Raw genomic sequence first — 115,343 nt, forward strand, 5'->3', positions numbered from 1 at the left:
CGTTATATCCGCAGCAGCGACATCTGTCGCCGAAGGTGCGCAAGTTGGTGGATTTTTTGAAGGAGGGGTTGGCTGAAAGGCCGGAGTACAGGATTTAAGATCAAAAGATCGCAGCCTGCGGCAGCTCCTACAGGACATCAGGTGATACGCAATCGATCTTTGTAGGAGCTGCCGCAGGCTGCGATCTTTTAGCGACGATTAGCCCAACGCTGTCGCAACCAATCAAGATCCTCAGGACGCGTCACCTTGAGGTTATCGGATCGCCCTTCGATCAAACGTGGCGCCAAACCGGCCCACTCCATCGCCGAGGCTTCATCGGTGACCACGGCATCTGCCACCAGACTGTCGGCCAATGCACGGTGCAAGGCCCCAAGGCGAAACATCTGCGGCGTGTAGGCCTGCCAGATCACACTACGATCAACGGTTTCGACCACACGACCGTGTTTATCGACGCGTTTTAGCGTATCCCGCGCAGGAACCGCCAGCAGTCCACCGACAGGATCGTCAGCCAGCTCAGCCAGCAATTTGTCTAAATCGTCACGACTGAGATTCGGCCGTGCAGCATCATGGACCAGTACCCAATCCTCATCGTCGGCACCCTGCCCATGAAGGTGCAACAACGCATTGAGCACCGAACCGGATCGCTCGGAGCCGCCCTCGACCCGCGCGATACGCGCATCGCCAGCACACGCCAGGTTCGGCCAATAAGGATCGTCAACAGCAAGACTGACCACCAGGCCTTTGAGGCAAGGATGATCAAGGAAACAACCGAGGCTGTGTTCGAGAATAGTGCGCCCGCCCAGTTGCAGATACTGCTTGGGACGGTCTGCGGCCATACGGGCACCAACACCCGCGGCAGGGATCACGGCCCAAAAGGCCGGTAAGGTCTGGTTCATTGCGCCAACTGGTAAAGGGTTTCACCGTCCTTGACCATGCCCAACTCGTGGCGAGCCCGCTCTTCGACGGTCTCCATGCCCTTCTTCAACTCGCTGACTTCAGCGTCCATCACCCGATTGCGTTCCAGCAGCGTCTGGTTCTCAGCTTGCTGATCGGCAATCTGCTGAGTCAGCTCGGCCACTTGCGCCAGACTGCCATTACCCACCCACAGGCGGTACTGCAGGCCAGCCAGCAGCAGGAGCAAGACGAGGAACAACCAATTGGGACTGCGCATCGAATATCAGGTATCCAGTGAAAAAAGACAGCCACACCAAAACATGAAGCTACTGATAGCACGAAGCCTGGAAGAACCAGGCTTGCGCTTGTAAGGCATCAGATTAGTGGCAAAAACGTCGCTGTAGCGATTTTTCCGACACAATCCGGTGTCTTTTTTACCACGTACTGCTTAGCCGCGGAATTCGCTGCGGCCGTTGTACTTGGCTTTGCCGTTCAACTGCTCTTCGATACGAAGCAGTTGGTTGTACTTGGAAACGCGGTCGGAACGGCACAGCGAGCCGGTCTTGATCTGGCCAGCCGAAGTGCCCACTGCCAGGTCGGCAATGGTCGAATCTTCGGTTTCGCCGGAGCGGTGCGAGATCACGGCGGTGTAACCGGCAGCCTTGGCCATCTGGATGGCTTCCAGGGTTTCGGTCAGGGTGCCGATCTGGTTGAACTTGATCAGGATCGAGTTGGCGATCTTTTTGTCGATGCCTTCTTTCAGGATCTTGGTGTTGGTCACGAACAGGTCGTCGCCTACCAGCTGGGTCTTCTCGCCGATCTTGTCAGTGAGGATTTTCCAGCCAGCCCAGTCGGATTCGTCCAGACCATCTTCGATGGAGATGATCGGGTAACGCTCGGTCAGACCTTTCAGGTAGTCGGCGAAACCTTCAGCGGTGAACACCTGGCCTTCGCCGGACAGGTTGTACTTGCCGTCTTCGTAGAATTCGCTGGCTGCGCAGTCCAGTGCCAGGGTCACGTCGGTGCCCAGTTTGTAACCGGCGTTGGCCACAGCTTCGGAGATCACTTTCAGTGCATCTTCGTTGGACGCCAGGTTAGGAGCGAAACCACCTTCGTCACCGACAGCAGTGCTCAGGCCACGGGCCTTCAACACAGCTTTGAGGTGATGGAAAATCTCGGTGCCCATGCGCAGACCTTCCGAGAAAGACTTGGCGCCAACCGGCTGAACCATGAACTCCTGGATGTCGACGTTGTTATCGGCGTGCTCGCCACCGTTGATGATGTTCATCATCGGAACCGGCATCGAGTAAACACCCGGGGTGCCGTTCAGGTTGGCGATGTGAGCGTATAGCGGCAGGTCCTGGTCCTGTGCTGCCGCCTTGGCCGCAGCCAGGGAAACGGCGAGGATCGCGTTGGCGCCCAGGGAGCCTTTGTTTTCAGTACCGTCGAGCTTGATCATTGCCAGATCGAGCGCTTTCTGGTCGCTTGGATCGGTGCCTTTCAACAGGTCGCGGATCGGACCGTTGATGTTGGCTACGGCTTTGAGGACGCCCTTGCCCAGGTAACGGCTCTTGTCGCCATCACGCAGCTCGAGCGCTTCACGCGAGCCAGTGGAAGCACCGGACGGCGCGCAGGCGCTGCCGATGATGCCGTTGTCGAGAAGCACATCCGCTTCCACGGTGGGATTGCCACGGGAGTCGAGAACTTCACGACCTTTGATGTCGACGATTTTAGCCATTGCTGTAAACACTCCAAAGTTGACGAAAACGCTGTACCGCTCGATTTATAACTTGTAGGTCACATCTGTAGGAGCCGGCTTGCTGGCGATTGCGACCAAAAGGACGCGATCGCCAGCAAGCCGGCTCCTACGACCGGATTCCAATATTACGCGGTTTCTACCGTCGGAAAACTCTTCACCAGTTCGTCCACGGCTTTGAGCTGGGCCAGGAATGGCTCCAGTTTGTCCAGACGCAAGGCGCAAGGACCATCGCACTTGGCATTGTCCGGATCCGGGTGAGCTTCGAGGAACAAGCCCGCCAGGGACTGGCTCATGCCGGCTTTTGCCAGGTCGAGGACCTGGGCGCGACGACCACCAGCAGAATCAGCGCGACCGCCAGGCATTTGCAGCGCATGGGTCACGTCGAAGAACACCGGGTATTCGAACTGCTTCATGATGCCGAAGCCGAGCATGTCGACGACCAGGTTGTTGTAGCCGAAGCTCGAACCGCGCTCGCAGAGGATCAACTGATCGTTACCCGCTTCCACGCACTTGTTCAGGATGTGTTTCATTTCCTGGGGTGCGAGGAACTGGGCTTTCTTGATGTTGATCACAGCGCCCGTCTTGGCCATCGCGACCACGAGGTCGGTCTGGCGCGACAGGAAGGCCGGCAACTGGATGATGTCGCAGACTTCCGCGACGACCGCGGCCTGATCAGGCTCGTGGACGTCGGTGATGATCGGCACGCCGAAGGCTTGCTTGATGTCCTGGAAAATCCGCATGCCCTCTTCCAGACCGGGACCACGGTAAGAGGTCACGGAGGAGCGGTTAGCCTTGTCGAAGCTGGCCTTGAACACGTAAGGGATACCGAGTTTCTCGGTAACCTTGACGTACTCTTCGCAGACCTGCATCGCCATGTCGCGGCTTTCCAGCACATTCATGCCACCGAACAGCACCATTGGCTTGTCGTTGGCAATCTCGATATCGCCGACGCGGATGATCTTCTGGGCCATCAGGTTTTATGCCTTCTTCTGGTGTTGAGCCAAAGCAGCTTTGACAAAACCGCTGAACAACGGGTGACCGTCGCGAGGCGTCGAGGTGAACTCCGGGTGGAACTGGCAAGCCACGAACCATGGATGATCCGGCGCTTCAACCACTTCAACCAGCGCGCCATCACCGGAACGGCCGGAGACTTTCAGGCCGGCTTCCATGATTTGTGGCAGCAGATTGTTGTTCACTTCGTAGCGATGACGGTGACGCTCGACGATCACGTCCTTGCCGTAGCAGCCGTGGACCAGGGAGCCCGGCTCCAGCAGGCAATCCTGCGCGCCGAGGCGCATGGTGCCGCCCAGATCGGAGGTTTCGGTACGGGTTTCGACAGCGCCGGTGGCATCTTCCCACTCGGTGATCAGACCCACGACCGGGTGACCGCTTGCACGATCGAACTCGGTGGAGTTGGCATCTTTCCAGCCCAGCACGTTACGCGCGAACTCGATCACGGCCACTTGCATGCCCAGGCAGATGCCCAGGTAAGGAACCTTGTTTTCGCGAGCGAATTGAACGGCAGTGATCTTGCCCTCGACGCCGCGCAGACCGAAGCCACCCGGTACCAGGATCGCGTCCACACCTTCCAGCAGCGCAGTGCCCTGGTTTTCGATGTCTTCGGAATCGATGTAGCGCAGGTTGACCTTGGTGCGGTTGCTGATACCAGCGTGGCTCATCGCTTCGATCAGCGACTTGTAGGCATCCAGCAGCTCCATGTACTTGCCGACCATGGCGATGGTGACTTCGTGCTCAGGATTGAGCTTGGCGTCGACCACGGCTTCCCACTCGGACAGATCGGCACCGCCGCATTGCAGACCGAAGCGCTCGACGACAAAATCGTCCAGGCCCTGGGAGTGCAGGATGCCCGGGATCTTGTAGATGGTGTCGGCGTCTTCCAGCGCGATCACCGCACGTTCTTCAACGTTGGTGAACTGGGCGATCTTGCGACGCGAGGAAATATCGATCGGGTGATCGGAGCGGCACACCAGCACGTCAGGTTGCAGGCCGATGGAACGCAGTTCCTTGACCGAATGCTGGGTTGGCTTGGTTTTGGTTTCGCCGGCAGTGGCGATGTACGGCACCAGTGTCAGGTGCATCAGCATCGCGCGCTTGGCGCCGACTTCGAAACGCAGCTGACGGATGGCTTCGAGGAACGGTTGCGATTCGATGTCACCCACGGTGCCACCGATCTCGACCATCGCCACGTCGGCATCGCCGGCACCCTTGATGATGCGGCGCTTGATTTCGTCGGTGATGTGCGGAATCACCTGGATGGTTGCACCCAGGTAGTCACCACGGCGCTCTTTGCGCAGCACGTGCTCGTAGACACGGCCCGTGGTGAAGTTGTTGTTCTGGGTCATGGTCGTGCGGATGAACCGCTCGTAGTGGCCCAGGTCCAGGTCGGTCTCGGCGCCGTCGTGAGTGACGAACACTTCACCGTGCTGGAACGGGCTCATGGTGCCCGGGTCGACGTTGATGTACGGGTCCAGCTTCAGCATGGTGACCTTAAGTCCCCGCGCCTCCAGGATGGCCGCCAATGATGCCGATGCAATGCCTTTCCCCAAAGAAGAAACAACACCGCCCGTGACGAATATGTAGCGCGTCATGAAAAACCCTAGAAGTCTGCGTTAAAGCGGTCCGAGCCGCCGGGGAAAGCGAAGGAAGGCCGAAGCCCCCGATCACCTGCATTAATTACAGTGCACCTTTCAAAAAAACCGCCGCGTTGGGACAGACCGGGAGATGAAACACCGGTACGTTGCTCGCTACACATTTTTTGGAATCGCCCAGCAAAGACTGCTTGGTAATCGGCAACTCCTGCAATTCAGGCGAATCCACAGAAGTTGTATCAAGAAGGGAGCGTAGTCTACCGGAAAGCCCCTTTCAGCTCAAACCTTGATCTTCGATGGTGGTTGCCAATGCAAACGCCAGTTACCGAGCACGCTGCCGTCCAGCCCGTGCAGGTTCGCCACCGCCAGCAATTGTTCGCCCCGATAGAGCAGCGGCAATCTGCCACGGACGAATGACGGTACCGCCCTTTCGTTGAGCAAACGCTTGAGGTCCCGGTGGCCACGACCCGGTAAATCCATGGCCTCTCCCCCTTCACGATAGCGGATATGCAGCGGGCCATCAGGGATTTGACCTGTGAATGCGAGCACACCGTTACCCGGCAATGACAGTGCGATCGATGGATCCGGCCACGCTCCCGCTGCCGGCACAGCATGCAACCAGCATCCGCCAAGCCACCAGATGCGCCCGCCCGCCCGGTGCAATTCACCATCGGCCAGGCGCCACACAGGGGCAGCATCACCGGCGGCATCACGCAAATCGGCCCAACCCGACCAATGGTCGGTATCCGGCAAACGGGTCTGCGGTTCGAGCCAGTGACTCAAGGCATTGCGTTGCCTTGCAACGGAGAGTTGCGCGAGGGGAGCCAGTTCCAGGGAGGGCAATCCCAGCCAGTCAAATTCCCCCCCGGAACTGGCGCGTGCCAGATCGATTTGCGCCAGCTCATCGAGCAATCCTTGCGCTTCGTTCAGATGAGCGGCACTGCGAGCCATCGTCGCCGCCGCTTGTGGCCAGCGGGCGGTCAGTACTGGAAAAATCTGATGACGCAAAAAGTTGCGCGAAAATTGCCGATCCTGGTTCGAAGGATCTTCAATCCAGCTCAAACCCTGCTCGGTGGCATAGGCCTCGAGTTCAGCTCGAGAGACGTCGAGCAGTGGCCGCAACAGGTTTCCACGACCCAACGGACGCTGGCGGGGCATCGCCGACAAACCGCGCACGCCCGCTCCACGCAACAGGCGAAACAGTAGCGTTTCCGCTTGATCGTCGCGGTGCTGCGCGGTCAGCAGCACTTCGTTGTCGTGAAGGGTTTCGATGAAGGCCTGATAACGTGCCTCTCGGGCTGCCCTCTCCAGACTGGCGCCGGACTGCACCTGCACACCCATGACTTTCAATGGCACCCCCAGCGCCGCACACACTGATTGGCAATGTTCCGGCCAGGCATCCGCCGCGGCCTGAAGGCCATGATGAACATGAATGGCGTTGAGTGCCGGCAGGGATTCGGTTTGAGAGAGTGTTGCCAGAACGTACAGCAGGACAGTGGAGTCGAGGCCACCGGAGAAGGCGATGTGCCATTGAGCGGCATTGCGCCAAGGCTCAAGATTCAACAAAAGCCGGGAAGACAGATCACTCTTGGAAGGAGTCATAGAGATTGATCGCCCCTCATAAACCACTGTAGGAGCTGCCGCAGGCTGCGATCTTTTGATTTTGCATTTTCAAGATCAAAAGATCGCAGCCAGCGGCAGCTCCTACAAGGGTATTACGTGCAGTCTGATTACAGACCGTAGCTCATCAGTCGATCGTAGCGGCGCTTGAGCAGCGCATCGTTGTCGAACTTCTTCAGCATCGCCAGTTGCGAGCTCAGCTCGGCACGGATCGACGCAGCGGCAGCGGCCGGGTCACGGTGTGCGCCACCCAGTGGTTCGCCGATCACTTTGTCCACGATGCCCAGGCCTTTGAGGCGCTCGGCGGTGATGCCCATGGCTTCAGCCGCGTCCGGCGCTTTTTCGGCAGTTTTCCACAGGATCGAGGCGCAACCTTCCGGCGAAATCACCGCGTAGGTCGAGTACTGCAGCATGTTCAGCTGATCGCAAACACCGATGGCCAGTGCACCACCGGAACCACCTTCACCAATGACGGTGGCAATGATCGGGGTTTTCAGACGAGCCATGACACGCAGGTTCCAGGCAATCGCTTCGCTCTGGTTGCGCTCTTCAGCATCGATACCAGGGTACGCGCCCGGGGTGTCGATGAAGGTCAGGATCGGCATCTTGAAGCGTTCGGCCATTTCCATCAGGCGGCAGGCCTTGCGGTAGCCTTCCGGACGGGGCATGCCGAAGTTGCGGCGAACCTTCTCGCGCACTTCACGGCCTTTCTGGTGACCGATGATCATCACCGGCTGGTCGTCCAGACGTGCGATACCACCAACGATGGCGGCATCGTCGGAGAAGTGACGATCACCGTGCAGTTCGTCGAACTCGGTGAAGATGTGTTCGATGTAGTCCAGGGTATACGGACGTTTCGGGTGACGCGCCAGACGTGCGATCTGCCAGCTGGTCAGCTTGCCGAAGATGTCCTCTGTCAGCGTGCTGCTTTTTTCCTGCAGGCGAGAGATCTCATCGCCGATATTCAGCGAATTGTCATTACCGACCAAGCGCAACTCTTCGATCTTGGCTTGCAGGTCGGCGATCGGCTGTTCGAAATCTAGAAAATTCGGGTTCATAGGCGTCCGTCTAGGGTCGACGTCCAAGAGAGCTTGGGCCGGCCGGTTGTCTATTCGCGCCCTACCTTAAGGGAGAGGCGCGTTGAGGTCGAGATTAAAAATTCTGGTCATGCTCAGGATACGTAATGGCACCCTGACCGTTAACGGTATTGGAGGAAGACGTTGTCTCGCCCGAACTGGTCACGCAAGGCTTGAATCAACGCATCCGCCGGATCGATTCGCCAGCCTTCGCCAAACTGCAACAAGGCCTTCGCATCGGGACTGGTGTAGTCCATGGTGATCGGACAAGCACCGCGGTGACGCTTCAACAATTCACCCAGCCAGCGTAGCTGATCACCCTTGAGATCCTTGGCGTGCAGCTTCAAACGCAGGCTCTCGGCCAGGTTGGTGCGCGCATCCTCCATGCTCATCACCCGTTTGACTCGCAGGCGCAGGCCACCGGAGAAGTCGTCGTTACTAACCTCGCCTTCGACCACCACCATCGCATCGGTTTGCAACAGCGACTGCGCGGAATGGAACGCATCGGCAAACAGCGACGCTTCGATCCGGCCAGAGCGGTCGTCAAGGGTGATGAACCCCATCTTGTCGCCCTTTTTATTCTTCATGACCCGCAGGGCGATGATCATGCCGGCAACAGTCTGCGTGTCGCGAGCCGGTTTCAGATCGATGATGCGCTGACGGGCGAATCGGCGGATTTCACCTTCGTATTCGTCGATCGGGTGACCGGTCAGGTACAGGCCGAGGGTGTCTTTCTCACCTTTGAGCCGTTCCTTCAGCGTCAGCTCCTTGGCCTTGCGATGATTGCCGTAGACATCGGCGTCCGCCTCAACGAACAGGCCACCAAACAGGTCGGCGTGGCCGCTGTCATGGGTGCGGGCGGTTTGTTCGGCCGCCTTGATCGCCTCTTCCATGGCGGTCAACAGGACAGCGCGATTGCGGTCGATGTTGGCCTGATAGGCTTTTTGCTCATCGTGAAAATAAGGGCCGAGCCGGTCCAGCGCACCGCTGCGGATCAAGCCGTCGAGGGTTCGCTTGTTGATACGTTTGAGGTCGACCCGGGCACAGAAGTCGAACAGATCCTTGAATGGACCGTCCCGACGCGCTTCGGTAATCGCCTCGACCGGCCCCTCGCCTACACCCTTGATCGCGCCCAGGCCGTAAATGATCCGGCCTTCGTCGTTCACCGTGAACTTGAACTCCGAGGTGTTCACGTCCGGCGCGTCGAGGCGCAACTTCATGGTGCGAATTTCTTCGATCAAGGTCACGACCTTGTCGGTGTTGTGCATGTCCGCCGACAGTACCGCCGCCATGAATGGCGCCGGGTAATGGGTTTTCAACCATGCGGTCTGGTAGGAAACCAGACCGTAAGCGGCGGAGTGAGACTTGTTAAAGCCATAACCGGCGAATTTTTCTACCAGGTCGAAAATGTTACCGGCAAGGTCGGCGTCGATATTGTTGGTCTTGCAACCTTCAATGAAACCGCCGCGCTGTTTGGCCATTTCTTCGGGTTTTTTCTTACCCATGGCTCGACGCAACATGTCCGCACCCCCGAGGGTGTAACCGGCCATCACCTGTGCGATCTGCATCACCTGTTCCTGATACAGGATGATGCCGTAAGTCGGCGCCAATACGGGCTTGAGACCTTCGTACTGATAATCCGAGTGCGGATACGCCAGCTCGGCGCGACCGTGCTTACGGTTGATAAAGTCGTCAACCATGCCGGACTGCAGCGGGCCCGGGCGGAACAGGGCTACCAGTGCGATCAAGTCTTCCAGGCAGTCGGGCTTGAGCTTTTTGATCAGCTCTTTCATGCCTCGGGATTCAAGCTGGAACACCGCCGTGGTTTCAGCTTTTTGCAGCAACGTGTACGTCGGTTTGTCGTCGAGCGGGATGAACGCGATGTCCAGCGGTGGCTCGTCGACCTTGGCGCGGTCGCGATTGATGGTCTTGAGCGCCCAATCGATAACCGTCAACGTCCGAAGACCAAGGAAGTCGAACTTCACCAGCCCGGCAGCCTCAACGTCATCCTTGTCGAACTGGGTTACCAGGCCATCACCGGCCTCGTCGCAATAGATCGGCGAAAAGTCAGTCAGCTTGGTCGGCGCGATCACCACACCACCGGCGTGTTTGCCGACGTTACGCACAACGCCTTCGAGCTTGCGCGCCATCTCCCAGATTTCCGCGGCCTCTTCATCGACCTTGATGAAGTCGCGCAGGATCTCTTCCTGCTCGTAGGCCTTCTCCAGAGTCATGCCGACTTCGAACGGGATCATCTTCGACAAGCGATCGGCCAGGCCATAGGACTTGCCTTGTACCCGCGCCACGTCGCGGACCACAGCCTTGGCGGCCATGGAACCGAAGGTAATGATCTGGCTTACCGCATTGCGACCGTACTTTTCGGCCACGTAGTCGATGACCCGGTCGCGACCGTCCATGCAAAAGTCGACGTCGAAGTCGGGCATGGAGACCCGTTCCGGGTTGAGGAATCGTTCGAACAGCAGGTCGTACTCGAGCGGGTCCAGGTCAGTGATCTTCTGTACATAGGCCACCAGCGAACCGGCGCCCGACCCCCGGCCAGGGCCAACCGGTACGCCGTTGCTCTTGGCCCACTGGATGAAGTCCATCACGATCAGGAAGTAACCGGGGAATCCCATCTGGATGATGATATCCAGCTCGAAATTCAACCGGTCGACATACACCTGACGCTTGGCTTCGTAGTCTTCAGTGGTGTCCCTGGGCAGTAGAACGCTAAGCCGCTCTTCCAGGCCATCGAAGGACACCTTGCGGAAATACTCGTCGATGGTCATGCCATCGGGAATCGGGAAGTTGGGCAGGAAGTGCGTGCCCAGCTTCACTTCAATGTTGCAGCGCTTGGCAATCTCGACGGTATTTTCAAGCGCTTCGGGAATATCGCTGAACAGCTCGGCCATTTCCTCGGCGCTTTTGAGGTACTGCTGATCGCTGTAGTTCTTCGAACGCCGCGGATCGTCGAGGGCTCGGCCCTCACCGATGCACACGCGGGTTTCATGAGCAGCAAAATCTTCCTGCTTGATGAAACGTACGTCGTTGGTCGCGACCAGCGGTGCACCTATCTTCTCGGCGAGCGCTACGGCGCCGTGCAGTTGCTCTTCATCATTGGGACGATTGGTGCGCTGGATTTCCAGATAGAAGCGGTCCGGGAATACCGCCATCCACTCGCGCGCCAGGGTTTCGGCTTCGTCCGGATTGCCACTGAGCATGGCCTGGCCGATCTCACCTTCTTTGGCGGCCGACAACATGATCAAGCCTGCGCTGGCCTCAGCCACCCACTCGCGTTCGATGATGATCGCGCCATTGCGCTGACCATCGATGAAGCCGCGGGAGATCAACTCGGTGAGGTTTCGATAGCCTTCGGCGTTCATCACCAGCAGGCTGATCCGGCTCAATGCATTGTCCGGATCCTTGTTTGACAGCCAGAGGTCGGCGCCGCAGATCGGTTTGATCCCGGCCCCCATGGCGTTTTTATAGAATTTGACCAGCGAACACATGTTGTTCTGGTCAGTGACCGCGACGGCAGGCATGTTCATGCCGACCAGGGTCTTGACCAGCGGTTTGATCCGCACCAGACCGTCGACCAGGGAGTATTCAGTGTGCAGGCGTAGATGAACGAATGAAGCCGGCATAGTGATCCTGTCTGTAAACATGAAGACAACAAGGCCCGGATTGTACCGGGCCTTGGTAAAAAAAATCAGCCTAGCGACTAACTCTCGATGAGACCTTCTCGCGCCTCATATGCCAGCCGCACCGGGGCAAACGAACGCCGATGAATCGGGGTCGGCCCAAGCCGTGCCAGCGCTTCCAGATGAACAGGAGTCGGGTAGCCTTTATGGCCACCAATGCCGTAACCCGGATAGATCAACTCGAACGCTGCCATCTCGCGATCGCGACTGACCTTGGCCAGAATCGATGCCGCCGCGATGGCCGGAACCTTGCTGTCACCCTTCACTACCGCCTCGGCACGCATCGGCAGTTTCGGGCAACGGTTTCCGTCGATCATCGCCAGCTTCGGCTGGATGTGCAGGCCGGCGATAGCGCGCTGCATGGCCAGCATGGTCGCGTGCAGGATGTTCAGCTCGTCGATTTCCTCGATTTCGGCGCGTGCAATGCACCAGCTCAGGGCTTTTTCGCAGATTTCATCGTAGAGCTTTTCGCGGCGGGCTTCGGTGAGTTTCTTCGAGTCGTTCAAGCCGAGGATCGGACGGTTGGGATCGAGAATCACCGCAGCCGTGACCACGGCACCACAGAGCGGCCCCCGACCGACTTCATCGACACCGGCAACCAACTCTTCGACTTCGGCGACCAAGGTAAAATCCAGCCCCATTTGCATGCTTGTCTTACTCATTGTACTTGGCCGATCAGGTTCAGCACTGCGTCCGCAGCCTGGTTGGAGGCATCCCGGCGCAGGGTCCGATGAATTTCATCAAAGCCGCGGGTCTGTTCTTCGCCGCCTTCAATCAGGGGCGACAGGGTCTGGGCCAATGCTTCGACCGTCGCATCATCCTGTAGCAACTCAGGCACCAACAGGCGCTGGGCCAACAGATTCGGTAAAGAGATGTAGGGACTTTTCACCATGCGTTTGAGAATCCAGAACGTCAGCGGCGCCAGACGGTAGGCAACCACCATCGGTCGCTTATACAGCAAGGCTTCCAGCGTTGCGGTTCCGGAGGCAATCAGCACGGCGTCGCAAGCAGCCAGGGCCAGATGCGACTTGCCATCGAGCAAGGTCAGCGGCAGGTCGCGACCGGTCAACAACTCCTCAAGCTGCGCCCGGCGCTGAGGACTGGCACAAGGCATGACGAACCGCACGCCCGGGCGCATGGCTCGCAAGCGCTGGGCGGTATCGAGAAACAGCGCGCCGAGCCGACTGACTTCGCCGCCACGACTGCCCGGCATCAGCGCCACCAACGGTCCGTCGGGCAAGCCCAGCTCCGCCCTTGCAGCGGCGCGATCGGCTTCGAGCGGTATCGTATCGGCCAGCGAGTGCCCGACAAACCGTACCGGCACGCCTTTCTCTTCGTAAAATTTCGCTTCGAACGGGAGTAGTGTCAGCATCAGGTCGCATCCCTCGCGAATCTTCAGCACCCGCTTCTGCCGCCAGGCCCAGACTGAAGGGCTGACGTAATGCACGGTCTTGATCCCGGCCTGACGCAACTTGAGTTCGATAGTGAGGTTGAAGTCCGGCGCGTCGATACCGATGAAGACGTCAGGCTTTGCGGCGATCAGGTCGGCCACCAGCTTCTTGCGCCGCGCCAACAGCTCGCGCAACCGGCCCAACACTTCCACCAGACCCATGACAGACAGCCGTTCCATCGGAAAATAGGACGTCAGACCTTCGGCCTGCATCAGCGGGCCACCCACGCCAATGAACTCGATCGCAGAGTGACGAGCCTTGAGGGCGCGCATCAGACCCGCCCCAAGAATGTCGCCGGAAGCCTCGCCCGCTACCAGCGCAATACGCAAACTGGCCATGATTAGCGCGTGATGCCGCGGGTCGAAGACTGGATCGAGTCGCGGAAAACGGCCACTTCCGGAAACTGCGCCGAAGGCTCCGCCAGCTCGGCAAGCGCCTGCTCGACCGTCAGTCCCTGGCGGTAAACCACTTTGTAGGCTCGGCGCAACGCATGGATGGCGTCCTCACTGAAACCACGACGACGCATGCCTTCGAAGTTCATGCTTCGGGCTTCGGCAGGATTACCGAACACCGTGACATAAGCAGGGACGTCCTTGCCGATCGCTGTGCCCATGCCGGAAAAGCTGTGGGCGCCAATGTGGCAATACTGATGCACCAGCGTAAAACCAGACAGAATCGCCCAATCATGCACATGCACATGGCCGGCCAGAGCGGTGTTGTTTACCAGAATGCAGTGGTTCCCGATGACGCTGTCGTGGCCGATATGGGCATAGGCCATGATCAGATTGTGATCGCCCAGGGTGGTTTCCGACCGATCCTGAACCGTGCCACGATGGATCGTCACGCCTTCGCGGATGACGTTGTGGTCACCAATGACCAGGCGGGTTTCTTCGCCTTTGTATTTCAGATCCGGCGTGTCTTCACCCACCGAGGAAAACTGGTAGATGCGATTGTGCTTGCCGATCCGGGTCGGACCCTTGAGGATCACGTGCGGCCCGATGACTGTACCCTCGCCGATTTCCACACCTGCGCCGATGATCGACCACGGGCCGACCTCGACGCCGTCGGCCAGGACGGCCGTCGGATCGATGATTGCGCGAGGGTCAATCAAACTCATAGCTTGCGTTCCGCACAGATGATTTCAGCGGAGCAGACTGGTTTGCCGTCGACCGAAGCCTGGCATTCGAACTTCCAGATCTGCCGCTTGCAGCTCAGAAACTTGGCTTCGAGGATCAACTGATCACCCGGCAGCACTGGCTGACGGAAGCGCAGCTTGTCAGAGCCGACAAAGTAGTAGAGCGTGCCATCGGCCGGCTTCACGTCGAGCATTTTGAAACCAAGGATCCCGGCAGCCTGAGCCATCGCTTCGATGATCAATACGCCTGGCATGATTGGATGCGCAGGGAAGTGACCATTGAAGAATGGCTCGTTGATGCTGACATTCTTGTAGGCGCGAATGCGCTTGCCTTCCACATCCAGATCCACGACCCGGTCCACCAGCAGGAACGGGTAACGGTGAGGCAGGTATTCGCGAATCTCGTTGATGTCCATCATTTCGGGGGGAAGCCTATGTAAAGATTGGGAGCGCGCGACTGATGCGCACTCCTCTAGCAAATCAAGGGAGGCAGTCTAGCGGCTGTGCACACTTGATATGGAAATGGTATCAGCCATCTGATGAAGCATTACCGTCAGGGGTCACTTCCCCTACTTGCTTTTCCAACTGTCGCAGACGTCGTGCGATGTCATCGAGCTGACGAAGGCGTGCCGCGCTTTTGCGCCATTCGGCTGCGGGCTGCATCGCCGTACCGGATGAATAAGCGCCCGGTTCGGTAATCGAGTGGGTCACCATGGTCATGCCGGTGATAAAAACGTTGTCGCAAACTTCTATGTGCCCTACCAGCCCGACTCCACCGGCCAGCATGCAATGCTTGCCGATTTTCGTACTGCCGGAAATGCCCACGCACGCCGCCATGGCGGTGTGGTCACCAACCTGAACGTTGTGGGCGATCTGTATCTGGTTGTCGAGTTTAACGCCATTGCCAAGGATGGTATCGGCCAATGCACCACGGTCAATGGCAGTATTCACGCCAATTTCCACATCGTCCCCAATCAACACACCACCGATCTGGGCGATTTTTTGCCAGATGCCTTTCTCATTGGCAAAACCGAAGCCTTCGCCGCCGAGTACAGCACCGGACTGAATCACCACCCGCTTGCCGACCCGAACGTCGTGATACAGCGTGACGCGCGGCGCAAGCCACCCGCCCTCACCAATTTCACTCCGGGCACCGATGAAACAGTGCGCGCCGATGGTCACTCCGGCTGCAATACGCACCGAACCTTCAATGACTGCAAAGGCACCGATGCTTGCCGTCGGATCAACCACTGCGTCATCAGCAATCACCGCTGTCGGGTGAACACCAATAACTGCCTTGGGCTTGGGATCGAACAAGTGGGAAATTCGGGCGTAAGCCGCGTACGGGTCTGGCACAACCAACGCATTACCGGCAAAACCTTCAGCATCAGCGGCTTTGAGCAATAAAGCTGCAGCCTGACTGCCTGCCAGGTATTTTCGGTACTGGGGGTTTGCGAGAAAGCTCAACTGAGCTGGGCCAGCCTCCTGCAAGGTGGCTAGCCCAGTGATTTCTTTCTCCGGGTCGCCACGCAGTGTGGCGCCGAGGAACTCGGCCAATTGGCCGAGCTTTATAGTCGCGGTCATGGGTTACTTCAGCTGATTCATGCGCTCGATAACCTGGCGCGTGATGTCGTACTGAGGCTTGACATCAATCACTGCGCCACGCTCGAAGACCAGGTCAAAAGCACCTTTCTTGATGACTTCTTCCACAGCGCTGTCCAGTTTCGGCTTGAGCTGCTTCAGCATTTCACGGTCGGCAACGGCTTTGGCCTCATTCAGTTCCTTGGACTGGAACTGGAAGTCGCGGGCCTTTTGCTTGAATTCGAGCTCAAGACGCTCGCGCTCGCCTTGCTGCATCTTGTCGCCGCCAGCCATCAGACGATCCTGAATACCCTTGGCGCTGCTTTCCAGAGTCTTGAGCTTGGTCAGCTGAGGACCGAACTTCTTCTCGGCATCCACGGCGTACTTCTTGGCCGCGTCGGATTCCAGCAAGGCCATTTGATAGTTCAGAACGGCGATTTTCATGTCGGCAAATGCCGGGCCTGCTACCAGTACGGAAGCGAGGAGAACCAATTGAGTCAACTTACGCACGATGCACTCCTACAAAATCCATTGTCGTTATCTTGGGTCAGACGCTTAGAACGTCTGGCCGAGGGAAAATTGGAACACTTGAGTTTCAGCATCATCCGGTTTCTTGACCGGCATGGCCAAAGCAAAACTCAGAGGACCCAGTGCGGTGACCCAGGTCACACCCACACCAACGGAACTGGCCATATTGCTCAGGCTGATGTCATCACACTTGGTGTTGGACTTCGTGCCATCCGCGTTTGTGGTATCCGAGCAGGATGAGTTGAAAACGTTACCCACATCCCAAAATACCGACGTACGCAGGGAGCGTTGATCCTTGATGAACGGCAGCGGGAACAGAACTTCCACACCACCCTGGATCAGGACGTTACCACCGAACGGCAGCGGATCCTGGTCCGGGTCGAGCGCGGTGCCAGGGTTCTTGCCGGTACTTGGCGTGCTGCGCGGACCCAAAGTGCTGTCCTTGAAGCCACGAACCGAGTTGAAACCACCAGCATAGTAGTTTTCGTAGAATGGCAAGCCATCCGTCGAACCATAACCGTCGCCATACCCCAGCTCAGTGTGCAGGCGCATGGTGTAGTTCTCGCTCAATGGCTGGAACAACTGGCCACGGTAGTCGAGTTTGAAGAACGACAGGTCACTGCCAGGCGTCGTGGATTCCAGCACCAGGCTCTGGGAATGACCACGGGTGGCGAGCACGCCCTTGTTCAGGGTGGACTCGGACCAACCGGCCGAAGCCTTGAAGTTCAGATACTTGTCGCCTTCCTTGTTAACGAAGTCGAAGATCTCGTCAACGGTGTACACACCTGTCTTGATCTCATCCTGCTGAGCCGTCAGGCCAAAGGTCAGACGCGAAGTCTCGCTGATCGGGTATCCGACGCTGACACCCGCACCCAGGCTGTCCACCGCATAGCTCGCCACGTCGACATCAAGCTCGTCGTAGTCAGTCGTACGGTAGAAAGCGTTGTAACCCAGGCTAACGCCATCGGCGGTCCAGTAGGGGTCCACAAAGCCGAAGTTATAACGGGTTTGGTATTCGCTTCGGGTCAGGCCGACGCTGACCTTGTTACCGGTACCCAGGAAGTTGTTCTGGGTGATCGACCCACCGAGGATCAAACCGGCGCTTTGGGCAAAACCGACACTGGCAGTGATGGAACCGGAGGCCTGCTCTTCAACGCTGTAGTTAACGTCGACCTGGTCATCGACACCCGGTACGGCCGGGGTTTCGACGTTGACTTCCTTGAAGAAGCCCAGACGCTCCAGACGGGTCTTGGACTGGTCGATCAGGTAGGTCGAAGCCCAGCCGCCTTCCATTTGACGCATTTCACGGCGCAGCACTTCGTCTTCGGACTTGGTGTTGCCACGGAAGTTGATGCGATTCACGTAAGCACGCTTGCCAGGATCGACAGCGAACGTGATGTCTACGGTATGGTCGTCATCGTGCGGTTGAGGCACGCCGTTGACGTTGGCGAAGGTATAACCCTCGTTACCCAGTCGGCGGGTGATCAGTTCGGAGGTGGTGGTCATCAGCTTGCGCGAGAACACCTGGCCTTTTTGCACCAGCAGCAACGACTTGACCTGGTCCTCAGGGACTTTCAGGTCACCGCTCAGCTTGACGTCACGAACGGTGTACTTCTCGCCTTCGTTGACGTTGACAGTGATATAGACGTGCTTCTTGTCCGGCGTGATGGACACCTGGGTCGAGGCGATATCCATGTTGATGTAGCCACGGTCCAGGTAGTAGGAGCGCAGACGCTCAAGGTCACCGGACAGTTTTTCACGGGCGTACTTGTCGTCGTTCTTGAAGAACGACAACCAGTTGGTTGTCTTGAGTTCGAACAGGTCGATCAGGTCTTCATCAGGGAAGACGGTGTTGCCCACCACGTTGATGTGCTGGATAGCGGCAACGGTACCTTCGTTGATGTTGACCTTCAGCGCGACGCGGTTGCGCGGTTGCGGCACCACCTCGGTGTCGACGGTCGCCGAGTAGCGACCCTGGGCGACGTATTGACGCTGCAGTTCGTTACGCACACCTTCGAGCGTTGCACGCTGGAAGATCTCGCCTTCGGCCAGACCGGATTGCTTGAGGCCTTTCATCAGGTCTTCGGTAGAGATCGCCTTGTTACCTTCGATCTCGATGCTGGCGACGGATGGACGCTCGACTACCGTGATGACCAGGACGTTGCCGTCACGGCCCAGCTGGATATCTTGAAAGAAACCGGTTTTGAACAACGCACGAGTGGATTCCACCAGGCGACGATCATCCGCCTGTTCACCGACGTTCAACGGCAAAGCACCAAAGACGCTACCCGCGGAGACCCGCTGGAGGCCATTGACGCGAATATCAGAGATAGTGAAGGACTCGGCGTGAACTTCGGCGATCATCAATACGGTGAGAACCGCAGTTAGCAGCAGACGTTTCATGAAGTCCTTTCTTATTCCAACTGGCAATAAACAAACTGCCGCAAAATGCGGCAGATTCGCAATTCAGCGAAGCGTTACAGTCGACCCAGATCATTGACCAGAGCAAGCAACATCACCCCGACCACCAAACTGATACCGATCTGTATCCCCCAACCCTGCACCCGATCTGACAAGGGACGACCACGCGCCCACTCGATCAGATAAAACAACAAATGTCCCCCATCCAGCACAGGAATGGGCAACAGATTCAGAACACCCAGGCTAATACTCAGATAAGCAAGGAAATTCAGGAAATCAGCGACACCCGACTGGGCCGAAGCGCCCGCCACTTTAGCAATGGTTATCGGTCCACTCAAGTTTTTTACCGAGAGCTCGCCGAACAACATTTTCTTGAGTGAATCGAGGGTCAGCACACTCATGGTCCAGGTGCGGCTAGCGCCTTCGCCGATCGCGGCCAACGGACCGTAACTGACCTCGCGAATCATTTCCGGCGGCCAATCCACCGCCTTCACCCCAGCGCCCAGATAACCACTAGGAGACTTGCTTTCGCCTCGCGAAGCCAATGTTACCGGGACGTCGATTTGAGCACCGTCGCGCTCGACCCGCAGCATGATTTTGGTATCAGGATGCTTACGGACGGTATCCACCACCTGCTGCCAATCATCCACCGAGCGGCCATCGAGGGCCAACAAACGGTCACCGGTTTTCAGGCCGGCAGTTTGAGCCGGCCCCTTTGGATCGATTTCGGCCAACACCGGCGGCAATGCCGGGCGCCATGGACGGATACCCAGGGATTGGATCGGATCAGGCTCATCAGCCCCCTTGAGCCACTTATCCAGCGCCAGCTCCCGAGGAGAGTCGGCCGTAGAACCTTGCTCGCGAACCATGACTTGCAGCGAACCGCTTTCCCCCAGGCGGCGGACAAGCTGCAGATTCACCGCAGCCCAGCCAGAAGTCGCTTCACCATCAATGGCGACGATCTCCTGCCCCCGACTCAAGCCTGCCTTGGCCGCGATGCTACCGGACTCGACGGCACCAATGACCGGACGCACCTGCTCGCTGCCGAGCATCGCCAACACCCAGAAAAACACCAGGGCCAGCAGAAAGTTGGCAATCGGTCCCGCCGCCACGATAGCGATGCGCTGGCGGACGGTCTTGCGATTGAACGATTGATCGAGTTGATCGAGTGGTACTTCGCCCTCCCGCTCGTCGAGCATCTTCACGTAACCACCCAGCGGGATGGCGGCAACCACGAACTCGGTGCCTTGCTTGTCATGCCAGCGCAGCAGCGGCATGCCAAAGCCTACGGAGAAACGCAGCACTTTGACCCCACAGCGACGCGCGACCCAAAAATGGCCGAACTCGTGGAAGGTAACCAGCACACCCAGTGCAACCAGGGTGCCGACAATCATATAAAGCGCGCTCATTTACTTTCTCCGCAATCCTATCCGCCGCTGCCGGGGCAAACGTGTTCGCAGCACTTAGCGTCCGTGACGACTGAGCCAATGCCCGGCCAGCAGTCGCGCTTTCGCATCTGCCGTGAACACTGCTTCAAGATCATCCACCGCCACTACGGGCTCCAGATTCAATACTTCCTCGATAATACTCGCGATTTCCGGGTAACGAACCCGTCCGTCGAGAAACGCTGCCACGGCGACTTCATTCGCCGCATTGAGCATGGCAGGAGCACTATTACCGGCTTCAGCCGCCTGCCGCGCCAATCGCAGACACGGGAAGCGTTCTTCGTCAGGCGCCTGGAAATCCAGGCGCGCAATGGCGAACAGGTCCAAAGGGGCAACCCCCGAATCAATTCGCTCGGGCCAGGCCAAAGCGTTGGCAATTGGCGTGCGCATGTCTGGATTACCCAACTGCGCCAAAACAGAACCATCGACATAGTCGACCAGCGAGTGAATCACACTCTGCGGGTGAATCACTACTTCGACCTGGGATGGCTTGGCATCGAATAGCCAGCAAGCTTCGATCAACTCAAGGCCTTTGTTCATCATGCTGGCCGAATCAACGGAAATCTTGCGCCCCATGGACCAGTTTGGGTGCGCGCAGGCCTGATCAGGTGAAACATGGGCCAATTCAGCCATCGGTGTCTGTCGGAACGGGCCACCAGAAGCTGTCAGCAGAATCCGACGCACGCCGACAGCACTCAATCCACGGTCGAAATCCCGCGGCATGCACTGAAAAATCGCGTTGTGCTCACTGTCGATCGGCAGCAATACCGAACCGCTTTTACGCACAGCCTGCATGAACAAAGCGCCGGACATGACCAGCGCCTCCTTGTTGGCCAGGAGAATCTTCTTGCCTGCCTCTACTGCCGCCAGGGTCGGACGCAATCCCGCCGCCCCGACAATAGCCGCCATGACCGCATCGACTTGCGGGTCAGCCGCTACCTGACAAAGGCCTTCCTCACCGACCAGCACGCGGGTCGAGAGGCCCGCCGCGAGCAAATCATCCTGCAAGCGCACGGCAGCATAGGCCTCGGGCACCACGGCAAACCGTGGAGAGTGGCGCACACAAAGCGCCAGCAGCTCGGCCAACCGAGTGAAACCGCTGAGGGCGAAAACCTGATAACGATCCGGATGCCGGGCAATGACGTCGAGTGTACTCAGGCCAATCGAACCCGTAGCGCCCAGAACGGTAATCTGCTGTGGGTGACTCATGGTCCCGCCATCCACAGCAGCACGGCGAACACTGGTATTGCCGCCGTCAGGCTGTCGATCCGATCCAGCACACCGCCGTGGCCGGGCAGCAGGTTACTGCTGTCTTTGATTCCGGATTGGCGCTTGAACATGCTTTCCGTGAGATCTCCGACCACCGAAATAAACACGATGACTGCTGCGCCAAACAGGCCCATCAGCATCTGAGAAAAGCTCCAGTCACGCGCAATACCGACGATTGCAGTGATGACCAGGCTCAGCAACAGACCACCATACACGCCCTCCCAGCTTTTGCCTGGACTGACTTGCGGCGCCAGCTTGCGCTTGCCGAAGGCCCGACCGGAAAAGTACGCCCCGATATCAGCCCCCCAGACCAGCACCATCACCGCCATGATCAACCAGTTACCCAAAGACTCCTGCTTGATCAGAACCAGGCCCTGCCAGGCCGGCAGCAAGATCAGCAGCCCGATGACAAGCTTGCAGACCGCACTGGCCCAATGCTCGCTACTGCGCGGGTACGTCAGCACCAGGTACGTCGCTACCCCCCACCACAACACCGAAGCCCCCAATACCCAAGGGGCCAGGGCCGGCAGGACGTGCAAGACAAACAGAATTGCCGCGACGACAGCGGCATAAGCAACCCGGATCGGCTGGGCGGTAAAGCCTGCCAAACGAGCCCATTCCCAGGCGCCAAGGGTCACGACCAGACCGATAAACAGCGCAAAACCGGACCCCTCCAGCAGGAAAAACCCGCACAGGGCAATCGGCAGCAGGATCAGTGCGGTGATGATTCGTTGTTTAAGCATTAAACCCGGGCTCCAGCCTCGACCTGCTCGCTCGTTTTACCGAAGCGACGCTGGCGGGATGCGAAATCGGCCAGCGCGTTACGCATGGCATCGTGTTTGAAGTCCGGCCAGAACAGGTCGGAAAAGTACAATTCGGCGTAGGCCAGTTGCCACAGCAGGAAGTTGCTGATGCGGTGTTCGCCTCCCGTGCGAATGCACAGGTCAGGCAATGGCAGGTCGCCGGTTGCCAGGCAGGTCTGCAGCAGCTCCGGCGTAATGTCCTCCGGGCGCAGATGCCCGGCCTGGACTTCCCGGGCCAGCCGCTGGGCGGCTTGTGCAATATCCCACTGACCGCCGTAGTTGGCGGCGATCTGCAGAACGAAACGATTGGCACCGGCCGTCATGGCTTCCGCTTCGCGCATCGCCGCCTGAAGCTCGGGATGGAAGCGCGAGCGATCACCAATGATGCGCAGACTGATGTTGTTGTCGTTGAGGCGCTTGGCCTCACGACGCAACGCCTTGAAGAACAAATCCATCAAGGCACTGACTTCATCGACCGGGCGCTGCCAGTTCTCGCTGGAAAACGCGAACAGGGTCAATACTTCGACCCCAGATTCAGCACACACCTCAATGACCGCGCGAACCGCGTCCACGCCCGCCTTATGCCCTGCAACTCCCGGCATAAAGCGTTTTTTTGCCCAGCGATTATTACCATCCATGATGATCGCGACGTGACGCGGAACTATAGACGGCGCAGCCTGCTTGGTCTTTTCCATGAAAACTCGACCCTTATACGGCCATCAGGTCTTTTTCTTTCTGCGCCAAATCCGCGTCGATTTTTGCCACGAATTTTTTCGTCAGATCGTCGATTTCGCCAGTTGCGCGGCGCTCTTCGTCTTCACTGATGGCTTTTTCCTTGACCAGATCCTTGAGCTGGCTGTTCGCATCGCGACGGATGTTGCGCACGGCAACACGAGCGTCTTCAGCAACGTCACGGGCCTGCTTGGTGAAGCCCTTGCGGGTTTCTTCGGTCAGGGCCGGCATGGAGATCAGCAGCAGCTCGCCAAGGTTGGTCGGGTTCAGGTTCAGACCTGCGCTACCGATAGCCTTGTCGACAGCACCCAGCATGTTGCGCTCGAAGGCAACCACTTGCAGGGTGCGGGCGTCTTTGACGGTGATGTTTGCTACTTGCTTGATCGGAGTATCGGAACCGTAGTACGGCACCATCACGCCTTCCAGAATGCTTGGGTGCGCCTGGCCGGTACGGATACGGCCGAAGTTGTGCGCCAGCGATTCGACGGACTTCTGCATGCGCTCTTGAGCGTCTTTCTTGATTTCGTTGATCATTGTTGGCCTTCCTCGATCAGAGTCCCTTCAGCGCCGCCGTGAACGATATTCAGCAGGGCGCCGGGCTTGTTCATGTTAAATACGCGCAGCGGCATCTTGTGGTCGCGGCACAGACAAATGGCCGTCAGATCCATCACACCCAGCTTGCGATCCAGCACTTCATCGTAGGTCAGATGATCGAACTTCTCGGCATGCGGGTCTTTGAATGGGTCAGCGGTGTAGACACCATCGACCTTCGTCGCCTTGAGCACGACATCGGCATCGATTTCGATAGCACGCAGGCAGGCTGCCGAATCCGTGGTAAAGAAAGGATTGCCGGTACCCGCCGCGAAAATCACGACTTCCTTGGCATTCAGATGGCGCATGGCTTTGCGGCGATCATAGTGATCGGTCACGCCCACCATGGAAATGGCCGACATCACAATGGCCGAGATATTGGCACGTTCAAGCGCGTCACGCATAGCCAGGGCGTTCATCACAGTGGCCAGCATGCCCATGTGGTCGCCTGTTACCCGATCCATGCCGGCAGCGCTGAGCGCTGCACCGCGAAACAGGTTGCCGCCGCCGATGACCAGACCGACCTGAACGCCGATCCCGACCAATTGGCCAACTTCCAGTGCCATGCGATCCAGAACTTTCGGGTCGATCCCGAACTCTTCCGAGCCCATCAGGGCCTCGCCGCTAAGCTTGAGTAGAATGCGTTTATAGCGAGCCTGATAACCACTGCCCTGCTGAGCCATTGCGAATCTCTCCTGCGGCGTATTTTAAAAATTCTTTGCGAGCTGTTTTCAGCTGGCGTTCACTCTAGCTTGGCGCTGCTTCAGCGCCATCGGAACATGGCTTTGTAAGCCAGTTCCAATGGGAAACCAATAAAAATTGGTACCCCATCTGAAAAGAGGCTGCGCGCGTGAGCGGGCAGCCTCTTCAGGGCGACAGTTAAAAACCGTCTTATTGCTTGGCGGCAGCCAGCTGTGCAGCAACTTCTTCCGCGAAGTTGTCGACTGGCTTCTCGATGCCTTCGCCTACTTTGAAGTAGGTGAAGGAAACGATTTCAGCGCCGGCTTTCTTGGCCAATGCACCCACGGTGATTTCCGGGTTCATGACGAAAGCTTGCTCGACCAGGCTGGCTTCAGCCAGGAACTTGGTGATACGACCAGCAATCATTTTCTCAACGATTTCTGCTGGCTTGCCTTTCATCTTGTCTTCGTTCAGCGACAGGAATACGGCTTTCTCACGCTCGATGGCTTCTGGCGAAACCTGCGATGGCAGCAGGAACTCAGGGTTGCTTGCCGCCACGTGCATGGCGATTTCTTTGGCCAGCTGAACATCGCCGCCCTTGAGAACAACAGCAACGCCGATTTTGTTACCGTGCAGGTAGGTGCCGACAACGTCGCCCTCTACGCGTACCAGGCGACGAATGTTGACGTTTTCGCCAACTTTGGCCACCAGGGCTTCACGAGCCGATTCCTGAGCCGCGATCAGCGGAGCTGCGTCGGTCAGTTTTTCGTCGAAGGCTTTTTCTACGCTGGCAGCAACGAAGTTCTTGAAGTCGTCTTGCAGGGCCAGGAAGTCGGTCTGCGAGTTGACTTCCAGCAGCACGGCTGCCTTGTCGTCAGCCTTGATGGCGATAGCGCCTTCAGCGGCAACGTTGCCCGCTTTCTTGGCAGCCTTGATGGCGCCCGAAGCACGCATGTCATCAATGGCTTTCTCGATGTCGCCGCCAGCCTTGGTCAAGGCCTTTTTGCAATCCATCATGCCTTCGCCGGTACGCTCGCGCAGTTCTTTGACCAACGCTGCAGTAATCTCTGCCATTTCAAAATCCTCTTGGATAGGTTTTCAACCATTCCACCCGATCGAACGGGCGTTCAATTCTTCCCGAACCACCCTTGTTAGCTGCCGCACGTTACAGATAGAGCAGTGGGCGCCGACAAATGGTTTTCGAGGTGGCAAAAAGGGGGCCAAGCCCCCTTTTTGCTTACTGAGTCAACGCCAGGGCGTCAATTACTCAGCTGCAGCCTGAGTTTCTTCAGCTGCGAACTCTACGGTGCCGCCGGCAACGTTGTTGCGACCACGGATAACCGCGTCAGCCATCGAACCCATGTACAGCTGGATAGCGCGGATTGCGTCATCGTTGCCTGGGATGATGTAGTCAACGCCTTCCGGGCTGCTGTTGGTATCGACTACGCCGATAACCGGAATGCCCAGCTTGTTGGCTTCGGTGATCGCGATGCGCTCGTGATCAACGTCGATAACGAACAGAGCGTCTGGCAGACCGCCCATGTCTTTGATACCACCCAGGGAACGGTCCAGCTTTTCCAGGTCACGAGAGCGCATCAGCGCTTCTTTCTTGGTCAGCTTGGCGAAAGTACCGTCTTCGGCTTGCACTTCAAGGTCACGCAGACGCTTGATGGAAGCACGGATGGTTTTGAAGTTGGTCAGCATGCCGCCCAACCAGCGGTGATCGACGTACGGCGAACCGCAACGTGCTGCTTCTTCAGCAACGATCTTGCCAGCGGAACGCTTGGTGCCGACGAACAGAATCTTGTTTTTGCCCTGGGCCAGACGCTCTACGAAAGTCAGAGCTTCGTTGAACATTGGCAGGGTTTTTTCAAGGTTGATGATGTGAATCTTGTTACGCGCGCCGAAAATGTATTTACCCATTTTCGGGTTCCAGTAACGGGTCTGGTGACCGAAGTGCACACCGGCCTTCAGCATATCGCGCATATTGACTTGGGACATGATAGTTCCTTAATAAGTCGGGTTTGGCCTCCACGTATCCCAATGACCAACCAGCAGCTTCAGCTGAAGGCACCCAGGTCATCGTGTCGACACGTGTGTGGATTTAGGCTTTTCGGGGCATCCCCGGAAAGCGGCGCATTTTATATCATAAGACAGGGAAAAACGGAACCCGGATTCAAAAATCCCGGCAGGCGCTTTGCGCGGCCCCTTGGAATCAGCCAAGAATGCACCATTCTATAAAGAGAAGCGATGCACTCAGGCGCAGATTTGCGCTGATCGTCTGATAGAATCGCATTTTTCAGGGCTGCGAAGTTCGATCGCGCAACGCCCTTTCCGTTTAGAAAGCGCCTTTGAGCGCAGAGAGAGCCTGTATGACCGTCAACCTCAAAACCCCCGAGGACATCGCAAAAATGCGTGTCGCCGGCAAACTGGCCGCCGACGTACTGGAAATGATTGCCGAATATGTCAAGCCGGGCGTCACTACCGATCAGCTGAACCAGATCTGTCACGATTATATTGTCAATGAGCAGAAAGCCATCCCCGCCCCGCTCAACTACAAGGGCTACCCGAAGTCGATCTGCACCTCGATCAACCATGTGGTCTGCCACGGCATCCCGAACGACAAGCCACTGAAAGATGGCGACACCCTGAACATCGACGTCACCGTCATCAAGGACGGCTACCACGGCGACACCAGCCGCATGTTCCACGTCGGCTCCGTACCGGTCTGGGCCGAGCGCCTGTCCCAGGTGACCCAGGAGTGCATGTACAAGGCGATTGAAATCGTCAAACCCGGCTGCCGCCTGGGCGACATCGGCGAAATCATCCAGAAGCATGCCGAAAAGAACGGTTTCTCCGTGGTTCGCGAGTTCTGCGGTCACGGTATCGGCAAGGTATTCCACGAAGAACCGCAGATCCTGCATTACGGCCGCGCCGGCACTGGCATGGAGCTGAAGGCCGGCATGACCTTCACCATCGAGCCGATGATCAACCAGGGTCGCGCCGACACCAAAGTGCTGGGCGATGGCTGGACCGCGATCACCAAGGATCGCAAGCTGTCGGCACAGTGGGAACACACCCTGTTGGTGACCGACACCGGTTACGAGATCTTCACCCTGCGCAGCGATGACACCATCCCCCGCGTCTCGGCCTGATCCCGCTACCGACCCCAGCCTATAGAAAGGAAAGCCAATCGATGCCGCAGGTGGATCCCGAACTCTTCGACCGCGGCCAGTTCCAGGCTGAACTGGCCCTGAAGGCAAGCCCCATCGCTGCGTTCAAGAAGGCAATCCGCCAGGCCCGCGAAGTGCTCGACGGGCGCTTTCGCAGCGGCAGGGACATTCGTCGGCTGATCGAGGATCGCGCCTGGTTCGTCGACAACATCCTGCAAAAGGCCTGGGATCAGTTCAACTGGAGCGAGGACGCCGACATCGCGCTGGTCGCGGTCGGCGGCTACGGTCGCGGTGAGTTGCACCCTTATTCCGACATCGACTTGCTGATTCTGCTGGACAGCGCCGACCACGAAGTTTTCCGCGATTCCATCGAGCGTTTTCTGACGCTGTTGTGGGATATCGGCCTGGAAGTCGGCCAGAGTGTTCGCTCAGTCGACGAATGCGCCGTCGAGGCACGAGCTGACCTGACCGTCGTCACTAACCTGATGGAAAGCCGCACCATCGCCGGACCCGAGCACTTGCGCCAACGCATGCTGGATGTCACCAGCACCGCTCATATGTGGCCGAGCAAGGACTTCTTCCTCGCCAAGCGCGCCGAGCAAAAGGCCCGCCACCACAAGTACAACGACACCGAGTACAACCTGGAACCCAACGTCAAAGGCTCCCCCGGGGGACTACGGGATATCCAGACGATTCTTTGGGTGGCCCGCCGTGAATACGGCACCTTGAACTTGCGCGCATTGGCGGGTGAAGGTTTCCTGGTCGAGAGCGAAAACGCCTTGCTCGCCTCTTCTCAGGAGTTTCTGTGGAAGGTTCGTTACGCCCTGCATATGCTCGCCGGACGTGCCGAAGACCGCCTGCTGTTCGATCATCAGCGCACCATCGCCGGTCTGCTGGGCTTCGCCGGCGACGACGCCAAGCAAGCCATCGAAAACTTCATGCAGCAGTACTACCGGGTGGTCATGAGCATTGCCCAGCTCAGCGACCTGATCATCCAGCACTTCGAGGAAGTGATCCTCGCGCCGGAAGACGAAGCGCCGCCACAGCCGATCAATTCGCGATTCCAGTTGCACGACGGTTACATCGAGGCTCGAAACGACAACGTGTTCCGCCGTACGCCGTTCGCCATGCTCGAAATATTCGTGCTGATGGCCCAGCAACCGGAAATCAAAGGTGTTCGTGCCGACACCATTCGCCTGCTGCGCGAGAACCGTCACCTGATCGACGACGACTTTCGCAATGACATTCGCAACACCAGCCTGTTCATCGAACTGTTCAAGTGCAAGATCGGCATCCACCGCAACCTGCGCCGGATGAACCGTTACGGCATCCTTGGGCGTTATCTTCCGGAGTTCGGCTTCATCGTCGGGCAGATGCAACACGACCTGTTCCACATCTATACGGTCGACGCGCACACCCTGAACCTGATCAAACACCTGCGTAAGTTGCAGTACACCCAGGTGTCGGAAAAATTCCCGCTGGCCAGCAAAACCATGGGCAAGTTGCCCAAGCCCGAACTGATTTACATCGCCGGCCTGTACCACGACATCGGCAAGGGTCGGCATGGCGACCACTCGGACATCGGCGCCGTGGATGCCGCTGCATTTTGCCAGCGTCATCAATTGCCCGCCTGGGACAGCCGCCTGATCGTATGGCTGGTGCAAAATCACCTGATGATGTCGACCACTGCCCAGCGCAAGGACTTGTCCGACCCGCAGGTGATCCACGATTTCGCGCAGATCGTCGGTGACGAAGCCCACCTCGATTACCTATACGTGCTGACCGTCTCCGATATCAATGCCACCAACCCGACGCTATGGAATTCCTGGCGCGCCAGCCTGTTGCGCCAGCTCTACACCGAGACCAAGCGGGCACTGCGTCGCGGCCTGGAAAACCCCGTGGACCGCGAAGAGCAGATCCGCCAGACCCAAAGCGCCGCCCTCGACATCCTGGTGCGCGGTGGCACCGATCCGGACGACGTCGAGCAGTTGTGGGCGCAGTTGGGCGACGACTATTTCTTGCGTCACACCGCCGGCGACGTCGCCTGGCACACGGATGCGATCCTCCAGCAACCCGTCGACGGCGGGCCGCTGGTACTGATCAAGGAAACCACCCAGCGCGAGTTCGAGGGCGGCACGCAGATCTTCATCTACGCACCGGACCAGCATGACTTCTTTGCCGTGACCGTGGCGGCGATGGACCAGCTCAACCTGAACATTCATGACGCCCGGGTCATCACGTCCAGCAGCCAGTTCACCCTCGACACCTACATCGTGCTCGACACTGACGGTGACTCGATCGGCGATAATCCGGCGCGGGTCAAACAAATCCGCGATGGCCTGACCGAAGCCCTGCGCAATCCGGACGACTACCCGACCATCATCCAGCGTCGGGTACCACGTCAGCTCAAGCATTTCGCCTTCGCGCCCCAGGTGACGATCCACAACGACGCCCAGCGCCCGGTGACAGTGCTGGAGTTGACAGCTCCCGACCGGCCGGGCTTGCTGGCGCGAATCGGCACGATTTTCCTGGAGTTTGATCTGTCCTTGCAGAACGCCAAGATCGCCACGCTTGGCGAGCGGGTGGAAGACGTGTTCTTCATCACTGACGCACACAATCAGCCGCTGTCCGATCCATTGCTGTGCAGTCGCTTGCAGGATGCAATCGTCGAGCAGTTGAGCGTCAACCAGGAACCCGATATCAAACTGTCGCGCATCAGTATCTGACGTGAAAATGGCCCGGGCCCCCTCTGTAGGAGCGAGCATACTCGCGATGGTCATCAACGATGACGCTTGGCAGCAGGCTGAACTTCGCGACCTCGAGACCATCGCGAGCAGGCTCGCTCCTACAGTCGACCAGCGCTACCCTATACCGAACGAGATCTATCGATGAACAACGCTCTGACCCAGTTGCAGCCTTACCCTTTCGAAAAGCTCCGCGCCCTGCTCGGCAGCGTGACGCCGAACCCGGACCTGCGCCCGATTGCACTGTCCATCGGCGAGCCGAAACACCGCTCGCCAAGCTTTGTCGCCGAGGCCCTGGCCAGCAACCTGGATCAGATGGCGGTGTACCCGACCACGCTCGGCATCCCGGCGCTGCGTGAAGCCATCGCGGCCTGGTGCGAGCGTCGCTTCGGTGTTCCTGGCGGCTGGATCGACCCGGCGCGCAACGTGCTGCCGGTCAACGGCACCCGCGAGGCCCTGTTCGCCTTCACCCAGACCGTGGTCAACCGTGGCGACGACGCACTGGTGGTCAGCCCGAACCCCTTCTACCAGATTTACGAAGGCGCGGCGTTCCTCGCCGGAGCCAAGCCGCACTACCTGCCGTGCCTGGACGAAAACGGCTTCAACCCGGATTTTGACGCCGTTTCGCCAGACATCTGGAAACGCTGCCAGATTCTGTTCCTGTGCTCGCCTGGCAACCCGACTGGCGCCTTGATCCCGGTCGAGACTCTGAAAAAGCTGATCGCCTTGGCCGATGAATACGACTTCGTGATTGCTGCCGACGAGTGCTACAGCGAACTCTACTTCGACGAACAGACCCCGCCGCCAGGTTTGCTTAGCGCTTGTGTAGAACTGGGCCGCAAGGATTTCAAGCGCTGCGTGGTGTTCCACAGCCTGTCCAAGCGTTCGAACCTGCCAGGCCTGCGTTCGGGCTTTGTCGCCGGTGACGCCGACATCCTCAAGGGCTTTTTGCTCTATCGGACGTACCACGGCTGCGCTATGCCGGTGCAGACTCAACTGGCCAGCGTAGCGGCGTGGAATGACGAAGTGCACGTACGCGCCAACCGTGCGCTGTATCGCGAGAAGTTTGATGCCGTACTGGAAATTCTCAGCCCTGTGCTGGACGTGCAACGCCCGGATGGCAGCTTCTACCTGTGGCCGAACGTGGCCGGGGACGACGCTGCGTTCTGCCGCGACCTGTTCGAGCAGGAGCATGTGACTGTGGTGCCGGGCTCTTACTTGTCCCGTGAGGTGGACGGTGTCAATCCAGGTGCTGGCCGCGTGCGCATGGCACTGGTCGCGCCACTGGCCGAGTGCGTCGAGGCGGCGGAGCGCATTCGCGCATTTGTTACCCGTAACAAGTAACGGCCTCTGCCCGCATTACGCAATGTCGTGCGGGCAGTCCAACGTATGAAGTTACACTTTCCCAACTTCTAAAGTTCACCCTGCGCATACATACACCTTAATATTATTTCGCGCGCAGCAGCACGCCTCATAAACCCAACTATCACTTCATGGAAGAAGTCCGCCAATGAATAACATTGAGCACTGCACACTTATCCAATGGCCCGATCATCAGGAATCTTATGACGCAGCCATCAACGAAAGCCCCAGAAATGCAAACTATCAAACAGGCTCCCGCCGCAAGCGCTCTTTAGTTAATTATTCAAAACTGTGGGAAAATGACCGCACGTTGAAAATCGCGTTCATGGATGATCCTGACGATGAGCATAAACGCAAGATCATCGATGCGGCCAGCAAATGGTTGCCCTATATCAATCTGACTTTCGATTTCGTCGAGGGTCGAGCAGGCGAGATAAGGATCGCCACCAAAAACAACCGCAACAGTTCAATACTGGGCACCGATGCGCTATTGACTCACCCGGACTGGCCAACCATGCAACTGGGCGTAAAACCAGAACATGAAGACTTTGAGCTTATTGTCATTCACGAGTTCGGACACGCCTTGGGAGCAATGCATGAACACCAACATCCCGATGCCAATATCCCCTGGGATAAGCCGAAAGTGTATGAATTCTACAAAAACCGGGAAATGAACCCAATCGACAAGGAGGCGGTTGACATGAACATCTTTACTCCCTTCGATACAATTGAAGCGATTTATACGCCTTACGACAAAAAGTCCATCATGCATTACCCTGTTGCCAACGCCCTGACACTGGGAGACTGGGAAATCCCCCCTAATCGCAAGATCAGCAAGAAAGATAAAACAATGATGAAACTGCTCTACCCAAAACGCTGACCTTCAACAAATTTAACTAGTTGACGTGCCCCAGGTTTGCTTCACTCAAATCCAGTTCACCCAGTATTTCTCGCAATACGTCATCACCAATCTGGTGATGACGGCTGAGGCTGTACAACTCCAGTCGCTGAGCCTTCAAAGCCTTCAAACGCAAACGCCGCTCCAGCAAATCCATCTGAAAGGCCAGCGCCTGGGCTTCGGCCGAATCGTTGAACACCTCCAGCTGATGGCGATATTCAGACATGATCCGGGCCTTCAGTTCGACGGCCAGTGCTGCCTCTGCCGCATCCTGGGCACCGGCCTCTTCAACTTCCAGTGCATGAATGGCCGCTTCAGCCGTTTTGCGCCACGCTTCGCGCACTTCGTGGCGACGCTTGTCGTCCGGGCTGGTTTCAACACCCCGCAGCAACAGCGGCAAAGCGATACAGGCTGCGATCAGCGACAACAGGATCACGCCGGCGGCGATAAAGATCAGCAGGTCGCGCTCCGGAAATACCACCCCGCCCATCAGCAGCGGCACCGACATCACACCCGCCAGCGTCACCGCTCCGCGCACACCACCCACGGTCAACAACCAGCAGGACCGCGTTGTCGGCACATGAGTCATTTCGCCCTTGCCACGCAGACGGCGCAAAAAAACCGACAATCGCCAGGTGCTCTGCACCCAGACGAATCGCAATATCAGCAGCACCAGGAAAATCGCGACGACATCAAAACAGCGATACAGCAGCGTCGGCCATAGCGACGTTTCATGACTGGCCACCGCCTTGATGATGTCCGGCAACTGCAAACCCAACAGAAGAAAAATCAGGCCGTTGAAGGCAAACTCCAGCAACGACCAGACGCTGCGATTGAGTAGCCGGGTGCTGGTCTGACGCGGCAGCAGGTCAAGCCAGCTTTGCATCATGCCCGCTGCGACCGCCGACAGAATGCCCGACGCCCCAAGCTGTTCGGCCAGCACATATGCCGCAAACGGCAGCAACAACATGAAGACCACATGGGTAGCCGGATCATCCCAACCGCGGTTGATCATCCACGCCCGAAGACGGCCGACCAGCCAGCTAAGCGCCACGCCAACAGCCAACCCTCCAACCGCGACCAACACAAACGCCAGACTGGCATTGGTCAGTGAAAACACGCCCGTCACGGCCGCCACCAGAGCAAACTTGAACGTCACAAGACCCGAGGCGTCATTCATCAACGCTTCGCCCTGCAGCATGTGCATCAGTGGTGTCGGTAGCCGATTGCGCGCAATGGCCGAGACCGCGACCGCATCCGTCGGCGACAACACCGCCGCCAGCGCAAACGCCACGGGCAGTGGCACGCTGGGCAGCAACCAGTGAATGAAATATCCGGCCCCCACTACCGTAAACAACACCAACCCCACCGCCAACGTCAGGATAGGCCCGCGCAAGCGCCAGAATTCGCGCTTGGGCATACGCCAGCCGTCGGAAAACAACAGCGGCGGCAAGAACAGAAAAAGGAACAACTCCGGATCCAGCACCACATGCAGGCCCAGCGTCGGCCAGGCGAGCAACGCACCGGCGGCAATTTGCACCAGTGGCAACGGCAGCGGGATCACTCGCCCGATCAGGCGTGAAACGCCGACCAGCATCAGCAGGATCAGGACGGTATAAGCGGTTTGCATAAAGCGAGGTTCCCGGGCAATCGACAGCGTTGAAGTGCCATATTAGACGCTTAGACTACCGGTGGCCCTTGCACCTATGTCGCACCCGCAAGCACCACACCCCCTGCAGGAGCGAGCCTGCTCGCGATAGCAGTGGTTCAGTCAGCAGAAGTGTCGGCTGTAATGCCGCATCGCCAGCAGGCCCCCACAGGGTTTTGGGTTTTAACTTCAGGGTCATGGCATAATCCGTCACCTTTTATTTACAGCACCTGCAAAGGGGGCAATTCCTTGACCGTTTCAAGCAAAACGTTGCACCTTTTCGGCATCAAAGCCTGCGACACCATGAAAAAAGCGCGCACCTGGCTCGATGAACACGCAGTCAGCTACGACTTCCATGACTACAAAACGGTCGGAATCGACCGTGAACACCTGACCCAATGGTGCAACGAGCACGGCTGGGAAGTGGTGTTGAACCGTGCAGGCACGACCTTTCGCAAACTCGACGACGAACGCAAAGCCGATCTCGACCAGCCGAAAGCCATCGAGCTGATGCTCGCACAACCCTCGATGATCAAGCGCCCGGTGCTCGATCTCGGTGACCGAACCCTGATTGGCTTCAAGCCAGATATCTACGCGGCCGCACTCAAGTAAGCAGCCCGTTCCATTTTGTTAGAGGTATCAACATGTCTACTACCCTGTTCAGCCTGGCCTTCGGTGTCGGCACTCAAAACCGTCAAGGCGCCTGGCTGGAAGTGTTCTACGCCGCCCCGGTGCTCAACCCATCGGCCGAAGTCGTAGCCGCCATCGCGCCAATCCTGGGCTACACCGAAGGCAATCAGGCCATCGCGTTCAGCACCACTCAAGCTTCGCAACTGGCTGAAGCGCTCAAGGGCGTCGATGCTGCCCAGGCTGCCTTGCTGACCCGTCTGGCCGAGAGCCACAAGCCGCTGGTCGCGACTTTACTGGCAGAAGATGCCCAGTTGTCGTCCACGCCTGAGGCCTACCTCAAGCTGCACCTGCTGTCCCATCGCCTGGTCAAGCCACACGGCCTGAACCTGGCGGGCATTTTCCCGTTGCTGCCAAACGTGGCGTGGACCAGCCAGGGCGCAATCGACCTGGCCGAGCTGGCCGAACATCAACTCGAAGCACGCCTGCGCGGCGACCTGCTGGAAGTGTTCTCGGTCGACAAATTCCCGAAAATGACCGACTACGTGGTTCCGGCCGGGGTGCGTATCGCTGACGCTGCACGTATCCGCCTGGGCGCTTACGTGGGTGAAGGCACCACCGTGATGCACGAAGGTTTCGTCAACTTCAACGCCGGCACCGAAGGCCCGGGCATGATCGAAGGCCGCGTATCGGCAGGCGTGTTCGTCGGCAAGGGCTCTGACCTGGGCGGCGGTTGCTCGACCATGGGCACCCTGTCGGGCGGCGGCAACATTGTGATCAAGGTCGGCGAAGGCTGCCTGATCGGCGCCAACGCCGGTATCGGTATTCCGTTGGGCGACCGCAACACCGTCGAGTCGGGCCTGTACGTCACCGCCGGCACCAAAGTGGCGCTGCTGGACGAGAACAACCAGCTGGTCAAAGTCGTGAAGGCCCGTGAACTGGCCGGTCAACCTGACCTGTTGTTCCGTCGCAATTCGCAAACCGGTGCCGTGGAATGCAAAACCCACAAATCGGCCATCGAACTGAACGAAGCGCTGCACGCTCACAACTAAGCCACACGACCACCCGCACCTCTGTAGGAGCGAGCTTGCTCGCGATGGACGTCAACGATAACGCGCGGCATCAGACAGCCCGTGTCGTCCACGCGTCCATCGCGAGCAAGCTCGCTCCTACAAGGGGCAGGCGTACAGGCGAACAACATGATGATTCTCTCCCCCTGGCGCGCCGATTTTCCGGCCATCGCCGCCCTCCAACGGCAAGGCCAGACCTATCTGGACAACGCCGCCACTACGCAGAAACCTCAAGCCCTGCTGGATGCGCTGGCGCATTACTACGTCAACGGCGCGGCCAACGTGCATCGGGCGCAACATTTGCCCGGCGCCCACGCCACTCAGGCATTCGAGGACAGCCGTCGCAAAGTCGCGCAATGGCTGAATGCTGGCGATAGCGGTCAGATCATCTTTACCCACGGCGCGACGTCCGCGTTGAATCTCCTGGCCTACGGCCTGGAACATCTATTCCATCCGGGCGATGAGATCGTCATCAGCGCCCTGGAGCATCACGCCAACCTGCTGCCGTGGCAGCAACTGGCACACCGTCGCGACGTGAAACTGGTGATTCTGCCGCTGGATGCCAACGGCGTGATCGACCTTGAAGTTGCCGCAGGCTTGATCGGCCCGCGTACGCGCCTGTTGGCTATCAGTCAGCTGTCCAACGTGATTGGTGCCTGGCAACCCTTGCCCGAGCTGTTGACGATGGCCAAAGCTCGTAACGCTTTGACCGTGATCGACGGCGCCCAAGGCGTGGTCCATGGCCGCCACGACGTGCAAGCGCTGGGCTGCGATTTCTATGTATTTTCCAGCCATAAACTCTACGGCCCCGATGGGCTGGGCGTGCTGTTCGGGCGCAATGAAGCGCTGCAACAGCTGCGTCATTGGCAGTTCGGTGGCGAGATGGTACTGGACGCCAATTATCACGACGCTCGCTTCCGCCCGGCGCCGCTGGGTTTCGAGGCCGGTACGCCACCGATTTCCAGCGTGATCGGTCTGGGCGCAACCCTGGATTACCTCTCGGAACTCGACCAGAACGCCCTGTCCACTCACGAAGCCGCGTTGCATGACTGTCTGCTCAAAGGTCTTACGGCCCGCAACGGCATCCGTCTGCTGGGCAAGCCACAACTGGCGCTGGCCAGTTTTACCGTCGAGGGTGTGCATAACTCGGACTTGGCACATTTGCTGACCGAACAAGGGATCGCGGTGCGTGCCGGCCATCACTGCGCCATGCCGCTGCTCAAAAGCTATGAATTGGCCGGGGCAATTCGGGTGTCGTTGGCGTTGTACAACGACTCCGAAGACCTGGAACGGTTCTTTATCGCGCTGGATCAGGCGCTGGAGTTATTGCGATGAGCTTGCCTGCCGATGCTGTCACAGCGCTTGAAGTCTTTCGGGCGGCCGCTGGCTGGGAACAACGCGCACGACTGTTGATGCAGTGGGGCGAACGCTTGCCAGCGTTGGTTGATGCCCAAATGTGCGACGCCAACCGGGTGCACGGCTGTGAAAGTCAGGTGTGGTTGGTAGGTGAGTTGCGCGAAGGCCATTGGCAGTTCCACGCCAGCAGCGATGCGCGTTTGATTCGTGGATTGGTGGCGCTGTTACTGGCGCGGGTCAACGGGTTGTCGGCGGCCGAGTTGCAGCAGGTGGACTTGGCGGACTGGTTCAATCAGTTGGGACTGGGCCGACAGTTATCCGAGTCGCGCAGTAATGGCTTGAATGCGGTGCTTCAGCGGATGCGGGAAATATCCTTGTAGGAGTCGGCTTCCTCGCGATCCGCGCACCGCGCACCGCGCACCGCGGTGTATCAGGACTGCCGCCATCGCTGGCAAGCCAGCTCCTACAGCGGATACATTTTAAACCCGCGGTTTGACCCGCTCCGCCGGCCGCCGAACGCCCGCCACAATCTTATCCACAGCCTTGGTCGCCGCGACCATGCCGAACGTGGCTGTCACCATCATGACCGCGCCAAACCCGCCGGCGCAGTCGAGCTTCACGCCATCCCCGACAAAACTTTTCTGCAAGCAAATGCTGCCATCCGGTTTCGGGTAACGCAGTTGCTCGGTGGAAAATACGCACGGCACGCTGTAATGGCGGGTTACGGTGCGGGAGAAACCGTAATCACGGCGCAAAGTGGAGCGCACTTTCGAGGCCAATGGATCATTGAACGTGCGGTTCAGGTCGCAGACCTGGATGAGCGTCGGGTCAATCTGCCCGCCCGCGCCGCCCGTGGTGATGATCTGGATCTTGCGGCGTTTGCACCAGGCGATCAGCGCCGCTTTCGCATTGACGCTGTCGATGCAGTCGATCACGCAATCGATGTCGGGCGTGATGTATTGGGCCATGGTGTCGCGGGTGACGAAGTCCGGCACCGCATGCACCGTGCACTGCGGGTTGATCCCGCGCAGACGCTCGGCCATCACCTCGACCTTGGGCTTGCCGACCGTACTGTCGAGCGCATGCAACTGGCGGTTGGCGTTACTGACGCACACGTCGTCGAGGTCGAACAGCGAAATCTCGCCGACGCCGCAACGGGCCATGGCTTCCGCCGCCCACGAACCGACGCCGCCCACGCCGACGATTGCCACATGAGCTGCTTTCAAGCGCTCAAGACCTTCGATGCCATACAAACGGGCGATGCCAGCAAACCGTGGATCTTCTGTACTCATGACCAACACCTCAAAAACCGGCGCGCATTATAGGGCTGTCGGCGGCCAAGAGCATCATTACGCTATGAACGGGTAACTTCCACGTAAACACCATCGAACGAAGATTTGTCCTACACGCTCTAACGAAAGAACTTAAAGAGACTTGGGTTGCCCAACGTCCGGCAATTCCTTGTCTGCTGTACGACAAAAGAATACCCGGTGTAGGATGCGCGCCCCTTGGCGACGGCCAACCGTTCCTCCGTTCCACAGTCTTTGGAACCCGAAATAACTATGTCATCGCGTAAATTTGGACTCAACCTGGTGGTGGTGCTCGCCATCGCTGCCTTGTTTACCGGCTTCTGGGCGCTGATCAATCGCCCGGTCACTGCCCCCAACTGGCCCGAACAGATCTCCGGCTTCTCGTATTCGCCATTCCAGCAGGGTCAATTCCCGCAGAAGGAACAGTACCCGACCGACGATCAGATGCGTCGCGATCTGGAGATCATGAGCAAGCTGACGGACAACATCCGTACTTACTCGGTGGATGGCACGCTTGAGAACATCCCCAAACTGGCGGAAGAGTTCGGCCTGCGGGTGACGCTGGGGATCTGGATCAGCCCCGATCAGGAACGCAACGAACGGGAAATCACCCGCGCCATCGAAATCGCCAACTCCTCGCGCAGCGTGGTTCGCGTAGTCGTCGGCAACGAGGCACTGTTCCGTAAGGAAATTACCGCCCAGGAACTCAGCGTCTTGCTGGACCGTGTGCGTGCCGCTGTGAAGGTGCCGGTGACCACGTCGGAGCAATGGCACGTCTGGGAAGAACACCCTGAACTGGCCAAGCACGTCGACCTGATCGCCGCTCACGTGCTGCCGTACTGGGAATTCATTCCGATGGACAAGGCAGGGCAGTTCGTCCTCGACCGCGCCCGCGACCTGAAAAAGATGTTCCCGAAAAAACCGCTGCTGCTGTCCGAAGTGGGCTGGCCGAGCAACGGCCGCATGCGCGGTGGCGCCGATGCGTCGCCGGCAGACCAGGCAATCTACCTGCGCACCCTGGTCAACAAGCTCAACCGCCAGGGTTTCAACTACTTCGTGATCGAAGCATTTGACCAGCCATGGAAAGCCAGCGACGAAGGCTCGGTGGGCGCTTATTGGGGCGTGTTCAACGCCGCGCGCCAGCAGAAATTCAACTTCGAAGGCCCGGTGGTAGCAATCCCTCAATGGCGCGTGCTGGCCATCGGCTCGGTGGTTCTGGCATTGCTGTCATTGACGCTGCTGATGATCGACGGTTCGGCCCTGCGTCAACGTGGCCGCACTTTCCTGACCTTCATCGCCTTCTTGTGCGGCTCGGTGCTGGTGTGGATCGGTTACGACTACAGCCAGCAATACAGCACCTGGTTCAGCCTGACGGTCGGCTTTTTGCTCGCCCTCGGCGCGCTCGGGGTGTTCATCGTCTTGCTGACCGAAGCCCATGAATTGGCCGAAGCCGTCTGGGTGCACAAGCGTCGCCGTGAATTCCTGCCGGTGGTGGGCGATTCCACGTACCGCCCGAAAGTCTCGATCCACGTACCTTGCTACAACGAGCCGCCGGAGATGGTCAAACAGACCCTCAACGCCCTGGCCAACCTCGACTATCCGGATTTCGAAGTCCTGATTATCGACAACAACACCAAGGATCCGGCCGTGTGGGAACCGGTGCGCGACTACTGCGAAACCCTCGGTCCGCGCTTCAAGTTCTTCCACGTTGCACCGCTCGCCGGCTTCAAGGGCGGCGCGCTGAACTACCTGATTCCGCACACCGCCAAGGACGCCGAAGTGATCGCGGTGATCGACTCGGACTACTGCGTACACCCGAACTGGCTCAAGCACATGGTGCCGCACTTCGCCGACCCGAAAATCGCCGTGGTGCAATCGCCGCAGGATTATCGCGACCAGAACGAAAGCACTTTCAAGAAGCTTTGCTACGCCGAGTACAAAGGCTTCTTCCACATCGGCATGGTCACCCGCAATGACCGTGATGCGATCATCCAGCACGGCACCATGACCATGACCCGTCGTTCGGTGCTCGAAGAACTGGGCTGGGCCGACTGGTGCATCTGTGAAGACGCCGAACTGGGTTTGCGCGTGTTCGAGAAAGGCCTGTCGGCGGCGTATTACCACGACAGCTACGGCAAAGGCCTGATGCCCGATACCTTTATCGACTTCAAGAAGCAGCGTTTCCGCTGGGCCTACGGGGCGATTCAGATCATCAAGCGTCACACTGCCAGCCTGCTGCGCGGCAAGGACACCGAACTGACCCGTGGCCAGCGTTATCACTTCCTTGCGGGCTGGTTGCCGTGGGTTGCGGATGGCATGAACATCTTCTTCACCGTCGGCGCCCTGCTGTGGTCGGCAGCAATGATCATCGTGCCGCAACGGGTCGATCCGCCGCTGCTGATCTTCGCAATCCCGCCGTTGGCGCTGTTCGTGTTCAAGGTCGGCAAGATCATCTTCCTGTACCGCCGCGCAGTGGGCGTGAATCTGAAGGATGCGTTCTGCGCGGCACTGGCCGGGCTGGCGCTGTCGCACACCATCGCCAAAGCGGTGCTGTACGGTTTCTTCACCAGCAGCATTCCGTTCTTCCGCACGCCGAAAAACGCCGATAACCATGGCTTCTGGGTGGCGATTTCGGAAGCCCGTGAAGAGATGTTCATCATGCTGCTGTTGTGGAGCGCCGCGCTGGGGATCTATCTGGTGAACGGCCTGCCGAGCAACGACATGCGCTTCTGGGTCACCATGCTGCTGGTGCAGTCGCTGCCGTACGTCGCGGCGCTGATCATGGCGTTCCTGTCTTCGCTGCCCAAACCTTCGGCGCAGCCTGAGATCGCAGCGGCATAATCCGTTGCGGATAACGTCAAACGGCGGCCTTCGGGTCGCCGTTTTGCTTTAGAATGATCGCCCTTTTGCACTGTAGGAGCTGCCGAAGGCTGCGATCTTTTAATCTACAACAGCAAAAGATCGCAGCCTTCGGCAGCTCCTACAGGTTTATTGTGCTGCACAGATCGGAGTTTTCCATGACGGCCTACGCCGACCTTTCGCCGACCCTCCAACTCGCCATCGACCTGATCCGCCGTCCGTCCGTGACGCCGGTTGACGCCGATTGCCAGAAGCAGATGATGCAGCGCCTGGGCGATGCCGGTTTCGCACTGGAGCCGATGCGCATCGAAGATGTGGATAACTTCTGGGCGACCCACGGCAAACATGACGGCCCGGTGCTGTGCTTCGCCGGCCACACCGATGTGGTGCCAACCGGTCCGGTCGCCGCCTGGCAGATCGAACCGTTCAATGCACTGATCGACGAACACGGCATGCTTTGCGGCCGTGGCGCAGCGGACATGAAAGGCAGCCTGGCTTCCATGACTGTCGCCGCCGAACGCTTCGTCGCTGACTACCCGGATCACAAGGGCAAGGTCGCGTTCCTGATCACCAGTGACGAAGAAGGCCCTGCGCATCACGGCACCAAAGCGGTGGTTGAGCGCCTCGTCGCACGCAAGGAGCGTCTGGACTGGTGCATCGTCGGCGAACCATCGAGCACCACGCTGGTCGGTGACGTGGTCAAGAACGGCCGTCGCGGCTCGCTCGGCGCCAAACTGACCGTCAAAGGTGTGCAAGGTCACGTGGCCTACCCGCATCTGGCCAAGAACCCGATCCACCTCGCCGCCCCGGCCCTCGCCGAATTGGCCGCCGAGCATTGGGACCACGGCAACGATTTCTTCCCGCCAACCAGTTTCCAGATTTCCAACGTAAACTCCGGCACTGGCGCAACCAATGTCATCCCCGGTGACCTGGTGGCGGTGTTCAACTTCCGTTTCTCCACCGAGTCCACCGTTGAAGGCCTGCAAAAACGCGTCGCCGACATCCTCGACAAGCATGGCCTGGACTGGCACGTCGATTGGGCATTGTCCGGTCTGCCATTCCTCACCGAACCGGGCGCATTGCTCGATGCAGTGTCGTCGAGCATCAAGGACATCACAGGACGCGAAACCAAGGCTTCCACCAGCGGTGGCACGTCCGACGGCCGCTTCATTGCGACCATGGGCACGCAAGTGGTTGAGTTGGGGCCGGTCAACGCGACCATCCACCAGGTCAACGAACGCGTGCTGGCCGCTGACCTCGATGTGCTGACCGAGATCTACTATCAGACCCTGATCAAGTTGCTCGCCTGATGCTTTCTTGCCCAATCTGTAGCGAACCGCTCAATGCGGTGGACAACGGCGTGGTGTGCCCTGCCGGGCACCGCTTTGACCGTGCACGTCAGGGTTACCTGAACCTGTTGCCGGTACAGCACAAGAACAGCCGTGACCCTGGGGATAACCAGGCGATGGTCGAGGCACGCCGTGATTTCTTGAACGCCGGCCACTATGCGCCGGTGGCCAAGCGTCTGGCGGAGCTGGCAGCCAGCTATGCGCCGCAGCGCTGGCTCGACATTGGTTGTGGCGAGGGTTACTACACCGCGCAAATTGCCGAAGCCCTGCCGAACGCCGAAGGCTATGCACTGGACATCTCTCGCGAGGCGGTCAAACGCGCCTGCAAACGCAATCCGCAACTGACCTGGTTGATTGCCAGCATGGCGCGGGTGCCGCTGGCCTCGGACAGCTGCCAGTTTCTGGCCAGCGTCTTCAGCCCATTGGATTGGGAAGAAGCCAAACGCCTGCTCAGCGTCGGCGGCGGCCTGATGAAAGTCGGACCGACTAGCGGCCATCTGATGGAATTGCGCGAGCGTTTGTACGACGAAGTGCGCGAATACATTGACGACAAGCATCTGGATCTGGTGCCCGAAGGCATGGCGCTGGCGCACAGCGAGACGCTGACGTTCAAGCTGACGCTGGACAAGCCGCAGGACCGCGCCAACCTGTTGGCGATGACACCCCACGGCTGGCGCGCCAGTGCCGAACGCCGGGCGGCAGTCATCGAACAGGCCGAGCCGTTCGAGGTCACGGTGTCGATGCGCTACGATTATTTCGTACTTCAATAACTTTTTGGTTCCGGGCGAGTGCCCGAGACAGGCTAAATCCGCGAATGGATTTTTCAGACACGCAGTGAGGACATCCATGCGCCAACCCGATATCGAGATTTACCTCAAAGACGCCGACGTCGATCACAAGGCCATCTCGGCCTGGCTGGGTGCGGCATTGGGCCCATGCACCGACTGGGTGCAAAAGGGCCAGACCTACAAGTGCAAGGCCGGCAATGTGCCGGTGACCTGGTTACCGAAAGCCGTAGGAAAGTGGAACAGCCTGTACCTGGAAAGCGACCAGACCCCGTGGGAAGACGACATCGCCTGCGCTCGCGCTGCATTTGTCGCACTGAACGTCGAAGTGCGTTGCGCACCGGGAACCTGGGTCGAGGAAGAAGGCGAAGAGACCGCCGATCGCTGGATACGCATCAGCGCGGACGGAGAAGAAGAGATCACCTGGAAAACCGCCTGACATTGCTGGATGTAACGTGACCCTGTAGGAGCCGGCTTGCTGGCGATCCATGCACCTCGGTGCATCAGGATTGTCGCCTTCGCTGGCAAGCCAGCTCCTACAGGACCGTATTACAGACCTACCACATCCTCAGCCTGCAACCCCTTCTGCCCTTCCACCACCGCATACTCAACCTGCTGCCCTTCAGCCAGTGAGCGGTGTCCTTCGCCGCGTATCGCGCGATAGTGCACGAACACGTCCACCCCGTCTTCGCGCTGAATGAAGCCGTAGCCCTTGGCGTCGTTGAACCACTTCACGTTGCCGGTTTCGCGTGTTGCCATGTGTTCATACTCCTTTTTTATTATGGGTCGGGCTTTTCGCAGGAAAGCCTCGGGAACGTCAGCCTGCGCATACCGGTCCCATGAGGGCAGTGGCGACAGAGCGCCGAGTATATGACAGAGGGTAAAACTCTCAACAGGAGTTTACTTCGCCGCTTTTTTGCCGATTTTCAACGAATCCGGCACACTATCGACCTCACGAGCAAACGCTCGGTTTTATTCACTCACGCAGAAGCCGTATGACCCGTTCCCCGTTCCGCCGTCTTGTGTTTGGCACCCTGCGCCGACTGTTGTATCTCTGGGTTCGCTCGGAGACGATCAACCAGTCGTCGTTCACCCTTGACCTCGACCGCAGTCGTCCGGTGTTCTACGTCCTGCAAAATCCTTCGCTAACCGATCTCGCTGTGGTCGACACCGAATGCAGCAAGGCTGGCCTGCCGCGTCCGGTTTTGCCGGTGTCCGTGGGCAACCTGCTGGAACCCGCCGCGTTCTTCTACCTGACACCGGACCCGGACTGGCTCGGTCGTCAGGACAAGCGCGGCGCGCCGCCGACCCTGACCCGTCTGGTCAGCGCCTTGAGCCAGAACGCCGCCGAAGACGCGCAGATCATTCCGGTCAGCGTGTTCTGGGGCCAGTCGCCAGACAGCGAAAACAGTCCGTGGAAACTCTTGTTCGCCGACAGCTGGGCCGTCACCGGTCGCTTGCGCCGACTGCTGAGCGTCATCGTGCTGGGACGCAAGACTCGCGTTCAGTTCTCCGCACCGATCCACCTGCGCGAGCTGATCGATCACAACAAGGGCCACGAACGCACCGTGCGCATGGCCCAGCGCATCCTGCGGGTGCACTTCCGCAACCTCAAAGCGGCAGTGATCGGCCCGGACATTTCCCACCGTCGCAATCTGGTCAAAGGCCTGCTCAACCAGCCGATGGTCAAGCAAGCGATCCTCGACGAAGCCGAGCGCGAGAGCATCTCCCCCGAGAAAGCCAAGGCTCAAGCGCTGCGCTACGGCAACGAAATCGCCTCGGACTACACCTACACCGCGATCCGTTTTATGGAAGTGGTGCTGAGCTGGTTCTGGAACAAGATCTACGACGGCATCAAGGTCAATCACATCGAAGGCGTGCAGAAGGTCGCCCAGGGTCACGAAGTAATCTACGTGCCCTGCCACCGCAGCCACATCGACTACCTGCTGCTCTCCTATCTGCTGTTTCGCAACGGCCTGACCCCACCGCACATCGCCGCCGGCATCAACCTGAACATGCCGGTGATCGGCGGCCTGCTGCGTCGCGGTGGCGCGTTCTTCATGCGCCGCACCTTCAAGGGCAACCCGCTCTACACCTCGGTGTTCAACGAATACCTGCACACCCTGTTCACCAAGGGCTTCCCGGTGGAGTACTTCGTCGAAGGCGGTCGTTCGCGCACCGGGCGCATGCTGCAACCGAAAACCGGGATGCTGGCAATTACCCTGCGCAGCTTCCTGCGGTCGTCGCGCATGCCCATCGTCTTCGTGCCGGTGTACATCGGCTACGAACGCGTATTGGAAGGTCGAACCTATCTTGGCGAGTTGCGCGGTGCGGCCAAGAAGAAAGAATCGATTTTCGATATTTTCAAAGTCATCGGCGCGCTCAAGCAGCGCTTCGGCCAAGTGGCGGTGAACTTCGGCGAACCGATCAAACTGGCGGAGTTCCTCGACAGCGAACAGCCGGACTGGCGCCAGCAGGAACTCGGTCCGCAGTTCAGACCCGCCTGGCTCAACGAAACCACCAACCGCCTCGGCGAGAAAGTCGCCCGGCATCTGAACGAAGCGGCGGCGATCAACCCCGTAAATCTCGTGGCCCTGGCCCTGTTGTCCACCAGCCGTTTGGCACTCGATGATCGCGCCATGGCGCGGGTGCTCGATCTGTATCTGGCACTGTTACGCAAGGTGCCGTACTCGCCGCACACCACGCTGCCGGAAGGTGACGGGCGCGCGTTGATTGCACACGTGAAAGATATGGATCTGCTGTCCGAGCAGAGCGACGCCCTGGGCAAGATCCTCTATCTGGACGAGCAAAACGCCGTCCTGATGACCTACTACCGCAACAACGTGCTGCACATTTTCGCCCTCCCGGCGCTGCTGGCCAGTTTCTTCCAGAGCGCCTCGCGCATGAGCCGCGAACAAATCCTGCGCTACACCCGCGCGCTGTACCCGTACCTGCAAGCGGAATTGTTCATTCGCTGGTCGCTCGACGAACTGGATACGGTGATCGATCAATGGCTGGAAGCCTTCGTCGAACAAGGCTTGCTGCGCTTCGAGAACGACGTGTACCTGCGTCCGGCGCCAAGCTCGCGACATTTCGTGCTGCTGACCTTGCTATCGAAGAGCATCGCCCAGACGTTGCAGCGCTTCTACATGACCGTTTCCCTGCTGCTCAACAGCGGCCAGAACAGCATCAGCGCCGAAGAACTGGAAGACTTGTGCACGGTCATGGCCCAACGCCTGTCGATCCTGCATGGACTGAACGCCCCGGAATTCTTCGACAAGAGCCTGTTCCGTCACTTCATCCAGACGATGCTAGACCTCGACGTGCTCAAGCGTGATGAAGCCGGCAAGCTGAGCTACCACGAACTGCTCGGTGAACTGGCCGAAGGCGCGGCCAAACGGGTGTTGCCGGCGGATATTCGTCTGTCAATTCGTCAGGTGGCGGTGCATCGCAGTGAAGACGCGGCGGATCTCGTCGAGCAGGTATAAGCCGTCAATGTGTCAGAAGCAAGGACGCTTCCGACCTATCCCGTCATCAATTCGCTTTCGCTTGGCGAACTTTTCCTACATAACGCTCGAATGCGCGGGAGATAAGCTCAGCGCTCGTCATTTTCGACGAGCCCATTGATAAGGAAATCATCATGACCCAACATACCATCAACACCCAGCTGCACTTTCCTCCAGACTTTGAACTACCGGAAAGTTGCGAAATAAGTATCAGAGTACAAAACATTACCAACAGAGATGCGCCCAGGCTTCACTGTCAGTGGGGCAGCAACCAACTTTCCTCGACGCGTCCCATCATCTTCCCGGTTGTGGTCGACTCACAGTCGAACACGTTCGGAAGCCGCTTCTCCATCAATGTAAAAATCTCCCACCAAGGGACCGCGCTGCTACTGGATCTGGAGCAGGATTTCCGCTGGGCAGGAGGCGATCACGATACGGACATTCACTTGAGCCCTGTGGGTTACATCGCGGCGCAAAAGCACTGGATGCCTAAAATTGATTACCCTGCTGACTCAGAGCTGATTCTGAAGTTGATTGAAATGAAAACTGATGACCAGCCTGAGATCGTTGTGAGTGAGGCCGTGGGCCTGACCGCGCAAATGACCCCCACTTACCTGAAATATGATCCGTCCGTCATCAAGCCAGGCCAACTTTACACACTAACCGGCACATTCGAGACCCACAGTCGGCACCGAATGCCGCTAGGTCTTAAACCGGCAAAACTGATACTAATGCCGGAACCTGTTCGGACACCGGCTTTCGGTGGCTGATATCAACCGTCCTGATCGACGCTTAGTGTAAAAGCCGCTTACGTTCGGGCACAGGCGCCAGTATTCTACTGGCGCCTTCGACACGGAAACTACTTTTGAAAAAATTGCCTCTGCTCGCCGCGGCTGCCTTGCTGACAGCCTGCCAAACGCCGTCGTGCGCACCTGAAATGTCGCTCAACGGTGAAGTTTTCTACCTGCAACGAATCGCTCTACCGTCCAATGCCACACTGAGCGTAAGTTTGCAGGACGTGTCTATGGCCGATGCCCCTGCGGTAGTTCTTGATGAACAGAAAGGCCAGGTCAAAGGCCAGGTGCCCTTGCCATTCCATCTGAGTTACGATCCGGCCCGGGTCAAACCGGGTCATCGCTACTCCGTCAGCGCGCGTATCGAAGTCGACGGCAAGCTGATCTTCATCACCACCGAGCATCACGCCGTGCAGCTCGATGGCAAAGACCCGCAGCCCCTGAAAGTCCGCGTAGACGCCGTCCGCTAAATACCTCTTACGAACAAGGAAGCTTGCATGCTCCGCTCTACCCTTCGCTTCGCCGGCCTGTGTGCGGGATTGATGATCAGTGCCAACGCCATGGCTTTGGCACTCACCGACCTGTCACAAAAAGACGCCACCGGCGGGCTTAAGGACGCCCTGACCCAAGGCGCGCAATTGGCTGTTAAACAACTTGGCACACCAGGTGGGTTCAGCAACAACCCGGATGTAAAAATCGAACTGCCGGGCAAGTTGGGCAAAGTCGCCAGCAAAATGAAACAGTTCGGCATGGGTGATCAGGTTGATCAACTGGAAGCCAGCATGAACAAAGCGGCGGAAACCGCCGTGACCCAGGCCCAACCAATCCTTGTGGACGCCGTGAAGAAAATGACCGTGGAAGATGCCAAGGGCATCCTCAGCGGCGGCAACGATTCGGCCACCCAGTACCTGAACAAAACCAGCCGCGAACAAATCCGCGCCAGGTTCCTGCCCATCGTCAGGCAGGCCACCGACCAAGTGGGTCTCGTCCAGCAGTACAACTCGTTCGCAGGGCAAGCGGCGACCATGGGCGTGGTCGATGCGAAAAACGCCAACGTCGAAAACTACGTCACCGAACAGGCGCTGAACGGCTTGTTCGAAATGATCGGCAAACAGGAAGAAACCCTGCGCCAGAACCCGGCGGCGGCGGCAACCAGTTTGGCGAAGAAGGTGTTTGGTACGCTCTAAACTGCAATACAAATCCTGTGGGAGCGAGCCTGCTCGCGAGTGCGGTATGTCAGCCAAGTTGATGTCGACTGACATGACCTCATCGCGAGCAGGCTCGCTTGTATGTTTAGACTTGAAGGGGTGGGTGGGACTAAAGCTCGTCATCTGACTCTGACCAGTACAGACCGTGGGAGACTTCGTCCCACCCCTTCACCTAATGCGCCGATAAGGAATGCATCGGCTCGGACCGACGATAGAAACAAGCCAGCGCAACGGTGAACCCCGACAAGTCTTTAAACCCTAGCTCGGAGGGTGGGCCATGACAATCCTTGATTCGCAGGTGGTCGTTGGTGTGGATGTGGCGAAGGACGAGATCGTTGTCTATCGATCCGACCTGCAAAAACCCCTCAAGGTCGCGAACAAGCGAACAAGCCTGAAGCAATGGCTCAAGACGCTGCCAATGAACAGCGCCATCGCGCTTGAGGCGACCAATATCTATCACCTTGATACAACGGAAATGGCCCATGAAATGGGCCATGACGTTTACGTCATCGATGGCAGTCGCCTCAACAAATACCGCGACGGCATAGGCATGAGGGCGAAAACAGACGCCCTGGATGCCGAACTGCTGGCGCGTTACTTGAGCCGGGAGTCCGACAGGCTGAGGATCTGGAACCCGCCACCGAAGGCTTACACGCAGCTCAAAAGCCTGCTTCGTCGCCGGGCCCAACTGGTCCGGGGCTGTGTCGCACTCAAGCAGAGCTGGAAAAACGAGCCCCTGCTCAAAGAGCAGTTCAACCAGCTTCTGGTCGCCATTGCCCAGTTCGAAAAAACGATTCAGAAAACACTCAAGGAGATTGCCGAGGACGCCGGGATGCAGGATCAGGTGAAGCGCTGCCAGGCCGTCGAGGGCGTCGGGCTGCTGACGGCCACCGCAGCGGCCACGGCGTTTTTGCGTGGGGAGTTTGCAAACAGCGACGAGTACGTCGCCTTCCTCGGCATGGATCCGCGGGTGAGGCAGTCAGGACAAAAGGATCAAAGGCGTCGGCTATCCAAGCGAGGGGACTCTGAGTTTCGGCGCCTGTTTCACAACAGTGCCATGGCCGCCAGCCGCTCGCCGGTCTGGAAACCGTACTACCAGAGCTACCTGGCCAGAGGCCTAAAAGGTACTCAAGCCTTGGTTATCCTGGCACGCAAGCTCGCCAGAGTGATGTTCGCGCTGATGAAAAACCAAAGTGAATACACGCCAAATTCTATGCTTGGGGGTTTCCCCCAAACATAGAATCTCCTACGAAGTGCACACTTTTTGTGATCGCCACTTCCCCTGCAGGAACTGACGATAAAAAAAAGCCCGCCCGATCTGATTGGAATCGGGCGGGCTTTTTTAGCCTGGGGTTCAATCAGGCATTTGTGCAGCGCTTACTGCTGAGCACCATACTGCTGACCTGGAATCGCCTTGAGGTTGACCTCGACACGACGGTTCTGTGCACGGCCGTTGGTGTCACCGTTGCTGGCTACCGGATTATCCGGGCCGGCGCCACGGGCGCTCAAGTTGGCACCGCTGACACCTTGCGACGTCAGGTAGGTCGCCACGCTTTGAGCGCGACGCTGGGACAGGTCCATGTTGTGCTGGCGACTGCCGGTGCTGTCGGTGTAGCCGACGATTTCGATCTGGTTCTGGTTGAACTCTTTCAGCGAGCCGGCCAGGTTGTTCAGTGGCTGATAGAAGCTTGGGGCGATGTTAGCCGAGTCGGTGGCGAAGGTAATGTTGCCCGGCATGATCAGTTTGATCTGGTCGCCCTGGCGCTGCACTTCAACACCAGTGTTGGCCATACTGGCGCGCAGTTTTTTCTCTTGCTGATCGGCGTAGTAACCATAACCGGCAGCGGAAGCACCCACCACTGCGGCACCGATCAACGCGCCCTTGCCACGGTTATCGTGGTTGATGGCGGCACCGGCCAGAGCACCGGCGAGCGCGCCAAGACCACCGTACTTGGCGGTTTTGCTCATGCCTTGGGAACCGCTGTCCGCCTGCCCCTGCGGCTGACCGTCATAAGGGTTGGGCGAGGCACAGCCGGACAGTACGGCCACGGCAGTAGCGACAATCATCAAACGACGCATGGTGAACATGTAAAGCTCCTACGTTTTGCATTCTGTGGTGCAACGGACCAAGGCATCGGCCTTTGCGGGCGTTGGATCATAAATGTGAATAAAAATTCCGCCTTGCCTTCACAACGGCACTTCAGGCCCGCACGAAAGGATTTTCGCGCATTTCATCGCCCAGTCGGGTATCCGGACCGTGTCCGGTTACCACCGTTGCGTCTTCATCGAGGGTGTACAGCCGCTGCTTGATCGAACGCACGATGGTCGCCTGATCGCCGCCCCACAAGTCCGTGCGGCCGACGCCGCGCCGAAACAGCGTGTCACCGGCAATCAGCAACTTGGCGTCGGAAAACCAGAAGCTCATGGAGCCCGGCGTATGACCCGGCGTGTGCAGCGCTACACCGCAGCCGCAGTCCAACGCTTCATCATCGGCCAGCCAGCGGTCCGGCGACGGTACCGGGGTGTAGGGCACGCCGAACATCTGGCACTGCATTTCCAGGTTGTCCCAAAGGAATTGGTCTTCCTTGTGCAGGTGCAACGTCGCACCGGTTTTCTCCTTCAACTGGCCGGAAGCCAGGAAATGATCCAGGTGCGCGTGGGTATGAATAATACTGACCACCTTCAGGCCCAGCGCGTCAAGCCGCGCCAGGATCAGCTCATGATTGCCACCCGGGTCGACGACAATGGCCTTTTTCGTCACCGGATCACCGATGATCGTGCAGTTGCACTGCAAAGGGCCGACGGGGAAGGTTTCGCGAATGAGGGCGGGTTTCTGGGACATCGGAGCCTGCTCGATAAACGGGGACAGGCGATTTTCGCACACTTGAGGGTCGAAGCATTTATCCGCATGAGTAACGTGAAAACTTCTTAATCCAAAACCCCCAACTCCTTGGCCCGCGCCACCGCCTGTGTCCGCCGCTCGACTCCGAGCTTGCTGTTGATATGGCTGGCGTGGGTCTTGACCGTGTGCAGGGAAATGAAGAGTTGGTCACTGATTTCCTGGTTCGAGCAGCCTTGGGCAATCAATCGAAGGACGGCCAGTTCTCGAGCGCTGAGATGCTCCGCCGCCGCGCAAGGCTCCAGACTGAAGCGAGCCACCGGTGTCGGCAGCTTTTCGATAAGGCTCTGCGAAACAGGCGTCGGCGAGTTGAGTTGCAGTTGCCCGCGCAACCAGTCCGGATGTTCGGCCAACAAACCTTCGAACGGCTGCAAAACGCCTCCACCGGCAACGTCCAGTGCCTGAATCAGAGCCTTGCGTGCTTCAGGCTCGCGGCCACTGCCAAGCAACAAGGTGATTTTTTGAGTCAGCGCCATGGCACTGAGCATCTGCCGACCGCTTTGCTGACCATGTTCGAGAAGAGCATTCAAACGCCCCTCGGCCAGCATCGGCTGGCCCTGGATGACCTCCAGCTGCGCTTGTTGCAATTCAATGTGTAACGGCAGTTGCGGGTGAAACTCCGGCGGAGCCGCCGCATGCTCGCCGTTGTAAGTCTGCCCCAGCCGTGCCAGCCAGGCTTCGGCCAGATCGGTTCGCCCCTGGGCCAGCCAAAACTCACATTTGACCAAGGTAATCATCGCCAGGTAGTAGATCGGCGGCACGTCCCAGATATGCATCAGGCGCTCGGCTTCAGCGAGTTCGGCAAAGGCCTTGGCAAATTCACCGCTGCTGCCTTCGAGCCTGGCGATTACGCAATGACCGATCAATACGCTGATATCCCGGCAGGCACGGGCCTCATTCAAACCCGCTTGCAATCGCACCCGCGCCGCTTGGGGTTGTAGCCGCTGAGCCAGTAAAACGCCTTCGTATAATGTCAGTCGGGCACGCACGGCATAGAGTCGCTGCGAGGACAAACCCTGCAGGCGTTGCAAACCCTGGCGTACTTCGTCCTGTGCCCGAAAGACCTCCCCGCGCGCTTGCAGGACCCGAGCTCGATCGTAATGGGCCAACGCTTCGAACAACGGGTTGCCCACGCGCTGCGCCAACTCCAGCGAATCACGGTTCAGTCCCCGCGCGCGCCATAAATCACCGTCGGCGATGGCCAGGTTGGACAGTGTCGAGAGACACATCAGGCGTTGCCCATAACGCTTGGCTGGCAGGCTTTCCAGCGCTTCGCGGCAATACAGCAGCGTGAGCTCACGATTGCCCCGTCCACGGGCGATGATGCCGCTCAACGCCAGCCACTGGGCCAGCATGGATTTCTGCGCGGTGGCCGAGGGCGCCGGCAGGAATCGACTCAAATGACTGGCCAGCTCTTCGGCAGCGTCCAGTTGGCAAGCCATGCCCAACGCCCAGCTGTACAGCACGATCAAGCGTGGCGTACTGATCAACAGGCTGTCGGGCAAGTCCATTTTCCAGCGAAGCAACATGCCGACGTTCTGCTCGGCCAGCAGTTGCTCTTCGGAAAGGTTCTGCACCAGGTTCGCCGCGACATCCAGGTGACCGGCGCGCAACGCCTGCTCCACCGCCTCGTCGAGCAACCCCTGGGCATTGAACCAGCGGCAGGCGCGCAGGTGCAGGCTCGCCGCAGGGACCAGCGACTGGGCGGCGGGACGAGTGCGCAACAAATCGGAAAACAGGTGGTGATAGCGATACCAGTGCCCGTGCTCGTCAAGCGGCACCAGGAACACTTGGTGGGCGAGCAGAAACCGCAGAATTTCAGCGCTGTCATGGGCATCGCGAACGGCGTCGCACAGTTCGCTGCAAAATCGTTCCTGGGGTGCCGTGTCATAGAGGAACGACTGGACCTCGGCGGGCAGGCAGTCAATAACCTCTTCGAGCAAGTAATCGCGGATCAACCCTTCCCCACCGTGCAACGATTGCGGCAGCGCGCCATCGGTGCCCGCCTCCGAGGCGGCCAACAGCCAGAAACGTAACCCCGCGACCCAACCTTCGCTGCGCTGGATCAGGTTTTCCAGTGCCTCACCGCGCAGGGAACTGCTGTGTCGGTCGAGCAGGCTCAAGGCCTCGTCGTGGGTCAGGCGCAGATCCTGTTCATGCAACTCGAGCAATTGCCGCGACAGCCGCAGCCGCGCCAGGTGCCAGTCGGGTCGCTGGCGACTGGTGACCATCACCAGCAAGCCATCGGGAAGATGATTGAGGAAAAATTGCAGGCAACGGTCCAGCACCGGCCCCTGGGCCAGATGATAATCATCCAGCACCAGCAGCAGCGGCGAAGTCGCGCAAAGGTACACGGCCAACTCGTCGAGCAAACCGTCCAGCCATTCCTCGAAGGCGAACGGCTGATGGCGCTGTCGCATTTTCAGCAGTCCGAGAGACTGTCTGCCCAGATGCGGGAAATAGTCCTGCAGGCCTTCCAGCAAACGCTCGAGAAAACGCCCAGGGTCACTGTCTCGAGGGCTCAGCCCTAACCAGAGGCTACGCCAGTGACCCGGCAATGCCTGACAGAACTCCACCGCCAGCGAACTTTTGCCGAACCCCGCCGGCGCACTCACCAGCAATAACCGCCCTTCAAGACCGGCGCTCAATCGTTCGCACAAACGCGGTCGCAGGACATGACCGTCGGGCAATGGCGGACGAAAGAATCGTCCGTCCAATGTCGCGACAGCAGCAGTTGCTGAACCTTGGGGTGTAGACAAATCAGTCATAGCCGGCTCTTGTTTGAATCGCGGGTGGCGGCGTTGCAGATGTCCGCAGACTAGCCGTAAACGGCTAGGGAATGAAGGTAATTGCTACAAATGGCTACAAAAAGTCTACGAACAAAAAAAACGCCCCGAACCAGTCGGGGCGTTTCTCCAGAGCGGATGCCGTCTCTATTCAACTCAACTTAGCGAACACCCTCCTGACGCAACGCGGCCGGGGTGAAGTCGCTGGTGGTCGCCGTGAAGCCGAAGTCATACGCCGACTTCTCTTCGTTTTTCATGCCCAGCGCCAGGTAACGGCCCGATTGCAGGTCGTACAGCGCTTCGAGTGCATACCATGGCACTTGCTTGTCGTAGTAGTTCTCGGCATGAGCCTCGGCAACTCGCCACAGTTGACCGCGACCATCGTAGTGATCGATCACCGCCGCTTGCCAGGTGTCTTCGTCAATGTAGAAGTCACGCTTGGCATAGATGTGACGCTGGCCTTCCTTCAGGGTCGCAACCACATGCCACACACGACGCAGCTCGTAACGAGCCAGGTCCTGGTTGATGTGACCCGCCTTGATGATGTCGGCGTACTTGAGCGTCGGATCGTCGAGCTTGTAGGCGTCGGAGGCGATGTACATTTCTTTCTTGCCTTCGAGCTTCCAGTCGTAACGATCCGGTGCGCCGTTATACATGTCCAGGTTGTCGGAAGTACGCAGGCCGTCGGCAGCGGTACCCGGGCCGTCATAGGACACTTGTGGAGCACGACGCACGCGACGCTGACCGGCGTTGTAGACCCACGCCGAACGCGGTTCCTTCACTTGGTCGAGGGTTTCATGAACCAGCAGCACACCACCGGCCAGACGTGCCGGAGCCGTCACTTTCTGCTTGAAGTAGAACAGGATGTTGCCCGGGTTCGCCGGATCGTAGTCCTTCATCTTGTCGCGGAACACGAACTGGTCCTGGAAGTACACCAGACTGAACGAACCGTTCGGTTGTGGCGTGGCCTGGGTGACCAGGCGAGTCACGCTACCACCGCGATAGCGGGTGATATGGTTCCAGATGACTTCAACCCCGGTTTTCGGAATCGGGAACGGGACTGCGGTTTCGAAGTTTTCCAGGCCGTTGCCGCCGGACACCAGTTTGGTGTTGGTCGCGTTCTTCCTGATGGCGGCAAACACGCCATCCGGAACGGTCGCACCGCGATGCGACGGGTAGACCGGCATCTTGAAGGTTTCCGGGTAGCGCTTGAACATCGCGTACTGGCCCGGGGCAAGCTTTTCCTTGTACTGGTCGACGTTCTGCGCCGTGATGGTGAACAGCGGTTTTTCACTGGCATATGGGTTGGACAGGAAGCCTTTGCTGTCGACAGTCCCGGCCGTTTTCGACATTGGCTTCCAGGCCGGAATCGAACCGTCGGCATTACCCGCCATTTCAGCACCCATCGGGGTCAGGCTCTTGCCCAACTTGTCCGCCTCGGCCGCAGGGACCGCGGCCATGACGCTGGTCGCAAGCAGCGAAAACCCGAGGACACCGGCGTGGAACAGACTCTTGGTTATTTTCATATGTGCGTTCATCCTGAAAATACAGTGCTTAGAAGTTCACGCCGAAGCTGAGCGCAACGAAGTCGCGATCATCCACAGTGGTGTATTTACCGTCGAAGAAGTTGGTGTAGGCCAGGCTTGCGGTATAGGTGTTCTGGTACTCGGCATCGACACCCAGGCTGACTGCTTTGCGACCTTCCTCGAAGTTGGCGCCAGGGCCAGGGGAGTAACCCTCAACGTCATGGGACCAGGCCACGTTGGGCTTGAGGTTCACACCAGCGAACACGTCGTTGTATTCCCAGATGGCGCGACCGCGGTAGCCCCAGGAGTTGGCGGTCGTAAACCCGTCGTTTTCGCAGTAGCGGCTGACGTTGTTTTGCGCCCCACCCGCCAGAGTGCCGGTGTTCAACACAACGCACTGGTTGTTCGGCAACGGGCCAGGGCCGTAGCTCGGGTCACGACCGTAACGCGCTTCGGAGCTGTCTTCCAGGCCACCGACGTGGGTCCAGCCAACCTCGCCAACCAGAGTCAGTCGCTCAGCACCCATCACCTGATCGAAGAAGTGGGTGAGCGTTGTCTGCAGCTGGGTCACTTCCTTGCGGCGATAACCTTGTTGATCCTGACCTGGAGTACCCGAGAGTACGGAAACGCTAGGGTTGAGCGGCGTCAGACCGGAGAAGAGAATGTCGGTGGTGTTGAGCTGAACCGGAGCATTCGGCCGGTAGCTGAGTTCACCACTCCACGCCGTACCGGTAGGCAACGTAGTGGAGAAGCTCAGACCATACAGGCGGATATCTTCAGGGTATTCGACGTAGTAGCTGGAGTTGCCCGCTACCACCAACGGCAGCAATTGTGCCGTCGCAGCACCTGCGAGCTGGGGCGGAATACCGGCACCCACCAGTGCGCCACCCAAAGCCTGCGGGTTATAGGCGCTGGCTGGCGCGCCATGGCCGCTGAAGATCGGCGCGCGGCTGTGGTAGTTCATGAAATAGGCACCGAATTCGGTGTCCAGCGGATCGAACATATACTTGAAAGACACACCGAACTGACCACTGTCTCGAGCGTCACGATCCGGTCCGCGACGGACGATAACGCCTTCGTCCGGATTGCCCCAGGTCACGCCCCTGGCAGACAGGACATTGAGGGCTGGCGTCGCCAAGGGACCCAATGCGCTGCGAAGGCTCTGTTGGGTGCGCAGTACGGCCAGGTTGTTGTCACAACCATCGGCGATCACGTCGGGTTGCGAGAAGAACGTGCCGCAGTTGTCGGCAACGGTCTGGTCCCATTCGATCTGGTAGAAAGCTTCTGTCGAGAGGTTCTCGGTGAGGCTTTGAGACACATAGAACATGTTGACCGGAATCAGGCCTTCCTTGATCTCGGCGCCTGGACGACGGAACGCGGACACATCGATCGGGTTGATCGAGTTGATGCCGCCGCCGATGAAGGTACTTTCACCCCAGCTCACCACCTGCTTGCCCAGACGCACGGAACCCGGCTGATCGGCGATGGCGTAATTGTGGTAGACGAAGGCGTCGAGGATCTGGCCGCCAGCAGACTTGGCGCCTTCCTTGCGGTTGCTGTCGCTGATGTCCTTGAACGGACGGCTTTCGTCTTTCAGTTCGAAGTCGTACCAGTATTTGCCACGGACGAAAACGCCGGTATCGCCGTATTTCAGTTCAAGGTCGTGAATGCCCTTGAAGATCTTCGAGAAAGTTTCGCCACTCTTGAAGTTCAGGTGACCGTCATCGGAGGTCTGGGACAGGCCACGGCCGCCGTTGTTGACGCCGATGAGATTCTTGTTGGCACTTTCGGTAGACCAACTGGCACCGATCGACAGGGATGAATCGAACTGACCTTCGATTTCACCAACGTTGAAACTGACGCCGAATGCTGGCCCGGCGAGCGTAGAGGCAAGACTGACAGCCAGAGGCAATTTCGCCCGGCGCCAGAACTGGTTTACTGATGTCATCGACGCTTCTCCATGTGCATTTTATTGTTATGGCATTAGCACTTCTAAAAACGCTGTGGATAACCGGGAGCCATGGCGTCCCAAAGTCATTCCAAAGTTGCATCGCCCCTGTTTGTGCGTGTGCTCCGTTTCTAAAAATCCTTGAACGGACTATAGCCAGCAGGTAGTACTGCTTGATCCCTCTAAAGTGTGATTTGCACCCGCCAACCACTCTGGAACAGTCCTTTCGCCAATCCGACACCCGTCGGCCCGGCTAGGATGGCTGAAAATAGAAATTTGACAAGCCAAGCGCTTGCTTGGTGGGCTTGGCGTGCCTTTTCGGGCACGCCAGCAGACGCTTAAAGCGTCGAGAGGAAGGTACTGTTGGTGGCTTGCCATTCGGTGATATCGACGCGAATTTTCTTCTTGTCGAGTTTACCGACGCTGGTCTTGGGAATTTCAGTAACAAGGGCGATCTGACTCGGAATAGCCCACTTGCTCAGGTGCCCCAATTCCACAAATGGCTTGAGGTGTTCCTTGAGCTCCCGGGCCCCGATTTGTTGCCCCTCACGAAGCACCACCAAAGCAAACGGTCGCTCACCCCACTGCGGATCGGCGATGCCAACCACTGCTACTTCGCGTACCGCCGCATGACGACTGATCAGGTCCTCCAGGTCCAGGGAGGAAATCCACTCGCCACCGGTCTTGATCACGTCTTTGATGCGATCACGGATGTCGATCACGCCCATGCTGTCCAGAGTCGCTACGTCCCCTGTATGCAACCAGCCCCCGGCCCAGAGTTCGGCACCTTTTTGCGGCTCGTTGAAATAGCCCTCGGTGAGCCATGGCGCACGCAACACCAGTTCGCCCTGGGTCTCGCCATCGGCCGGCAGGAAATTACCCTCGGTATCGACAATCGCCGCCTCCACCAATGGCCCAGGCACACCGGCCTTGATACGGTAGGTGGTGCGCTCGTCTTCGCTGCCAGCCATCAATTCATCGTTGAGGTGCGCGCATGACACCAGCGGCCCGGTTTCCGACATGCCATAAGCCGCGGTCAGCTGGATGCCCTTGGCCTTGGCTGCTTCATACAAAGTGCGGTTCAGCGCGCTGCCGCCGATGACAATCTTCCAGCCGCCGAAGTCGGTGTTTTGTGCAGCCTTGGCGTTGAGGACCATCTGCAAAATGGTCGGGACGCAATGGGAAAAAGTGACCTTCTCTTTACGCCACAGCTCCACCAGATATTCCGGTTCATAGCGCCCCGGATATACCTGCTTGAGGCCGAGCATGGTCGCCACATACGGCAAGCCCCAGGCATGCACGTGGAACATCGGAGTGATCGGCATGTACACATCGTTGGTACCCAGCAGGCGGACACTGTCGATCGCGCCCATGATGGTCGAAACGCCCATGGTATGCAGCACCAGTTGCCGATGGGTGAAGTACACGCCTTTGGGGTTGCCCGTGGTGCCGGTGGTATAGAACGTGGTCGCGACAGAATTCTCGTCGAAATCCTGGAAGTCGTACTGTGGACTCGCGGCAGCCAGGAGCTGCTCGTATTCGCCGATGAGGTTGGGCAGATCCGCGGTCTTTTCCGGCAGATCGGTCAGCAGCACGGTTTTTTCGACCGTGGTCAGGTGTCCCGCAATCGCGTTGTACAGCCCGGTGAACTCGCTGTTGACCAGCACGAAGCGGTCCTCGGCGTGGTTCATGGTGTAGAGAATCTGTTCCGGTGACAGGCGCACGTTGATGGTGTGGATAACGGCACCGATCATCGGAATGGCGAACATGCATTCCAGGTAACGATGACTATCCCAATCCATGACCGCCACGGTATCCCCGGCTTTGACGCCGGCTGCCGTCAACACGTTGGCCAAACGCGCCACCCGTTCGATCAGGGTCGGATAGCTGTACCGCAACTGGTCGCGGTAGATGATCTCGCGGGTTTTCTCATAACGGGCACCGGACATCAGCAACCGTTTGATCAGCAGCGGATACTGGTAAGCGCCTTCGGCTGGGGGGATAACGCGAGTCTGCAACATAAGAATCCCTTTTTCTGACTGCACGGTCTTGGCTGAAAGTAAGCACTGTAGTGCCCTTGATCGCCAGCCAAATCAGCCAAAGGAATGATTTGCAGAGCCGCACAAATGCTAGCGTTGCGCCAGCATTCGTTGACTTTCATCGTAGGGGATGTGTGATTGATCAGTGCATCTCGGTAAACGCGAGTTTCACGCCAATCGCGATCAGCACCGCGCCCATCGTCCGGTCGAACCAGTGCCCCATGCGGGCAAAACCGGCGCGTACGCGCTGCTGGCTGAACAGCATGGCCACCAGGCAGAACCAGATCGCCGTTGCCACCGCCAGATAAACGCCATAGCCGGCCTGCACCGCAAGCGGTGTGTGGGGGTTGATGACCACGGTGAACAGCGAGAGGAAGAAAAGCGTGGCTTTCGGGTTAAGACCGTTGGTAACGAAACCTGAGGTGAAAGCGCCACGCGCAGTGCGCTCGCCAGCTTCCTTGTGCAAATCGTCCGCCACAGGTTTGGCCGGTTGCGCTCGCAGCGCCTTGAAACCGATGTACAGCAGGTAAGCGGCGGCGGCCCACTTCAACGCGTTGAACAGCATGATCGACTGGGAGACGATCAGTCCGATGCCCAGAAGCGAATAACCGACGTGCAGGAAAATTGCGGTTCCCACACCCAGCGCAGTCCAGGTGCCAGCGCGCCGGCCGTGAGTAACACTTTCACGTACCACCACGGCAAAGTCCGGGCCGGGGCTGGCCACCGCCAGCAAGTGAATCAGGGCAACGGTCAAGAACTCTGTCCAGTACATGTGGGGCTCCTTTAGGCCAAGCGTAACTATTTATTTCATCTGGTAGGCTCGGCAGATTACGCCTTCAGTTCATTGCACAAAAGGTACAGTTGATGACGAACACTCGCCGCGCCGTTTTCCTCGACCATCCGTCCCTGGACCTCGGTGACCTTGACCTCAGACCGTTACGCGATTGCTTCAGCGATTTGCAGTTGTTCCCCCAGACCTTGCCGGATCAAGTGATCGATCACCTCAAGGGCGCCACCGTTGCCATCAGCAACAAAATTGTCATCGATGCCGCCGCCATGGCTGCCAGCCCTGATCTCAAGCTGATCCTGATCACGGCCACCGGCACCAACAACGTCGACCTCGCCGCCGCCCGTGCCCACGGGATTACCGTGTGCAATTGCCAGGGTTACGGCACGCCGTCGGTCGCACAGCACACCATCATGCTGCTGCTCAACCTGGCCACACGCCTGGCCGATTATCAGAAAGCCGTCGGTGAAGGGCGCTGGCAACAGGCCAAACAGTTCTGTTTGCTGGATTACCCGATTGTCGAACTCGAAGGTAAAACCCTCGGTTTGCTGGGACACGGCGAACTGGGTGGCGCAGTTGCGCGACTGGCCGAAGCGTTCGGCATGCGCGTGCTGCTCGGACAGATTCCGGGGCGCCCTGCCCGGCCGGACCGTTTGCCGCTGGAAGAGCTGCTGCCACAGATTGACGCGCTGACCCTGCACTGCCCGCTCAACGAACACACCCGGCACTTCATCGGTGCCCGGGAACTGGCATCCATGAAGCCCGGCGCATTCGTGCTCAACACGGCGCGCGGCGGTCTGATCGACGAACAAGCCCTGGCTGACGCCTTACGCAACGGTCATCTGGGCGGAGCCGCCACCGACGTATTAAGTGTCGAGCCTCCGATCAACGGCAATCCACTGTTGGCCGACGATATCCCACGCCTGATCGTTACCCCGCACAACGCTTGGGGCAGTCGCGAAGCGCGCCAGCGGATCGTGGGTCAAGTGACTGAAAACGCCTTGGGATACTTCAGCGGTAAGGCGCTGCGGGTCGTCAGTTGATAAACTGCGGCACTTTTTTCCACAGGAGCAGTTATGGATCCGCGCAGTGAAGTACTGCTTCGTCAGGCCGACTTATTCCAGGGTTCGGTGTTGTTGGCCGGTTTGCCCGCCGATGATTTGCTCGGCCGCCTGCCCGACGCTCACGGTTGGTGCTGGCATGCCGGCGATCAGGCCGCCCTGGACGGGCGCTTTGCCGAACGCAGCCATTTTGGTGTGAACGCCCCTGAACGCGAATTTGATAGCGCCGTGGTGTTTCTACCCAAGTCCAAGGATCTGACGGACTACATCCTCAATGCCCTCGCCTCGCGCCTGGCCGGCCGCGAGCTCTACCTGGTCGGTGAGAAAAAAAGCGGCATCGAAGGCGCTGCCAAGCAACTCAATCCGTTCGGCAAGCCGCGCAAGCTCGACAGCGCACGGCATTGCCAGCTGTGGTTAGTCTCTGTGGCTAACGCGCCTGAAGCCAAACCGCTGGAAAGCCTGGCCCAGACCTATGAATTACCGCTGGCCGAAGGTCCGTTGAAAGTCATCAGCCTGCCAGGTGTTTTCAGTCACGGTCGCCTGGATCGCGGCAGCGCTTTGCTGCTGGAACACCTGGACAAACTGCCCAGTGGCCACTTGCTCGACTTCGGTTGCGGCGCGGGCGTTCTAGGCGCCGCCGTAAAGCGTCGATACCCACACAATCAGGTCACTTTGCTCGACGTCGACGCATTTGCCGCCGCCAGCAGCCGCCTGACGCTGGCCGCCAACGGCCTGGAAGCGGACGTGATTACCGGCGACGGCATCGATGCCGCGCCCATGGGTTTGAGCGCCATTCTGAGCAACCCGCCGTTCCATGTCGGCGTCCACACCGATTATTTCGCTACCGAAAATTTGCTGCGAAAAGCAGCCAAACATCTGAAAAACGGTGGCGAACTACGTTTGGTAGCCAATAGCTTCCTGAAGTACCAACCGTTGATTGAAGAGCATCTCGGTGTGTGCGCAATCAAGGCCGAAGGTCAAGGATTCCGGATATACCGGGCCAAGCGCGGATAGACCCTCTTTTGAAAAAGAAGGCTTGCCGAATGGGTTTTGCAAAGGCAGAATCCGCTCCGTCCTAGGGGAGTAGTCTCCCACGAGCGCCATGCTCGTCCGGCATACGTCAACATACTTGGTCCTCAGACCATGGCGTATGCGACCCAAGCGACCGCATCAGACGGTTCGCAGGGTTTGACAAGACCTATGACACGCACACCTTACCCGGGGCGGGAAGGCTGTACGTGTCATAGCCGTGTCGACCCGCCCCTTAGGAAAACCCCTGATGCTGGATTCACTACTCGTACCCACCGCAATCGTTGCCTTGGCCGAAATCGGCGACAAGACGCAACTGCTCGCGCTCATTCTTGCTGCCCGCTTCCGCAAACCCTGGCCGATCATCGCCGGCATCGTCGCCGCAACGCTGGCCAACCACGCGGCAGCCGGTGCGGTCGGCGCGTGGGTCGGCGGTTTCTTCTCCGATACGATGCTGCACTGGATCCTGGCTGTGAGCTTCGCCGCCACTGCGCTGTGGACTCTGGTACCGGACAAGATGGATGACGACGAAGCCAGCACCGCGCGCAAGTTCGGGCCATTCCTGACCACCCTGATTGCCTTCTTTCTCGCGGAAATCGGCGACAAGACCCAGATCGCGACCGTGATGCTGGCCGCACAGTACCCGGAACTGTGGCTAGTGATCATCGGCACCACCCTTGGCATGCTGATCGCCAACGTACCGGTGGTACTGGCAGGTAATTTTGCCGCAGACAAACTGCCCCTGACGCTGATCCGTCGACTGGCGGCGTCGGCGTTCTTCATTCTGGCGATTGTGGCGGTGTACAAGGCGATGCAGAGCAGTGGGTGGGTTTGACGGTTTAGGTCGATAGACCGGGGTTATCGTTCATCGCGAGCAGGCTCGCCCACAGGAGCCCGCTCGCGATGAAGCCAACAGCCTCACCGCAAGACGATCAGGACTTCCTGGCTTGCTCGTACAACGGCATCACTTTCGGGATCGCGGCCTGCAACGCCGCAATCCTGCTCGACGACGCCGGGTGAGTGCTCATGAACTCCGGTGGCGAACCTTCCGAGGCCTTGCTCATTTTGTTCCACAAGGTGATCGCGGCATTCGGGTTATAACCTGCGCGGGCGGCCAGTTCGAGACCGATCAGGTCTGCCTCGTTTTCATTGGCGCGACTGTTGGGCAAGGTCATGCCGTAGTTGGCCACGGCGTCTGCCAGGGCCAGGCTGTCCTGACCCAATCCAAGCAAGGCGCCCGCGCCCTGCTTGGCCATTTCAATGCCATAAGCCTTGGACATCGCTTCACGACCGTGCTCGCGCAGGGCGTGGGCAATTTCATGGCCCATGACCGCGGCGATTTCATCGTCAGTCAGCTGCAGCTTGTCGATCAGACCGGTGTAGAAAATGATCTTGCCGCCAGGACCGCAGTTGGCGTTGAGTTCATCGCTCTTGATCAGGTTGACCTCCCAGTTCCACTGGGCCGCGTCCGGACGAAATGTCGGCGCCTGAGCAATCAGTCGGTCGGCAATCTGCTGTACACGCTTGGCTTCACTGCTGGTCTTGTCCAGCACGCCCTTGCTCGTCGCTTCGCCTACTGTCTTTTGATACGACTGGGCGTACATCTGGTCGACTTCTTGCGAAGACAGCATGCTGAACATGTATTGCTTGCGCTCAACGCCCACCGCACCGCCGCTGGTGGTGTTGACCGACTGACAACCGGCCAGCAGCAGCGCTGCGCTCAGTGCACTGATAATCAAAGTCTTGTTCATCGAAAAACTCCCTGAAAACATGCCGCGTATCCTAGGCGTGGAAATGTATCGACGCCAGATACACAAGAAATAAGACGCCTTTTTCAGGCAAAGCTCTCATCAACGCAGAAAAAATTCGTAAGCTGGCGCCGGCTGCAATTTTTTCGCCCCCTCAACCCGGTGTCAGACACTCCGGTCCGTTGAGCTTCGGATCGTTGACCATGTTGGCCAGCACCCGCTCGCGCAACGCTACAGGCTCACTGGCCAGCAAGGCTTGCAGCGCGTACAGCGGCGTCTCGGGATCAAGCCACGCTGCCTGCCCCGCCTCATCGAGGATCAATGGTCGACGCTGACTAGCCGCCGGCTGAGTAATCACTGCAGTGCTCAACCACACTTGCTCCTGCACCGGATACGCTTCCCAGATCGCAGCGAAAAACAGCGACGAGCCCTCCCCCGGTGTTAACCAGAAGGGCCGCTTGCGCGTTGTACCGCGCCACTCGTAGAAACCGTTGGCCGGCAGCAGACAACGCCGCTCACGCAAGGCCTGGCGAAACATCGGTTGCTCGGCAACGGTTTCGGCGCGGGCATGCGCCGGAGTGCGGGACAAATCCGTCAGCCACGGTGGTGTCAGGCCCCAACGGGCGCGAGCCAGTTCACGCTGGCCGTCGAGGCCTGCGCGCAGCATCAACACCGAATCATTGGGGGAAATGTTCCACTGTGCCTGCTGATCGGCGGGAAATCCGGGCAGGGTCGCGAAGTCGCGATTCCAGCGAAACAAGGCATAACGTCCACACATGGGGCAGCACAACTCTTGATCAAACGAACGCCAGCCTAACAGACCAGCGTGCCGGGGAAGCTGTCCGGCTCATCGCCGGACAGGGGCAGTGCGGCATTGTACGCACTGATCAGCTCACGGGCGTATTCGGCCTGATCGTTGTCCACCGCAAGGCCCAGCAGGCCGAAGATCGGCAATTCACCGGTGGCGCCCACCAGATCACGGCCCACCAGATGCGCTTCGACACCCTCACTGGCCAGCATGCCTTGCAGCAACTCGCCTTCCATCAGGTTTTCCGGTTCGTAAATGCGCTGCATAGACGCCCCTCACTCGTTTTCACTGAAAACTTCGAGATGCCATTCCTCTTCATGCACTTGCAGTACAAACGTTATCGGCCGGCAACACACCTGGCAGTCCTCGATATAGGTCTGATCGCCACCGGACAAATCCAGCGTCGTCTCGACCTCCTCACCACAATACGGACATTCATACTGCGCAGTTTCCAGCATCGCGGTCTCCCAGGTGACTTGTGCGTATAATCGCCGGTCTATTTGCAGGGCTATTTTTGTCTGGCTACTTTTTCAGACCGTACCCCGCCGGTTTTTGATCAGATCCTTTACTTACCCTAGCCGTTTCTAACAAGAGAGCATGATGGGCGAATTCGATGCCATCCGACCTTACGACGACAGCGAAGTCCCAGCGGTGCTGGACCGGCTGCTCGGCGACAAGGCGTTTCTAGATATCCTCACCCACTTTCGCTTCCCGCGCTTTGCCGGCGCTTTAGGCTGGGCACTCAAACCTCTTATAGCTCATCGTTTGCGCCGTGAGTTCGCCGGCGTCCATTCGGTCGCTACGCTGCAGGACAAAGTCGAGGTTTACGTCGACCACACCATCGAGCGCGCAACGGACGGTGTTACCTATACCGGTGTCGAGCAGTTCAAATCCGGCAGCGCTTACCTGTTCATCGCCAATCACCGTGACATCGTAATGGACCCGGCCTTCGTCAACTACGCCGTGTATCACGCAGGCCTGCCGACACCGCGTATCGCCATCGGCGACAACCTTCTGCAAAAGCCTTTTGTCAGCGACCTGATGCGCCTGAACAAGAGCTTTATCGTGCACCGCTCGATCACCGGGCGTCGTGAAAAAATGGCGGCGTATCAGCTGTTGTCGGCGTACATCAACCATTCGATCCGCAACGATTGCGCCTCGATCTGGATCGCCCAGGCTGAAGGTCGCGCGAAGGACGGCGACGACCGCACCGAGTCGGCGATCCTCAAGATGTTCCACATGAGCCGCAAGGACGAGCCGTTCGGCGAGGTTATCCGTTCGCTGAACCTCACCCCGGTATCGATCAGCTACGAATACGACCCCTGCGATCAGGCCAAGGCCCGCGAGCTGTATATCCGCGCCACCACCGGCAGCTATACCAAGGTGCCGGGCGAGGATGATGTGAGCATTGCCAAAGGCATTACCGGCTACAAGGGCCGTGTCCACGTGAATTTTGCCGCACCAATCACTGAACTGTTCGATGACACCAAGCAATTGGCGGTCGAGATGGACAAGCAGATTTTAGGTGGGTATCGCCTGTTCCCGGTGCACTACCTGGCCTACGCCATGTGGAAAGACGCTGACCCGCAATTGACGGTGCCAAAAGCTGCAGAGATGTTTGCAACCGACGAGCTGGCAAAGGCTCAGGAGCAATGGCAGCAGCGCCTTGAGGCTTGCCCCGAGGAGCATCGTCCGTTCCTGGTGCTGCAATACGCAACGCCGGTGCGCAATCAGTATCGGGTCAAGGCTGGATTACCGCTCTAAACGAAAAAATCGCAGCCTGCGGCAGCTTCTGTAGGAGCTGCCGCAGGCTGCGATCTTTTACTTCACAAATTTAAACCTGCGTGCTGATCCACGACACCAAAAGTGCCAGCGCCATGCAGGCAAAACCGAAGATGTAGAAAAACCGGTTCATGCGCAGGGTTGCCCAATCCAGCGTCGGCTCTGCGTTGGGACTGCTTTGGCGCTGCGCTTGAAGACTCGCCATCGCGCGCTGTTCGCGGCGACGGGTAGCGTGCAGCAACCAGCCGCCCGGAAAGGCAAAGAGCAGGGCCAGCAGATTGATCAGTTTGGCGGGATGGGCGGAAAACAGCGTCATCAAATGCAGCGACATCACAAGCCTCAAGCTAAACAGGTAGGCAGGCGCCACACCGACGACCCGCGGCGCGGATTCTACCCAAAGCCCTCAAGCCTGCCCTCCCCTTTGCGACAAACAACAAATCAATTGACCAATGGCAATCCCATCGCAAGCGGCCTGAAAACCGACCGCAAGGGCTGCTGTAGGAGCTGCCGCAGGCTGCGATCTTTTATTTCAAGACAAGATCAGAAGATCGCAGCCTGCGGCAGCTCCTACGGGGCTCGCATTACTCGCCGAGCACCTGACCCACAGTCGGATCCTTGAACAGACGGGTCAAGGCATCGCTCAACACATCGCTGACCAGTTTGGTGTTGGTTTCCTGGTTCGGCGCCATGCCGAAACGCTGGTCCAGGGACGCACCATAACGACCGCTGTAACGGCGATTGGCATTCTGCACATCGGAGCGGAACGTCGCACCAATGGTCGCCTCGGTCACATACATGCCTTCTTTGGGCGACTGATACTTCAATTCCGCCAGAGTCACGGTGATTTGCGGGGCATTCATCGCATTGGAAGTCGGCGTAAAGCCCAAAAGGCGCACGGCCGCTTCAGCCTGAGCCTGCAATTTCGGCAGAATCTGCGCGCCCTGCACGGTGATTGCGCTGGTCTCCGGATACAGACCGCCACGGGTGCCCAGAGTCGGCGATGGGCGACCGTCCACCACTCGCACCACCACAGGCTGACCATGGCCGACCGGCGCCAGTTGAGTGGTCAGCTTGGGTTCCGGGTTCAGTTGTTGCGGGCTGTGGGCGCAGCCGACCAGGGTCAAACTGGTCACAGTGATCAAACCGAACAACAGACGTTGCAACATGCTCTTCTCTCCAGAATCAGGCACAAACAGGGCGGCAGTATAGCGGTGCGCCACTGCGACGAACCAGCACCCCACACTGTTTGTTGAAATTTCTGACAACCCCTTCAGACCGCAACGCCTGTCATGCAGATGTCACCCCCCATACACTTGCACGTAACGGCTTGCGCTCATTCTTTATTTCAGAAACTCAAAAGGTACTTCTCTATGCGTTATCTGATTTCACTGTTCGCTCCACGCCCGCGGCATCGCTGTTTCGCCCTGCTCGACCGCAACGGCTATTGTCAGGCATTCAAGCAATGCAACCTGCGGCCGAGCGGTGAAGGCTGGGTCGAAATCGAAGAAATCCGCCTTAACTGGCTGCAACAGCCTCTGCCCGCGAGCGCCCGTGTCGTTCAGCGCCAAACGCGGTCACGGGTGCATCATCTGATGACCACCTGACCGAACGCCTAATAAAAGTCATTAAACACGACCATTTCCCTGCGTTTCTTAGATACAATCTCCCCCCGATTATAAGGACGTCTCCTGATCGGGCCTCGCAGCATCGTCAATGCGCTTGTATTGACACCCCGCACCGCCCACAGAGAGCCGCCCACACAGATCGAGTGAAGCTGGCGCGCTTGCTGTTTTGTTGAGCAAAACCTCCACTTTTCGCGAATCTGCAGAGCTGTCATTACGCTCGGTCACTGAGCTGTTTGCCCGTTTTGCCTGCCATGTAGCCCATGGCGGCAATCCATCCGGGCACGGTGCCAGGCTTGGACAGCCCTTTTTGAGGTTCACGTCTTCAAAAGAGCGTGAAAAAAACGGGTTTTCACAACTTCACAAGAGTGTGGCGAGCAAATGAATAGTTTTGCGTCTGAATATGCACCATTAGCGTCTACAACAGCCCAACGACACAGGACCGAGTATTCCGCGAACACCGGAGCCTGAAGCCTGTCCGCTACGGATTTGGTTGCACAAGCGGATGTATCGACCATAAGTCGAATTGCCAGCTGCTCGTTGAAATGAGTTCATTAGGACTCTTGGTAGACCCGGCAGGTAGCGTCCGTCGAAGTTGCAAAAAATTGCGAAGATTCGGACATGGCGATCCTGCCATGGGTACTTGGGGCAACACTGACAAGCCCCGTCACTCCTGGCAGCCATGCCGTCAATTTGGTGCTGCAGATTTTGGAGACGCGTTAAATGGCGCATAACGAAGCAGTCGACGTAGTACTGGTTGGGGCCGGCATCATGAGTGCCACCCTTGCAGTACTGCTCAAAGAGCTCGACCCCGCGATCAAGCTGGAAGTCGTCGAGCTGATGGATTCCGGTGCTGCGGAGAGTTCGAACCCGTGGAACAACGCCGGTACCGGTCATGCCGGACTGTGTGAGCTTAATTACACGCCTCAGTCCTCCGATGGCGCCGTCGACATCAAGAAAGCCGTGCACATCAACACCCAGTTCGAGGTGTCGAAGCAGTTCTGGTCGTACCTGACCAAAAAAGGCACGTTCGGCTCGTGCAAATCGTTTATCAGCCCGGTGCCACACCTGAGTTTCGTGCAGGGCGACAGCGGCGTGTCCTTCCTCAAGGAGCGCTTCAAGGTGCTGAGCAAGCACCACGCCTTTGCGGACATGGAATACACCGAAGACAAGGCAAAGATGGCAGAGTGGATGCCATTGATGATGCCTGGCCGCGACGCTGGCGAAACCCTGGCCGCCACTCGAGTGATCAATGGTACTGACGTCAATTTCGGCGCCCTGACCAACCAGTTGCTCAAGCACCTGACCAGCGCACCCGATGCCCAGGTCAAGTACTGCAAGCGTGTGACCGGTCTGAAACGCAGCAAAGCCGGCTGGACCGTCAGCATCAAAGACGTCAACAGCGGCAACACCCGTGAAGTCGACGCCAAATTCGTCTTCCTCGGCGCTGGCGGCGCGGCACTGCCGCTGCTGCAAGCGTCGGGTATCGAAGAGAGCAAAGGCTTCGGCGGTTTCCCGATCAGCGGCCAGTGGCTGCGTTGCGACAACCCGGAAGTGGTCAAGCATCACCAGGCCAAGGTCTACAGCCAGGCAGCCGTAGGTTCGCCGCCAATGTCCGTGCCGCACCTGGACACCCGTGTCGTCGACGGCAAGAAATCCCTGCTGTTCGGACCTTACGCCGGCTTCACCACCAAGTTCCTCAAGCACGGCTCCTTCATGGACCTGCCGCTGTCGGTTCGCGCCGGCAATATCGGCCCGATGCTGGCCGTGGCGAAAAACAACATGGACCTGACCAAGTACCTGGTCAGCGAAGTGATGCAGTCCATGGAACAGCGCCTGGAATCCCTGCGTCGCTTCTATCCCGAAGCGAAAGCCGAAGACTGGCGCCTGGAAGTGGCTGGCCAACGGGTGCAGATCATCAAGAAAGACCCGAAAAAAGGCGGTGTCCTGCAATTCGGCACCGAACTGGTTGCGGCCAAGGACGGCTCCCTTGCCGCCCTGCTGGGTGCTTCGCCAGGTGCTTCGGTGACGGTTTCGATCATGCTGGAACTGATCGAAAAATGCTTCCCGGGTAAAACCAAGGGCGAATGGGCTGGCAAACTGGCAGAAATCTTCCCGGCCCGGGAAAAGGTTCTGGAAACCGACGCTGCGCTGTATAGCAAGATCAACACGCAGAACAACGTCGCCCTGGAACTGGTTGAAGCCAGCAGTGAGACCGAAAGCTACGCTTGATTGGGCCACATGAAAAACGCCCCGCTCCTACAGGAGCGGGGCGTTTTTTTGCGGTGCCTGAAAGATCTTAACCGCGCGCTTTTTCAATAAGCTCGATGTAGTCCGGCGCGTTGCGTTGATCCTGGATCAGCGTAACGAAGTCCTTGCCGTGCTCGTCCTTGCCGTTCACGTCATAACCGGCCTCGACAAAGAACGTCAAAAATCGCTCGAAGTCATCGATGCGCAGACCACGATAGGCTTTGATCAGTTTGTGCAGGGACGGAGAAGTCGCGTCGAGCGGTTCGAAATCGAGGAACAATTTGATCTGCTCATCGCCGATCTCGTCACCAATCACTTGTTTCTTATCTTTACGCATTGCCGACTCCAGCTCGCAGACATTACACGGGGCGGGCAGTTTACCCCTGTGCGGGCCCGGGGCTCAACGCGGACGAACGCTGCCGGTATGCAGATCGGCCCATACATGGCCGTTGGCATAGCTGAGAAACTGGCAATACACCGTATCGTTACGCAACAAGTCGATTACCACGCGGTATTGAGCCATCGGGTAATAGAGAATCAGAGTCTTGCTCGACTCGTCATAAACCGGTTTCTTCAGGCTTTTACTCTCGCCATCGAAGTTGACCAGCACCTGACTGATGGTGGCGCCCTTGTTCAAGGACTTTCCCTTGAGGCGAATGAGCAATGGGGACGTGACCGGAATCGGCTGTTGATTGGACTGACGCTGGGCACCGACCACCACCGAATAATCAGTGACTTGCATCAGTTGCTGCTGTTCGGGGTCGGCATTGCGCAGAGTGAGGTCATCCGGCGGCAGAAATTGACTGTGCATGGGCGCCGGCGCGGCAGCCAAGGGCAGGCTAAGGGTCAGCAACAGGGCGGCGCAACAGCGGATCGAACGGCTCATGTCAGGCTCCGGAATCGGGGCCAAGCACTCTAGCATGGGTTGAAAATCAAAAGATCGCAGCCTTCGGTAGCTCTTGCAGGGTGTTCGCCAACCCAATGCAGGCGCTGCCGAAGGCCGCGATCAGTCGAATTGCGCGTGCATCCAGGCCTGATATTCGGCAACGCCGGGCTCGCCTTCGCGCGGAGCCCACGATGCCAACTCACCCTCGCCGACCGGACGATAGGGACCGGCCTTGCATTCGAACATCAGGCTGTCGGCCTCCAGCACCACCAAACCGTGGAACACACCGGTGGGCAGGTCCACGCCGACGCACTCGCCACCGGCCTGAAGCACGGTCTTGCTCAGCACAGCTCCGGCCTCATCGAAGATCAACACACCCAGTCGGCCCTTGAGGACTAACAGGGTTTCGGCCTTGTTTTCGGCCAAATGCCGGTGAGGCGGAATATACGTGGACGGCTGCAAACCCACCGCCATGCGATGGCAAGCCTCTTCCATCTGATGGAAGTTGTGATGCTGTCGCCCACGAGGGTTAGCCGCCGCTTTCTCGGCCAACTCGGCGAACAGCGTCTGATCAAGAAAGCGTGGCGCGGTCATTTTTTACATTCCTTTAACGGCAAAGATCCCGTTGGCGTTACGCCAATAGCCTTTATAGTCCATGCCATAGCCAAAGATGTAACGATCGATGCAAGGCAGACCGACGAAATCGGCTTTCAGGTCCGGGCGAGCCTTGCGGTCGTGGTCCTTGTCGATCAGCACGGCGGTGTGCACTTTGCGGGCGCCAGCGTGTTTACAGAAGTCGATGATCGCGCCCAGGGTGTGACCTTCATCAAGGATGTCATCGATGATCAGCACGTCACGGTCGATGAACGAAACTTCCGGCTTGGCTTTCCAGAACAGGTCACCACCGCTGGTTTCGTTGCGATAACGGGTGGCGTGCAGGTAGGAAGCTTCCAGCGGGAAGTGCAGGTAGGTCAGCAGCTTGCCGGAGAAAATCAGCCCGCCGTTCATCACGCAGAACACCACCGGATTGCTGTCCGCCAGTTGATCGTTGATTTGTGCACCGACGCGGGCGATGGCCGCCTCGACTTCAGCTTCGGTGTACAGGCAGTCAGCCTCTCGCATGATTTGACGGATATGCTCGAGATCAGCGGACATGGTGCTCTCCAAGGGGATGGCGGATTCGGAAAAGCGGGCAAAGGTACGCATCAACCGAAGCCAGATCAAGCGTTTGTGGACTAACGTACTCTATGTCTATAGGACAACACCCTCGGATAGATTAATCTAGGCCGGTTTTTTTGCCCGCCGCCGGAGCCTTTCCCCATGCCCATCCATGAGATCCGCCACCCGCTGATCCGTCATAAACTTGGCCTTATGCGCCGCGCAGACATCAGCACCAAGAATTTCCGTGAGCTCGCTCAGGAAGTAGGCGCCCTGCTGACTTATGAAGCCACCAAAGACCTGCCGCTGGAATCCTACGATATTGAAGGCTGGTGCGGCACTGTGTCGGTCGAGAAAATCGCCGGCAAGAAAATTACTGTCGTGCCGATCCTGCGTGCCGGCATCGGCATGCTTGAAGGGGTGCTCAGCCTGATCCCGGGCGCCAAGGTCAGCGCCGTGGGCGTTGCTCGTAACGAAGAAACCCTGCAAGCCCATACTTATCTGGAAAAACTGGTCCCGGAAATCGACGAACGTCTGGCGATGATCATCGACCCGATGCTCGCCACCGGCAGCTCCATGGTTGCCACCATCGATCTGTTGAAGAAGGCCGGGTGTCGCGATATCCGCGCCATGGTACTGGTGGCGGCCCCTGAAGGTATCGCCGCGGTAGAGAAAGCTCACCCGGACGTGATCATCTACACCGCTTCCATCGATCAAAAACTCAACGAGCACGGTTACATCATTCCGGGCCTTGGCGATGCCGGTGACAAGATCTTCGGCACCAAGCAGAAGGACGCGTGACCATGCAGCAAGAGTTCAACGATCCGCTCTGGCGCACGGTGCTGTCGGGTGCACAGATGCTGTTCGTGGCCTTCGGCGCCCTGGTGTTGATGCCGCTGATTACCGGCCTCGACCCGAATGTGGCGCTGTTCACGGCCGGCCTGGGGACGATTCTGTTCCAGATCGTCACTGGGCGTCAGGTGCCGGTGTTCCTGGCATCGAGCTTTGCCTTCATTACCCCGATCATTCTCGCCAAGGGCCAGTTCGGCCTGGCCGCGACCATGGGCGGCGTGATGGCGGCAGGTTTCGTCTACACCTTCCTCGGCCTGGCCGTGAAGATCAAAGGCACCGGGTTCATCGATCGCCTGCTGCCGCCCGTGGTGATCGGCCCGGTGATCATTTCGATTGGTCTGGCCATGGCGCCGATTGCCGCCAACATGGCGATGGGCAAGGCCGGTGATGGTAGCGAGCTGATTCACTACCAGACGGCAATGTTGATTTCGATGCCCGCGTTGTTGACCACCCTGATCGTCGCGGTGTTCGGCAAAGGCATTTTCCGCCTGGTGCCGATCATCTCCGGTGTATTGGTCGGTTTTGGCATGGCGTTCTACTTCGGCGTTGTCGACACCGCGAAGATTGCCGCCGCACCGTGGTTTGCAATTCCGCACTTCACTGCGCCCGAATTCAACTGGCAAGCGATTCTGTTCATCGTTCCGGTCGCCCTGGCCCCGGCCATCGAGCACATCGGTGGCGTGATTGCCGTGGGGAGCGTGACCGGTCGCGATTACCTGAAAAAACCCGGCCTGCACCGCACCTTGCTTGGTGACGGCATTGCCACCACGGCAGCCGGCCTGTTCGGCGGTCCGCCCAACACCACCTACGCCGAAGTGACCGGCGCGGTGATGCTGACCAAGAACTACAACCCGAAAATCATGACCTGGGCGGCGATCTTTGCCATCAGCCTGGCATTTGTCGGCAAGTTCGGCGCTCTGCTGCAAAGCATTCCGGTGCCGGTGATGGGCGGGATTCTGTGCCTGTTGTTCGGTTCGATTGCGGCGGTGGGCATGAATACCCTGATCCGCCACAAAATCGATCTGGGCGAAGCGCGCAACCTGGTGATTGTCTCGGTCACTCTGGTGTTCGGGATCGGCGGCGTGCTGATCGGTACCGGCACCGGTCCGGACGACTTCGGTCTCAAAGGCATCGCGTTGTGCGCGGTGGTGGCGATCGGGTTGAACCTGTTGTTGCCGGGCAATGACAGCTGGAAGCACAAGAAGGCGGATGAGCCGCTGATCTAAAGTCGATCTGCGTGACGCCATCGCCAGCAAGCCGGCTCCTACAGGTCTGTACGCAACCCTGTAGGAGCCGGCTTGCTGGCGATGTTTTTAAAGCACCAACGGTGCTCGCTCGCACAACGCGCTCAACGCCCGCACCCATTGCGGGTCATCGTTGAGGCACGGCACCAGCACCAACTCTTCGCCTCCCGCTTCGCGGAACTGTTCCTTGCCGCGATCACCGATTTCTTCCAGTGTCTCGATGCAATCGGCGACGAACGCCGGGCACATCACCAGAATCTTTTTAACTCCGCTCTTGGCCAACTCATCGAGGCGCGCTTCGGTGTAGGGTTCGATCCATTTGGCACGCCCCAGACGCGACTGGAACGACACCGACCACTTGCCGTCCGGCAAGCCCATGCGCTTGGCAAACTCTGCGGCAGTGCGCAGGCACTGGCCGCGGTAACAGGTCGCAACCACCTCAGGCGGCGCACCGGCACAACAATCACCGCCACCCTCGAAGCTGTGACCCGGATTGAGCTTTTTCAGATGCCGCTCCGGCAAGCCGTGAAAGCTCAGCAGCAAGTGATCGAAATCCTGTTCCAGATGAGGTTTGGCCGAAGCGGCCAGTGCCTCGAGGTACTCCGGCTGATCGTAGAACGGTTGAAGCACCGACAACTGAACGTCGAGTTTTCGCTCGCGCAGCACACGCTTCGCTTCTTCGATCACAGTGGTGGTGGTGCTGTCGGCGAACTGTGGATAAAGCGGCGCCAGGGTGATTCGCTTGTGGCCGGCTGCAGCCATACGCACCAGCATTGTCTCAATCGAAGGCTCGCCGTAACGCATTGCCAATTCGACCGGACCGTGATTCCACTTGTCATTCATTGCCTGTTGCAATCTACGACTGAGGACGACCAATGGCGAGCCCTCGTCCCACCAGATCGAAGCGTAAGCATGGGCCGACTGTTCGGGGCGCTTGATCAGGATCAACGAGACCAGTAAACGCCGGATCGGCCATGGCAGGTCGATCACGTACGGATCCATCAGAAACTGATTGAGGTAGCTGCGCACGTCAGCCACCGAGGTGGAGGCAGGTGAGCCCAGATTGACCAGAAGCAACGCGTGATCGGTCATGCAACGTCCTATTTCAAAGGCGGCTGGACAACTCATCCAAAGCCGCACGCAAATCCGTGAACTGAAAAGTGAAGCCCGCTTCCAGCAGGCGAACCGGAGTGGCCCGCTGCCCCCCCAGCAACAACGAAGACAATTCGCCCAGGCCTACCTTCAAGGCAAAGGCTGGCATCGGCATAACGGCCGGGCGACGCAGCACGCTGCCCAGTGTCTTGGCAAACTCGCGATTGCGTACTGGTTCAGGCGCGCACGCATTATAGGGACCACTAGCGTCACTGCGATGCAGAAGAAAATCAATCAAGCCGATTTGATCGTTGATGTGTATCCACGGCATCCACTGCCGACCATTACCAATCGGCCCGCCCAGACCGAATTTGAAAGGCAGTAACAGCCGCGACAAAAAGCCGCCCTCGGCCGAGAGAACCAGACCGGTTCGGATGAGGATCACGCGAATGCCCAATGACTCGGCTCGCTGCGCGGTTTCCTCCCAGGCGATGCATAGTTGACTGGCGAAATCATCAACGACCGGTGGCGACTCTTCGGTCAACTCACGTTCCCCGCCGTCGCCGTACCACCCTACCGCAGAACCGGAGATCAACACCTGCGGCTTCTGCCCGCGACTTTCCAGCCAGGCCAGCAGGGTTTCGGTCAGTTTGATTCGACTGCTCCACAACAGGGCTTTGCGCTTGTGAGTCCAGGGTCGGTCGGCAATCGGAGCACCGGCAAGGTTGATGATCGCATCGAGCGACTCCTGCCCAAAATCCTCAAGACGGGCGATTCCACGCACTTGAGGGCCACAGATGTTCGCGACTTTTTCAGGGGTGCGACTCCAGACAGTCAGCCGATGCCCCTGATTCGACCAGCGCCGACAAAGCTGACGTCCTATCAAACCAGTACCGCCGGTCAGCAATATGTGCATGACTTCTTCCTCGCGTGGCGTTTTACCCTGTCCATTAGTCTATTTTTATAAGCAGGGATCTTTGGTATCGAGCAGGCTCTATGCTTAACAATAGGCCAAGCTGTCGGATCGAGAACGCTAAAAGTTATACCAAAAAACAATATTGTACAGGTTCAAACCCCGGCGTAGTCTGTACAGAAAGGTAAACGAGGCCCCTATGACTGTACCTATCGCAATCATCGGCACCGGCATCGCCGGACTCTCCGCCGCCCAGGCCCTAACGGACCTCGGGTACGTGGTTCACCTGTTCGATAAAAGTCGCGGCAGTGGCGGGCGCATGTCGAGCAAGCGCAGCGATGCGGGCGCCCTGGACATGGGCGCGCAATACTTCACGGCCCGCGATCGCCGTTTTGTCACTGAAGTTCAACGTTGGCAGACCAACGGCTGGGTGGCTGAATGGACACCGCAGCTTTACACCTTCCACGGCGGCCAACTCAATTTGTCGCCGGATGAACAGACGCGCTGGGTCGGTACGCCACGCATGAGCGCGATCACCCGCGCACTGCTCGGCGACCTTGAAGTGCATTTCGCCTGCCGGATCACCGAAGTCTATCGCGGTGAAGAGCACTGGCATCTGCAGGACGCCGAAGGCTTCACCCACGGCCCGTTCAGCCACGTCGTCATCGCCACGCCGGCCCCGCAGGCTACTGCGCTGCTGGCCTCGGCACCGAAACTCGCTGGTGCCGCCGCCGGGGTGAAAATGGACCCGACCTGGGCCATCGCCCTGGCTTTTGAAACACCGCTGGAAACGCCTATGGAAGGCTGCTTCGTACAAGACAGCCCACTCGACTGGCTGGCCCGCAACCGCAGCAAACCCGGACGCGACAACACCCTCGACACCTGGGTCTTGCACGCCACCAGTGCCTGGAGCCGACAACACATCGACTTGTCCAAGGAAGCGGTGATCGAACAGTTGCACGGCGCATTCGCCGAACTGCTGCACGATTCCATGCCGGCGCCGAGCTTCAGCCTCGCGCATCGCTGGCTCTACGCCCGCCCTGCCAGCAGTCACGAATGGGGCACATTGGCAGACGCCGATCTGGGGCTGTATGCCTGTGGCGACTGGTGCCTGTCCGGACGAGTCGAAGGTGCCTGGCTCAGTGGTCAGGAAGCCGCTCGCCGTTTGCACGAACATTTGCAGTAAGCAGGGGAATTAAACCGAAAAACTTATACACAAAACTTGACGTGTACAACTTCGAATCTAAGATAAAGGTATGTTGTACAGACCTAAGTGTCTGTACAGGTTTAGATTCGAGGCATTCCAATGCAGCCCATTCCAGTCAAACCGAAAATCGCCGTCAGCGCCTGCCTGATGGGTTTCGACGTGCGCTACAACGGCGGGCACAAGGAATCGCGGCTGTGCAGTCACACCCTCATCGAGTATTTCGAGTTTCTCCCGGTCTGCCCGGAAGTAGCCATTGGCTTGGGCATTCCGCGCCAGCCGATCCGATTGGTTGGCGAGCCGGACAATCCGCAAGCCGTCGCTACTCGTGATGACACCCTTGATGTCACCCAGCCGTTGGCCGCCTACGGGCGGAAAATGGCGGCAGAGCTGGGTGACATTTGCGGGTACATCTTCATGCAGAAGTCACCTTCCTGCGGCTTGGAGCGGGTCAAGGTCTATCGCGCCAACGGTACGCCACTGAAGGGCGGCAGCCGGGGTATCTACGCCCAGGCGTTCTGCTTGCAGCACCCGGACCTGCCAGTCGAAGAAGACGGCCGACTCAACGATCCGGTGCTGCGGGAAAACTTTCTTACCCGCGTCTTCACTTACAGCGCCTGGCAGCAATTATTGCAAGAAGGTCTGACGCGGCGCGGTCTTACGGTATTCCACTCGCGCTACAAGTACCTGCTGATGGCTCACGACCCGGTGCAATACAAAGTCTTGGGCAATCTGCTCGGCACCCAGGGCCATACCGACCCGAAGGAACTCGGCCCCCGCTATTTCAGCGAGCTGATGGTCGCCCTGCAAAAATGCGCCACGCGTCGCACCCACACCAACGTCTTGCAACACCTCACCGGCTATCTGAAGCGAGCCATCAGCCGTGAAGACAAACAAGAGATGCAACACCTGATCAGCCAATATCACCAAGGTATCGTGCCTCTGGTGGTTCCGCTGACACTGCTCAAACATCACTTGCGCCAACATCCCGATCCCTACCTCGCGCAGCAGGTGTACCTGCAACCGCATCCGGAAAATCTCAGCCTGCGAAATGCCCTCTAATGAAAGCCCCTATTGACACCAGTGCCAGCGAAGACCTCGGCCATGATTTTAAGATAGCCCTGGACGACGGCTGGCTGCCCATCCGGGAAGTAGCGCGCCAAACAGGCATCAATGCCGTGACCTTGCGCGCCTGGGAGCGGCGCTACGGGCTGATCGTGCCGCTTCGCACACCCAAGGGGCACCGTCTGTTCTCTGCCGAACATGTTCAACGCATCCAGGCCATCCTCACCTGGCTCAACCGTGGGGTGGCTGTCAGTCAGGTTAAGCCATTGCTCGATACCCCGCAGGCGGTGAGTGAAGTCGTGGATAACGACTGGCACGCACTGTTGCAGACGCTGCTGCAAGCGGTGACCCGACTCAATGAACGCACCCTCGATGACACCGTCAACCAGGTCATGGCGCTGTATCCGCCGAGAACCTTGTGCGAGCAATTACTGATGCCCTTGCTGGCTAACCTGGAACACCGTTGGCAGGGCCAGTTCGGTGCACGAATGGAGCGGACTTTTTTTTGTTCCTGGTTACGCAGCAAATTCGGTGCACGCATCTACCATAACAATCGTCAGTTGCGAACCGCGCCACTGCTGCTGATCAACCATTCCGACCTGCCCCTGGAACCTCACCTGTGGCTGACGGCCTGGTTGGTCAGTAGCGCCGATTGCCCGGTGGAGGTATTCGACTGGCCGCTGCCTGTCGGTGAACTCGCCTTGGCGGTCGACCTTCTGCAGGCCCGAGGCGTCTTGCTGTACTCCAGCAAAGCCATGAACCTGGCGCAGCTGCCGAAACTTTTCAAAGGCGTCAGTTGCCCAAAAATGATTGCCGGACCAACGGTGTGCATCCACCACGCCGAGTTGTCCGCAAAAAATACCGAGATCGCAGACTTGTACCTGGCCGAAGATCCATTGGCGGCACATCAGGCACTCGTTCAGCGTGGGTTGATCTAAATGAATCGCACGGACTTGAAAATGCAATTGATCTGGCTGCGCAGCGACATGCGCGTGCATGACAACACCGCACTCGCGGCCGCCGCTGCTCGCGGTCCGAGTGTGGCAGTGTTTCTGCTGAGTCCGCAGCAATGGCTGGACCATGACGATGCGTCCTGCAAAGTGGATTTCTGGCTGCGCAACCTGGTCGAGTTGAGCCACGCACTGGATCAGTTGAATATTCCCCTGATGATCCGCAGGGCACCGTATTGGGAGGATGCGCCAGCAGTATTGCTCGACCTGTGTCGGCAGTTGCAGATCGGCGCGCTGCACCTCAACGACGAATACGGTATCCATGAAACCGCTCGAGATGCCGCAGTCACCAGAACCCTAGAGGCCGAAGGTATTGAGGTACACCGCTACCTCGATCAATTGCTGTTCCAGCCCGGCAGCGTCCTGACCAAAACCGGCAACTTCTTTCAGGTCTTCAGTCAGTTCCGCAAAGTCTGTTATGAACGACTGCATCATTCGCTGCCCGGCCTGGTGCGCGCACCCAAGGCGCAAGCACCGCTGGACATCGACAGCGATGCGCTCCCCTCCATTATTGAAGGGTTCCCGGCGCCCAATGCCAGCCTGCGCGACCTCTGGCCCGCCGGCGAGACCGAAGCTCACCGTCGCCTCGCCAGTTTTACCGATGCGCAGATCGATCATTACAAAGACGAACGGGACTTTCCGGCGAAACCCGGTACCAGCCAACTTTCGCCCTACCTCGGCGCAGGCGTGATTTCTCCCCGCCAATGCTTGCACGCGGCACTACAAAGCAATCAGGGAGAGTTTGAGAGCGGAAGTTCCGGTGCCGTGACCTGGATCAATGAACTGCTATGGCGCGAGTTCTATAAACACATTCTGGTGGGGTATCCACGGGTTTCCCGGCATCGGGCGTTTCGCCCCGAAACCGAGGCTCTGGCGTGGCGCGACGCCCCCAGTGACCTCGCCGCCTGGCAAGAGGCACGTACCGGCCTGCCAATTATTGACGCAGCCATGCGCCAACTCCTTGAAACCGGCTGGATGCACAACCGTCTGCGCATGGTGGTGGCAATGTTCCTGACCAAAAACCTGTTGATCGACTGGCGTGAAGGCGAGCGCTTTTTCATGCGCCACCTGATCGATGGCGACCTGGCCGCGAACAACGGTGGATGGCAGTGGAGTTCGTCCACCGGCACCGATTCGGCGCCCTACTTCCGGATTTTCAACCCGCTGAGCCAATCGGAAAAATTCGATCCGCAGGGAGTGTTCATCAAGTACTGGCTGCCAGAGTTGGCTGATCTGAGTAATAAAGAAGTGCACAACCCTGCCAACGTGGGGGGGTTGTTCGGTGTGGTCGATTACCCTTCGCCAATTGTCGATTTGGGCACTTCCCGCACCCGCGCCCTGAGCGCTTTCAAAAACCTGCCGTCACAACAACCTGTCGGCGAGCCAAATGAGAGCGCCATTAACTGATTTCACGCGGTAATCCGAAGATGGATAAAAGACAACCGGGCTGGGCCGATACCTGGCCGAATGGGAGATTAGGATGAGCCGTACACCTCCACGACGATATTGGCTGACGGGCGCCAGCAGCGGAATTGGCGCCGCGCTGGCTGAAGAAATATTGAAAACCGGAGCACACCTGGCCGTCAGTTCACGGTCTGCGGTATCCCTGAAAGTCATATCGCAACGATATCCGGGACAAGTGCTGGCGCTACCCGGAGACCTGACCAACAGTCAAACCGTGCGCGAGATTGGCGAACAGATTGCCGAGTACTGGGGCTCGCTGGACACGGTCATCCTCAATGCCGGAACCTGCGAATACGTGGATGCCAGACAGTTCGATGCGTCGATCGTCGAGCATGTGGTGCGTACCAACCTGCTTGCCAGTACCTATTGCGCTGAAGCGTCCTTGCCGCTTTTACGTGCCGGTACCGCGCCACATCTAGTGGCCATGGCCAGCGCCGTGACTTACCTGCCATTGCCCCGAGCCGAAGCGAACGGCAACTCGAAGGCCGGTTTGCGTTACTTGTTCGAATCCCTGCGCATTGACCTCGCGCCCGAAGGCATCGAAGTCACGGTAATCAGCCCGGGCTTTGTCGAAACGCCCCTGACGAGTAAGAATGATTTCTCCATGCCTCTGAGTTGGCCAGTGGAAAAAGCCGCGCGGCACATTTTCGAACAACTCAAGGATCGTCCGCTGGAAATCAATTTCCCTGCGGCATTCATGGCTGCGCTCTGGCCATTGTCCAGGTTGCCTGACCAGGTGAAACTGGAGATCGGCAAGCGAATGGTGCGCAGTAACCCGCCGATCAAGGATTGACCACCGCAAGCGTTGTCAAAGGCGGCGTCCGTCAGAGCTTTCACACAGCGCAGGGTGACTGACTTACACTGCGCACCATGAAAACCATCCCTCACACGCAAATCGCGGAACCCGCAGTCACGTGCTCGACCTGCGCAGCCTGCTGCTGCCAGCTCGAGGTCATGTTGATCACCGATACGGGTGTGCCTGAACGGTTTATCGATACCGATGACTGGGGCGGGGAAGTCATGCTGCGCCTGGACGACGGCTGGTGCGCCGCGCTGGATCGCAACACGATGATGTGTACCATCTACGAAAAGCGCCCGCTGATATGCCGGGAGTTCGAGATGGGAGCGCCGGAATGCATCGACGAACGCCAGGGCATTACGACGGCGTATCGCTGATCACAAAGTTGCCAAAATAAAATTGTGGGAGCGCGCAGGCTCGCTCCCACAATTGATGCATGTATCGAGTATTACAACGGCATCGTGTAATGCAATGCGTAACTTTCTACACCATCGTTCGGCGTGGTGATCCCGCCGTTGGAATAGTGCGTCGCGCGCACCCCGACTTCATGTCCGCCGGCAAAGCGCAAACCGACACCAAAGCGGTCTTCGAACTGGAAGGCGCTGCCAAGGTCGTTGTTTTCGACCTCGGTACTGGCAAACGCCGCCACGCCAATCCCGAACTCGACGTAGGGTTTGACGTTCTGGCCGGCAAATTCGTAAACAAGCACAGGCGAGAACGACAGACTGTGGTTACTGGATTTCTCGTCACCTTTCCAATAGGTGTATGCGCCATCCCAGTAGCCGGTCAGGCGACCCACATCGGTTTGCCACCAGCTCTGGTCCCAGTCGAATTGCATGCCCAAACGATAGGTCATGGTCGATTCACCGGTTTGACCCACCGCGAACTCCACGCCTGCTGCCTGAGCGGTAAAACTTTGCCCCATCAATGCGGCCGCAATCGCGGCCAAGCAGAATAGTCGCTTCACTAGAAACTTCCTTTTCCGAACGATTTCGTATGGTTTTTTGATTCCTGACCCTGCAAACCTATAGAAGGCAGCGATTAAGCAGAAGTTCACCCAATCTTCGTATTCCCCCCCCCGGGAAATTTCCTACCTGTTGAAGCTTCGCACAATGCCAGAGGTATTCCACAGTATCGGCAAGATATTTCTAAAATGAACCGGGTCGGCACTGGTCCAGAATTGCGCTTCACGCGCAGGTCCGTCGGCGAGCAATTCGCCCTCGGCCAGCAGGCGCTGAAGTTGACGCGCAACTGCAGAACCGGTGTCGATCAGGCTGATGTCATCGGGGATCATCTGCTTGAGCATCGGCTTGAGGAAGGGGTAATGGGTGCAGCCGAGAATGAGGGTATCGGCGCCGGCAGCGAGCAGCGGCGCGACATATCCAGCCAGCAACTGACGCAGCGCGGGACTGCGCAGGTCGCCCTGTTCAATCAACTCCACCAGACCGGGGCACGGCTGGGTGATGACTCGAACGTCGGTGGCAAACCGGTCGAGCAACGCTGCGAACCTGGCGCTCTGCAACGTGCCCGTCGTCGCCAGCACGCCAACCACCCCGCTGCGGGTCGCCGCGGCTGCCGGCTTGACCGCCGGCTCCATACCGACGATAGGCCACTCGGGATAATCGCATCGCAAGTCGGCGACCCCGGCAACGGTTGCGGTGTTACATGCCAACACCAGCGCCTTGGCACCCTGCTGCTGGAAAAAGTCTGCCATCACGCTGCAACGCTGACGGATGAACTCTGGCGTTTTCTCCCCATAGGGAACGTTGCCGCAATCGGCGACGTACATCAGCGTTTCGTTGGGCAGCAACCGCTGGATCTCGGCCAGCACCGAGAGCCCGCCGACACCGGAGTCGAACACGCCAATCGGCGCTTCACGCATGTTTCGACCCACAAACGCTGCAACCCGGATCACGCTTGACCCGCAACTCACGGAAGCGTGTGCCCAAGGCGTCGATCAACAACAGGCGCCCCACCAGTGGCTCGCCGAAACCGGCCACCAGTTTCAATGCTTCGAGCGCTTGCAAGCTCCCGACCAGCCCCACCAGTGGCCCGACCACGCCGGCCTCGCTGCAGGTCAGTTCGGCTTCGCTGCCGTGCCCATACAGACAGTGGTAGCACGGGCTTTCTGGACGACGCGGGTCGAACACCGACAGCTGCCCTTCGAGACGAATCGCCGCACCGCTGACCAGCGGTTTGCCAGCCGCCACGCAAGCGGCATTAACCGCTTCACGGGTGGAAAAATTGTCGGAACAATCGAGCACCAGATCCACAGTGGCCACGGCCGCTGCCAGCGAGTCTTCGTCAAGCGCCGTGCGATGGGGGACCAACCGGACCTCGGGATTGATCGCCGTGAGGCGCTTGATTGCCGAATCGACTTTGCTCATGCCGACACTGTCAGTGTCGTGGATGATCTGGCGTTGCAGGTTGGTCAGGTCGACCGTGTCGAAGTCCGCCAGGTGCATTTCACCAATGCCGGCGGCGGCCAGATACAACGCCACCGGCGCACCGAGACCACCGAGACCGATGATCAATACGCGACTGTCTTTGAGTCGTAACTGACCATCGATGTCGATGTGTTGCAGCAGAATCTGCCGGCTATAGCGCAGCAATTCCTGATCATTCAGCACGGCAGGCGCCCCAGACTGATGCGTTGATGGCCGCCCAGATCGGTGCGGCTGTGGACTTCTTCAAAACCGCGGGCCAGCAACAAGTCGCGCACAGCCACGGCTTGATCGTAACCGTGTTCGAGCATCAGCCAGCCACCCGCCTCCAGATGATCCGGCGCCTGGGCGACGATCAAACGCAGATCGTCGAGCCCATCAATGCCGGCCACCAAGGCGCTGGCCGGTTCGAAGCGTACATCGCCTTCCACCAGATGCGGATCAGTTGCGGCGATGTACGGCGGATTGCTGATGATCAGTTCAAAGCGCTGACCTTCCAGAGCACTGAACCAGTGACTGCTGAGCACAGTGGCATTGTTCAGGTGCAGGCGCTGGCGATTGCGCTCCGCCAGGGCCACGGCTTCCAGCACGCGGTCCACGGCCGTGACTTTCCAAGCCGACCGTTCACTGGCAAGGGCCAGGGCGATTGCGCCGCTGCCCGTGCCGAGATCGAGCACTTTGACGGGCGTAGCCGGCAACAATTCCAGCGCGGCTTCCACCAGCAACTCGGTGTCCGGACGCGGGATCAGCGTGTGCGGCGCCACTTCCAGATCGAGTTTCCAGAAACCTTGCTGACCGAGAATATAGGCCACCGGCTCACCGCCGCGACGGCGTTGCAAGAACTCGGCAAACGTCAGCGCCGCTTCGCTCGGCACGATGCGTTCCGGCCAGGTATGCAGGAAGCTGCGGGACTTGCCCAGCGCCGCCGCCAGCAACAATTCGGCGTCCAGACGCGCCGTCGGCGAGTCGGGCAAATCGGCGGCTCGCAACAAACTGGCAATGATCGTCATTCTATCGCCGCCAATTGATCAGCCTGATATTCGGCCAGCAAGGGTTCGATCACTGCATCGACGCCACCGGCGAGGATTTCGTCGAGCGAATACAGCGTCAGGTTGACCCGATGGTCGGTGACCCGGCCCTGGGCAAAGTTGTAGGTGCGAATGCGTTCGGAGCGGTCACCGGAACCGACCAGCAACTTGCGCTCGCTGGCGATGGCGTTCGCCGCAGCGCTGGTCTGCTGATCGTTGAGCTTGGCCGACAGCCAGGACATCGCCCGGGCGCGGTTCTTGTGCTGCGAACGCTCTTCCTGGCACTCGACCACGATGCCGGACGGCAAGTGGGTGATGCGGATAGCCGAATCGGTCTTGTTGACGTGCTGACCACCAGCGCCGGACGAACGATAGGTATCGATCCGCAGGTCCGCCGGGTTGATCTCGATGGCTTCCTGTTCGTCCGGCTCGGGCAATACCGCCACGGTGCAGGCCGAGGTGTGGATGCGTCCCTGAGACTCGGTTGCCGGAACCCGCTGCACGCGGTGCGCACCGGATTCGAACTTCAGTTTGCCGTAGACGTTATCGCCTTCGACCCGGGCGATGACTTCTTTATAGCCACCGTGCTCCCCCTCGTTTTCCGAGAGGATCTCCACCCGCCAGCCGCGACGCTCGGCGTAACGCGAATACATGCGAAACAGGTCGCCGGAGAAAATCGCCGCTTCGTCACCGCCGGTGCCGGCGCGGATCTCAAGGAACACGTTGCGACCGTCGTTCGGATCCTTGGGCAGCAGCAGCCGTTGCAGGCTGGCTTCCAGTTCGACCAGGCGTTCCTTGGCTTCGCGAACTTCTTCCACGGCCATTTCGCGCATGTCCGGGTCGCTGTCCTTGAGCAATGCCTGGGCACCCTCGAGGTCGCCCTGCACTTTGAGCAGCTGTTTATAGGCGTTCACGATCGGTTCGACTTCCGCGTATTCCTTGGAATAGGCGCGGAACTTGTTCTGATCGGAAATGACCTCGCCATCGCCAAGCAGGGCGGTCAATTCCTCGAAACGGTCCTGGAGGATGTCCAGCTTATTGAGCAGTGACGCTTTCATTGCGGTTTCTTATCCGAAAAGCTATCCGATGAGCCCTCACCGAGGGCAAAGAGTTCCTGGGCCATCGCCAGCGCATCCAGGCGACCTTCGGCAGAGAGCTTTTTCAACTGCACGCTCGGTGCGTGCAACAGTTTATTGGTCAGGCCACGTGCCAGTTGCACCAGCACATCTTCGGCGCTGCTGCCGTTGGCCAACAGACGCTGGGCCTTTTGCAGCTCTTCGTCGCGAAGCCGTTCGCTCTGTTGACGATAAGCCTTTAGCACGTCGACCGCCGCCAATTCGCGCAGGCGCACCATGAAATCTTCGGCACCGACCGAGACCATCTCTTCGGCAGCCTGGGCTGCACCCTGACGGCTCTTGAGGTTCTCGGCGACCACTTCATGGAGATCGTCGACGCTGTACAGGTAAACGTCGTCCAATTCGCCGACTTCTGGCTCGATGTCGCGCGGAACGGCAATATCGACCATGAAGATTGGCTTGTGCTTGCGCAGCTTCAGCGCGCTTTCCACCGCGCCTTTACCCAGAATCGGTAACTGGCTGGCGGTGGAACTGATGACGATGTCGCTGCGTACCAGTTCCGCCGGTATGTCCGAGAGCAGCACCGCATGGGCGCCAAACTGTTCGGCCAGAATGCTGGCACGTTCCAGGGTACGGTTGGCGACGACAATGCGCTTTACTCCGAGATCGTGCAGATGGCGAGCGACCAGAGTGATGGTCTCGCCGGCACCGATCAACAAGGCCTGGCTGCGTTGCAGGTCGCTGAAAATCTGTTTCGCCAGGCTTACCGCAGCAAACGCCACGGACACCGGGTTCTCGCCGATGGCCGTATCCGTGCGCACTTGCTTGGCCGCGTTGAACGTGGCCTGGAACAAGCGCCCGAGCAATGGCCCGACCGTACCGGCCTCGCGAGCCACGGCATAGGCCGACTTCATCTGGCCCAGAATCTGCGGTTCGCCCAACACCAGCGAATCGAGCCCGGAGGCGACCCGCATCATGTGACGAACTGCCGCATCGTCTTCGTGCACATAAGCGCTTTGGCGCAGCTCTTCGAAGCTCAAATGATGATATTCGGCCAACCAGCGCAGCACGACGTCCGCCGACAGGTGATCCTGTTCTATATAGAGTTCACTGCGATTGCAGGTGGAGAGGATCGCAGCTTCGCGGCTGTCGGTGAGTCGGCAGAGCTGCTGCAAGGCCTCAACCAGTTGCTCAGGGGTAAAAGCCACGCGCTCGCGGACGTCTACTGAAGCAGTCTTGTGGTTAATACCGAGTGCAAGGAAGGCCATTCAAAGTCGCTGATGGTGACGTGAAGCCGGCAATTGTCCTACTTCGACGGAAACAGAACAACTACTCGATCTCTATCACCCCGTTAGACAACACCGACGTTGCGAGCCGTTCTCGTTTGCGCAGTCGATGGGCTTCCGTAGGAGCTGCCGAAGGCTGCGATCTTTGATCTTGATTTCGGCGCACCTGAAGACGCCAAAAGATCGCAGCCTACGGCAGCGCCTACATGGGACCTGTAACATCGGGAAAATGCCGGGGCGGTTATGTTTGGCCGAAAGCTTGTGTCATGATGATCCGACCGCAGGTTAGTCGTCCTCTTCCTATATGAATAGATCCTCCGCGTTGCTCCTCGCTCTTGCCTTCCTCAGCGGCTGCCAGGCCTTGGCACCCGTTTCGTCCGACGGTACGCCGCCGGCTGAAGACAGCGCGCCGGCCCCTGAAAAGCCCAAGGTTTATAGCTCGTTCAGCGAAGACACCGTCTTCAGCCTGTTGAGCGCCGAACTGGCTGGTCAGCGCAATCGTTTCGACATTGCTCTGGACAACTATGTCACCCAGGCCATCAATACCCAGGATCCGGGCATTTCCGAGCGCGCATTTCGCATTGCCGAGTACCTTGGCGCCGATCAGGCGGCCCTCGACACCGCATTGATCTGGGCCAAAAACGCCCCTGACGACCTTGAGGCTCAACGCGCAGCGGCCATTCAACTGGCACGCGCCGGGCGTTATGACGACTCCATGGTCTATATGGAGAAGGTCCTGCTGGGCAAGGGCGATACCCATTTCGATTTCCTCGCTCTGTCGGCAGCCGAAACAGACCAGGACACCCGCACCGGCCTGATGAACAGCTTCGACCGACTGTTGCAGCGTCATCCGAACAACAGCCAGCTGATTTTCGGCAAGGCCTTGTTGATGCAACAGGACGGTGACGCCAAAGGCGCATTGACCCTGCTCGAAGACAACCCGCCTGACGATGGAGAAATCGCTCCAATCCTGCTGCGCGCGCGTCTGCTGCAAACTCTGGGTCGCGGCGACGAAGCCCTGCCGCTGCTGCAAAAAAGTATCAAGAAATACCCGGACGACAAGCGCTTGCGCCTGACTTATGCACGCATGCTGGTCGAACAGGACCGCATGGACGACGCCAAGACCGAATTCTCCAGCCTGGTTCAGCAATACCCGGACGACGACGACTTGCGTTACTCGCTTGCCTTGGTTTGCCTCGAAGCCAAGGCGTGGGAAGAAGCCAAAGGTTACCTGGAGGACTTGATCGCCCGGGACAGCCATGTCGACTCGGCACACCTGAACCTCGGCCGCATCGCCGAAGAGCGCAACGATCCGCAAGGTGCATTGATCGAATACAACCAGGTCGGCCCTGGCAACGATTACCTGCCTGCGCAATTGCGTCAGGCCGATATCCTGATGAACAACGGCAAGACCGCCGAAGCCCAGCGCAAACTGGCGGCCGAGCGCGATGAACAACCGGATTACGTGATCCAGTTGTACCTGATCGAAGCTGAAACCCTGTCCGCCAACAATCAGTCCGACAAAGCCTGGAACGTGTTGCAGCAAGCCTTGCAGCAATACCCGGATGATTTGAATCTGCTTTATACCCGGGCCATGCAGGCGGAAAAACGCAATGATCTGGCGCAGATGGAAAAGGACTTGCGGTTGATCATCAAGCGCGACCCGGACAACGCCATGGCGCTGAACGCCCTCGGTTACACGCTGTCTGACCGCACAACACGCTACGCCGAAGCCAAAGCCTTGATTGAACAAGCCCACAAGATCAATCCCGAAGACCCGGCAGTCCTCGACAGCCTCGGCTGGGTAAATTACCGGCTGGGCAATTACGACGAAGCCGAGCGCCTGTTACGTCAAGCGCTTGAGCGCTTCCCCGATCAGGAAGTCGCCGCCCACCTGGGTGAAGTGCTGTGGGCCAATGGCAAGCAACGCGAAGCCAAACAGGTCTGGAGTAAATTCCTCAAGGAACAACCCGACAGCCCAACCCTGCGCGGCACCATCAAGCGCTTGACCGGATCAGAGACTCTTTAAAATCATGTTTTTGCGCCACTTCATCGTTTTCAGTTTCATCGCCCTGCTCGCCGGTTGCGCGGGCGTCGGTTCCCGCGAATCGGTAGAGGGTCACGGCAGCCCGGCGCTTTGGCGCGAGCACAAACAGCAACTGACCAGCCTCGACGGCTGGCAGATCGACGGCAAGATTGGCATTCGCGCACCCAAGGATTCGGGCAGCGGCACGCTGTTCTGGTTGCAGCGCCAGGATTACTACGACATTCGCCTCTCCGGTCCGCTGGGTCGCGGCGCCGCACGCCTGACCGGGCGTCCGGGCAAGGTGTCGCTGGAAGTCGCCAATCAGGGGCGTTACGAGGCGCCGAACCCGGAAGTCCTGCTTGAGGAACAGATGGGCTGGAAGTTGCCGGTGTCCAACCTGTCCTGGTGGGTGCGCGGGCTTCCCGCTCCCGATAGCAAAAGTCGCCTGACACTGGATGCCGACAGTCGCCTGGCGGGCCTCGAACAGGATGGCTGGAAGGTCCAATACACCTCGTATACGCAACAAAATGGTTTCTGGCTGCCCGAGCGCATCAAGCTCAGCGGCACCGACCTTGATGTCACGCTGGTGATCAAGGTGTGGCAACCCCGCAAGCTGGGGCAATGACATGCCAGCCAATCGCCTGACCCTGCCCTCTCCGGCCAAGCTTAATTTGATGCTGCACATTCTCGGTCGCCGTGAAGACGGCTATCACGAGTTGCAGACGATGTTTCAGTTCCTCGATTACGGGGACGAAATCACTTATGCGCTGCGCGATGACGGCGTCATTCAACTGCACACCGAATTCGAAGGCGTCCCCCACGACAGCAATCTGATCGTCAAGGCCGGGAAAAAACTTCAGGAGCAATCCGGTTGTTCGCAGGGTGTCGACATCTGGATCAAAAAAATCCTGCCCATGGGCGGCGGCATCGGTGGCGGCAGTTCGAATGCCGCGACGACACTGCTCGGGCTGAACCATCTCTGGCAACTGGGCTGGGACGAGGATCGACTGGCTGCACTGGGTTTGACGCTGGGTGCCGACGTCCCGGTTTTCGTGCGTGGCCATGCGGCTTTTGCCGAAGGTGTTGGCGAGAAACTGACCCCTGTCGACCCGGAAGAACCGTGGTATCTCGTGCTGGTACCGCAAGTCTCTGTTAGTACGGCAGAAATTTTTTCAGATCCGTTGTTGACACGTAACACTCCTCCCATTAAAGTGCGCCCCGTTCCCAAGGGAAACAGTCGAAATGACTGCTTGTCGGTGGTAACAAGGCGTTATCCAGAAGTACGTAACGCTTTGAATTTGTTAGGTAAATTTACCGAAGCAAAACTCACCGGAACTGGAAGTTGTGTGTTTGGGGGCTTCCCAAGCAAAGCTGAAGCTGATAAAGTCTCGGCCCTTCTTACAGAGACCCTTACAGGGTTTGTAGCAAAAGGAAGCAACGTTTCGATGTTGCATCGCAAGCTGCAAAGTCTGCTCTAAAGGAACCGATTACTGGGTAATCGTTGCAACAGATACAGGGGCGTCGCCAAGCGGTAAGGCAGCAGGTTTTGATCCTGCCATGCGTTGGTTCGAATCCAGCCGCCCCTGCCATTTTCTATACTCATCCAGGTTACCCTCAGCCTCTAGGTACTGCGCGTGTCCAAGATGATGGTCTTTACGGGGAACGCTAACCCCGATCTGGCTCGGCGTGTCGTACGTCAGCTGCATATCCCTCTCGGTGACATTTCTGTCGGTAAATTTTCCGACGGCGAAATTACAGCCGAGATCAATGAAAACGTTCGCGGTAAAGACGTTTTCATTATTCAGCCGACTTGCGCTCCGACCAACGATAACCTGATGGAACTGGTAGTGATGGCTGATGCCTTCCGCCGCTCCTCGGCTACTCGTATCACTGCTGTTATTCCTTACTTTGGTTATGCCCGTCAGGATCGCCGTCCGCGTTCCGCACGTGTGGCTATCAGCGCGAAAGTCGTGGCTGACATGCTTACCGTAGTCGGCATCGACCGTGTTCTCACGGTTGATCTGCATGCTGACCAAATCCAGGGTTTCTTCGATATTCCGGTAGATAACATCTACGGCTCCCCGGTTCTGGTGGATGACATTGAAGATCAGCGCTTCGAAAACCTGATGATCGTGTCCCCGGACATTGGTGGCGTCGTGCGTGCACGTGCCGTTGCCAAATCCCTGGGCGTTGATCTCGGGATCATCGACAAACGCCGTGAGAAAGCCAATCACTCTGAAGTGATGCATATCATCGGTGATGTCGAAGGGCGCACCTGTATTCTGGTCGATGACATGGTCGATACCGCCGGCACTTTGTGCCACGCGGCCAAGGCCTTGAAAGAGCATGGCGCTGCCAAGGTTTTCGCTTACTGTACGCACCCTGTGCTGTCCGGTCGGGCGATCGAAAACATTGAAAATTCCGTGCTGGACGAGCTGGTGGTGACTAACACCATCCCGCTGTCCGCTGCAGCACAAGCCTGTGCGCGTATCCGCCAACTGGATATCGCACCGGTAGTTGCAGAGGCGGTCCGCCGCATCAGCAATGAAGAATCGATCAGCGCGATGTTCCGCTAAGGGCCCTGCCCTTCTCGAAATGTCTCGTTGACGAAAAGCGCCCCGCTCCGGCATTCCTGTCGGGGCGGGGCTTTTTTGCCCATATCGCCTTTAGCGCTGGTCGCAAACGCTGGGGCGAGTGTGGTTATTTTGGAGATACAACATGAACGATTTTACTCTGAATGCTGAAGTGCGTTCCGACCTGGGGAAAGGTGCGAGCCGCCGCCTGCGTCGTCTCGCAAGCCTGGTTCCAGCTGTAGTTTACGGTGGCGAAAAAGCCCCTGAATCCATCAGCATGCTGGCCAAAGAAGTTGCCAAACTGCTCGAAAACGAAGCGGCTTACAGCCACATCATCGAGCTGAACGTTGGTGGCACCAAGCAGAACGTCGTGATCAAAGCCCTGCAGCGTCACCCGGCCAAAGGCCACGTGATGCACGCTGACTTCGTACGCGTAGTCGCTGGCCAGAAACTGACCGCGATCGTTCCAGTGCACTTCATCAACGAAGAAGCACCGACCAAGAAAGGCGGCGAAATCTCGCACGTTACTTCGGAAATCGAAGTTTCCTGCCTGCCGAAAGACCTGCCTGAGTTCATCGAAGTCGATCTGGCTAACGCCGAAATCGGTTCGATCATTCACCTGTCGGACCTCAAAGCTCCTAAAGGCGTTGAGTTCGTTGCTCTGGCACACGGCGATGACAAGGCTGTTGCCAACGTCCACGCTCCACGTGTTGCTCCAGAAGCTACCGAAGAAGGCGCAGCAGAGTAATTTCACTCTGTTCGCCGGAGTGACCGGAAACATCGCGGACTAGAGCATAGCGAGAAAGCGGGCGAGAACGCGGAGTTTACATCTATGGTAAATGAGCAATTTTCGTCCACTTTCGCCGCTTTCCCTGATTGCGGCGATGTTATCCACCACTCCAAGGAAGGGCCCCTATCGTGACTGCCATAAAACTGATCGTTGGCCTGGGTAATCCAGGCGCTGAATACGAACAGACCCGGCATAACGCAGGGGCCCTTTTTGTTGAGCGCATCGCGAACGCACAAGGGGTAAACCTTGTGGCGGACCGCAAATATTTCGGCCTGACCGGGCGCTATTCGCACCAGGGTCAGGATGTTCGTCTGCTGATTCCCACCACGTACATGAACCGCAGCGGCCAGGCCGTAGCGGCACTCGCCGGTTTCTTCCGCATCAAGCCTGAAGAAATCCTCGTGGCGCACGACGAACTCGACTTGCCACCCGGTGTTGCCAAGCTCAAGCAGGGCGGCGGCCATGGCGGTCACAACGGGTTGCGCGACATCATTGCGCAACTGGGCAATCAGAATACGTTCTACCGTCTGCGGCTTGGCATTGGCCACCCGGGCGTTGCCAGTATGGTTTCAAATTTCGTCCTGGGTCGTGCGCCACGCGCCGAACAGGAAAAACTCGATGCCAGCATCGACTTTGCCCTCGGCGTGCTGCCGGATATCCTCGCCGGAGAATGGAACCGCGCGATGAAAAACCTGCACAGCCAGAAGGCCTGACTCTTATCCGAGGGGAAACACCATGGGATTCAATTGCGGCATCGTCGGCCTGCCTAACGTCGGCAAGTCCACCCTGTTCAACGCCCTGACCAAATCCGGTATCGCGGCCGAGAACTTCCCCTTCTGCACCATCGAGCCGAACAGCGGCATCGTGCCGATGCCGGACCCGCGCCTGGAAGCCCTGGCAGCCATCGTCAATCCAAAGCGCATCCTGCCGACCACCATGGAATTCGTCGACATCGCGGGCCTGGTTGCCGGCGCCTCGAAAGGTGAAGGCCTGGGCAACAAGTTTTTGGCCAACATCCGTGAAACCGACGCCATCGCTCACGTGGTCCGCTGCTTTGAAGATGAGAACGTGATTCACGTCTCCAACAGCGTCGACCCGAAACGCGACATCGAAATCATCGACCTGGAACTGATCTTCGCCGACCTCGACAGCTGCGAGAAGCAACTGCAGAAAGTCGCGCGCAACGCCAAAGGCGGTGACAAGGACGCCGTGGTCCAGAAAGGCTTGCTGGAGCAACTGATCGCTCACTTCACCGAAGGCAAGCCTGCGCGCAGCCTGATGAAGAACATGGGCACCGATGAGAAAGCGGTGATCAAGGGCTTTCACCTGCTGACCACCAAACCGGTCATGTACATCGCCAACGTCGCTGAAGACGGTTTCGAGAACAACCCGCACCTGGACGTTGTTCGCGCCATCGCCGAAGAAGAAGGCGCAGTGGTTGTACCGGTTTGCAACAAGATCGAAGCGGAAATCGCCGAACTCGATGACGGCGAAGAGAAAGACATGTTCCTCGAGGCACTGGGCCTCGAAGAGCCTGGCCTGAACCGCGTGATCCGCGCCGGCTACGAAATGCTGCACCTGCAGACCTACTTCACCGCCGGCGTCGAAGAAGTCCGCGCCTGGACGGTCAAAGTCGGTGCCACCGCACCTCAGGCTGCCGGCGTGATCCACACCGACTTCGAGAAAGGTTTCATCCGCGCCGAAGTAATCGCCTACAACGATTTCATCCAGTACAAGGGCGAAGCCGGTACCAAGGAAGCCGGTAAATGGCGCCTGGAAGGCAAGGATTACATCGTCAAAGACGGCGACGTGATGCACTTCCGCTTCAACGTGTAACGCGGAGCCGGATTTCGGCGCACGCTCACGGACACAAAAAACCCATGTTCACTCAGTGAATATGGGTTTTTTTGTATCCAGCAACATCCCCCTTCTCAACCAAGTGCTGCTGCTCTATCAGGCGAATCAATGAGTCCAGCGCGACAGTCACGGGTATCTGCACATTAAGACTCTGCGCTCTTTCAATAACTGCGCCACTGATAAAGTCCACCTCGGTAGCCCTTCGCGCCTCAATATCCTGAAGCATCGAAGGCTTGTGCGCTGATTGATGAGCAAACGCATAACGAATCGCGGCTTCGACTCTGACCGTGTCGAACCTGCTTCCGGATGCAGTCGCCACCACCGCAACCTCTTCGATAATGCTCAGAGCGAGCTGAATCCCGGGCGAACTGCAAGCCACAGCTCCCACATCTAAACGAGAAACGGCGCAGATCGAATTCAAGGCCGTATTGAACGCGACCTTTTCCCAGACCCTCATCGCCGTTTCAGGATCGGCGATACAGGTTAAACCGGCTGCACTCAACAGCTGTGCAATGGCTTTCGCTCGCTCATCCCCACCATTTCGCCAACTCCATAGCCGAATCTCACCTTCACCACAGCTATGTATCTCCCCGGGCGCCATGAGATCCGCCGGATGATTGGTAACCCCAATGACGATTTGCTGAGACGCCACCACACTTGAGAGGATCTCGGCATTTCCCAATCCATTCTGCAATGAGACGACGCTGGTGGAGGGCCCCACCAGATGTCGACAGGATTCGATAGCGTCACGCGTATGAAAACCTTTCGTGAACATCAACAGCATGTCTACAGGCTCGGAAAAATCGGCCGCCAAGCCAATTGCCGGATGGACCACATGCAGCCCTTTTCCATCGTGCAACCGAAGACCATGCGCTCGAACGGCGTCAATGATTGATGGCGATTTCTCAATCAGGTACACCGTGCTGACCTTCAAGGCTAAACGGGCAGCAAACAACCCACCCATGGCGCCGATCCCCACAATGGCTATTTTCATGTTGAGCTTCTGCCCGGCGAACATTAGAGCCTCGATCCTATCGAGCCGTACCGCCACACACTCATCCGATTGCGCAGCCGAACAACGGATTACGCAGAAGCCAATAAGTCGTTCAAGGGCACCGCGTTCACGCCTGGATTCTGAGCCGATAGATTTGCGTCGGTGTCACCGCTAACGAGAGAAGGTCGAAATTATCCTTCGGCGATCAAGACTTCCTACTTAACGTGCCAGCAACACGCCCAAGAAAAAGCCGCGCTTGATACGCGGCTTTTCTTGCCTGGAATTCCTGTATGAGCCGGCTTGCTGGCGAAGAACGATAACGCGGTGTCAGGTAGACCGCAGCGCAGCTATCGCCAGCAAGCCGGCTCCTACAGGGTGATTCAGGCTTTTTTTGTTCTAGGCAGGAAAATCGCCAGCACGCCCAGCAACGGCAGGAACGAACACAGGAAATACACGTACTCGATGCCGTGAATATCCGCCAGATGCCCCAGCAACGCCGCGCCAATCCCGCCAAAACCAAACATCAGACCGAAGAATATCCCGGCAATCATCCCGACATTGCCCGGCACCAGTTCCTGGGCGTACACAACAATCGCCGAGAACGCCGAGGCGAGGATGAAGCCGATGACCACGCTGAGGACGCTGGTCCAGAACAGATCGACATGGGGCAACAACAACGTGAATGGCGCAACGCCGAGGATCGAGAACCAGATCACCGCCTTACGCCCGATCCTGTCGCCGATCGGCCCACCGAAGAAGGTCCCCGCCGCCACCGCGCCGAGAAACAGGAACAGGTGCAACTGCGAACTGGCCACCGACAGGTCGAACTTTTCGATCAGGTAGAAGGTGAAGTAGCTGGTGAGGCTGGACATGTAGAAGTACTTGGAAAACACCAGTAACCCAAGCACCACCAGTGCACTGGTTACCCGTCCCTTGGACAGTCCGTGAGTCGCCGCCTGCCCCTGTTTGAGCTTGAACAGGTTCAAGTGGTTGGCGTACCAGCGGCTGATCCAATACAGCACGAACAGCGCAAACACCGCGAACAAACCAAACCACGCCACATGGCCCTGACCGTAAGGAATGATGATCGCCGCTGCCAGCAAAGGGCCGAAGGCCGATCCGGCGTTACCGCCGACCTGAAATGTCGATTGCGCCAGACCGAAGCGCCCGCCCGAAGCCAGTCGCGCCACACGGGACGCTTCCGGGTGAAAAGTCGACGAGCCGATGCCGATCAACCCTGCCGCGAGCAGGATCATCGGGAAGCTGCCTACCATCGACATCATGACGATCCCGATCAAGGTGCACACAGTCCCGGCCGGCAGTAGCCACGGCTTGGGATGGCGGTCCGTGTGGTAACCGACCCAGGGCTGCAACAGAGAAGCCGTCAACTGGAACGTCAGGGTGATCAGCCCGACCTGGGTAAACGTCAGGCCGTAGTTGGCCTTGAGCATCGGATAGATCGAAGGCAACACCGACTGAATCAGGTCATTGATCAGATGCGCCAGCGCAACGGCGCCGATGATGCGCATGACCAAAGGGCTGCTTTGAGGAGAAGCGGACGCCGGCATTGAACCGGTCTGGGCATTGCTGATAGCCATTGGAGTTTCCAAACAACAGAGAGGTGCAAACGGGCAGGTTGCCAATGTGCCATTTTTCAGTGCGGCAGCGCCATCCCCTTAGCCTGCTAACGACCTTGAAGTGCGTTGTGAGTACCAATACCGGCAGATTTCAGCCCAATTGATGCCCTCCCCAGAGCCGTTTTTTCGGCTCAAGAGGATAAGCGGTTGAAAGTGTGGAGAAATATTTTAGATTTATGCTTGACGCATCCCCGTTACCGGTGAATAATGCGCGCCACTTGGCTACATAGCTCAGTTGGTTAGAGCATAGCATTCATAATGCTGGGGTCCGGGGTTCAAGTCCCTGTGTAGCCACCAAGTACTAAAAACGGCTTACCGAAAGGTAGGCCGTTTTTTTATGCCTCGAGAAAAGTACGCCGCCATTACCTCCATCGCCCATCAGAGATCGCCCTGGAAACCGACAGGTTTTCCTTCTTGAGGCGCTACAACATAATGGCGCGGTGACGTACAAGAAAAACAACCGAGGCAGAACAGATGAAATCCCCCGGCGGTATGCTCCTGACAGGTATCGCGCTGGATCGTGCCAGTTCAACACCTCTTTATCGCCAGCTCTACCTGCAAATCCGCCAACAGATCCTTGCCGGTCGACTGCCCGGAGGCACCCGCCTGCCCTCGACGCGGACCTTGTGCAAAGAGCAGGAGTTGTCGCGAATCACAATTCTCAATGCCTTCGACCAACTGATCGCTGAAGGCTTCCTGGTTTCTCGCAAAGGCGCAGGCACTTATGTCTGCGCCGAGTGGGAAAGTCGTGACGCCGCAGCCGACGAACAGCGCAAGCCCCCTCGCCTGTCGAACCTGAGCCAGTCCGTGCTGTCGCTACGCAGCGACCATTTCAGCGGGATTTCCTACGCAGCGTGGGAACCCAGCTGTCCCACTTCTTTCCTGCCCAGCCACGCGGCATTCGATGCCTTTCCATTGCATGTCTGGAAGCGCTTGATGAACCGGCACCTGGGACAGCCGACCAAAGCGATACTCGGTTACGGCGAAGTGAAAGGCCTGCAGCGGCTGCGGGAGGCCATTGCCGAATATGTCTATGACGCCCGCGGAATCGATTGTGAGGCCGGGCAAGTGGTGATCGTCTCTGGCGCCCAGCAAGCCTTCAACCTGCTTGGCATGTTGCTGCTCGACCCTCAAGACAGTATCTGGATGGAAGATCCCGGCCATATCGCCGCACGCATCGCGCTACAGGCCCAAGGTTGCCGGGTGGTGCCCTTGCGCATCGACGAGCAGGGCATCGACGTTCAACAAGGTCTGCGTGAGTGCCCCGAAGCCCGGCTGGCGTTTACCACGCCTTCGCGTCAGCACCCGCTCGGCACGACCATGAGTTATGCGCGACGCCAGGAGTTGATCGAGTGGGCCGGCCGCGGGCAACGATGGATCATCGAAGACGACTGCGACAGCGAGTTCCACTATGGCGGACGCCCGCTGCCGGCGCTCTACGCCATGGATCAATGGGCGCGGGTGATCTACGTCGGTACGTTCAGCAAGGTGCTCTACCCATCGCTGCGGCTTGGCTATGTGGTGCTCCCGCCGGCACTGGTCGAACCGTTCTGCGCCATGCGCGCGGTCATGGACCGCAGCCCTTCCACGCTACTCCAGGCGGTCACGGCGGACTTCATTCGAGAAGGCCATTTCCTCGGTCACATCCGGCGCATGCGTGCGCTCTACAAGGCGCGTCAGGACTGCCTGCTGAACGAACTGCAGCAACGCCTGGGGAATTTCATGGAGATCAAGCCGGTCAACGCCGGCATGCACCTGATCGGCTGGCTGGCTCCCGAACTGGATGACGATGCCATTGCCAAGGAACTGGCCCACCACCAGATTCATACCTATGCCCTGAGCGACTACTGCCTGCAACGCTATCTGCCACCCGGTTTGCTCATCGGCTTCGCCGGAACGCCGGTTGAACAGGCCAGGGACAAAGTCGAGGCGCTGGCTCAGGCCTTGATCAAAATGGGCTACACACTTTGATTGCAATCTTTTTTCAACGGGCCATTGCGCAAAGCGCTTCTGACAAGTGGACCCACTGGCGTGAAAGTGGTCCTGAAAATTAAAAATTAGTGGATATAGGGGTAGATCCACCCTGGTGCGATAAAGACGTCACCGACCGAACCGGTGCCTGTACCAGGAATAATTCCAATGAACTGTATCCAAGCACGCTTCAACGCTCTATTGAGCCACAACACCCACGGCAACCACCCGCCACCGCTGCTGACCCCACAACTTGCCGGCAAACTCATCGACCGCATGCAACGCATGCGCCTGTTCGCCCATGCCTACCCTTTGCTGACCAACCTCACCCATGGCGGCGTGACACCCGGTGAACTTCTGGATTTCGCCTATCGCCATGAATTGCAAGGCTTGAGCCTGCATTTGCTCGATGGCGAGGCCAACAGCCTGAGCAACATGAGTCTGCAGCAACTTCAGGACTTCTCCTGCAAGGCTTCGGCCCTGGGCCTGGATGTGCACCTGGAAATCAGCAGCACACGCCAGGAAGACGTGGACCAGGTCATCGCCATCGCCAAGGCCATAGGCACCCGCAACATCCGCGTCTATTCGCGTTATGAAGGTCACCTCTCGCGAGTGATGGACCTGATCGAGACCGACCTTCGCTACCTGGCGCAGCAAGCAGACGAACACGATCTGTTCTTCGACTTCGAGCAGCACGAAGAGCTCAAGAGCCACGAAATCGCCCAGTTGCTCAACCGCCTCGAGCATCCACGCCTGCATGCCCTGTTCGACTTCGGCAACATGATCAATGCCTGCGAACAACCGCTTCCAGCCCTGCAAGCGCTGGCACCGCATATCCGCCAGGTCCACATGAAAGGCGTGCGAGTCGTCCCTGAACACAATGGCTTCGGCCACTACGGTGTACTGCAAGGCAGCGTCGAAGATCACCTGCCCAGCGCGCGCATGTTGTTCGAACTGTTGATGCTCGGCGACAAGACGCCTCAGGTAGTGGCCTTCATTCTGGAGCAGGAGAACCACTACATCGCCCCCGCTTTCCGCCAGACGGACGAAGCCGCCGACCCCTTCATCGACTACCGGGAAATGAGTGAAACGGCGCTACCGCCCGGCTACTCGGCAGAACGAATGATGGCCGATGAGCACGTCTGGGCGAATAACCAGATTCGATACGTTCGCGGCCTGCTCGGTGAGCTGAAAGTGCTGGCCGAACTGACCCTGGCTGACACGCCGCTTCCTGCCTGATCGCTGACGAAGCTCGCCAGAACGCCCCTTGAATACTGTGGAGAACAAAAAAATGACCGCACAGGCAAAAGCCAAATGGCTGCGTTTCCTCATCCTCATCCTGGGTGGGGGCACCATCTACAAACTCGCGAACCTGAAAGACGCGTTCTACGTGCCCATCCAGGAGTACATGGGCCTGAGCCATACCGAAATCGGTACATTGCTGAGCGCCAACGCCATTATCGCCACGGCGCTGTTCGTGGTCGGCGGTTATCTCGCCGACCGTTTTGACACGCGCAAACTGATTCCTTTAGGGCTGATCGGCACCGGTGGTCTGGGGCTGTACCTGGCGACCTTTCCCGGTTTCAACAAACTGCTGATCGTGTTCTGCCTGCTGGCAGTCTGCGCCGACTGCATCTATTGGCCCTCGCTGCTCAAGGCCGTGCGCAATCTTGGCGACGACAAAGAACAAGGGCGCATGTTCGGTTTTCTGGAGGGGGGTCGCGGTGTCGTCGATACGCTGGTCGCCTTCTCTGCCCTCGGCGTCTTCGTGGCCATGGGTTCTGGCGAAGCGGGGTTGAAATCGGCGATTGTCTTCTACTCCATCGTCGACATCCTCGCGGGCATTCTCACCTGGTTCCTGTTGCGTGACAGCAAACCCGCGCCCGTGGCAAAGCGCGAGTCCGGCAGGTCCGGCCTGTTCGAAGCCATTCGGGTGCCCGGCATCTGGCTGGTCAGCCTCAACGTATTCATGGTCTACATCGTGTACTGCGGTCTGACCTACTTCATTCCTTATCTGAAGGACATCTACGAGCTTCCAGTCGCGCTGGTCGGCGCCTACGGCATCATCAACCAGTACTTCCTGAAAATTCTGGGTGGCCCGGCGGGTGGATTCCTGGCGGACAAGCATTTCAAGAGCCCCTCGCGCTACCTGAAGTGGGCGTTTCTGGCCCTGCTGCCGCTCATGGCCCTGATCCTGTTGATCCCCAAGGGTGAACAATTCATCTACGTCGGCATGGCTGCCACCCTCTCCTTCGCGCTGATCGTGTTCACCATGCGCGGCGTGTTCTGGGCGCCGATGAGCGAAGTGGGAATTCCCCAGCACATCACCGGTTCTGCGTTCGGCATTGGCTGCCTGATCGGTTACGCACCCGGCATGTTTGCCTACGTGATCTACGGTTCGATCCTGGATCACTTCCCTGGCCAGCAAGGCTATAACTATGTGTTTGGCTTGATGAGCGTGCTGGCGGTGATCGGTTTCATGGTCTCCAGCCTGCTGTATCGCGCCGTGCGTAAAAACACCGCGGCCATCCCTGGCAATGCCGTGGCGCAAGTGTGACCGACTGGTAAATTCCAACGGGCAACGCACGTAACAATGTAGGAGCGAGCCTGCTCGCGATGGACTCAAGAACGCCGCGTTTATCCAGAACGCACGCGTTATCGTTAACGCCCATCGCGAGCAGGCTCGCTTGTATGTTTAGACTTGAAGGGGTGGGTGGGACTAAAGCTCGTCATCTGACTCTGACCAGTACAGACCGTGGGAGACTTCGTCCTACCCCTTCACCTAATGCGCCGATAAGGAATGCATCGGCTCGGACCGACGATAGAAACAAGCCAGCGCAACGGTGAACCCCGACAAGTCTTTAAACCCTAGCTCGGAGGGTGGGCCATGACAATCCTTGATTCGCAGGTGGTCGTTGGTGTGGATGTGGCGAAGGACGAGATCGTTGTCTATCGATCCGACCTGCAAAAACCCCTCAAGGTCGCGAACAAGCGAACAAGCCTGAAGCAATGGCTCAAGACGCTGCCAATGAACAGCGCCATCGCGCTTGAGGCGACCAATATCTATCACCTTGATACAACGGAAATGGCCCATGAAATGGGCCATGACGTTTACGTCATCGATGGCAGTCGCCTCAACAAATACCGCGACGGCATAGGCATGAGGGCGAAAACAGACGCCCTGGATGCCGAACTGCTGGCGCGTTACTTGTGCCGGGAGTCCGACAGGCTGAGGATCTGGAACCCGCCACCGAAGGCTTACACGCAGCTCAAAAGCCTGCTTCGTCGCCGGGCCCAACTGGTCCGGGGCTGTGTCGCACTCAAGCAGAGCTGGAAAAACGAGCCCCTGCTCAAAGAGCAGTTCAACCAGCTTCTGGTCGCCATTGCCCAGTTCGAAAAAACGATTCAGAAAACACTCAAGGAGATTGCCGAGGACGCCGGGATGCAGGATCAGGTGAAGCGCTGCCAGGCCGTCGAGGGTGTCGGGCTGCTGACGGCCACCGCAGCGGCCACGGCGTTTTTGCGTGGGGAGTTTGCAAACAGCGACGAGTACGTCGCCTTCCTCGGCATGGATCCGCGGGTGAGGCAGTCAGGACAAAAGGATCAAAGGCGTCGGCTATCCAAGCGAGGGGACTCTGAGTTTCGGCGCCTGTTTCACAACAGTGCCATGGCCGCCAGCCGCTCGCCGGTCTGGAAACCGTACTACCAGAGCTACCTGGCCAGAGGCCTAAAAGGTACTCAAGCCTTGGTTATCCTGGCACGCAAGCTCGCCAGAGTGATGTTCGCGCTGATGAAAAACCAAAGTGAATACACGCCAAATTCTATGCTTGGGAGTTCCCCCCAAACATAGAATCTCCCACACTGATTGGCGATGCCCTTCAGATCGGTGAATCAAACCCGCGACGCCCCTGCAAGCCGCCAGTGTGGACGAAAATCAGCCGCATGCCCCTAGCCAACATTCCCGTTTCGACTCGCTGCTTCAACGCCATCAATGCCTTGCCGGTGTACAACGGCTCCAGTGGAATGCCGCTGGCCTGCTCGGTCTGTGCGATGAAATCGAGCAACAGGGGATCGACCTTGGCAAAGCCGCCGCGACTGGCATCAATCAGCTCATATTCACGATCGATCAAGCCCGCTTGCTGCACGATCGACTCGACCTGTTGCGCCACCCCATGGTCGTCGGGCACCGCCAGCGCACCGTAAACCGGATGCTTGCCCGCCTCCGACAACACCAGACCCGCCAGAGTGGTACCGGTGCCGCAGGCCAGCCACCAGCCGTCGTAGGCGCTCCAGCCCAAACCTTCCAATTGCGTGCAAACCGTTCCCTTCAACTGCATGCAACCCCGGGCACCGGGCAAACCACCGCCCCCTTCAGGCACCGCATGCAACGTTGGATATCGGGTTTGCCACGGCTGCCAGAAACCCGGTTCATGCCGGGCCCGATATCCGCCATAACCCAACCAGTGCAACTGCATGCCAAATGCCTGCAAATCCCCCACCGTAGGGGTTTGCTGTGGATGGCCGCGCAACAGCCCTACGGTGGAAAAACCGAATCGTTTGCCCGCCGCCGCCAGCGCATGAAGATGATTGGAATGGGCGCCACCGAGGCTGATGATGCCCTCGGCACCTGCTCGCTGCGCGGCCCTGAGGTGTTCGATCAGCTTGAACCACTTGTTGCCACTGATTAGCGGATCGATCTGATCCAGACGCAGAATCGCGACTTCGATGCCGGCGTGAGCCAGCCAATCGAGGTGCAGGCGTTCGAGCGGAGCGTGAGGAAGAATGTTGTCTTGAGAAGAAAGCATGATGCCGGATCTTTGGAAAGATCCGGCATCTTAGCAGCACCTTGGTGGGTGATCTGAATGTGTGTTACAGCTCGGCCGCCAACCGTGAACCCTGGTTGATCGCCCGCTTCGCATCCAGCTCCGCTGCGACATCCGCACCGCCGATCAGGTGCACATTCTGCCCCGCTGCCACCAGACCATCATGCAATTCGCGCAGCGGGTCCTGTCCGGCGCAGATCACGATGTTGTCCACCGGCAACACTTGCGGCTCGCCGGTTTCACCAACACGGATGTGCAGGCCTTCGTCGTCGATCTTCAGGTACTCAACGCTGTTGAGCATCTGCACCTGCTTGTTCTTCAGACCGGTGCGGTGAATCCAGCCGGTGGTTTTACCCAGGCCATCACCCACCTTGGATTTCTTGCGTTGCAGCAGGAACACTTCACGGGCTGGCGCGTGGGGCGCCGCCTTGATGCCGGCAACGCCGCCGCGAGCTTCCAGGTGCGTATCGATGCCCCACTCCTTCCAGAACGCGGCACGATCCTGACTGGTTGCTACACCTTCATGAACCAGAAATTCCGAAACGTCGAAACCGATACCACCGGCGCCAATCACCGCGACACGTTTACCCACGGGCTTGCGCTCCAGGATCACGTCCAGGTAGCTGAGCACCTTGGCGTTTTCCACGCCTGGAATCGCTGGCAAACGCGGCGCGATACCAGTGGCCAGAATGATTTCGTCGTAACCGCCCTCGACCAGTTGCGCCACGTCGACACGGGTGTTCAGGCACAGCTCGACGTTGGTGGTCTGCAACTTGCGGTTGAAGTAGCGAATGGTTTCGTAGAACTCTTCCTTGCCCGGCACACGCTTGGCGATGTTGAACTGACCACCGATTTCGCTGGCCGAGTCGAACAGCGTCACCTGGTGACCACGCTCGGCGGCCACGGTCGCGGCGGACAAACCGGCAGGGCCGGCACCGACCACGGCGATTTTCTTCAGCTGCTGCACCGGCAGATAGTTGAGTTCGGTTTCATGGCAGGCACGCGGGTTGACCAGGCAACTGGTCAGCTTGCCGCCGAAAGTGTGATCGAGGCAGGCTTGATTGCAACCGATGCAGGTGTTGATTTCATCGGCGCGACCTTCAGCGGCCTTGTTGACGAAATCCGGGTCGGCAAGGAACGGCCGCGCCATGGAGACCATGTCGGCATCACCCTCGGCGAGAATCTGTTCGGCCACTTCTGGCGTGTTGATACGGTTGGTGGTGATCAGCGGAATATTGACCGAGCCACGCAGCTTGGCAGTGACCTTGCTGAACGCCGCACGTGGAACTTTGGTGGCGATGGTCGGAATCCGCGCTTCGTGCCAACCGATACCGGTGTTGATGATGGTCGCACCGGCCTTCTCGATGGCCTTGGCCAACACGACGATTTCTTCCCAGGTGCTGCCACCTTCGACCAGGTCGAGCATCGACAGACGGAAAATGATGATGAAATTCGGACCTACCGCCTCACGTACGCGACGCACGATTTCCAGCGGCAGGCGCATGCGGTTTTCGTAGCTGCCACCCCAGCGGTCGGTGCGGTGGTTGGTGTGCGCGGCGAGGAACTGGTTAATGAAATAACCTTCGGAGCCCATGATCTCCACGCCGTCGTACTCGGCGGTTTGCGCCAGTACCGAACAGGTGACGAAATCGCTGATCTGCTTCTCGATACCTTCTTCGTCCAGCTCTTTTGGCTTGAACGGGTTGATCGGTGCCTGGATCGCGCTAGGCGCCACCTGTTTCGGGCTGTAGGCATAACGCCCGGCATGGAGGATCTGCATACAGATCTTGCCGCCCGCGTCATGCACGGCGCGGGTGACGATGCGGTGCTTGAGCGCTTCCTCTTCGGTGGTCAGCTTGGCTGCGCCGGAATACACGCCACCCTCTTCGTTCGGGCCGATACCGCCCGTCACCATCAGACCGACACCGCCACGGGCACGCTCGGCGAAGTACGCGGCCATGCGCTCGAAGCCACCCGGTTTCTCTTCGAGGCCGGTGTGCATCGAGCCCATCAGGGTGCGGTTGCGCAACGTGGTAAAACCCAGGTCCAGCGGAGCCAGCAGATTCGGGTAATGAGCGGCGGTCATCGGTAACTCCACATCCAGCGATCACGGAAAAATGCGGGAGCTCTACGGCCCCCATCTTCATGTTCGACAGACTAAGAGTCACACCGCCGCCACTCAATGACCGAAACTCACAAATTATTGATCGTAATGCGCAGCCAAACGTTGCGTCGAAACGAGTAATTGCTCTGTATCCGATTATGACCACGAACCCGCTCATCGCCCGGTGGTCATAACAGGTGATGGCATCGCGACTGATCAACGGCCCTGAGTCTGTTCATCAAGAGCGACGCTGCACTTCACACTTTTTGGGTGCGTCGGATACGTTCAGCCCCTTCGGTTCCTGTCTGAGGCAGGCGCTGATCGCTGGTTTCCATCCAAGGCTCCCGCTTCGGAGTACGCAAATGACTCAATCAATGCGGTTCTTCCTGTCGTTCTTCCTCGCAGTTACAACACTGGCATCGGCAAGTCTGCTGAACAATGCAGGAGCGGCCACGGCCGAGGACCTGAATGCCGACGCTAAACAAGCGTTGCAATTGCTCTACAAGACCAATCCCACTGCCGAAACCCTTTCGCGTCAGGCCAAAGCCATATTGGTCTTCCCGAAAATCATCAAGGCAGGTCTCGTATTTGGTGGCAGCTATGGCGAAGGCGTGCTGATGAAGGGCACGAAAGTCGATAACTATTACAACTCGGTCAGTGGCTCATGGGGGCTGCAGGCCGGTGCTCAATCGTATGGCTATGCGGTTTTTCTGATGACCGACAAAGCATTGAAATACATCACTGAAACCAAAGGTTGGGAAATCGGTGTAGGACCCACCGTTGTCGTGGTCGATGAAGGGGTTGCGAAAAACCTGTCAAGCTCGACGATCAAAGACGACGCTTACGCCTTCATCTTCGACCAGCAAGGCCTGATGGCCGGGGTCAGCATCGAGGGCACGAAGATTTCCCTGATCAAGCGCTGATCTCTATCGGGTCGATTTCTGTCAGCTGTCGTTGCCAGCAATCGACCCCTTGCGCGCCCAGCGCAAAAATTATTCATTTGCTCCCTTCAGAAAGCGACTTTGAAGCTAAGCTCTATGGCTTGCAGGGTCGGATTTCGCCCGCCTGACGTTGATCCACTCTTATCAAGCCTGCCTGACCACATAGGGGGTGCAATGCGCATTCCAATCCTTTACGCGTTGTCAGCCGTACTGTTTTTGAGCGGATCCTCCGGCCTGGCTTTGTCAGCGGGCGCGACCGCACCGGCACCGGCGCCGGCGAATGTTGCCACTGCAGCACCCGCTGCGGCGTTGGCCAAAGACCCTGTATTCACCCAGGAACAACTGGATCAAATGCTGGCGCCCATTGCGCTTTACCCGGACCCGCTGCTGGCCCAGGTGCTGATGGCGACCACATACCCAGGGGAGATCACAGAGGCAGTAGCCTGGTCGAAGGCGCATCCGGACGCCAAGGGTGACGATGCGGTCAAGCAAGTGGCGAATCAGCCTTGGGATCCGAGCGTGCAGGCCCTGGTTGCCTTTCCACAGGTGTTGGCAACGCTGGGACAGGACCCCGTCTGGGTACAACGCCTGGGTGATGCCTTCCTGGCGCAACCCGACGACGTCATGCAGGGTGTGCAGCGTTTACGTCATCAGGCGCAGGCGGCAGGCAATCTGCAGAGCAATCAGTATCAGAACGTGACCATCCAGAATACCCCAGCACCGGCGCCGGCACCGACGCAAGAAGCCGCCGCTCCAGCCCCGGCCAGCAGCTCCACCATCATCATTCAGCCTGCCGACCCGCAAGTGGTGTACGTCCCCACCTATAACCCGACCACCACCTACGGCACCTGGCCCTACCCGGCCTCGCCCCCCGCCTACTATCCACCGCCACCTGCGTATTACCCCGGTCAGGCCTTGATGGCCGGGCTGGCATTCGGGACCGGCGTGGCGATTGTCGGTGCGTTGTGGGGTGAATGTGACTGGGGCAACAACGACGTCGACATCGACGTGAACCGTTACAACAACATCAATGCCAACAATCGAATTAACAACGGTAACTGGCAACACAACCCCGTTCACCGCAACGGCGTACCTTATCGCGACAACAAGAGCCGTGAACAGTACGGCCGCCAACTCAACGGTGCCAATCAGCGTGAAGCCTATCGGGGCGACAATGCCCAACGCTCCCAGGCTCGCGAAAACGCCCGCAGCTCCATGGACCGGGCCGGTATCGAAAGACCACCCACCAGCAACGCCCAGGCCCGTGATCAAGCACGCAGGGCCCAATCCGCAACGGCTGACAGAAATCGGGCGCAATCGGGCACCTCGGACAGAAATCGGGCACAAGCGGGAGCCGACAGACCCAGAACGTCCGACAGAAGCCAGAACACCGCCAGAAACACTCGGGAGAATCAGCAACCGAGGAAGCAGAACGTGCAAAACAATCAGCGCAGAGACGGCAGCGCGCAGACGCGACAAGCGAGTCAGAAACGGCCAGCCGCCAGTGCCGGCAGCGCCCGCAACAACGCGTTCGCCGGTGCGCGTTCACCGTCCAAGAGCCAGGTGCAGGCCAACCGTGGCCGGGCCAGCCAGGCTTCCGCCCAACGTCCCCAAGCGGCGCGATCGGCCGGTCATCAGGTCAGTCGGCCGTCCAATCCACCATCGCGTTCAAGGGGGGGCCGTCGTTGAAAAATCATCCTCGAGTGAATCGACTCATGGGCTTGTTTCCTCAGGTTCTTGCGCTGACTGCCGGCGTTATGTGGTCGTGTATCACGATGGCACAGCAGTCATTTCCAACGCCGGAAAAGGCTGTTGAAGCCTTCGTTGAAGCACTGGGTCAGGAGCACGCCGATCAGGCACGCCTGACAGAGTTGCTGGGCAGCGAATGGCACAGTTTCATTCCACGCGAAGGCGTACAGCGCAAAGACGTGGATGCGTTTCTGCAGCATTACCGCGAGCAACACAAGATTGAAAAAACCGGCGATCGCAAGGCCGTACTGGAAGTCGGCGCCGACCACTGGACACTGCCTATTCCGTTGGTCGAAGACGCCAATGGCTGGCGCTTCGACATGAAGGCCGGCAATGCCGAAATCCGTGCGCGTCGAATCGGCCGCAACGAGCTTAACGCGGTGCAATCGGTGCTGGCCTATCACGATGCCCAGATGGACTACGCGTCAGTGGATCGTGACGGCGACGGCGCCCTCGAATACGCACAGAAAATCTTCAGCACCAATGGCAAGCACGACGGACTCTATTGGGCAGAGGATGGCAGCGGCCAGATCAGCCCGCTCGGGCCTTCGTTCGGCAGAGCCATAGCCGACGAAGAATGGCGCGGCTACCGCTTCCGCATCCTCAAAGGCCAGGGTCCTTCAGCACCCGGGGGTGCCTATAGCTATCTCATCGGCGACAAGATGAGCCGAGGCTTTGCGCTGATCGCCTGGCCGGCGAAATACAATGACACCGGCGTGATGAGCTTCATGATCAGTCATGAAGGTCAGGTATTCGAGAAGGATCTGGGACCCGATGGTGAAAAAATCGGGCAAGCCATGAAGCGCTTCGATCCGGATGCCAGTTGGAAGGAAGTCGACCCAGATCAGGATCAATAACCGCTACCGGAAATTAAGCCAGTTCGGGGCGCTCGAACTCATGGCGACACAGCTCGCATAACGCTTGCAGGCCAGGACGCTGGGTGACTCCGGTGGGACCGAGACCTGCACGGTCAACACCAGGAAAAACAGGACCAGCAAGGGAAAGAAATAGGCAAGAAGACTTTTTATTTTCATTGTCAGTGCTCTAATGACCTTTGAATCCGATCTGCTCTACTGCCATGACTTGCAAGGTGGCAGTGCGTCTGCGAGCGGCGCCTTCGAGTGACAATCGCTTATCGCTCGAAGACCCCTGGTTGCTCCGTCAGCGTTCGTCGACCGTAATGAACTCGCGACGCTCGGCCATGAATGCGGGCACGTCGTCCTCATTGGTGAAGAACTGCTCGTACCATTCGCGCAACTGGTAGACCGGGCCGTCGGTTTCTGCCAGCACCGGCTTGTCGATACGAATCTTGTGTTTCCAGATCACCACGTCTTGATAGAACGAATCGCGGTTGCCCTGGACATAGGCCTTGGCCACTTCCTGGTTCTGCTCTTCGGTCCAGCCCGGCACGCGCTTGACCATGCAACCAAAGCGCAGGTCGAAACTGTTCGGCGTCACCGGCACGTGGCTGTTGAGCAAAATGGCGTGGATGCGCACATCGCCGAACATCGAACTGATGTGCGTGAAGTGAGTGGCCGGGCCGTAGTAGGCCGATGGCGCGATCAGGTCGCCGCCCAGGCGCTCGGAGTCGCCATGGAAAATCTGGTGGCCGATATGCCCTTCGAAGACGTTGGCGAAATACTTGGTCGGCGTGCCGTGCACCGGGCCGAAGTGCTGGGCATCCACCAGGTTATCGACCAACTCCCGTGGGTTGGTTTCGATGTGCATGGTGTCGATGTTCCAGTCATGCACCCAGTCCGGATCGTCCATCTCTGGCAGGTGCGGAATGATCACGCCCTCTTTCGGCGGACGGCCTTCAGGGTTGTTCCAGACGAACAGCAGGTTGTTTTCCTCGCAGGTCAACCAGCTGCGGGTCTTGGCCTTGGGTGGAATGCGCTTGCAGTAAGGAATTTCCACGCACTTGCCGCCAGTGTCGTACTTCCAGTGATGGAACGGACACACCAGTTTGTCGTTCTCGATAGTGCCCTGGGACAGGTCGGCGCCCATGTGCGGGCAATAGGCATCCAGAATGCTGATGTGGCCCTGGCTGTCGGCGAAGGCCACCAGGCGGGTGCCGAAGACTTCCAGGGTATGGGGCTTGCCATCACGGTAATCGCTGGCATTGCCCAGGCAGTGCCAGCCGCGCGCGTAACGGTGGGTCCGCTGGGCGTTCTCGATATTGATTTCAGCGAGTTTGGTCATTGTTATTGTTCCTCGAATGCAGACTTCGGGGCAGGCAATGCCCCTAGGAAATACAGGGTGATCCCATGGCGAACATCATTGAGCAGTCGCGCAAGGTGAACATCCTTCAGTTGGACTAGATCAAATGCGATCCGCTCTCAATCGGCGCCCATGGCCCAACAGGCGCCGTGCTTGTCGGTTACTGGCCGAAACGCCGGGCGGCTTCCGGGCCGAAGTCCCGGGGACTGAAACCGGGTTTGTTCAACAGATAGCCGTTGCGCTGCTCGTTGATCAGGTTGAACGCCAGGTAACTGCCGGCATTGAGGTCGTAGTACAGGCCCACACCCGCTTGCTGGCGCTGGCTTTCATAGGCGTAGAAGTAGTTGACCATCGAGGTGCGCCACAGCTCGCCACGGTTGTCGTAGTTGTCGGCGAGCATCGGGAACCAGGTGTCCTCGTCGACATACAACTTGCGCTTGCCATACAAGTGGCGATAACCCGGTTTGAGCGTGCCTTCCAGTTCCCAGACCCGATGGCGCTCATAGCGCATGGCCTGGGGATTGATGTGGCCGGGGGTCAGCAGGTCGGCGTACTTGAGATTGGCCGCATGCAGGCGGTAGGTGTTGTAAGGGATGTACATCTCGCGCTTGCCGACGATCTTCCAGTCGTAGCGCTGGCCGGAACCGTTGAACAGGCGCACTTCGTCCACTGTGATCGAGCCACCGCTGCCGGGGAACGACATGTCGAAACCATAACCCGGCGACTGCCGCACGCGACGGGTGCCCGGGTCGTAACGCCAGGCCTGGCGCGGTTCGGTCTTGTCATTCCAGAACTCGGTGCCGGTATTGATCTCGCCCTTGTCCCGTTGCGGCAGCAGGGTTTCATTGAGATAGAACGACGAGTTGCCGCTGGTTTCGCCAATCTTGCCGGGCTCCAGCGACGGCGCCAGGTTGCGCGAATGCACGCGACCCCAGTTGATGTTGCCGTCCTTGAGCACATAGGCGTTATCCGAGACATATTCCTCGGTCCAGGCGCGCAAGGTAAACGTCGAAGCGTTTTTCAACAGTTCGAGGCCGCTGCGCGGTACCGGGAACGGTGTGCCGCCGGTCTTGCCGACCACCCCTTCGCCGTCATCCACCAGACGTGCCACGCTGGCATTTTCGCGGGTGGCCTGGCAGACCGCGTCGTTGTAACGGAAATCCCGATGCGAGGGATAGACCGGCATTTTGTAAGTGCCCGGGTACAGCTTGAACAGCGCTTTCTGGCCATCGGACAGGTAGTCGCTGTATTGCGCGATGTTCTGCGCGGTGATCACGAACAGCGGCTTTTCGTCCGGGTACGGATCCACCGGATGGTTGCCCGTGCCCTTGAAATCAACGTGGGGCGGTGCACCCAGCCACTTGCCGCTGAACGCTGGAATGCTGCCGTCGGCATTGCCGGCCTTTTCCGCGCCCAGGCACGTCAAGTCGTTGCCCAAGCGCGGGATGTCTTCCGGTGCGGCATGTACCGTGCCGACGGCACAGCATCCCAACAACAACGTCAACGCCCAGCCAGGGGTCTGATTACTGCCGGTCATTTTTATTCTCCTTGGATTCGACAACGGTTGCCCAGTATCGGCAGCCCAGGAACCCGGCAGCATCGTCCGCACGGACTAACGCATTTTGCCGCAGCCGCGCCTCACAGCCGGACCGCAGCCGGCTGCGGCGCCCCCAGCGCCACCACGCTGTTGAGCATGATCCGCACCAGCTCGGTCTGGCGCCGTACGCCGGTCTTGGAAAAGATCGAACGCAGGTGCGCCCGCGCGGTGTTGCGTCGGATATTGAGCAGTTCCGAGGCCTCCTCCAGCGACAAGCCGTTGGCCAGTTCCAGGGCCAGCGCGGTTTCCGCCGGGGTCAGGTTGTACAGTTGCGACGTCAGCACCGTGCTCACCAGCGACTTGCTCACCGCATCGCGCACATACACCACCACCGTCGGCTTGCCGTTGCCTTCGAGCAGATCCCGGGAGGGAATCAACTCCACCACAACCCCCAGGCTGACCTGTCCGGAAGGACGGGAAATCGACGTCGCCTCGGCCACCTGCACGCCCCTGGCGGCGCCCTGCCTGGCACGCTGAAAGGCGTTGCGCACAAGCCGCGACAACTCGCGATTGTCACTGGGGTAGGTTGCCTCCAGCCGGCCGCCCACCACCTTGAGGCCGTCCTGACTGTCGAGAATCTCCCGGGCCACGGGATTGAGTTGCACCACGCTGCCGTTTTCATCAAGCACGATGGTCGCCACCGCGAGGCGGCTGATCGTCTGCGAATACAGACTGCCGAGGGACTCACTGCGGTCGAGCTGCGAATACATGTGCAAGGTCCGGCGCAGGTGCGGCAACAACATGGCGCACATGGCCCGCTCGGTGTCACTGAAAGCTGGCTGACCCTGTGGTCGATTGATCCGAAAGCGCACCGTGCCGCCATCCGGCATGCGGATATCGGCACCGAGCATGTGGTAGCAATCGTAGGGTTGGCAGTACAGCAGGTAAAACGCCGAACTGGCCCACTCGGCCTCGCTCATCAGTTCATCGATGGTGAACACGGTGTCGGTGGGCAAGCCTTCGAACAGGGTGGATTTGGCGTAGTAGGCATAATGGTTAATCCCGCCCTGCCCCAGTTCGACATCACCGGCAACCACCATCGGTGACAACAGCGGCTCGTCCTGGACCCGCAGGATCAGGGTAACGAAATTGGCCTTGAACAATGCGCGGATCTCGCGCAACGAGTCGCTCAGGCAGCGAGTATTCATCGCCGCTTCGTAGATGTTGCCGATAATCCGTTCGTACTCGGCCAGCTCCAGGCCCATTTGCGCCAGGACCTGTGCATTGGGCATGTGACTTTGCATAACCATTCCCCAGCAGCGGGCCCGAC

General features: G+C 58.5%; 103 protein-coding genes, 2 tRNA genes, 1 pseudogene and 1 riboswitch (1 of these 107 running past the window's edge). Of the genes and pseudogenes, 48 read left to right on the forward strand and 58 right to left on the reverse strand.

Annotated elements, in window-relative coordinates:
* On the forward strand, positions 1–98 hold the 3' end of the coding sequence (locus tag AD668_RS13740; RefSeq protein WP_053159564.1) for a LysR substrate-binding domain-containing protein. Its footprint begins 799 nt before the window's first position; only the last 98 of its 897 coding nucleotides appear in the window; the start codon falls outside the window, past its left edge; the stop codon is at positions 96–98.
* Between the two features lie 90 nt (positions 99–188).
* On the opposite strand, the gene ispD is transcribed toward AD668_RS13740, so the two are convergent.
* The 23 genes and pseudogenes from ispD to rpsB form a co-directional block, all read right to left on the reverse strand.
* Positions 189–896, reverse strand: coding sequence for a 2-C-methyl-D-erythritol 4-phosphate cytidylyltransferase (ispD, locus tag AD668_RS13745; protein WP_053159566.1), 708 nt, complete (start codon positions 894–896; stop codon positions 189–191).
* Positions 893–1,171 (reverse strand): cell division protein FtsB, encoded by a 279-nt coding sequence (ftsB, locus tag AD668_RS13750; RefSeq protein ID WP_008057335.1) that lies wholly within the window; start codon positions 1,169–1,171, stop codon positions 893–895. The genes ispD and ftsB overlap by 4 nt, the downstream gene beginning before the upstream one ends.
* Positions 1,172–1,342: 171 nt before the next feature.
* Positions 1,343–2,632 (reverse strand): phosphopyruvate hydratase, encoded by a 1,290-nt coding sequence (gene eno / locus AD668_RS13755; protein ID WP_053159569.1) that lies wholly within the window; start codon positions 2,630–2,632, stop codon positions 1,343–1,345.
* 146 nt (positions 2,633–2,778) lie between these two features.
* Positions 2,779–3,624 carry a 3-deoxy-8-phosphooctulonate synthase gene (kdsA, locus tag AD668_RS13760; protein WP_053159571.1) on the reverse strand — a complete coding sequence of 282 codons (846 nt, stop codon included), beginning with the start codon at positions 3,622–3,624 and terminating at the stop codon, positions 2,779–2,781.
* A 6-nt stretch (positions 3,625–3,630) separates the two neighbouring features.
* Complete coding sequence (locus tag AD668_RS13765; protein WP_053159573.1) at positions 3,631–5,262, reverse strand: CTP synthase; 1,632 nt, start codon at positions 5,260–5,262, stop codon at positions 3,631–3,633.
* A gap of 274 nt (positions 5,263–5,536) precedes the next feature.
* Positions 5,537–6,864: pseudogene (gene tilS, locus AD668_RS13770) on the reverse strand (tRNA lysidine(34) synthetase TilS).
* Between the two features lie 128 nt (positions 6,865–6,992).
* Complete coding sequence (locus AD668_RS13775; protein WP_053159575.1) at positions 6,993–7,940, reverse strand: acetyl-CoA carboxylase carboxyltransferase subunit alpha; 948 nt, start codon at positions 7,938–7,940, stop codon at positions 6,993–6,995.
* Positions 7,941–8,080: 140 nt separating this feature from the next.
* The gene (gene dnaE, locus AD668_RS13780) at positions 8,081–11,602 is read right to left on the reverse strand and encodes a DNA polymerase III subunit alpha (RefSeq protein ID WP_053159577.1); all 3,522 of its coding nucleotides are present in this window, start codon (positions 11,600–11,602) and stop codon (positions 8,081–8,083) included.
* Positions 11,603–11,679: 77 nt separating this feature from the next.
* Positions 11,680–12,306, reverse strand: coding sequence for a ribonuclease HII (gene rnhB, locus AD668_RS13785; protein ID WP_053159579.1), 627 nt, complete (start codon positions 12,304–12,306; stop codon positions 11,680–11,682).
* A gap of 11 nt (positions 12,307–12,317) precedes the next feature.
* Complete coding sequence (gene lpxB, locus AD668_RS13790; RefSeq protein ID WP_053159581.1) at positions 12,318–13,448, reverse strand: lipid-A-disaccharide synthase; 1,131 nt, start codon at positions 13,446–13,448, stop codon at positions 12,318–12,320.
* A gap of 2 nt (positions 13,449–13,450) precedes the next feature.
* Positions 13,451–14,227 (reverse strand): acyl-ACP--UDP-N-acetylglucosamine O-acyltransferase, encoded by a 777-nt coding sequence (gene lpxA, locus AD668_RS13795; protein ID WP_053159583.1) that lies wholly within the window; start codon positions 14,225–14,227, stop codon positions 13,451–13,453.
* Positions 14,224–14,664, reverse strand: a complete 441-nt coding sequence (gene fabZ, locus AD668_RS13800; protein WP_007907157.1) for a 3-hydroxyacyl-ACP dehydratase FabZ — start codon at positions 14,662–14,664, stop codon at positions 14,224–14,226. The genes lpxA and fabZ overlap by 4 nt, the downstream gene beginning before the upstream one ends.
* Before the next feature lie 109 nt (positions 14,665–14,773).
* On the reverse strand, positions 14,774–15,829 hold the full coding sequence (gene lpxD, locus AD668_RS13805) for a UDP-3-O-(3-hydroxymyristoyl)glucosamine N-acyltransferase (RefSeq protein WP_053159585.1): 1,056 nt from the start codon (positions 15,827–15,829) through the stop codon (positions 14,774–14,776).
* 3 nt (positions 15,830–15,832) lie between these two features.
* Positions 15,833–16,336, reverse strand: coding sequence for an OmpH family outer membrane protein (locus AD668_RS13810; RefSeq protein WP_007990260.1), 504 nt, complete (start codon positions 16,334–16,336; stop codon positions 15,833–15,835).
* Positions 16,337–16,381: 45 nt separating this feature from the next.
* Positions 16,382–18,757, reverse strand: a complete 2,376-nt coding sequence (gene bamA, locus AD668_RS13815; protein ID WP_053159587.1) for an outer membrane protein assembly factor BamA — start codon at positions 18,755–18,757, stop codon at positions 16,382–16,384.
* A 74-nt stretch (positions 18,758–18,831) separates the two neighbouring features.
* Positions 18,832–20,184: a sigma E protease regulator RseP gene (gene rseP / locus AD668_RS13820; protein ID WP_053159589.1), complete on the reverse strand. Its 1,353-nt coding sequence runs from the start codon at positions 20,182–20,184 to the stop codon at positions 18,832–18,834.
* A gap of 54 nt (positions 20,185–20,238) precedes the next feature.
* Positions 20,239–21,429: a 1-deoxy-D-xylulose-5-phosphate reductoisomerase gene (gene ispC / locus AD668_RS13825; RefSeq protein ID WP_053159591.1), complete on the reverse strand. Its 1,191-nt coding sequence runs from the start codon at positions 21,427–21,429 to the stop codon at positions 20,239–20,241.
* Positions 21,426–22,232 (reverse strand): phosphatidate cytidylyltransferase, encoded by an 807-nt coding sequence (locus AD668_RS13830; RefSeq protein WP_053159593.1) that lies wholly within the window; start codon positions 22,230–22,232, stop codon positions 21,426–21,428. Before AD668_RS13830 ends, ispC begins: the two co-directional genes overlap by 4 nt.
* Positions 22,232–22,987 (reverse strand): polyprenyl diphosphate synthase, encoded by a 756-nt coding sequence (gene uppS, locus AD668_RS13835; RefSeq protein WP_053159595.1) that lies wholly within the window; start codon positions 22,985–22,987, stop codon positions 22,232–22,234. Before uppS ends, AD668_RS13830 begins: the two co-directional genes overlap by 1 nt.
* A gap of 13 nt (positions 22,988–23,000) precedes the next feature.
* Positions 23,001–23,558: a ribosome recycling factor gene (gene frr / locus AD668_RS13840; protein WP_053159597.1), complete on the reverse strand. Its 558-nt coding sequence runs from the start codon at positions 23,556–23,558 to the stop codon at positions 23,001–23,003.
* Positions 23,555–24,298, reverse strand: a complete 744-nt coding sequence (gene pyrH, locus AD668_RS13845; protein WP_003172271.1) for a UMP kinase — start codon at positions 24,296–24,298, stop codon at positions 23,555–23,557. The genes frr and pyrH overlap by 4 nt, the downstream gene beginning before the upstream one ends.
* A 208-nt stretch (positions 24,299–24,506) precedes the next feature.
* The gene (tsf, locus tag AD668_RS13850; protein ID WP_053159599.1) at positions 24,507–25,370 is read right to left on the reverse strand and encodes a translation elongation factor Ts; all 864 of its coding nucleotides are present in this window, start codon (positions 25,368–25,370) and stop codon (positions 24,507–24,509) included.
* Positions 25,371–25,559: 189 nt separating this feature from the next.
* Positions 25,560–26,297 (reverse strand): 30S ribosomal protein S2, encoded by a 738-nt coding sequence (rpsB, locus tag AD668_RS13855; protein ID WP_003222119.1) that lies wholly within the window; start codon positions 26,295–26,297, stop codon positions 25,560–25,562.
* A gap of 371 nt (positions 26,298–26,668) precedes the next feature.
* On the opposite strand from rpsB, the gene map reads away from it, so the two are divergent.
* From map to AD668_RS13875, 4 genes are all read left to right on the forward strand, one after another.
* Positions 26,669–27,451: a type I methionyl aminopeptidase gene (gene map / locus AD668_RS13860; protein WP_053159601.1), complete on the forward strand. Its 783-nt coding sequence runs from the start codon at positions 26,669–26,671 to the stop codon at positions 27,449–27,451.
* Between the two features lie 41 nt (positions 27,452–27,492).
* Positions 27,493–30,195, forward strand: coding sequence for a [protein-PII] uridylyltransferase (locus AD668_RS13865; RefSeq protein WP_053159603.1), 2,703 nt, complete (start codon positions 27,493–27,495; stop codon positions 30,193–30,195).
* A gap of 162 nt (positions 30,196–30,357) precedes the next feature.
* Positions 30,358–31,557 (forward strand): succinyldiaminopimelate transaminase, encoded by a 1,200-nt coding sequence (dapC, locus tag AD668_RS13870; RefSeq protein WP_053159605.1) that lies wholly within the window; start codon positions 30,358–30,360, stop codon positions 31,555–31,557.
* A 166-nt stretch (positions 31,558–31,723) separates the two neighbouring features.
* A complete protein-coding gene (locus tag AD668_RS13875) occupies positions 31,724–32,455 on the forward strand; it encodes a M12 family metallopeptidase (protein WP_053159607.1) in 732 nt (243 codons plus the stop codon).
* A 16-nt stretch (positions 32,456–32,471) separates the two neighbouring features.
* On the opposite strand, the gene AD668_RS13880 is transcribed toward AD668_RS13875, so the two are convergent.
* Entirely contained in the window at positions 32,472–34,103 is a 1,632-nt protein-coding gene (locus tag AD668_RS13880; protein WP_053159609.1) for a Na+/H+ antiporter, read from the reverse strand.
* Between the two features lie 267 nt (positions 34,104–34,370).
* On the opposite strand from AD668_RS13880, the gene AD668_RS13885 reads away from it, so the two are divergent.
* The 4 genes from AD668_RS13885 to AD668_RS13900 all read left to right on the forward strand — a co-directional run bounded on the left by AD668_RS13885 (position 34,371) and on the right by AD668_RS13900 (position 37,554).
* A complete protein-coding gene (locus tag AD668_RS13885; protein ID WP_053159611.1) occupies positions 34,371–34,733 on the forward strand; it encodes an ArsC family reductase in 363 nt (120 codons plus the stop codon).
* A gap of 32 nt (positions 34,734–34,765) precedes the next feature.
* A complete protein-coding gene (gene dapD, locus AD668_RS13890; protein ID WP_053159613.1) occupies positions 34,766–35,800 on the forward strand; it encodes a 2,3,4,5-tetrahydropyridine-2,6-dicarboxylate N-succinyltransferase in 1,035 nt (344 codons plus the stop codon).
* A gap of 147 nt (positions 35,801–35,947) precedes the next feature.
* Entirely contained in the window at positions 35,948–37,153 is a 1,206-nt protein-coding gene (locus AD668_RS13895) for an aminotransferase class V-fold PLP-dependent enzyme (protein WP_053159615.1), read from the forward strand.
* Positions 37,150–37,554, forward strand: a complete 405-nt coding sequence (locus tag AD668_RS13900; protein ID WP_053159616.1) for a SufE family protein — start codon at positions 37,150–37,152, stop codon at positions 37,552–37,554. Before AD668_RS13895 ends, AD668_RS13900 begins: the two co-directional genes overlap by 4 nt.
* A 99-nt stretch (positions 37,555–37,653) precedes the next feature.
* Here the strand turns inward: AD668_RS13900 and tcdA are convergent, their stop codons facing one another.
* Positions 37,654–38,472 (reverse strand): tRNA cyclic N6-threonylcarbamoyladenosine(37) synthase TcdA, encoded by an 819-nt coding sequence (tcdA, locus tag AD668_RS13905; protein WP_053159875.1) that lies wholly within the window; start codon positions 38,470–38,472, stop codon positions 37,654–37,656.
* Positions 38,473–38,736: 264 nt separating this feature from the next.
* On the opposite strand from tcdA, the gene AD668_RS13910 reads away from it, so the two are divergent.
* The 4 genes from AD668_RS13910 (at position 38,737) to AD668_RS13925 (ending at position 43,916) form a co-directional block, all read left to right on the forward strand.
* Entirely contained in the window at positions 38,737–41,325 is a 2,589-nt protein-coding gene (locus AD668_RS13910) for a glycosyltransferase (protein ID WP_053159617.1), read from the forward strand.
* A gap of 176 nt (positions 41,326–41,501) precedes the next feature.
* Positions 41,502–42,653 (forward strand): succinyl-diaminopimelate desuccinylase, encoded by a 1,152-nt coding sequence (gene dapE, locus AD668_RS13915; RefSeq protein ID WP_053159619.1) that lies wholly within the window; start codon positions 41,502–41,504, stop codon positions 42,651–42,653.
* Entirely contained in the window at positions 42,653–43,462 is an 810-nt protein-coding gene (locus AD668_RS13920; protein ID WP_053159621.1) for a putative RNA methyltransferase, read from the forward strand. The genes dapE and AD668_RS13920 overlap by 1 nt, the downstream gene beginning before the upstream one ends.
* 76 nt (positions 43,463–43,538) lie before the next feature.
* Positions 43,539–43,916: a hypothetical protein gene (locus AD668_RS13925; RefSeq protein ID WP_053159623.1), complete on the forward strand. Its 378-nt coding sequence runs from the start codon at positions 43,539–43,541 to the stop codon at positions 43,914–43,916.
* Between the two features lie 110 nt (positions 43,917–44,026).
* Here the strand turns inward: AD668_RS13925 and AD668_RS13930 are convergent, their stop codons facing one another.
* Positions 44,027–44,236, reverse strand: a complete 210-nt coding sequence (locus AD668_RS13930) for a cold shock domain-containing protein (RefSeq protein ID WP_053159625.1) — start codon at positions 44,234–44,236, stop codon at positions 44,027–44,029.
* A gap of 236 nt (positions 44,237–44,472) precedes the next feature.
* Here AD668_RS13930 and plsB point away from each other — a divergent pair, with 236 nt between their 5' ends.
* The 5 genes from plsB (at position 44,473) to AD668_RS13955 (ending at position 50,225) form a co-directional block, all read left to right on the forward strand.
* Positions 44,473–46,965: a glycerol-3-phosphate 1-O-acyltransferase PlsB gene (gene plsB, locus AD668_RS13935; protein WP_053159627.1), complete on the forward strand. Its 2,493-nt coding sequence runs from the start codon at positions 44,473–44,475 to the stop codon at positions 46,963–46,965.
* Positions 46,966–47,117: 152 nt separating this feature from the next.
* A complete protein-coding gene (locus AD668_RS13940; protein ID WP_053159628.1) occupies positions 47,118–47,753 on the forward strand; it encodes a hypothetical protein in 636 nt (211 codons plus the stop codon).
* Positions 47,754–47,848: 95 nt separating this feature from the next.
* Complete coding sequence (locus AD668_RS13945) at positions 47,849–48,247, forward strand: YbaY family lipoprotein (RefSeq protein WP_053159630.1); 399 nt, start codon at positions 47,849–47,851, stop codon at positions 48,245–48,247.
* Between the two features lie 27 nt (positions 48,248–48,274).
* Positions 48,275–48,964: a DUF4197 domain-containing protein gene (locus tag AD668_RS13950; protein ID WP_053159632.1), complete on the forward strand. Its 690-nt coding sequence runs from the start codon at positions 48,275–48,277 to the stop codon at positions 48,962–48,964.
* Between the two features lie 298 nt (positions 48,965–49,262).
* Positions 49,263–50,225 carry an IS110 family transposase gene (locus AD668_RS13955; RefSeq protein WP_053159634.1) on the forward strand — a complete coding sequence of 321 codons (963 nt, stop codon included), beginning with the start codon at positions 49,263–49,265 and terminating at the stop codon, positions 50,223–50,225.
* 137 nt (positions 50,226–50,362) lie between these two features.
* Here the strand turns inward: AD668_RS13955 and AD668_RS13960 are convergent, their stop codons facing one another.
* The 7 genes from AD668_RS13960 to AD668_RS13990 form a co-directional block, all read right to left on the reverse strand.
* Entirely contained in the window at positions 50,363–51,073 is a 711-nt protein-coding gene (locus AD668_RS13960) for an OmpA family protein (RefSeq protein ID WP_053159636.1), read from the reverse strand.
* A 112-nt stretch (positions 51,074–51,185) separates the two neighbouring features.
* The gene (locus AD668_RS13965; RefSeq protein ID WP_053159638.1) at positions 51,186–51,827 is read right to left on the reverse strand and encodes an MBL fold metallo-hydrolase; all 642 of its coding nucleotides are present in this window, start codon (positions 51,825–51,827) and stop codon (positions 51,186–51,188) included.
* Between the two features lie 86 nt (positions 51,828–51,913).
* A complete protein-coding gene (locus AD668_RS13970; RefSeq protein WP_053159640.1) occupies positions 51,914–54,652 on the reverse strand; it encodes a LuxR C-terminal-related transcriptional regulator in 2,739 nt (912 codons plus the stop codon).
* Positions 54,653–54,831: 179 nt separating this feature from the next.
* Positions 54,832–56,196: a DUF1329 domain-containing protein gene (locus AD668_RS13975; RefSeq protein ID WP_053159642.1), complete on the reverse strand. Its 1,365-nt coding sequence runs from the start codon at positions 56,194–56,196 to the stop codon at positions 54,832–54,834.
* Positions 56,197–56,224: 28 nt separating this feature from the next.
* Positions 56,225–58,144: a DUF1302 domain-containing protein gene (locus tag AD668_RS13980; RefSeq protein WP_053159644.1), complete on the reverse strand. Its 1,920-nt coding sequence runs from the start codon at positions 58,142–58,144 to the stop codon at positions 56,225–56,227.
* A 338-nt stretch (positions 58,145–58,482) separates the two neighbouring features.
* A complete protein-coding gene (locus tag AD668_RS13985; protein ID WP_053159646.1) occupies positions 58,483–60,165 on the reverse strand; it encodes a fatty acid--CoA ligase in 1,683 nt (560 codons plus the stop codon).
* A gap of 160 nt (positions 60,166–60,325) precedes the next feature.
* Positions 60,326–60,955: a LysE family translocator gene (locus tag AD668_RS13990; RefSeq protein ID WP_053159648.1), complete on the reverse strand. Its 630-nt coding sequence runs from the start codon at positions 60,953–60,955 to the stop codon at positions 60,326–60,328.
* 92 nt (positions 60,956–61,047) lie between these two features.
* Here AD668_RS13990 and AD668_RS13995 point away from each other — a divergent pair, with 92 nt between their 5' ends.
* The 3 genes from AD668_RS13995 to AD668_RS14005 all read left to right on the forward strand — a co-directional run bounded on the left by AD668_RS13995 (position 61,048) and on the right by AD668_RS14005 (position 63,895).
* The gene (locus AD668_RS13995; RefSeq protein ID WP_053159650.1) at positions 61,048–62,013 is read left to right on the forward strand and encodes a 2-hydroxyacid dehydrogenase; all 966 of its coding nucleotides are present in this window, start codon (positions 61,048–61,050) and stop codon (positions 62,011–62,013) included.
* Positions 62,014–62,046: 33 nt separating this feature from the next.
* Complete coding sequence (locus AD668_RS14000) at positions 62,047–63,045, forward strand: class I SAM-dependent methyltransferase (protein WP_053159652.1); 999 nt, start codon at positions 62,047–62,049, stop codon at positions 63,043–63,045.
* A 52-nt stretch (positions 63,046–63,097) separates the two neighbouring features.
* A riboswitch (yybP-ykoY riboswitch) is annotated at positions 63,098–63,220 on the forward strand.
* A 90-nt stretch (positions 63,221–63,310) separates the two neighbouring features.
* Positions 63,311–63,895: a TMEM165/GDT1 family protein gene (locus AD668_RS14005; protein ID WP_053159654.1), complete on the forward strand. Its 585-nt coding sequence runs from the start codon at positions 63,311–63,313 to the stop codon at positions 63,893–63,895.
* Positions 63,896–63,992: 97 nt separating this feature from the next.
* Here AD668_RS14005 and AD668_RS14010 read toward each other — a convergent pair whose 3' ends face one another.
* The 4 genes from AD668_RS14010 to AD668_RS14025 form a co-directional block, all read right to left on the reverse strand.
* Positions 63,993–64,811 (reverse strand): M48 family metallopeptidase, encoded by an 819-nt coding sequence (locus AD668_RS14010; protein ID WP_053159656.1) that lies wholly within the window; start codon positions 64,809–64,811, stop codon positions 63,993–63,995.
* A gap of 151 nt (positions 64,812–64,962) precedes the next feature.
* Positions 64,963–65,586 carry an SOS response-associated peptidase gene (locus AD668_RS14015; RefSeq protein ID WP_053159658.1) on the reverse strand — a complete coding sequence of 208 codons (624 nt, stop codon included), beginning with the start codon at positions 65,584–65,586 and terminating at the stop codon, positions 64,963–64,965.
* A 35-nt stretch (positions 65,587–65,621) separates the two neighbouring features.
* Positions 65,622–65,882, reverse strand: a complete 261-nt coding sequence (locus AD668_RS14020; RefSeq protein WP_053159660.1) for a putative signal transducing protein — start codon at positions 65,880–65,882, stop codon at positions 65,622–65,624.
* Between the two features lie 9 nt (positions 65,883–65,891).
* Positions 65,892–66,074, reverse strand: a complete 183-nt coding sequence (locus AD668_RS14025) for a CPXCG motif-containing cysteine-rich protein (RefSeq protein ID WP_053159662.1) — start codon at positions 66,072–66,074, stop codon at positions 65,892–65,894.
* Between the two features lie 139 nt (positions 66,075–66,213).
* On the opposite strand from AD668_RS14025, the gene AD668_RS14030 reads away from it, so the two are divergent.
* Positions 66,214–67,380, forward strand: coding sequence for a 1-acyl-sn-glycerol-3-phosphate acyltransferase (locus AD668_RS14030; protein ID WP_053159664.1), 1,167 nt, complete (start codon positions 66,214–66,216; stop codon positions 67,378–67,380).
* A gap of 70 nt (positions 67,381–67,450) precedes the next feature.
* Here AD668_RS14030 and AD668_RS14035 read toward each other — a convergent pair whose 3' ends face one another.
* Positions 67,451–67,729: a hypothetical protein gene (locus tag AD668_RS14035; RefSeq protein ID WP_053159667.1), complete on the reverse strand. Its 279-nt coding sequence runs from the start codon at positions 67,727–67,729 to the stop codon at positions 67,451–67,453.
* Positions 67,730–67,979: 250 nt separating this feature from the next.
* Positions 67,980–68,564, reverse strand: coding sequence for a YajG family lipoprotein (locus tag AD668_RS14040; protein WP_053159669.1), 585 nt, complete (start codon positions 68,562–68,564; stop codon positions 67,980–67,982).
* Between the two features lie 204 nt (positions 68,565–68,768).
* Here AD668_RS14040 and AD668_RS14045 point away from each other — a divergent pair, with 204 nt between their 5' ends.
* Positions 68,769–69,002 (forward strand): hypothetical protein, encoded by a 234-nt coding sequence (locus AD668_RS14045; protein WP_053159670.1) that lies wholly within the window; start codon positions 68,769–68,771, stop codon positions 69,000–69,002.
* 741 nt (positions 69,003–69,743) lie between these two features.
* Entirely contained in the window at positions 69,744–71,252 is a 1,509-nt protein-coding gene (gene mqo / locus AD668_RS14050; protein WP_053159671.1) for a malate dehydrogenase (quinone), read from the forward strand.
* Positions 71,253–71,319: 67 nt separating this feature from the next.
* Here the strand turns inward: mqo and AD668_RS14055 are convergent, their stop codons facing one another.
* The 4 genes from AD668_RS14055 to AD668_RS14070 form a co-directional block, all read right to left on the reverse strand.
* Positions 71,320–71,607 (reverse strand): PA4642 family protein, encoded by a 288-nt coding sequence (locus tag AD668_RS14055; protein ID WP_053159673.1) that lies wholly within the window; start codon positions 71,605–71,607, stop codon positions 71,320–71,322.
* A gap of 63 nt (positions 71,608–71,670) precedes the next feature.
* Positions 71,671–72,156 (reverse strand): hypothetical protein, encoded by a 486-nt coding sequence (locus AD668_RS14060; protein ID WP_053159675.1) that lies wholly within the window; start codon positions 72,154–72,156, stop codon positions 71,671–71,673.
* A 120-nt stretch (positions 72,157–72,276) separates the two neighbouring features.
* Entirely contained in the window at positions 72,277–72,750 is a 474-nt protein-coding gene (locus AD668_RS14065; RefSeq protein ID WP_053159677.1) for a WbuC family cupin fold metalloprotein, read from the reverse strand.
* 3 nt (positions 72,751–72,753) lie between these two features.
* Complete coding sequence (locus AD668_RS14070) at positions 72,754–73,311, reverse strand: hypoxanthine-guanine phosphoribosyltransferase (RefSeq protein ID WP_008045996.1); 558 nt, start codon at positions 73,309–73,311, stop codon at positions 72,754–72,756.
* A gap of 165 nt (positions 73,312–73,476) precedes the next feature.
* Here AD668_RS14070 and upp point away from each other — a divergent pair, with 165 nt between their 5' ends.
* Positions 73,477–74,115 (forward strand): uracil phosphoribosyltransferase, encoded by a 639-nt coding sequence (gene upp, locus AD668_RS14075; protein ID WP_053159679.1) that lies wholly within the window; start codon positions 73,477–73,479, stop codon positions 74,113–74,115.
* Between the two features lie 2 nt (positions 74,116–74,117).
* Positions 74,118–75,392, forward strand: coding sequence for a uracil-xanthine permease family protein (locus AD668_RS14080; RefSeq protein WP_053159681.1), 1,275 nt, complete (start codon positions 74,118–74,120; stop codon positions 75,390–75,392).
* 87 nt (positions 75,393–75,479) lie between these two features.
* On the opposite strand, the gene hemH is transcribed toward AD668_RS14080, so the two are convergent.
* A complete protein-coding gene (hemH, locus tag AD668_RS14085; RefSeq protein ID WP_053159683.1) occupies positions 75,480–76,502 on the reverse strand; it encodes a ferrochelatase in 1,023 nt (340 codons plus the stop codon).
* Positions 76,503–76,515: 13 nt separating this feature from the next.
* Entirely contained in the window at positions 76,516–77,418 is a 903-nt protein-coding gene (locus tag AD668_RS14090) for a TIGR01777 family oxidoreductase (RefSeq protein WP_053159685.1), read from the reverse strand.
* 196 nt (positions 77,419–77,614) lie between these two features.
* Here AD668_RS14090 and AD668_RS14095 point away from each other — a divergent pair, with 196 nt between their 5' ends.
* The 6 genes from AD668_RS14095 to AD668_RS14120 all read left to right on the forward strand — a co-directional run bounded on the left by AD668_RS14095 (position 77,615) and on the right by AD668_RS14120 (position 83,334).
* Positions 77,615–78,601: an NAD(P)/FAD-dependent oxidoreductase gene (locus AD668_RS14095; protein WP_053159687.1), complete on the forward strand. Its 987-nt coding sequence runs from the start codon at positions 77,615–77,617 to the stop codon at positions 78,599–78,601.
* A gap of 120 nt (positions 78,602–78,721) precedes the next feature.
* A complete protein-coding gene (locus AD668_RS14100; RefSeq protein WP_053159689.1) occupies positions 78,722–79,681 on the forward strand; it encodes a DUF523 and DUF1722 domain-containing protein in 960 nt (319 codons plus the stop codon).
* Positions 79,681–80,622, forward strand: a complete 942-nt coding sequence (locus AD668_RS14105) for a MerR family transcriptional regulator (RefSeq protein ID WP_053159691.1) — start codon at positions 79,681–79,683, stop codon at positions 80,620–80,622. The genes AD668_RS14100 and AD668_RS14105 overlap by 1 nt, the downstream gene beginning before the upstream one ends.
* Positions 80,623–80,643: 21 nt before the next feature.
* Entirely contained in the window at positions 80,644–82,101 is a 1,458-nt protein-coding gene (gene phrB, locus AD668_RS14110; RefSeq protein WP_053159877.1) for a deoxyribodipyrimidine photo-lyase, read from the forward strand.
* Between the two features lie 73 nt (positions 82,102–82,174).
* A complete protein-coding gene (locus tag AD668_RS14115) occupies positions 82,175–82,951 on the forward strand; it encodes an SDR family oxidoreductase (RefSeq protein WP_053159693.1) in 777 nt (258 codons plus the stop codon).
* Positions 82,952–83,028: 77 nt separating this feature from the next.
* Complete coding sequence (locus AD668_RS14120) at positions 83,029–83,334, forward strand: YkgJ family cysteine cluster protein (RefSeq protein ID WP_008153413.1); 306 nt, start codon at positions 83,029–83,031, stop codon at positions 83,332–83,334.
* 71 nt (positions 83,335–83,405) lie between these two features.
* On the opposite strand, the gene AD668_RS14125 is transcribed toward AD668_RS14120, so the two are convergent.
* The 6 genes from AD668_RS14125 to hemA all read right to left on the reverse strand — a co-directional run bounded on the left by AD668_RS14125 (position 83,406) and on the right by hemA (position 88,773).
* Positions 83,406–83,924 carry an acyloxyacyl hydrolase gene (locus AD668_RS14125; protein WP_053159695.1) on the reverse strand — a complete coding sequence of 173 codons (519 nt, stop codon included), beginning with the start codon at positions 83,922–83,924 and terminating at the stop codon, positions 83,406–83,408.
* Positions 83,925–84,047: 123 nt separating this feature from the next.
* Complete coding sequence (gene murI, locus AD668_RS14130) at positions 84,048–84,839, reverse strand: glutamate racemase (RefSeq protein WP_053159697.1); 792 nt, start codon at positions 84,837–84,839, stop codon at positions 84,048–84,050.
* A complete protein-coding gene (locus AD668_RS14135; protein WP_053159699.1) occupies positions 84,832–85,587 on the reverse strand; it encodes a molybdopterin-synthase adenylyltransferase MoeB in 756 nt (251 codons plus the stop codon). The genes murI and AD668_RS14135 overlap by 8 nt, the downstream gene beginning before the upstream one ends.
* On the reverse strand, positions 85,581–86,411 hold the full coding sequence (gene prmC / locus AD668_RS14140; protein ID WP_053159701.1) for a peptide chain release factor N(5)-glutamine methyltransferase: 831 nt from the start codon (positions 86,409–86,411) through the stop codon (positions 85,581–85,583). The genes AD668_RS14135 and prmC overlap by 7 nt, the downstream gene beginning before the upstream one ends.
* Positions 86,408–87,487: a peptide chain release factor 1 gene (prfA, locus tag AD668_RS14145; protein ID WP_053159703.1), complete on the reverse strand. Its 1,080-nt coding sequence runs from the start codon at positions 87,485–87,487 to the stop codon at positions 86,408–86,410. Before prfA ends, prmC begins: the two co-directional genes overlap by 4 nt.
* Positions 87,484–88,773, reverse strand: a complete 1,290-nt coding sequence (gene hemA, locus AD668_RS14150) for a glutamyl-tRNA reductase (protein WP_053159706.1) — start codon at positions 88,771–88,773, stop codon at positions 87,484–87,486. The genes prfA and hemA overlap by 4 nt, the downstream gene beginning before the upstream one ends.
* A 322-nt stretch (positions 88,774–89,095) precedes the next feature.
* Here hemA and AD668_RS14155 point away from each other — a divergent pair, with 322 nt between their 5' ends.
* The 8 genes from AD668_RS14155 (at position 89,096) to ychF (ending at position 96,016) form a co-directional block, all read left to right on the forward strand.
* Positions 89,096–90,820 (forward strand): tetratricopeptide repeat protein, encoded by a 1,725-nt coding sequence (locus AD668_RS14155; protein WP_053159708.1) that lies wholly within the window; start codon positions 89,096–89,098, stop codon positions 90,818–90,820.
* A 4-nt stretch (positions 90,821–90,824) separates the two neighbouring features.
* On the forward strand, positions 90,825–91,442 hold the full coding sequence (gene lolB / locus AD668_RS14160) for a lipoprotein insertase outer membrane protein LolB (RefSeq protein WP_053159709.1): 618 nt from the start codon (positions 90,825–90,827) through the stop codon (positions 91,440–91,442).
* Between the two features lies 1 nt (position 91,443).
* On the forward strand, positions 91,444–92,295 hold the full coding sequence (gene ispE, locus AD668_RS14165) for a 4-(cytidine 5'-diphospho)-2-C-methyl-D-erythritol kinase (protein WP_053159711.1): 852 nt from the start codon (positions 91,444–91,446) through the stop codon (positions 92,293–92,295).
* A 36-nt stretch (positions 92,296–92,331) separates the two neighbouring features.
* Positions 92,332–92,406: transfer RNA gene (locus AD668_RS14170), tRNA-Gln, on the forward strand.
* A 45-nt stretch (positions 92,407–92,451) separates the two neighbouring features.
* Positions 92,452–93,393 carry a ribose-phosphate pyrophosphokinase gene (locus tag AD668_RS14175; RefSeq protein ID WP_003171603.1) on the forward strand — a complete coding sequence of 314 codons (942 nt, stop codon included), beginning with the start codon at positions 92,452–92,454 and terminating at the stop codon, positions 93,391–93,393.
* Positions 93,394–93,535: 142 nt separating this feature from the next.
* Positions 93,536–94,138 (forward strand): 50S ribosomal protein L25/general stress protein Ctc, encoded by a 603-nt coding sequence (locus AD668_RS14180; protein WP_053159713.1) that lies wholly within the window; start codon positions 93,536–93,538, stop codon positions 94,136–94,138.
* Positions 94,139–94,308: 170 nt separating this feature from the next.
* The gene (gene pth, locus AD668_RS14185) at positions 94,309–94,893 is read left to right on the forward strand and encodes an aminoacyl-tRNA hydrolase (RefSeq protein ID WP_008037207.1); all 585 of its coding nucleotides are present in this window, start codon (positions 94,309–94,311) and stop codon (positions 94,891–94,893) included.
* A 22-nt stretch (positions 94,894–94,915) separates the two neighbouring features.
* A complete protein-coding gene (gene ychF / locus AD668_RS14190; RefSeq protein ID WP_053159715.1) occupies positions 94,916–96,016 on the forward strand; it encodes a redox-regulated ATPase YchF in 1,101 nt (366 codons plus the stop codon).
* Between the two features lie 52 nt (positions 96,017–96,068).
* Here ychF and AD668_RS14195 read toward each other — a convergent pair whose 3' ends face one another.
* Positions 96,069–97,055: a ketopantoate reductase family protein gene (locus AD668_RS14195; protein WP_256220654.1), complete on the reverse strand. Its 987-nt coding sequence runs from the start codon at positions 97,053–97,055 to the stop codon at positions 96,069–96,071.
* Between the two features lie 356 nt (positions 97,056–97,411).
* Positions 97,412–98,629, reverse strand: coding sequence for an MFS transporter (locus tag AD668_RS14200; RefSeq protein ID WP_053159717.1), 1,218 nt, complete (start codon positions 98,627–98,629; stop codon positions 97,412–97,414).
* Positions 98,630–98,888: 259 nt separating this feature from the next.
* Here AD668_RS14200 and AD668_RS14205 point away from each other — a divergent pair.
* From AD668_RS14205 to AD668_RS14225, 5 genes are all read left to right on the forward strand, one after another.
* A tRNA-Met gene (locus AD668_RS14205) sits at positions 98,889–98,965 on the forward strand.
* Positions 98,966–99,142: 177 nt separating this feature from the next.
* Positions 99,143–100,639, forward strand: a complete 1,497-nt coding sequence (locus AD668_RS14210; RefSeq protein WP_053159719.1) for a PLP-dependent aminotransferase family protein — start codon at positions 99,143–99,145, stop codon at positions 100,637–100,639.
* 168 nt (positions 100,640–100,807) lie between these two features.
* Positions 100,808–101,878: a sugar phosphate isomerase/epimerase gene (locus AD668_RS14215; protein ID WP_053159721.1), complete on the forward strand. Its 1,071-nt coding sequence runs from the start codon at positions 100,808–100,810 to the stop codon at positions 101,876–101,878.
* Positions 101,879–101,930: 52 nt separating this feature from the next.
* Positions 101,931–103,196, forward strand: coding sequence for an MFS transporter (locus tag AD668_RS14220; RefSeq protein WP_053159723.1), 1,266 nt, complete (start codon positions 101,931–101,933; stop codon positions 103,194–103,196).
* Positions 103,197–103,526: 330 nt separating this feature from the next.
* Complete coding sequence (locus AD668_RS14225; RefSeq protein ID WP_053159725.1) at positions 103,527–104,489, forward strand: IS110 family transposase; 963 nt, start codon at positions 103,527–103,529, stop codon at positions 104,487–104,489.
* Positions 104,490–104,517: 28 nt separating this feature from the next.
* Here the strand turns inward: AD668_RS14225 and AD668_RS14230 are convergent, their stop codons facing one another.
* The gene (locus AD668_RS14230) at positions 104,518–105,444 is read right to left on the reverse strand and encodes a 1-aminocyclopropane-1-carboxylate deaminase/D-cysteine desulfhydrase (protein WP_053159727.1); all 927 of its coding nucleotides are present in this window, start codon (positions 105,442–105,444) and stop codon (positions 104,518–104,520) included.
* Between the two features lie 64 nt (positions 105,445–105,508).
* Positions 105,509–107,548: an FAD-dependent oxidoreductase gene (locus AD668_RS14235; RefSeq protein ID WP_053159729.1), complete on the reverse strand. Its 2,040-nt coding sequence runs from the start codon at positions 107,546–107,548 to the stop codon at positions 105,509–105,511.
* Positions 107,549–107,928: 380 nt separating this feature from the next.
* On the opposite strand from AD668_RS14235, the gene AD668_RS14240 reads away from it, so the two are divergent.
* The 3 genes from AD668_RS14240 to AD668_RS14250 all read left to right on the forward strand — a co-directional run bounded on the left by AD668_RS14240 (position 107,929) and on the right by AD668_RS14250 (position 111,113).
* Positions 107,929–108,489: a YSC84-related protein gene (locus AD668_RS14240; protein WP_053159731.1), complete on the forward strand. Its 561-nt coding sequence runs from the start codon at positions 107,929–107,931 to the stop codon at positions 108,487–108,489.
* Between the two features lie 192 nt (positions 108,490–108,681).
* A complete protein-coding gene (locus AD668_RS14245) occupies positions 108,682–110,196 on the forward strand; it encodes a DUF3300 domain-containing protein (protein ID WP_053159732.1) in 1,515 nt (504 codons plus the stop codon).
* A gap of 26 nt (positions 110,197–110,222) precedes the next feature.
* Positions 110,223–111,113, forward strand: coding sequence for a DUF2950 domain-containing protein (locus AD668_RS14250; protein WP_053159734.1), 891 nt, complete (start codon positions 110,223–110,225; stop codon positions 111,111–111,113).
* 304 nt (positions 111,114–111,417) lie between these two features.
* Here AD668_RS14250 and AD668_RS14255 read toward each other — a convergent pair whose 3' ends face one another.
* The 3 genes from AD668_RS14255 to AD668_RS14265 form a co-directional block, all read right to left on the reverse strand.
* A complete protein-coding gene (locus AD668_RS14255; protein ID WP_053159736.1) occupies positions 111,418–112,458 on the reverse strand; it encodes a Rieske 2Fe-2S domain-containing protein in 1,041 nt (346 codons plus the stop codon).
* Between the two features lie 178 nt (positions 112,459–112,636).
* Positions 112,637–114,013 carry a DUF1329 domain-containing protein gene (locus tag AD668_RS14260; protein ID WP_053159738.1) on the reverse strand — a complete coding sequence of 459 codons (1,377 nt, stop codon included), beginning with the start codon at positions 114,011–114,013 and terminating at the stop codon, positions 112,637–112,639.
* Between the two features lie 101 nt (positions 114,014–114,114).
* Positions 114,115–115,317, reverse strand: a complete 1,203-nt coding sequence (locus AD668_RS14265) for a helix-turn-helix transcriptional regulator (protein WP_053159740.1) — start codon at positions 115,315–115,317, stop codon at positions 114,115–114,117.
* Positions 115,318–115,343 lie beyond the last annotated feature (26 nt).

The sequence above is a fragment of the Pseudomonas sp. P1.8 genome (genome assembly GCF_001269805.1).
Classification (GTDB): domain Bacteria; phylum Pseudomonadota; class Gammaproteobacteria; order Pseudomonadales; family Pseudomonadaceae; genus Aquipseudomonas.

Bases quoted from the DNA above. Each gene is read 5' to 3' on its own strand.
- hemA (WP_053159706.1), bottom strand. From the start codon at position 88,773: ATGGCCTTCCTTGCACTCGGTATTAACCACAAGACTGCTTCAGTAGAC.
- lolB (WP_053159709.1), top strand. From the start codon at position 90,825: ATGTTTTTGCGCCACTTCATCGTTTTCAGTTTCATCGCCCTGCTCGCC.
- AD668_RS13970 (WP_053159640.1), bottom strand. From the start codon at position 54,652: ATGACTGATTTGTCTACACCCCAAGGTTCAGCAACTGCTGCTGTCGCG.
- AD668_RS14195 (WP_256220654.1), bottom strand. From the start codon at position 97,055: ATGTTCGCCGGGCAGAAGCTCAACATGAAAATAGCCATTGTGGGGATC.
- ftsB (WP_008057335.1), bottom strand. From the start codon at position 1,171: ATGCGCAGTCCCAATTGGTTGTTCCTCGTCTTGCTCCTGCTGCTGGCT.
- kdsA (WP_053159571.1), bottom strand. From the start codon at position 3,624: ATGGCCCAGAAGATCATCCGCGTCGGCGATATCGAGATTGCCAACGAC.
- AD668_RS14010 (WP_053159656.1), bottom strand. From the start codon at position 64,811: ATGAACAAGACTTTGATTATCAGTGCACTGAGCGCAGCGCTGCTGCTG.
- AD668_RS13875 (WP_053159607.1), top strand. From the start codon at position 31,724: ATGAATAACATTGAGCACTGCACACTTATCCAATGGCCCGATCATCAG.
- rseP (WP_053159589.1), bottom strand. From the start codon at position 20,184: ATGAGCGCGCTTTATATGATTGTCGGCACCCTGGTTGCACTGGGTGTG.
- AD668_RS14070 (WP_008045996.1), bottom strand. From the start codon at position 73,311: ATGTCCGCTGATCTCGAGCATATCCGTCAAATCATGCGAGAGGCTGAC.
- AD668_RS14230 (WP_053159727.1), bottom strand. From the start codon at position 105,444: ATGCTTTCTTCTCAAGACAACATTCTTCCTCACGCTCCGCTCGAACGC.
- AD668_RS13775 (WP_053159575.1), bottom strand. From the start codon at position 7,940: ATGAACCCGAATTTTCTAGATTTCGAACAGCCGATCGCCGACCTGCAA.
- AD668_RS14120 (WP_008153413.1), top strand. From the start codon at position 83,029: ATGAAAACCATCCCTCACACGCAAATCGCGGAACCCGCAGTCACGTGC.
- AD668_RS14045 (WP_053159670.1), top strand. From the start codon at position 68,769: ATGCGTTATCTGATTTCACTGTTCGCTCCACGCCCGCGGCATCGCTGT.
- AD668_RS14220 (WP_053159723.1), top strand. From the start codon at position 101,931: ATGACCGCACAGGCAAAAGCCAAATGGCTGCGTTTCCTCATCCTCATC.
- AD668_RS14210 (WP_053159719.1), top strand. From the start codon at position 99,143: ATGAAATCCCCCGGCGGTATGCTCCTGACAGGTATCGCGCTGGATCGT.
- AD668_RS13990 (WP_053159648.1), bottom strand. From the start codon at position 60,955: ATGTACTGGACAGAGTTCTTGACCGTTGCCCTGATTCACTTGCTGGCG.
- AD668_RS14040 (WP_053159669.1), bottom strand. From the start codon at position 68,564: ATGTTGCAACGTCTGTTGTTCGGTTTGATCACTGTGACCAGTTTGACC.
- AD668_RS14015 (WP_053159658.1), bottom strand. From the start codon at position 65,586: ATGTGTGGACGTTATGCCTTGTTTCGCTGGAATCGCGACTTCGCGACC.
- lpxA (WP_053159583.1), bottom strand. From the start codon at position 14,227: ATGAGTTTGATTGACCCTCGCGCAATCATCGATCCGACGGCCGTCCTG.
- lpxD (WP_053159585.1), bottom strand. From the start codon at position 15,829: ATGACCGCGACTATAAAGCTCGGCCAATTGGCCGAGTTCCTCGGCGCC.
- AD668_RS13865 (WP_053159603.1), top strand. From the start codon at position 27,493: ATGCCGCAGGTGGATCCCGAACTCTTCGACCGCGGCCAGTTCCAGGCT.
- AD668_RS13910 (WP_053159617.1), top strand. From the start codon at position 38,737: ATGTCATCGCGTAAATTTGGACTCAACCTGGTGGTGGTGCTCGCCATC.
- AD668_RS14080 (WP_053159681.1), top strand. From the start codon at position 74,118: ATGCAGCAAGAGTTCAACGATCCGCTCTGGCGCACGGTGCTGTCGGGT.
- AD668_RS13830 (WP_053159593.1), bottom strand. From the start codon at position 22,232: ATGCTTAAACAACGAATCATCACCGCACTGATCCTGCTGCCGATTGCC.
- AD668_RS13975 (WP_053159642.1), bottom strand. From the start codon at position 56,196: ATGAAAATAACCAAGAGTCTGTTCCACGCCGGTGTCCTCGGGTTTTCG.
- AD668_RS14020 (WP_053159660.1), bottom strand. From the start codon at position 65,882: ATGCAGCGCATTTACGAACCGGAAAACCTGATGGAAGGCGAGTTGCTG.
- AD668_RS14265 (WP_053159740.1), bottom strand. From the start codon at position 115,317: ATGCAAAGTCACATGCCCAATGCACAGGTCCTGGCGCAAATGGGCCTG.
- AD668_RS14095 (WP_053159687.1), top strand. From the start codon at position 77,615: ATGACTGTACCTATCGCAATCATCGGCACCGGCATCGCCGGACTCTCC.
- AD668_RS13960 (WP_053159636.1), bottom strand. From the start codon at position 51,073: ATGTTCACCATGCGTCGTTTGATGATTGTCGCTACTGCCGTGGCCGTA.
- dapE (WP_053159619.1), top strand. From the start codon at position 41,502: ATGACGGCCTACGCCGACCTTTCGCCGACCCTCCAACTCGCCATCGAC.
- ispE (WP_053159711.1), top strand. From the start codon at position 91,444: ATGCCAGCCAATCGCCTGACCCTGCCCTCTCCGGCCAAGCTTAATTTG.
- eno (WP_053159569.1), bottom strand. From the start codon at position 2,632: ATGGCTAAAATCGTCGACATCAAAGGTCGTGAAGTTCTCGACTCCCGT.
- lpxB (WP_053159581.1), bottom strand. From the start codon at position 13,448: ATGGCCAGTTTGCGTATTGCGCTGGTAGCGGGCGAGGCTTCCGGCGAC.
- AD668_RS13925 (WP_053159623.1), top strand. From the start codon at position 43,539: ATGCGCCAACCCGATATCGAGATTTACCTCAAAGACGCCGACGTCGAT.
- AD668_RS13940 (WP_053159628.1), top strand. From the start codon at position 47,118: ATGACCCAACATACCATCAACACCCAGCTGCACTTTCCTCCAGACTTT.
- AD668_RS13980 (WP_053159644.1), bottom strand. From the start codon at position 58,144: ATGACATCAGTAAACCAGTTCTGGCGCCGGGCGAAATTGCCTCTGGCT.
- bamA (WP_053159587.1), bottom strand. From the start codon at position 18,757: ATGAAACGTCTGCTGCTAACTGCGGTTCTCACCGTATTGATGATCGCC.
- AD668_RS14155 (WP_053159708.1), top strand. From the start codon at position 89,096: ATGAATAGATCCTCCGCGTTGCTCCTCGCTCTTGCCTTCCTCAGCGGC.
- prmC (WP_053159701.1), bottom strand. From the start codon at position 86,411: ATGACGATCATTGCCAGTTTGTTGCGAGCCGCCGATTTGCCCGACTCG.
- AD668_RS14000 (WP_053159652.1), top strand. From the start codon at position 62,047: ATGGATCCGCGCAGTGAAGTACTGCTTCGTCAGGCCGACTTATTCCAG.
- AD668_RS13955 (WP_053159634.1), top strand. From the start codon at position 49,263: ATGACAATCCTTGATTCGCAGGTGGTCGTTGGTGTGGATGTGGCGAAG.
- AD668_RS14035 (WP_053159667.1), bottom strand. From the start codon at position 67,729: ATGTCGCTGCATTTGATGACGCTGTTTTCCGCCCATCCCGCCAAACTG.
- AD668_RS14030 (WP_053159664.1), top strand. From the start codon at position 66,214: ATGATGGGCGAATTCGATGCCATCCGACCTTACGACGACAGCGAAGTC.
- ispD (WP_053159566.1), bottom strand. From the start codon at position 896: ATGAACCAGACCTTACCGGCCTTTTGGGCCGTGATCCCTGCCGCGGGT.
- AD668_RS14105 (WP_053159691.1), top strand. From the start codon at position 79,681: ATGAAAGCCCCTATTGACACCAGTGCCAGCGAAGACCTCGGCCATGAT.
- AD668_RS14100 (WP_053159689.1), top strand. From the start codon at position 78,722: ATGCAGCCCATTCCAGTCAAACCGAAAATCGCCGTCAGCGCCTGCCTG.
- AD668_RS13995 (WP_053159650.1), top strand. From the start codon at position 61,048: ATGACGAACACTCGCCGCGCCGTTTTCCTCGACCATCCGTCCCTGGAC.
- AD668_RS13985 (WP_053159646.1), bottom strand. From the start codon at position 60,165: ATGTTGCAGACTCGCGTTATCCCCCCAGCCGAAGGCGCTTACCAGTAT.
- rnhB (WP_053159579.1), bottom strand. From the start codon at position 12,306: ATGCAAATGGGGCTGGATTTTACCTTGGTCGCCGAAGTCGAAGAGTTG.
- AD668_RS13950 (WP_053159632.1), top strand. From the start codon at position 48,275: ATGCTCCGCTCTACCCTTCGCTTCGCCGGCCTGTGTGCGGGATTGATG.
- upp (WP_053159679.1), top strand. From the start codon at position 73,477: ATGCCCATCCATGAGATCCGCCACCCGCTGATCCGTCATAAACTTGGC.
- AD668_RS14245 (WP_053159732.1), top strand. From the start codon at position 108,682: ATGCGCATTCCAATCCTTTACGCGTTGTCAGCCGTACTGTTTTTGAGC.
- AD668_RS14055 (WP_053159673.1), bottom strand. From the start codon at position 71,607: ATGCGTAAAGATAAGAAACAAGTGATTGGTGACGAGATCGGCGATGAG.
- AD668_RS14065 (WP_053159677.1), bottom strand. From the start codon at position 72,750: ATGACCGCGCCACGCTTTCTTGATCAGACGCTGTTCGCCGAGTTGGCC.
- AD668_RS13920 (WP_053159621.1), top strand. From the start codon at position 42,653: ATGCTTTCTTGCCCAATCTGTAGCGAACCGCTCAATGCGGTGGACAAC.
- AD668_RS14215 (WP_053159721.1), top strand. From the start codon at position 100,808: ATGAACTGTATCCAAGCACGCTTCAACGCTCTATTGAGCCACAACACC.
- phrB (WP_053159877.1), top strand. From the start codon at position 80,644: ATGCAATTGATCTGGCTGCGCAGCGACATGCGCGTGCATGACAACACC.
- uppS (WP_053159595.1), bottom strand. From the start codon at position 22,987: ATGGAAAAGACCAAGCAGGCTGCGCCGTCTATAGTTCCGCGTCACGTC.
- AD668_RS14225 (WP_053159725.1), top strand. From the start codon at position 103,527: ATGACAATCCTTGATTCGCAGGTGGTCGTTGGTGTGGATGTGGCGAAG.
- AD668_RS14255 (WP_053159736.1), bottom strand. From the start codon at position 112,458: ATGACCAAACTCGCTGAAATCAATATCGAGAACGCCCAGCGGACCCAC.
- AD668_RS13900 (WP_053159616.1), top strand. From the start codon at position 37,150: ATGAGCTTGCCTGCCGATGCTGTCACAGCGCTTGAAGTCTTTCGGGCG.
- map (WP_053159601.1), top strand. From the start codon at position 26,669: ATGACCGTCAACCTCAAAACCCCCGAGGACATCGCAAAAATGCGTGTC.
- AD668_RS14005 (WP_053159654.1), top strand. From the start codon at position 63,311: ATGCTGGATTCACTACTCGTACCCACCGCAATCGTTGCCTTGGCCGAA.
- dapD (WP_053159613.1), top strand. From the start codon at position 34,766: ATGTCTACTACCCTGTTCAGCCTGGCCTTCGGTGTCGGCACTCAAAAC.
- ychF (WP_053159715.1), top strand. From the start codon at position 94,916: ATGGGATTCAATTGCGGCATCGTCGGCCTGCCTAACGTCGGCAAGTCC.
- AD668_RS14235 (WP_053159729.1), bottom strand. From the start codon at position 107,548: ATGACCGCCGCTCATTACCCGAATCTGCTGGCTCCGCTGGACCTGGGT.
- AD668_RS13880 (WP_053159609.1), bottom strand. From the start codon at position 34,103: ATGCAAACCGCTTATACCGTCCTGATCCTGCTGATGCTGGTCGGCGTT.
- murI (WP_053159697.1), bottom strand. From the start codon at position 84,839: ATGCGTGAAGCGCCGATTGGCGTGTTCGACTCCGGTGTCGGCGGGCTC.
- ispC (WP_053159591.1), bottom strand. From the start codon at position 21,429: ATGAGTCACCCACAGCAGATTACCGTTCTGGGCGCTACGGGTTCGATT.
- AD668_RS14180 (WP_053159713.1), top strand. From the start codon at position 93,536: ATGAACGATTTTACTCTGAATGCTGAAGTGCGTTCCGACCTGGGGAAA.
- dapC (WP_053159605.1), top strand. From the start codon at position 30,358: ATGAACAACGCTCTGACCCAGTTGCAGCCTTACCCTTTCGAAAAGCTC.
- pyrH (WP_003172271.1), bottom strand. From the start codon at position 24,298: ATGGCTCAGCAGGGCAGTGGTTATCAGGCTCGCTATAAACGCATTCTA.
- AD668_RS14240 (WP_053159731.1), top strand. From the start codon at position 107,929: ATGACTCAATCAATGCGGTTCTTCCTGTCGTTCTTCCTCGCAGTTACA.
- rpsB (WP_003222119.1), bottom strand. From the start codon at position 26,297: ATGTCCCAAGTCAATATGCGCGATATGCTGAAGGCCGGTGTGCACTTC.
- AD668_RS13965 (WP_053159638.1), bottom strand. From the start codon at position 51,827: ATGTCCCAGAAACCCGCCCTCATTCGCGAAACCTTCCCCGTCGGCCCT.
- AD668_RS14060 (WP_053159675.1), bottom strand. From the start codon at position 72,156: ATGAGCCGTTCGATCCGCTGTTGCGCCGCCCTGTTGCTGACCCTTAGC.
- prfA (WP_053159703.1), bottom strand. From the start codon at position 87,487: ATGAAAGCGTCACTGCTCAATAAGCTGGACATCCTCCAGGACCGTTTC.
- AD668_RS14200 (WP_053159717.1), bottom strand. From the start codon at position 98,629: ATGGCTATCAGCAATGCCCAGACCGGTTCAATGCCGGCGTCCGCTTCT.
- AD668_RS14025 (WP_053159662.1), bottom strand. From the start codon at position 66,074: ATGCTGGAAACTGCGCAGTATGAATGTCCGTATTGTGGTGAGGAGGTC.
- mqo (WP_053159671.1), top strand. From the start codon at position 69,744: ATGGCGCATAACGAAGCAGTCGACGTAGTACTGGTTGGGGCCGGCATC.
- AD668_RS14115 (WP_053159693.1), top strand. From the start codon at position 82,175: ATGAGCCGTACACCTCCACGACGATATTGGCTGACGGGCGCCAGCAGC.
- fabZ (WP_007907157.1), bottom strand. From the start codon at position 14,664: ATGATGGACATCAACGAGATTCGCGAATACCTGCCTCACCGTTACCCG.
- AD668_RS14250 (WP_053159734.1), top strand. From the start codon at position 110,223: ATGGGCTTGTTTCCTCAGGTTCTTGCGCTGACTGCCGGCGTTATGTGG.
- AD668_RS13930 (WP_053159625.1), bottom strand. From the start codon at position 44,236: ATGGCAACACGCGAAACCGGCAACGTGAAGTGGTTCAACGACGCCAAG.
- plsB (WP_053159627.1), top strand. From the start codon at position 44,473: ATGACCCGTTCCCCGTTCCGCCGTCTTGTGTTTGGCACCCTGCGCCGA.
- hemH (WP_053159683.1), bottom strand. From the start codon at position 76,502: ATGACCGATCACGCGTTGCTTCTGGTCAATCTGGGCTCACCTGCCTCC.
- tsf (WP_053159599.1), bottom strand. From the start codon at position 25,370: ATGGCAGAGATTACTGCAGCGTTGGTCAAAGAACTGCGCGAGCGTACC.
- AD668_RS13895 (WP_053159615.1), top strand. From the start codon at position 35,948: ATGATGATTCTCTCCCCCTGGCGCGCCGATTTTCCGGCCATCGCCGCC.
- AD668_RS13765 (WP_053159573.1), bottom strand. From the start codon at position 5,262: ATGACGCGCTACATATTCGTCACGGGCGGTGTTGTTTCTTCTTTGGGG.
- AD668_RS14260 (WP_053159738.1), bottom strand. From the start codon at position 114,013: ATGACCGGCAGTAATCAGACCCCTGGCTGGGCGTTGACGTTGTTGTTG.
- dnaE (WP_053159577.1), bottom strand. From the start codon at position 11,602: ATGCCGGCTTCATTCGTTCATCTACGCCTGCACACTGAATACTCCCTG.
- frr (WP_053159597.1), bottom strand. From the start codon at position 23,558: ATGATCAACGAAATCAAGAAAGACGCTCAAGAGCGCATGCAGAAGTCC.
- AD668_RS14090 (WP_053159685.1), bottom strand. From the start codon at position 77,418: ATGCACATATTGCTGACCGGCGGTACTGGTTTGATAGGACGTCAGCTT.